The sequence below is a fragment of the Pedobacter miscanthi genome (assembly GCF_032678605.1).
In the GTDB taxonomy this organism is placed as follows: Bacteria; Bacteroidota; Bacteroidia; order Sphingobacteriales; family Sphingobacteriaceae; genus Pedobacter; species Pedobacter miscanthi_A.
Genome location: NZ_JAVTSU010000012.1, coordinates 1 through 115,343, shown reverse-complemented (window position 1 = coordinate 115,343; position 115,343 = coordinate 1). Strand labels below are relative to the sequence as shown.

General features: G+C 38.6%; 90 protein-coding genes (1 of these 90 running past the window's edge). 35 read left to right on the top strand and 55 right to left on the bottom strand.

Translation table 11 applies throughout. The features are described from left to right. From R2R28_RS18395 to R2R28_RS18385, 3 genes are all read left to right on the top strand, one after another. On the top strand, positions 1-648 hold the 3' end of the coding sequence (locus R2R28_RS18395; RefSeq protein WP_316827148.1) for a discoidin domain-containing protein. The gene continues 1,107 nt to the left of window position 1, outside the view; the window shows 648 of its 1,755 coding nt (coding positions 1,108-1,755); its start codon lies beyond the left edge, outside the window; the stop codon is at positions 646-648. A 542-nt stretch (positions 649-1,190) separates the two neighbouring features. Beyond that, positions 1,191-3,488 carry a beta-glucosidase BglX gene (gene bglX / locus R2R28_RS18390; protein WP_316827147.1) on the top strand — a complete coding sequence of 766 codons (2,298 nt, stop codon included), beginning with the start codon at positions 1,191-1,193 and terminating at the stop codon, positions 3,486-3,488. Between the two features lie 67 nt (positions 3,489-3,555). Continuing rightward, complete coding sequence (locus R2R28_RS18385; RefSeq protein ID WP_316827146.1) at positions 3,556-4,335, top strand: dienelactone hydrolase family protein; 780 nt, start codon at positions 3,556-3,558, stop codon at positions 4,333-4,335. A 159-nt stretch (positions 4,336-4,494) separates the two neighbouring features. On the opposite strand, the gene R2R28_RS18380 is transcribed toward R2R28_RS18385, so the two are convergent. Together R2R28_RS18380 and R2R28_RS18375 are read right to left on the bottom strand one after the other, a co-directional pair. Next, positions 4,495-5,223, bottom strand: coding sequence for a YebC/PmpR family DNA-binding transcriptional regulator (locus R2R28_RS18380; RefSeq protein WP_316827145.1), 729 nt, complete (start codon positions 5,221-5,223; stop codon positions 4,495-4,497). A 100-nt stretch (positions 5,224-5,323) separates the two neighbouring features. Further along, positions 5,324-6,268 (bottom strand): NAD-dependent epimerase/dehydratase family protein, encoded by a 945-nt coding sequence (locus R2R28_RS18375; RefSeq protein WP_316827144.1) that lies wholly within the window; start codon positions 6,266-6,268, stop codon positions 5,324-5,326. Positions 6,269-6,681: 413 nt separating this feature from the next. Here R2R28_RS18375 and R2R28_RS18370 point away from each other — a divergent pair, with 413 nt between their 5' ends. From R2R28_RS18370 to R2R28_RS18275, 20 genes are all read left to right on the top strand, one after another. Next, complete coding sequence (locus tag R2R28_RS18370; protein ID WP_316827143.1) at positions 6,682-7,242, top strand: RNA polymerase sigma factor; 561 nt, start codon at positions 6,682-6,684, stop codon at positions 7,240-7,242. A gap of 106 nt (positions 7,243-7,348) precedes the next feature. Next, on the top strand, positions 7,349-8,371 hold the full coding sequence (locus tag R2R28_RS18365) for a FecR family protein (RefSeq protein WP_316827142.1): 1,023 nt from the start codon (positions 7,349-7,351) through the stop codon (positions 8,369-8,371). Between the two features lie 194 nt (positions 8,372-8,565). Next, positions 8,566-11,496 carry a TonB-dependent receptor gene (locus tag R2R28_RS18360; protein ID WP_316827141.1) on the top strand — a complete coding sequence of 977 codons (2,931 nt, stop codon included), beginning with the start codon at positions 8,566-8,568 and terminating at the stop codon, positions 11,494-11,496. Positions 11,497-11,545: 49 nt separating this feature from the next. Then, complete coding sequence (locus R2R28_RS18355) at positions 11,546-12,451, top strand: sugar phosphate isomerase/epimerase (RefSeq protein WP_316827140.1); 906 nt, start codon at positions 11,546-11,548, stop codon at positions 12,449-12,451. Positions 12,452-12,731: 280 nt separating this feature from the next. After that, positions 12,732-13,316, top strand: a complete 585-nt coding sequence (locus tag R2R28_RS18350; RefSeq protein ID WP_316827139.1) for a gluconate 2-dehydrogenase subunit 3 family protein — start codon at positions 12,732-12,734, stop codon at positions 13,314-13,316. 25 nt (positions 13,317-13,341) lie between these two features. Then, entirely contained in the window at positions 13,342-15,042 is a 1,701-nt protein-coding gene (locus R2R28_RS18345; RefSeq protein WP_316827138.1) for a GMC family oxidoreductase, read from the top strand. A 332-nt stretch (positions 15,043-15,374) separates the two neighbouring features. Continuing rightward, the gene (locus tag R2R28_RS18340; protein ID WP_316827137.1) at positions 15,375-16,532 is read left to right on the top strand and encodes a Gfo/Idh/MocA family oxidoreductase; all 1,158 of its coding nucleotides are present in this window, start codon (positions 15,375-15,377) and stop codon (positions 16,530-16,532) included. Positions 16,533-16,540: 8 nt separating this feature from the next. Continuing rightward, positions 16,541-17,599, top strand: coding sequence for a sugar phosphate isomerase/epimerase family protein (locus R2R28_RS18335; RefSeq protein ID WP_187591449.1), 1,059 nt, complete (start codon positions 16,541-16,543; stop codon positions 17,597-17,599). A gap of 24 nt (positions 17,600-17,623) precedes the next feature. Then, positions 17,624-18,007, top strand: a complete 384-nt coding sequence (locus R2R28_RS18330) for a c-type cytochrome (RefSeq protein WP_316827136.1) — start codon at positions 17,624-17,626, stop codon at positions 18,005-18,007. 33 nt (positions 18,008-18,040) lie between these two features. Further along, positions 18,041-19,498, top strand: a complete 1,458-nt coding sequence (locus R2R28_RS18325) for a Gfo/Idh/MocA family oxidoreductase (protein WP_316827135.1) — start codon at positions 18,041-18,043, stop codon at positions 19,496-19,498. A 34-nt stretch (positions 19,499-19,532) separates the two neighbouring features. Continuing rightward, a complete protein-coding gene (locus R2R28_RS18320) occupies positions 19,533-20,213 on the top strand; it encodes a DUF1080 domain-containing protein (protein WP_316827134.1) in 681 nt (226 codons plus the stop codon). Positions 20,214-20,458: 245 nt separating this feature from the next. After that, entirely contained in the window at positions 20,459-21,697 is a 1,239-nt protein-coding gene (locus tag R2R28_RS18315) for a nucleoside permease (protein WP_316827133.1), read from the top strand. A gap of 1 nt (position 21,698) precedes the next feature. Further along, complete coding sequence (locus R2R28_RS18310; RefSeq protein ID WP_316827132.1) at positions 21,699-22,589, top strand: sugar phosphate isomerase/epimerase family protein; 891 nt, start codon at positions 21,699-21,701, stop codon at positions 22,587-22,589. Positions 22,590-22,599: 10 nt separating this feature from the next. Next, on the top strand, positions 22,600-23,472 hold the full coding sequence (locus tag R2R28_RS18305) for a sugar phosphate isomerase/epimerase (protein ID WP_316827131.1): 873 nt from the start codon (positions 22,600-22,602) through the stop codon (positions 23,470-23,472). 10 nt (positions 23,473-23,482) lie between these two features. Further along, a complete protein-coding gene (locus tag R2R28_RS18300) occupies positions 23,483-24,352 on the top strand; it encodes a sugar phosphate isomerase/epimerase (RefSeq protein WP_316827130.1) in 870 nt (289 codons plus the stop codon). 524 nt (positions 24,353-24,876) lie between these two features. After that, complete coding sequence (locus tag R2R28_RS18295) at positions 24,877-25,866, top strand: aspartate-semialdehyde dehydrogenase (protein ID WP_187591457.1); 990 nt, start codon at positions 24,877-24,879, stop codon at positions 25,864-25,866. Between the two features lie 60 nt (positions 25,867-25,926). Next, entirely contained in the window at positions 25,927-26,529 is a 603-nt protein-coding gene (locus R2R28_RS18290) for a CDP-alcohol phosphatidyltransferase family protein (RefSeq protein ID WP_316827129.1), read from the top strand. Positions 26,530-26,669: 140 nt separating this feature from the next. Continuing rightward, positions 26,670-27,794, top strand: coding sequence for an ATP-binding protein (locus tag R2R28_RS18285; protein WP_316827128.1), 1,125 nt, complete (start codon positions 26,670-26,672; stop codon positions 27,792-27,794). Between the two features lie 21 nt (positions 27,795-27,815). Next, positions 27,816-29,222, top strand: a complete 1,407-nt coding sequence (gene dacB, locus R2R28_RS18280; protein ID WP_316827127.1) for a D-alanyl-D-alanine carboxypeptidase/D-alanyl-D-alanine-endopeptidase — start codon at positions 27,816-27,818, stop codon at positions 29,220-29,222. A gap of 18 nt (positions 29,223-29,240) precedes the next feature. Then, positions 29,241-29,600 (top strand): hypothetical protein, encoded by a 360-nt coding sequence (locus R2R28_RS18275; RefSeq protein WP_316827126.1) that lies wholly within the window; start codon positions 29,241-29,243, stop codon positions 29,598-29,600. A gap of 145 nt (positions 29,601-29,745) precedes the next feature. On the opposite strand, the gene R2R28_RS18270 is transcribed toward R2R28_RS18275, so the two are convergent. Next, the gene (locus R2R28_RS18270) at positions 29,746-30,876 is read right to left on the bottom strand and encodes a hypothetical protein (protein WP_316827125.1); all 1,131 of its coding nucleotides are present in this window, start codon (positions 30,874-30,876) and stop codon (positions 29,746-29,748) included. Beyond that, positions 30,876-31,508 carry an ATP-binding cassette domain-containing protein gene (locus tag R2R28_RS18265; protein WP_316827124.1) on the bottom strand — a complete coding sequence of 211 codons (633 nt, stop codon included), beginning with the start codon at positions 31,506-31,508 and terminating at the stop codon, positions 30,876-30,878. Before R2R28_RS18265 ends, R2R28_RS18270 begins: the two co-directional genes overlap by 1 nt. A gap of 75 nt (positions 31,509-31,583) precedes the next feature. On the opposite strand from R2R28_RS18265, the gene R2R28_RS18260 reads away from it, so the two are divergent. From R2R28_RS18260 to R2R28_RS18250, 3 genes are all read left to right on the top strand, one after another. Further along, positions 31,584-32,093, top strand: a complete 510-nt coding sequence (locus tag R2R28_RS18260) for a GNAT family protein (protein ID WP_316827123.1) — start codon at positions 31,584-31,586, stop codon at positions 32,091-32,093. A 314-nt stretch (positions 32,094-32,407) separates the two neighbouring features. Continuing rightward, positions 32,408-33,703, top strand: a complete 1,296-nt coding sequence (gene eno / locus R2R28_RS18255) for a phosphopyruvate hydratase (protein ID WP_316827122.1) — start codon at positions 32,408-32,410, stop codon at positions 33,701-33,703. 206 nt (positions 33,704-33,909) lie between these two features. Further along, positions 33,910-34,209: an FtsB family cell division protein gene (locus tag R2R28_RS18250; protein WP_113951033.1), complete on the top strand. Its 300-nt coding sequence runs from the start codon at positions 33,910-33,912 to the stop codon at positions 34,207-34,209. Positions 34,210-34,335: 126 nt separating this feature from the next. Here the strand turns inward: R2R28_RS18250 and R2R28_RS18245 are convergent, their stop codons facing one another. Both R2R28_RS18245 and R2R28_RS18240 read right to left on the bottom strand, forming a co-directional pair. Continuing rightward, positions 34,336-34,956 carry a trimeric intracellular cation channel family protein gene (locus tag R2R28_RS18245; protein WP_316827121.1) on the bottom strand — a complete coding sequence of 207 codons (621 nt, stop codon included), beginning with the start codon at positions 34,954-34,956 and terminating at the stop codon, positions 34,336-34,338. Beyond that, on the bottom strand, positions 34,943-37,027 hold the full coding sequence (locus R2R28_RS18240) for a hypothetical protein (protein ID WP_316827120.1): 2,085 nt from the start codon (positions 37,025-37,027) through the stop codon (positions 34,943-34,945). Before R2R28_RS18240 ends, R2R28_RS18245 begins: the two co-directional genes overlap by 14 nt. Before the next feature lie 393 nt (positions 37,028-37,420). Between R2R28_RS18240 and R2R28_RS18235 the strand changes: the two genes are divergently transcribed. Next, positions 37,421-38,155 carry a murein L,D-transpeptidase family protein gene (locus tag R2R28_RS18235; RefSeq protein ID WP_316827119.1) on the top strand — a complete coding sequence of 245 codons (735 nt, stop codon included), beginning with the start codon at positions 37,421-37,423 and terminating at the stop codon, positions 38,153-38,155. A 78-nt stretch (positions 38,156-38,233) separates the two neighbouring features. Here R2R28_RS18235 and R2R28_RS18230 read toward each other — a convergent pair whose 3' ends face one another. From R2R28_RS18230 to R2R28_RS18205, 6 genes are all read right to left on the bottom strand, one after another. After that, complete coding sequence (locus R2R28_RS18230; RefSeq protein ID WP_316827118.1) at positions 38,234-38,812, bottom strand: hypothetical protein; 579 nt, start codon at positions 38,810-38,812, stop codon at positions 38,234-38,236. A gap of 123 nt (positions 38,813-38,935) precedes the next feature. Continuing rightward, on the bottom strand, positions 38,936-39,679 hold the full coding sequence (gene fabG, locus R2R28_RS18225) for a 3-oxoacyl-[acyl-carrier-protein] reductase (RefSeq protein WP_057933957.1): 744 nt from the start codon (positions 39,677-39,679) through the stop codon (positions 38,936-38,938). Positions 39,680-39,727: 48 nt separating this feature from the next. Continuing rightward, positions 39,728-40,027: a GIY-YIG nuclease family protein gene (locus R2R28_RS18220; protein ID WP_316827117.1), complete on the bottom strand. Its 300-nt coding sequence runs from the start codon at positions 40,025-40,027 to the stop codon at positions 39,728-39,730. A 126-nt stretch (positions 40,028-40,153) separates the two neighbouring features. Beyond that, on the bottom strand, positions 40,154-41,230 hold the full coding sequence (locus tag R2R28_RS18215; protein WP_316827116.1) for an agmatine deiminase family protein: 1,077 nt from the start codon (positions 41,228-41,230) through the stop codon (positions 40,154-40,156). A gap of 122 nt (positions 41,231-41,352) precedes the next feature. Continuing rightward, on the bottom strand, positions 41,353-42,228 hold the full coding sequence (locus R2R28_RS18210; RefSeq protein ID WP_316827115.1) for a carbon-nitrogen hydrolase: 876 nt from the start codon (positions 42,226-42,228) through the stop codon (positions 41,353-41,355). Between the two features lie 365 nt (positions 42,229-42,593). Further along, positions 42,594-44,561, bottom strand: coding sequence for an SPFH domain-containing protein (locus R2R28_RS18205; RefSeq protein ID WP_316827114.1), 1,968 nt, complete (start codon positions 44,559-44,561; stop codon positions 42,594-42,596). A 413-nt stretch (positions 44,562-44,974) separates the two neighbouring features. On the opposite strand from R2R28_RS18205, the gene R2R28_RS18200 reads away from it, so the two are divergent. Next, positions 44,975-45,874, top strand: coding sequence for a hypothetical protein (locus R2R28_RS18200; protein WP_316827113.1), 900 nt, complete (start codon positions 44,975-44,977; stop codon positions 45,872-45,874). 15 nt (positions 45,875-45,889) lie between these two features. Further along, positions 45,890-46,741, top strand: a complete 852-nt coding sequence (locus tag R2R28_RS18195) for a hypothetical protein (RefSeq protein ID WP_316827112.1) — start codon at positions 45,890-45,892, stop codon at positions 46,739-46,741. 582 nt (positions 46,742-47,323) lie between these two features. On the opposite strand, the gene R2R28_RS18190 is transcribed toward R2R28_RS18195, so the two are convergent. From R2R28_RS18190 to sucD, 7 genes are all read right to left on the bottom strand, one after another. Then, positions 47,324-47,539 carry a cysteine-rich CWC family protein gene (locus R2R28_RS18190; RefSeq protein WP_316827111.1) on the bottom strand — a complete coding sequence of 72 codons (216 nt, stop codon included), beginning with the start codon at positions 47,537-47,539 and terminating at the stop codon, positions 47,324-47,326. 157 nt (positions 47,540-47,696) lie between these two features. After that, a complete protein-coding gene (locus tag R2R28_RS18185; protein WP_316827110.1) occupies positions 47,697-48,128 on the bottom strand; it encodes a hypothetical protein in 432 nt (143 codons plus the stop codon). Between the two features lie 161 nt (positions 48,129-48,289). After that, on the bottom strand, positions 48,290-50,674 hold the full coding sequence (locus R2R28_RS18180; protein WP_316827109.1) for a ribonucleoside-diphosphate reductase subunit alpha: 2,385 nt from the start codon (positions 50,672-50,674) through the stop codon (positions 48,290-48,292). 180 nt (positions 50,675-50,854) lie between these two features. Further along, the gene (locus R2R28_RS18175) at positions 50,855-51,826 is read right to left on the bottom strand and encodes a ribonucleoside-diphosphate reductase small subunit (RefSeq protein ID WP_025145778.1); all 972 of its coding nucleotides are present in this window, start codon (positions 51,824-51,826) and stop codon (positions 50,855-50,857) included. 454 nt (positions 51,827-52,280) lie between these two features. Beyond that, on the bottom strand, positions 52,281-52,661 hold the full coding sequence (locus tag R2R28_RS18170; RefSeq protein ID WP_316827108.1) for a septal ring lytic transglycosylase RlpA family protein: 381 nt from the start codon (positions 52,659-52,661) through the stop codon (positions 52,281-52,283). Between the two features lie 144 nt (positions 52,662-52,805). Continuing rightward, positions 52,806-53,309, bottom strand: coding sequence for a methionine-R-sulfoxide reductase (locus R2R28_RS18165; RefSeq protein ID WP_316827107.1), 504 nt, complete (start codon positions 53,307-53,309; stop codon positions 52,806-52,808). A 498-nt stretch (positions 53,310-53,807) separates the two neighbouring features. Then, complete coding sequence (gene sucD / locus R2R28_RS18160) at positions 53,808-54,680, bottom strand: succinate--CoA ligase subunit alpha (RefSeq protein WP_090501663.1); 873 nt, start codon at positions 54,678-54,680, stop codon at positions 53,808-53,810. An 802-nt stretch (positions 54,681-55,482) separates the two neighbouring features. Between sucD and R2R28_RS18155 the strand changes: the two genes are divergently transcribed. After that, positions 55,483-55,911 (top strand): cupin domain-containing protein, encoded by a 429-nt coding sequence (locus R2R28_RS18155; protein WP_316827106.1) that lies wholly within the window; start codon positions 55,483-55,485, stop codon positions 55,909-55,911. Between the two features lie 180 nt (positions 55,912-56,091). Here the strand turns inward: R2R28_RS18155 and rlmF are convergent, their stop codons facing one another. The 11 genes from rlmF to truA all read right to left on the bottom strand — a co-directional run bounded on the left by rlmF (position 56,092) and on the right by truA (position 71,336). Then, positions 56,092-57,057 (bottom strand): 23S rRNA (adenine(1618)-N(6))-methyltransferase RlmF, encoded by a 966-nt coding sequence (gene rlmF, locus R2R28_RS18150; RefSeq protein WP_316827105.1) that lies wholly within the window; start codon positions 57,055-57,057, stop codon positions 56,092-56,094. Between the two features lie 207 nt (positions 57,058-57,264). Beyond that, complete coding sequence (dctA, locus tag R2R28_RS18145) at positions 57,265-58,515, bottom strand: C4-dicarboxylate transporter DctA (protein WP_316827104.1); 1,251 nt, start codon at positions 58,513-58,515, stop codon at positions 57,265-57,267. Positions 58,516-58,693: 178 nt separating this feature from the next. Then, a complete protein-coding gene (locus tag R2R28_RS18140) occupies positions 58,694-59,533 on the bottom strand; it encodes a cyanophycinase (RefSeq protein ID WP_316827103.1) in 840 nt (279 codons plus the stop codon). Next, positions 59,533-60,558 (bottom strand): isoaspartyl peptidase/L-asparaginase, encoded by a 1,026-nt coding sequence (locus R2R28_RS18135; protein ID WP_316827102.1) that lies wholly within the window; start codon positions 60,556-60,558, stop codon positions 59,533-59,535. Before R2R28_RS18135 ends, R2R28_RS18140 begins: the two co-directional genes overlap by 1 nt. A 7-nt stretch (positions 60,559-60,565) precedes the next feature. Then, positions 60,566-61,654, bottom strand: coding sequence for a cyanophycinase (locus R2R28_RS18130; protein ID WP_316827101.1), 1,089 nt, complete (start codon positions 61,652-61,654; stop codon positions 60,566-60,568). 51 nt (positions 61,655-61,705) lie between these two features. Beyond that, the gene (locus tag R2R28_RS18125; RefSeq protein ID WP_316827100.1) at positions 61,706-63,094 is read right to left on the bottom strand and encodes a RagB/SusD family nutrient uptake outer membrane protein; all 1,389 of its coding nucleotides are present in this window, start codon (positions 63,092-63,094) and stop codon (positions 61,706-61,708) included. A 10-nt stretch (positions 63,095-63,104) separates the two neighbouring features. After that, on the bottom strand, positions 63,105-66,413 hold the full coding sequence (locus R2R28_RS18120) for a SusC/RagA family TonB-linked outer membrane protein (RefSeq protein ID WP_316827099.1): 3,309 nt from the start codon (positions 66,411-66,413) through the stop codon (positions 63,105-63,107). A 173-nt stretch (positions 66,414-66,586) separates the two neighbouring features. After that, positions 66,587-67,765 (bottom strand): FecR family protein, encoded by a 1,179-nt coding sequence (locus R2R28_RS18115; RefSeq protein WP_316827098.1) that lies wholly within the window; start codon positions 67,763-67,765, stop codon positions 66,587-66,589. Positions 67,766-67,856: 91 nt separating this feature from the next. Continuing rightward, the gene (locus R2R28_RS18110) at positions 67,857-68,444 is read right to left on the bottom strand and encodes an RNA polymerase sigma factor (RefSeq protein WP_316827097.1); all 588 of its coding nucleotides are present in this window, start codon (positions 68,442-68,444) and stop codon (positions 67,857-67,859) included. Positions 68,445-68,572: 128 nt separating this feature from the next. Beyond that, a complete protein-coding gene (locus R2R28_RS18105) occupies positions 68,573-70,342 on the bottom strand; it encodes an ABC transporter ATP-binding protein (protein ID WP_316827096.1) in 1,770 nt (589 codons plus the stop codon). Positions 70,343-70,583: 241 nt separating this feature from the next. Further along, the gene (truA, locus tag R2R28_RS18100) at positions 70,584-71,336 is read right to left on the bottom strand and encodes a tRNA pseudouridine(38-40) synthase TruA (RefSeq protein ID WP_316827095.1); all 753 of its coding nucleotides are present in this window, start codon (positions 71,334-71,336) and stop codon (positions 70,584-70,586) included. 202 nt (positions 71,337-71,538) lie between these two features. Here truA and R2R28_RS18095 point away from each other — a divergent pair, with 202 nt between their 5' ends. Then, on the top strand, positions 71,539-72,006 hold the full coding sequence (locus R2R28_RS18095; protein ID WP_316827094.1) for a DUF4293 domain-containing protein: 468 nt from the start codon (positions 71,539-71,541) through the stop codon (positions 72,004-72,006). A gap of 253 nt (positions 72,007-72,259) precedes the next feature. On the opposite strand, the gene R2R28_RS18090 is transcribed toward R2R28_RS18095, so the two are convergent. The 18 genes from R2R28_RS18090 to R2R28_RS18005 all read right to left on the bottom strand — a co-directional run bounded on the left by R2R28_RS18090 (position 72,260) and on the right by R2R28_RS18005 (position 102,541). Continuing rightward, a complete protein-coding gene (locus R2R28_RS18090) occupies positions 72,260-73,345 on the bottom strand; it encodes an Ldh family oxidoreductase (RefSeq protein WP_316827093.1) in 1,086 nt (361 codons plus the stop codon). Between the two features lie 120 nt (positions 73,346-73,465). Next, a complete protein-coding gene (bshC, locus tag R2R28_RS18085) occupies positions 73,466-75,052 on the bottom strand; it encodes a bacillithiol biosynthesis cysteine-adding enzyme BshC (protein WP_316827092.1) in 1,587 nt (528 codons plus the stop codon). A gap of 69 nt (positions 75,053-75,121) precedes the next feature. Next, positions 75,122-76,963: an alpha-L-fucosidase gene (locus R2R28_RS18080; protein WP_316827091.1), complete on the bottom strand. Its 1,842-nt coding sequence runs from the start codon at positions 76,961-76,963 to the stop codon at positions 75,122-75,124. A gap of 449 nt (positions 76,964-77,412) precedes the next feature. Further along, positions 77,413-79,326: a DEAD/DEAH box helicase gene (locus R2R28_RS18075; RefSeq protein ID WP_316827090.1), complete on the bottom strand. Its 1,914-nt coding sequence runs from the start codon at positions 79,324-79,326 to the stop codon at positions 77,413-77,415. 667 nt (positions 79,327-79,993) lie between these two features. Next, positions 79,994-82,666: a glycoside hydrolase family 3 N-terminal domain-containing protein gene (locus R2R28_RS18070; RefSeq protein ID WP_316827089.1), complete on the bottom strand. Its 2,673-nt coding sequence runs from the start codon at positions 82,664-82,666 to the stop codon at positions 79,994-79,996. Between the two features lie 2 nt (positions 82,667-82,668). Beyond that, the gene (locus R2R28_RS18065) at positions 82,669-84,093 is read right to left on the bottom strand and encodes an alpha-L-fucosidase (RefSeq protein ID WP_316827088.1); all 1,425 of its coding nucleotides are present in this window, start codon (positions 84,091-84,093) and stop codon (positions 82,669-82,671) included. 140 nt (positions 84,094-84,233) lie between these two features. After that, positions 84,234-85,868: a SusD/RagB family nutrient-binding outer membrane lipoprotein gene (locus R2R28_RS18060; RefSeq protein WP_316827087.1), complete on the bottom strand. Its 1,635-nt coding sequence runs from the start codon at positions 85,866-85,868 to the stop codon at positions 84,234-84,236. Between the two features lie 20 nt (positions 85,869-85,888). Next, positions 85,889-89,317: a SusC/RagA family TonB-linked outer membrane protein gene (locus R2R28_RS18055; protein WP_316827086.1), complete on the bottom strand. Its 3,429-nt coding sequence runs from the start codon at positions 89,315-89,317 to the stop codon at positions 85,889-85,891. Between the two features lie 123 nt (positions 89,318-89,440). Then, on the bottom strand, positions 89,441-90,628 hold the full coding sequence (locus R2R28_RS18050) for an ROK family protein (RefSeq protein WP_316827085.1): 1,188 nt from the start codon (positions 90,626-90,628) through the stop codon (positions 89,441-89,443). 287 nt (positions 90,629-90,915) lie between these two features. Beyond that, positions 90,916-91,863 carry a DUF5007 domain-containing protein gene (locus R2R28_RS18045; RefSeq protein WP_316827084.1) on the bottom strand — a complete coding sequence of 316 codons (948 nt, stop codon included), beginning with the start codon at positions 91,861-91,863 and terminating at the stop codon, positions 90,916-90,918. A gap of 10 nt (positions 91,864-91,873) precedes the next feature. Continuing rightward, positions 91,874-92,554: a hypothetical protein gene (locus tag R2R28_RS18040; RefSeq protein ID WP_316827083.1), complete on the bottom strand. Its 681-nt coding sequence runs from the start codon at positions 92,552-92,554 to the stop codon at positions 91,874-91,876. Positions 92,555-92,582: 28 nt separating this feature from the next. Further along, positions 92,583-94,085 carry a RagB/SusD family nutrient uptake outer membrane protein gene (locus R2R28_RS18035; protein ID WP_316827082.1) on the bottom strand — a complete coding sequence of 501 codons (1,503 nt, stop codon included), beginning with the start codon at positions 94,083-94,085 and terminating at the stop codon, positions 92,583-92,585. A 5-nt stretch (positions 94,086-94,090) separates the two neighbouring features. Then, positions 94,091-97,321, bottom strand: coding sequence for a SusC/RagA family TonB-linked outer membrane protein (locus R2R28_RS18030; RefSeq protein WP_316827081.1), 3,231 nt, complete (start codon positions 97,319-97,321; stop codon positions 94,091-94,093). A gap of 650 nt (positions 97,322-97,971) precedes the next feature. Then, complete coding sequence (lepB, locus tag R2R28_RS18025; protein ID WP_316827080.1) at positions 97,972-99,165, bottom strand: signal peptidase I; 1,194 nt, start codon at positions 99,163-99,165, stop codon at positions 97,972-97,974. An 84-nt stretch (positions 99,166-99,249) separates the two neighbouring features. Then, positions 99,250-99,984, bottom strand: a complete 735-nt coding sequence (dapB, locus tag R2R28_RS18020) for a 4-hydroxy-tetrahydrodipicolinate reductase (RefSeq protein ID WP_316827079.1) — start codon at positions 99,982-99,984, stop codon at positions 99,250-99,252. 124 nt (positions 99,985-100,108) lie between these two features. Then, positions 100,109-100,822 (bottom strand): DUF5683 domain-containing protein, encoded by a 714-nt coding sequence (locus tag R2R28_RS18015; RefSeq protein ID WP_316827078.1) that lies wholly within the window; start codon positions 100,820-100,822, stop codon positions 100,109-100,111. Next, entirely contained in the window at positions 100,822-101,730 is a 909-nt protein-coding gene (locus R2R28_RS18010; protein ID WP_316827077.1) for a ParB/RepB/Spo0J family partition protein, read from the bottom strand. The genes R2R28_RS18015 and R2R28_RS18010 overlap by 1 nt, the downstream gene beginning before the upstream one ends. 7 nt (positions 101,731-101,737) lie before the next feature. Further along, entirely contained in the window at positions 101,738-102,541 is an 804-nt protein-coding gene (locus R2R28_RS18005; RefSeq protein ID WP_316827076.1) for an AAA family ATPase, read from the bottom strand. Between the two features lie 181 nt (positions 102,542-102,722). Between R2R28_RS18005 and R2R28_RS18000 the strand changes: the two genes are divergently transcribed. Both R2R28_RS18000 and R2R28_RS17995 read left to right on the top strand, forming a co-directional pair. Beyond that, a complete protein-coding gene (locus tag R2R28_RS18000; protein WP_316827075.1) occupies positions 102,723-103,244 on the top strand; it encodes an NAD(P)H-dependent oxidoreductase in 522 nt (173 codons plus the stop codon). Between the two features lie 643 nt (positions 103,245-103,887). Further along, the gene (locus tag R2R28_RS17995; protein ID WP_316827074.1) at positions 103,888-105,639 is read left to right on the top strand and encodes an ATP-binding protein; all 1,752 of its coding nucleotides are present in this window, start codon (positions 103,888-103,890) and stop codon (positions 105,637-105,639) included. A 247-nt stretch (positions 105,640-105,886) separates the two neighbouring features. Here R2R28_RS17995 and R2R28_RS17990 read toward each other — a convergent pair whose 3' ends face one another. The 4 genes from R2R28_RS17990 to R2R28_RS17975 form a co-directional block, all read right to left on the bottom strand. Continuing rightward, entirely contained in the window at positions 105,887-106,363 is a 477-nt protein-coding gene (locus R2R28_RS17990) for an acyl-CoA thioesterase (protein ID WP_316827073.1), read from the bottom strand. A 361-nt stretch (positions 106,364-106,724) separates the two neighbouring features. After that, positions 106,725-108,869 (bottom strand): glycoside hydrolase family 97 protein, encoded by a 2,145-nt coding sequence (locus tag R2R28_RS17985; protein WP_316827072.1) that lies wholly within the window; start codon positions 108,867-108,869, stop codon positions 106,725-106,727. A gap of 200 nt (positions 108,870-109,069) precedes the next feature. After that, positions 109,070-110,323 (bottom strand): DUF2130 domain-containing protein, encoded by a 1,254-nt coding sequence (locus R2R28_RS17980; protein WP_316827071.1) that lies wholly within the window; start codon positions 110,321-110,323, stop codon positions 109,070-109,072. A gap of 89 nt (positions 110,324-110,412) precedes the next feature. Continuing rightward, a complete protein-coding gene (locus R2R28_RS17975) occupies positions 110,413-110,793 on the bottom strand; it encodes an OsmC family protein (RefSeq protein ID WP_316827070.1) in 381 nt (126 codons plus the stop codon). Between the two features lie 103 nt (positions 110,794-110,896). On the opposite strand from R2R28_RS17975, the gene R2R28_RS17970 reads away from it, so the two are divergent. Both R2R28_RS17970 and R2R28_RS17965 read left to right on the top strand, forming a co-directional pair. Next, positions 110,897-111,262 (top strand): YtxH domain-containing protein, encoded by a 366-nt coding sequence (locus R2R28_RS17970; RefSeq protein ID WP_316827069.1) that lies wholly within the window; start codon positions 110,897-110,899, stop codon positions 111,260-111,262. 179 nt (positions 111,263-111,441) lie between these two features. Further along, complete coding sequence (locus tag R2R28_RS17965; RefSeq protein ID WP_316827068.1) at positions 111,442-112,155, top strand: YdcF family protein; 714 nt, start codon at positions 111,442-111,444, stop codon at positions 112,153-112,155. Positions 112,156-112,222: 67 nt separating this feature from the next. On the opposite strand, the gene obgE is transcribed toward R2R28_RS17965, so the two are convergent. The 3 genes from obgE to R2R28_RS17950 form a co-directional block, all read right to left on the bottom strand. Continuing rightward, positions 112,223-113,218 (bottom strand): GTPase ObgE, encoded by a 996-nt coding sequence (gene obgE / locus R2R28_RS17960; RefSeq protein ID WP_316827067.1) that lies wholly within the window; start codon positions 113,216-113,218, stop codon positions 112,223-112,225. 189 nt (positions 113,219-113,407) lie between these two features. Beyond that, positions 113,408-113,983: an adenylate kinase gene (locus tag R2R28_RS17955; RefSeq protein ID WP_316827066.1), complete on the bottom strand. Its 576-nt coding sequence runs from the start codon at positions 113,981-113,983 to the stop codon at positions 113,408-113,410. A 984-nt stretch (positions 113,984-114,967) separates the two neighbouring features. Continuing rightward, positions 114,968-115,343, bottom strand: a 376-nt coding sequence (locus tag R2R28_RS17950) for a hypothetical protein (protein WP_316827065.1), incomplete at its 5' end; no start/stop codon positions are given.

Below are 115,343 nucleotides of genomic sequence, written 5' to 3'. Positions count from 1 at the left end.
AATGCCAATAATGCCGTTGATGAAAGTATTAAAACCTATTGGAGCGCCAAAACAGCCAATAACGGCGAATGGATCCAGACTGATTTAGGTAGCCTCGCAACTGTTAACGCCATACAAATCAATTATGCTGACCAGGATGCCGAATTTTTAGGTAAACAAACAGGTACTTATCATCAATATAAAATCCTTTCTTCAACAGATGGAAAAAAATGGATAACCCTTGTAGATAAAAGCCAAAACAAAACCGATGTTCCTCACGATTACATTGAACTGCAAAAACCGGTAAAAACGAGGTTTATCAAAATGGTGAACATGCACATGCCTACCGGAAAATTTGCCATTAGCGGTTTACGTGTTTTCGGTAACGGAAATGGAGAAACACCCACAAAAGTGAAAAACCTGATTGTATTAAGAACAGAAAAAGATAAACGTAGCGCATACATCAAATGGGAACCTGTTGATAATGCTTTTGCCTACAACCTTTACTATGGTACAGCGCCCGATAAACTGTATAACTGCATCATGATCCACGATTTTAATGAATACTGGTTTAAAGCCATGGATAGCCAAAAAGCATATTATTTTGCCATAGAAGCCATAAACGAAAATGGAGTCTCGGTAAAAACTGAAGTAAAGAAAGTTGATTAAAATAAACGATCACGCTCGTTTGTAACGATTACCAATAAATACGATAGAATCGTAAAGCTATTTAGGCACTCGTTGGAAACGAGCGCCAGCAAATTAATAAAAAATATAGTTCACGCTCGTTTTTAACGAGTGTAGAAATAACCGATCGTTTATAACGATCAACATTAAATACGATAGAATCGTAAAGCTATTTAGGCACTCGTTGGAAACGAGCGCCAGCAAATTAATAAAAAAAATAGCTCACGCTCGTTTGTAACGAGTGTGGAAATAACCGATCGTTTATAACGATCAACATTAAATACGATAGAATCGTAAAGCTATTTAGGCACTCGTTGGAAACGAGCGCCAGCAAATTAATAAAAAAATAGCTCACGCTCGTTTGTAACGAGTGTGGAAATAACCGATCGTTTATAACGATCAACATTAAATACGATAGAATCGTAAAGCTATTTAGGCACTCATTGGAAACGAGCGTGAAATAACCGATCGTTTCTAACGATTACCATAAAAAAATGATTAATAAAGAATAAAACACACATATAATGAAGAGAGCGAATATCCTGGTTGTTTTTTTAACCCTGTTTGTACTGAACGGATCAGCACAGACCAAAAAGCCTGTTTCGGCAGAAGAAGCGAAGATGAATACCTTCATCAGCAACCTGATGGCGAAGATGACAGTAGATGAAAAAATCGGTCAGCTGAACCTACCGAGTTCTGGCGACATTACCACCGGACAGGCCAACAGCAGCGACATTTCTAAAAAAATAAAAGACGGACAGGTTGGTGGTTTATTTAATATCAAAGGTGTAGATAAGATCAAAGCTGTTCAAAAAATTGCCGTAGAAAACAGCCGTATGAAAATTCCTTTACTTTTCGGAATGGACGTAATCCACGGCTACAATACTGTATTCCCAATTCCATTGGGCGTAAGCTGTATCTGGGATATGGCAACCGTGCAAAAATCGGCGCGTGTGGCAGCAATAGAAGCCAGTGCAAGCGGAATCAACTGGACCTTCTCTCCTATGGTAGATATTTCGAGAGATCCGCGCTGGGGACGTATCTCAGAAGGCAGTGGAGAAGATGCTTATTTAGGATCGCAGATCGCCGCAGCCATGGTTAAAGGTTACCAGGGTAAACTTCAGGCCAATAATGAGATTTTAGCCTGCGTAAAACATTATGCGTTGTATGGTGCTGCCGAAGCTGGCAGGGATTATAACACCACAGACATGAGCAAAGTACGCATGTATAATGAATATTTCCTACCTTACAAAGCGGCTGTTGATGCCGGAGCTGCAAGCGTAATGGCTTCTTTTAACGAAGTTGATGGCATCCCGGCTACCGGAAGCAAATGGTTAATGACCGATGTTTTACGTAATCAGTGGGGTTTTAAAGGGTTTGTAGTAACTGATTATACCGGTATCCCTGAAATGATTGCACATGGTATGGGCGATTTACAAACTGTTTCTGCCCTGGCTTTAAATGCAGGTATAGATATGGATATGGTTGGCGAAGGCTTTTTGGGTACTTTAAAAAAATCGTTGGCAGAGAAAAAAGTAGCTATTGCACAAATAGACAGGGCTTGTAGATTAGTGCTTCAGGCAAAATATAAACTGGGCTTATTTACCGATCCTTATAAATTCTGTAACCCTGAAAGAGCAGAAAAAGAGGTTTTTAGTCCGGCTAACCGCCAGGTGGCACGCGAAGTTGCCGGCGAAAGCTTTGTATTGCTAAAAAATAACAATAATTTACTTCCACTTAAAAAATCAGGCACCATTGGTTTAATCGGTCCATTGGCAGATAATACCGCCAATATGTACGGCACCTGGAGTGTTGCTGCCCTTTTCGATCAATCGGTTACCGTGTTACAAGGTTTAAAAAATGCCTTGGGCAATAATGCAAAAATCTTAACAGCACGCGGCTCCAACTTCCTGGCCGATTCTACCATGGAGCACCGTTATGTAAACATCCACAACCCTACTTATAAACGTGATCCACGTTCGGAAGCCGAAATGATCAAAGAAGCTTTAGAGGTTGCCAAAAAATCGGATGTAATTGTGGCCACCATTGGCGAAGGCTCTGAATTTACCGGCGAAAGCAGCAGTGTAACTGATATCCAGATTCCTGAAACACAAAAAAACCTGTTAAAAGCATTGGCTAAAACAGGCAAACCAATCGTTTTGGTATTGTTTACTGGCCGGCCGTTGGCACTAAACTGGGAGCAGGAAAATATGCCAGCTATATTGAATGTTTGGTTCCCGGGTAGCGAAGCAGGAAGTGCCATTGCAGATGTACTTTTCGGCGATGTTAATCCTTCAGGCAAATTGAGTACAACTTTCCCTCAAAATGTTGGTCAGGTGCCTTTGTATTATGCACATAAAAATACCGGTAGGCCGTTGGCAGAAGGTAAATGGTTCGAAAAATTCCGTTCCAATTATTTAGATGTAAGCAACGATCCATTATATCCTTTCGGTTTTGGTTTGAGCTATACCACATTCAATTATAGCGACATTAAATTAAGCTCAAACACCTTAACCAAAGGAAAAACCATCACCGCATCGGTTACTTTGAGCAATACAGGCAAATTTGAGGGTAAAGAGGTGGTTCAATTGTACATTCAGGATCTTGTGGGCAGCATTACCCGTCCAGTTAAAGAATTGAAAGGTTTCCAAAAAGTAAGTTTAAAAGCGGGTGAAAGCAAAACGATCACTTTTAACATCTCGGAAAACGACCTTAAATTTTACAATTCCGACCTGAAATTTGTTGCAGAACCCGGTGATTTTAAATTATTTATTGGTACCAACTCGCGTGATGTAAAAGAAACATCGTTTACGTTGAAATAAAAACATTTTGGTTAGGTTACGAACCCTGTGCTATTGTATTGTAGCCAGGGTTTCCTATTTTTGTTGAATGAAAAAGATTATTCTAACTATCTGCATTCTTTTTTCGGTACTCTTTTTAAACGCTCAGGATTTTAAAAAATACGACAGGGGAAGCTATGTCAAGGGAAAGGATTCTATTTATTATAGGATATTATTTCCCGAGAATTTTAATCCCGACCAAAAATACCCGATCATCTTCTTTTTGCATGGAAGCGGAGAAAAGGGTAATGATAACGCCAGTCAGCTGGTACATGGAGGAAAACTGTTCTTAAAAGCTGATGTCCGCAAAAATTTCCCGGCCATTGTGGTTTTCCCCCAATGTCCGCAGAACGATTTTTGGGCAAATGCAAATTTTGAAAAAGATGCGAAAGGTAAAAGGAAAATCAGTTTTGTAGAAGGCGGCAAGCCAACCAAAGTGATGCATGCCTTACAGGGTATGGTTAAAAATTTCCTTAAAAAACCTTATGTAAATAAAGATCAGGTTTATATTGGTGGTTTATCAATGGGTGCAATGGGGACTTACGAACTGTTAAGAAGAGAGCATCGTAAATTTGCCGCAGCCATCGCCATTTGTGGTGGAGACAATACAAACAACATTAAAAAATACCAGAAAATTCCGCTTTGGATTTTTCATGGTGCTAAAGATGATATCGTTGATCCTGTTTTTTCAATTGCCATTGCCGAACGCTTAAAAACGGTTGGTGATGAAGTGAAATTTACCCTTTATCCAAATGCCAACCACAACAGCTGGGATAGTGCTTTTGCCGAACCAGAGTTATTAAGCTGGTTATTTTCGCACAAGAAATAATAACGTATCGTCATTTCGAGCGGAGTGCAGGGCAGTCGAAAAATCTGTCTCGAGATAGATCTCTCCATTCCACTGCGTTTCAGTCGAGATGACGACACTATCGCACAAAAAAGGTTCCGATGTTAACACCGGAACCTTTTCAATAAATATCAATCGCTATTACTCAGCCATATTGTGGTAAACGGCCTGCACATCATCATCTTCCTCTAACTTATCAATTAATTTAAGTACATCAGCAGCCTGCTCTTCGGTAACCTCGTGGTGAGATAAAGCAATACGTTCTAATTTAGAACTTTTTAGCTCGATACCTTTCTCTTCTAAAGCTTTTTGTAGAGAACCAAAGTTTTCGAAAGCACCTTGTGCAACACCTACATCGTTTCCATCTTCATCGGCCTCTACATAAAGTTCTTCCAAACCGGCATCGATTAATTCGAATTCTAATTCTTCCAGATCTAGACCTTCAGCAGGTACAAAACGGAAAATAGATTTACGGTTAAAAACAAAGTCCAAAGAACCGGTTTTCCCCAAAGAGCCATCAGTTTTGTTAAAATAACTACGAACGTTAGCTACCGTACGATTGGTATTATCAGTGGCAGTTTCAATTAAAACGGCAACACCATGTGGTGCATAACCTTCGTACACAATTTCTTCATAATTGGCCATCGATTTATCAGATGCACGCTTAATAGCTGCTTCTACCCTATCTTTTGGCATATTTACGGCCTTCGCATTTTGCATCGCCGTACGTAAACGAGAGTTGGTTTCAGGATGAGGTCCGGATTCCTTTACCGCCATTACGATATCTTTACCAATACGCGTAAACTGAACCGCCATTTTGGCCCAACGCTTAAATTTTCTCTCTTTTCTAAATTCGAATGCTCTTCCCATTTTTTGAGTATGAAGTATTTTAGTAGCAAGTATGGAGAATTGAGTATCAGGACAGGGAAAAACCCTTACACCTTATACCCTACACCTTTAACCTCTCTACTTATTTTTTTAAATTATTTAACATATCTGTTGTCAGTTTCGATAAATCGAACTCTGGTTTCCAGCCCCAGTCTTTTGCTGCATAACTATCATCTATAGAACGTGGCCAGCTGTTTGCAATTTGCTGACGTGGATCATTAGCGCCGTAAGTTAATGTAAAATCGGGAATATGTTTTCTGATTTCTGCTGCTAAAACCTCAGGCGTAAAACTTACCCCTCCAAAATTATAACTGCTGCGAACTGAAATCTGATCAGCCGGAGCATCCATCAATTCAATGGTTCCTCGGATCGCATCATCCATGTACATCATTGGCAATTCCGTATCCGCATTTAAAAAACTCTGGTAACTGCCCTTTTTCAATGCATCATGAAAAATATGGATGGCATAATCGGTTGTTCCACCACCTGGTGCGGCTTTCCAGCTGATCAACCCAGGGTAACGGATACTCCGCACATCTAATCCGTATTTTTGGTTATAATATTCGCACCAACGCTCACCTGCCAGTTTACTGATTCCATAAACGGTATTTGGATCCATTACACAATATTGCGAAGTATTATCTTTTGGAGAGTTTGGTCCGAATACAGCAATAGAACTTGGCCAATATACTTTTGCCGTTTTATATTCTAAAGCCAAATCTAACACATTCAGCAAACCATTCATATTTAAGTCCCAGGCCAGTTTTGGGTTTTGCTCACCGGTAGCCGATAATAAAGCCGCCAAAAGGTAAACCTGTGTTGGTTTGTATTTATGAAAAATGCCATTAATCATTTCTTTATCCAGCACATTCACAAATTCAAACGGTGCAGAGTTTTTGATGTCGTAATCCGGTCTGCGGATATCGCACGCAACTACGTGATCATCACCATATATTTTACGTAACATGGTTACCAACTCGGTACCAATTTGCCCGTTTGAGCCTAAAACAACAATTTTTTCTTGCATAATTTTTTTGAGATTGAGCAAAGGTAAAAAAATGAGATAAAACGCGATAAAATATTTATACTTAGTGTAAAAAGGGGCATGATTGGTTAATTTTTGAAGGAAGCCTAATGGAAAAGGTTAACTGCATAAATTGTTTAAACTGGTTAACTGCAACAGCGAATTGTTGAATTGTTAACTGAAACTTATCTGCTGCAGATCCTGAAACAAGTTCAGGAGGACAGAATTTGCGAGAAAATCAAATTAATGCTAAGCGTCTGGCACCATACGCTAACATTCCAACATTAAAACCTTTCAACTTTCCAACATACAACAATCAAACCCAACAATACAACAATCGCACGATACAACAATCGCACGATACAACATTAATTTTATTACATTTACTATCATTATTACCCCGAACAACCAAATAAATGACCTCTTTTGAGCCTGAAAAATCTGCAAATTTACTTAACCGCCTAAAACAGGGCGATAAGCAGGCTTACGAAAAAATATATTTTACTTTTAGTAAGGAACTGCTCTATGCTGCTTACAAAAAAACGGGCGATAGGGTAATTGCTGAAGAACTGGTACAAAATATTTTTATCTCCCTTTGGGAAAAGCGGCAGGATTTACAGATCAATAATCTCCAGGCTTATTTATTTGGGGCATTAAAGCTCAGCGTGATCAACCATATCCGCAGTTTGGTGATGGAGAATAAATACATAGCGTACCAAACGCTCACCTATTCAGAAAATCACCAGGATACCGCCAACCTTGTAGACCTTCACGATCTTTCTTCCATTATTGAAAAAGGTATTAATTCTCTTCCCGAAAAAACACAGGAAGTTTTCAGGCTCAGCCGCTACCAGCACCAATCTACCAAAGATATTGCTACCGGTTTAAACATTACAGAAAAGGCTGTAGAATACCACATTACCCGCTCTATCAAAAGGATAAAAGAATATATTAAAAATTTTTACATCTTTTTATAACTGATTATCAGTAAATTATAAATTATTTCGTTTTTTTTCATTCCTGCCTTTAGGGGTTAACCCTCATTGTGTTACTGGTATAATATAAAGCCAAATATTCTTCCTTATGAACCAGAAATCATTTTACGATTTACTTAACCGTTACGAAAGCGGAAATTGTACCGAGGCCGAAAAGCTTTGGATCGATAAATGGTATCATAACTTAAATAGCCACGACTTTAAAGATTTATCATCAACTGCATTAGAAGAAATGCAGGCCAATGTTTGGCTGAACATTAATAGTACACAACGCAAACCGGTGCCGGTGCCAAAAGTTAAAAAGCTTTGGCCAAAATTTGCCATTGCAGCTTCTATCTTGGTTGCCTTTTTTATCGCTGGTTTATACCTGGCCACTTACAACCACGCTGAGCAATCTTTTTTAGACGAAAATGCCAGTCTAAGCTTAATCAGTAAAACCAATGAGAGCGACAGTACCATGGTAATTTCGTTAAGCGATGAAAGTACGGTAACACTTAAGCCACAAGCGAATATTATTTATCCAAAAGTTTTTGCAGCGAATAAAAGAACGGTTTATTTAAAAGGAAGCGCATTCTTTTCGGTGAGTAAAAACCCTAAACGCCCCTTTTATGTGTATAATCAAAAATTGGTTGTGCGTGTTTTGGGTACCAGTTTCTGGGTTAAATCGGCTACTGATAAAATGCCTGCACAGGTTGCGGTAAGAACCGGAAAAGTTAGCGTAGCAGAAAACCAGAAAAGTTCGCTATTTGTCTTTTCAGAAAAAAAACTGGCTAAACCGATCCTGCTTACACCGAATCAAAAAGGTATTTTTACAGATCATCAGTTAAACAAAACACTGGTAAGTAAACCCATTCCTTTGGCCGAAGCTTACAATATACCCACCAGCTTAAGCTACAACTTTAAAGAAGAAAGCATTAAACAAATTTTCAAAACCTTATCCGAAGCTTATGGCATTGAGATAAAATCGGATAACGAGCAGATATCCACCTATACTTTTACCGGAGATTTAAGCAAAAAGGGGCTGTATGAGCAGCTCGACCTGATTTGCGGAACCATATCAAGCAAATATTATATCCAGGGAACCAGCATTGTGGTTTCCAATAAAAACTAACCAAATTATATAAAAACGATGAAGAAAAACTACACCACCAGCAGCCCGTAACCGCGGCTCGTTTTCCATCATATTTTTCTAAAAACAAAGCCGACAATGTGGGGCATTGCCGGCGAGTTAAATACATTAGAAATGTATTCATGGTATTCCTATGTCCAATAAATCCAATCATTTAATGAACAATAACCAAATTTATGAAAAAAAATCAACTTATTTCGCTGGCGATATATGCAATGAGAGTTTCGATTTACCAAATACTTGCAATAATAATTTTTACCTGTGCTGCGTTTGCAAACAATGTAGGCGCACAGGACTTTCTGAATACACCAATTTCGATCAAAGCCGATCAAACCGATATTAAATCCATTATAGAAAGAACCGAACAACTGGCCAATGTTAAATTTGTTTACAGTCCGCAGTTAATTAACTCCCAACGTAAAGTTTCCATTAACGTGGTGAACCAAAAGCTTAAATACTTTCTTGAGAATTCGCTAAAACGTTATGACGTGGGATATAGGATAGTTAAGGATCAGATTCTGCTCTATTCTATTCCCGCCAATAACAACCTCGAATTGTTAAAAGCCTTCGAAGGTATCGTTACCGGAAAAGTGACCGATAGCAAGGGCAATGCTATCCCAGGGGTATCCGTTACCGTAAAAGGCAAATCAATCGGCACCACAACCGACGAAAACGGTGCCTTTGCCTTAAAAGGTTTAACCGTTGATAGCCGGGTTTTAGTCGTGCGTTATGTAGGTTTCATTTCGAAAGAAGTCAACCTATCTGCAGGCAATGCCGATGAAAACCTGAACATCAGTTTATCAGAAGATAACCTGCAACTGGAAAGTGTGATGGTAACTGGTGGTAATCCGAAGAAAAAACTGGAAAGTAGTGTGGCCTTAACCTCTGTAAGCAATAAAGACATTACCAACAGGGCTCCCTTAAATAGTACCGATTTATTAAAAGCAATACCAGGTTTAACGGTAGAAAGTACCGGTGGTGATGGTCCGGGTAACGTTTGGGTAAGGGGGTTTCCGCAGCAGGGTGGTTATATTTTCCTCGGCATCCAGGAAGATGGCTTACCGCTTCTGCCAACAGGTTTCAATACCAATCCATCAGTAGATCAATATTACAAAACAGATTTAACCATTCAGAATATCGAAGCCGTTAGGGGTGGTAATGCTTCCATCATCCAGGCAAATACACCAGGAGCTGTGGTAAACAACATCAGTTATGTGGGTGCCGATAAACAATATGGCCAGTTTAAATTTACCTCAGGTTTTTCACAGGGTTTATACCGTATTGATGGAAATACCGGAGGCAAGATAAACGATAACATTAAATACAACATTGGTGGTTTTTACCGCACCGATAACGGCGTGGTAGATCAGGGTTTCAATCCGGCCAACCAGGGCGGACAGGTTAAAGGTAACATGACTTTTAACTTCAAAAACCATAAAGGCTTTATCCGTGTATATGGTAAATACCTGAATGATAAAGTGCAGTTCCTGTTAACCAGTTATTATCCTTACGATGGTACCGGGAAACCGACTACTTACCGCGATTACGATATGGCTTCGCAATCAATCGTTCCGCTTCAAACCGAATGGAGTTATAACGATCCGGCAACCGGCAACCACAATTTCAGCTTAACCGATGGTATCCATACCAAATTAGGATCAGGTGGTTTCCAGTTCAATTATTTAACGGATAGCGGCTGGCAGATCGTTAACAATTTCCGTTATCAGAATACCCATACCAATTCTACTTATACCGTTCCATCCGGAATTGCAGCGAGAACTGCAGCAACACCTTACTATTATCCTGGTGGCGCTGTTGCTCCATTTGCTGCAGGCGATTATGTAATCACTTCGTCAGCCAACGGACAGATTAACAGCGATGTACAGATCGTTGATTATCTGGATTTAAAAAAAACCATTAAAAACCACAATTTAGGCATCGGTGCAGGCATCCACCAGTATAACCGCGATGATTTGCGCTATGCTTTCCGTTCATTCTCCGAATTTAAAGAACATCCGAGCATTATATTACAGTCGCCTACTGCAGGCGAACGTACCATCCAGACCAAAAATACCTTTATCGGCGATACCAGAACTTTATCAGCCTATGCTTCTGATGAGATCAAAATCTCCGAACAATGGCGTTTAGATATAGGCGCAAGGGTTGATAACCAGAATGTTAAAGGCGACAGACCGTATTACGCCTTAAATACAGATGGAACAGTTAATAATACAGCTACTGCAACGGCAACCATTTTAGGTTACACGCCTTATGATGAAACCTTAACCAATTGGGCTGCATCGGTTGGTGCCAATTACAAGATCAACTCAACCTCTAGTATCTTTGTCAGGGCTACCAAAGCTTACAATGCACCAACAATAGGCGATTACAATGCATCTGCATATAACGCGGCCAACATCAAAAAACGTCCGGTTTATTTAGGAGAGGTAGGTTTTAAATATGCTAAGAACAACCTGGCCATTTTTGCTTCAGGAAGTTATTCGGCCATTAAAAATGTATCCTTAACCATCAATGTGCCAACAGCAGCAGCCGGTACACAGGCGCTTGTTGCATTTGGTTCTACGCGTACATTCAGTGCCGAATACGAAGTTTCATACAAAATTGCCAAACCACTTAGTTTGCGGTTAACCGGAACCTTGCAGGATTCTAAATACACCGATTACGAAGCTTCTACCAAAGGAAACGCAGCGATACTGGCCGAATTTGGCGACCGCGTGTATAGTTTTACCGGTAAAAGAACAGAACGTGTTCCGGTATTAAATACCGAACTAGGTGCCAACTACGATTACAAAAACTTCAATTTATACGTAGCGGCAAACTATGTGGGCAGTCGTTTCACCTCTCCTAGCGATAGTTATAAATTACCTGCCTATGTGGTAATGAAAGCTGGTGCAGGATATAATTTCACTAAAAAAGTTTCGATAAGGTTTTGGGCAGACAACTTGTTAAATGCAAAAGTGCTGACAGAGGGCGATGTACGCGGAGATCAGTTCAGGGACTTCTCGACCGTTACCCCTGGCACATTGATGATTGGCAGAACATTACTTCAGCGTACTTTCTGGGGATCATTGGCTTATTCATTCTAACAAATCAAACCGGAGTTTACGCTCCGGTTTTTTTAATTCTAAAAACACCATGACAACAAGAAGATCATTTTTACAACAGGCAGGTTTAGCAGGTGCGGCCGCTTTTTTAAGTCCATCTATTATTACCACAGCCCTGGCCCAATCAGCCAAGGTTTCAAAGATCGGTATCGGGCTTTTTACCCTGAGGGAACAATTAACGGCTGATGTAAAAGCCACCATACAACAGGTTGCTAAAATTGGCTATAACCAGGTAGAAACCTATTACGGTTATCCGGGCAAATACGAAGTAAAAGGTTTTTGGGGTTTAGAAGCAAAAGATTTCAATACGTTGCTAAAATCAAATGGCCTCACCTCTCCTAGCGGACATTATAACGTAACCGAGTTTTTATCTTCAGGTGACGACAAAGTATTAAAATCGCATATCGAAACCGCTGCTACCGTAAACCAGAAATATTTTGTAGTTCCTGCCCTGCCAACCGATATCAGGGCGAACGGTACCTTAGACGATTACAAGCGTATGGCTGCAAAATTTAACCAGGCTGCAGAACTTTGTCAGAAATCGGGTTTAAAACTGGCTTACCACAACCATAATTTCGAATTTAAAGATCAGGGCAATGGCGTTACCGGTTACGAAATCCTGTTAAAAGAAACCGAAGCCAAACTGGTTAGTTTTGAACTCGATATCTTTTGGGCGGTAAATGCAGGTTTAGATCCGGTAGCGATGTTTAAGAATAATCCGGGCCGTTATAAAACGTTCCATGTAAAGGATATGGATAAAACAGACAAAGCCGTTTTTACCGAAGTAGGTGCTGGCAGAATAGATTTCAAAAGTATTTTTGCGGCATCAAAACTGGCCGGACTGGATTACATTTTCACAGAGCAGGACATCATTAAAAAAGAACCCTATCAAAGTATAACCGAAAGCTATAATTACATCAAAAAGAACCTGATCTAGATCAGGTTTTAGTTTTAAATAAGTTCGTTTTTCAATTTATTAGTAAATAAGCCACTCACCTATACTAAATGTACTTTTTACACCAAGTAAATTGACTATAAAAACCTGCTTAAAATAGAAATAGAGCCACAAAAACCTATTTATTTAGAACAATTCTACTCAGTAACAATCGCATTGCAGTCTGATAATTTACTCCAAAAAATTTATTCTTTCCGCTATATTTTTTCTAATATTACTAATTCAACACATAATATAACCAATATATAAAACCATAAAGACGATGCACAGAAGAGAAGCACTCAAAAACGTCGCATTTTTGCTGGGAGGAGCAATCTCAGCAAGCACAATGGGCGTTTTATTTGAAAGTTTTACGCTCCCTGAAAACGAAAAAAATTTTGTGAACTACTCGTTGGAAGACGAAAAGATTTTTGCCGAGTTCGCTGATATTATTGTCCCGACTACCAAAACCTCTGCCGGGGCCAAAGCCGCAGGATTAGGAAAATTCATCCCAATGATGATGAAAGACTGTTATCCTGCTACCATGCAAACTTCATTTGCACAGGGCTTTAAAGATCTTCAGGCAAAATCAATGAAAGATTTCGGTAAAAGCTACATCACTTTAACACCAGTCGACCGGAAAAAATTAATGATCGATTTAAGAACAATCACACTTGCCCAAAAAGAAAGCAAATCAGAAGAAAACAAAGATCTGGCTTACTTTTTCACCACCGCAAGGGATTTAACGCTGCTCGGTTATTATTCTTCAGAAATTGGTTGCACCAAAGCACGCGAATATGTGCTTATCCCGGGCCGATATGATGGTAACACCACATTAAAGCCAGGCCAAAAATCATGGGCAACCTAATTTCTAACCTCAACTACAAAACATCATGAATTTAAATACAGATTTAAAAGCAGAAAATACTTACGATGCTATTGTAATAGGATCGGGGATTAGTGGCGGCTGGGCTGCAAAAGAACTAACAGAGAAAGGCTTACGTGTTTTAATGCTCGAAAGAGGAATGAACATTGAACACATTACCGGTTACGAAACCGCGATGAAAAATCCATGGGATTTTAAACATGCAGGTAAACTAACCGAAGAGCAAAAACGTACCCACCCGGTACAAAAAAGAGATTATCCTTACCAGGAAGCTAATGAAAAATGGTGGGTAAACGATTTAGAATGCCCATATACCGAAGATAAACGTTTCGATTGGTACCGTGGTTTCCACGTGGGTGGTAAATCTTTAATGTGGGGCCGCCAGAGCTACCGTTTTAGCGACCATAACTTTGAGGATAACAAAAAGGATGGCCATGGAAATGATTGGCCAATTCGGTATGCCGAACTTTCTCCCTGGTACGATTATGCAGAACGATTTGCTGGCATCAGTGGTTCTAAAGAAAACTGGCCTACCTGTCCTGATGGTGAGTTTTTACCACCAATGGATTTAAACATTGTAGAAAAATCGGTAAAAGCACGCGTAGAAGAACATTATAAAAGAGAACGTATTATTATGATTGGCCGTACCGCCAATTTAACCGTTCCCCATAAAGGCCGTGGTAATTGCCAGTACAGAAACTTATGTAGCCGCGGTTGTCCGTTTGGAGCATATTTCAGTACACAATCTTCTACCCTCCCTGCAGCGATGGCAACAAAAAGGTTAACGGTTAGGCCATACTCGATCGTAAATCATATCATTTACGATAAAGATACCAAAAAAGCAAAAGGTGTAATGGTAATTGATGCGGAGACCAACAAAACAATGGAATTTTATGCAAAAATTGTTTTCGTTAACGGTTCTACATTAGGTTCAACATTCGTGCTGTTAAACTCAACATCCGAAGCCCATCCAAATGGATTAGGTAACGCAAGTGGTCAGTTAGGTCATAACCTAATGGATCATCATTTTCGTTGTGGAGCAAATGGAGAAGCTGAGGGCTTTGATGATAAATATACTTATGGCCGCCGTGCAAACGGAATATACGTACCAAGATATCAAAACATCGGCAACGATAAACGTGATTATTTGCGTGGTTTCGGGTACCAGGGTGGTGCAAGCAGGGCAAACTGGCAAAGTGATGTTGCCGAACTATCCTTTGGTGCAGATTTAAAAGAAAAAATGACCAAACCAGGCAAATGGAACATGGGACTGGGCGGTTTCGGAGAAATGCTTCCTTACTACGAAAATAAGGTATACATCGATCACAACAAAAAAGATAAATGGGGTCAGCCGGTATTGGCTATTGATTGCGAATACAAAGAGAACGAGAAAAAAATGCGTGTGGATATGATGAACGATGCTGCCGAAATGTTAGAAAAAGCAGGCTTGAAAAACATCAAAACATTTGATAATGGCTGTTATCCCGGCATGGCCATCCATGAGCAAGGAACGGCAAGAATGGGTAACGATCCAAAAACGTCCGTACTGAACAAATGGAACCAGATGCACGAAGTGAACAACGTTTTCGTAACCGACGGTTCTTGTATGCCATCAATCGCCTGTCAAAATCCATCGCTAACCTTTATGGCCTTAACTGCCAGGGCCTGCGATTATGCTGTTAAAGAATTAAAGAAAAAGAATATCTAGAAAGGTATGAGGTTTAAGGTAAAAGGCGTAAGGTACAAGGTTTAATTACCCAAAAGTCCTACACCTTTTACCCTTAACCTTTTTAAAGTAGAAGGAGGAAGGCGTAAGGTAGATTTAATTGCCTCAAAACCTAAACCTTTTTAGAGGTAGAAGGCAGAAGGTGTAAGGCTTAAGAACCCTAAACCTTTCTGAAGGCGCTAGAAAATTACCTTAAACCCTAAACCTCACACCTTAAACCCTAATTAAATTAAAAAACAGAGCAAGAGGCACAAGATTTAAGCTATAGGAAAATCGCCCTAAACCTTTCACCTTACACCTCACACCTTTATAAAATGAAAAGAAAATTAAGAATGGGCATGATAGGCGGTGGAAAAGACGCTTTTATCGGTGCCGTACACCGTTTGGCCGCCAATATGGATGGCCTGATCGAATTAACTGCCGGAGCTTTAAGTGTAAACCCTGAAATCGGGTATGAATCTGGAAAATTGCTTTTCCTTCCTGATAACAGGATCTACAGCAATTACGAAGAAATGCTGACCAAGGAAAGCGAATTGCCAGCAGATGGAAAAATTGACTTTGTAACCATCGTTACACCAAACTTTGCCCACTTTGCCCCTGCAATGATGGCGTTGGATAAAGGCTTTAACGTGGTAATCGAAAAACCGATCACTTTAACTTTGGATGAGGCAAAACAGTTGCAGGCAAAAGTGGAAGAAACCGGCTTAACCTTATGTTTAACACATACCTATTCGGGCTACCCAATGGTTAAACAGGCTAAACAAATGGTTAGCGAAGGTGCTTTGGGTGCCATCCGCAAAATTGTGGTAGAGTACCCACAGGGATGGCTAAGCACCTTATCAGAACGCGAAGGCAATGCACAGGCGGCCTGGCGTACCGATCCATCTAAAACCGGAAAAAGCGGTAGCATGGGCGATATCGGTACACACGCAGCACATTTAGCCGAATATATTTCAGGCCTGAAAATCACAAAAATCTGTGCCGATTTAAATATAGTGGTTCCAGGCAGGGCCATTGATGATGATGGTAACGTACTGTTAAAATTCGATAATGGCAGCAATGGCGTGCTTGTTGCATCGCAAATTGCTGCCGGGGAAGAAAATGCATTAAAAATCAGGGTATATGGCGAAAAGGGAGGCTTAGAATGGCACCAGATGGAACCAAATACCATGATTGTAAGATGGTTAAACGCACCTGCACAGATTTACAGAACTGGTAACGGTTATATGGGCAGTTTTGCTAAACACAATACCCGCACACCTGGTGGTCATCCGGAAGGTTACCTGGAGGCATTTGCAAATATTTACAGAAATTTCGCGTTAACAATAGATGCAAAGCTCAATAATGAGCAGCCTACAGCAGAAATGCTGGATTTTCCAGGTACAGAAGACGGCATCAGGGGAATGGCATTTATCGAAAATGTGGTGGCTTCCAGCCAATCCGATCAAAAATGGCACGATTATAAACTATAATATCCAGCATGACAACTATAAAAGGACCAGCAGTATTTTTAGCACAATTTATAAGCGACGAAGCGCCATTTAACACTTTAGAAAATATCTGTGAATGGGCAGCCGGATTAGGTTTTAAAGGCATCCAGATGCCAACACTCGATGCAAGGTTTATCGATCTTCAAAAAGCCGCCGAAAGCAAAACCTATGCCGACGAACTGAAAGGTAAAATTGCTTCTTATGGTTTAGAGATCACCGAACTTTCTACCCACTTACAGGGTCAGTTGGTGGCTGTACACCCGGCTTACGATGATTTATTCGATGCATTTGCACCAAAAGAAGTACATAAAAACCCGAAAGCAAGAACGGAATGGGCCGTGCAACAAATGAAATATGCAGCAAAAGCCTCTCAAAACTTAGGCTTAAATGCACATGCTACATTTAGCGGTTCATTATTATGGCAATATTTCCACCCCTGGCCACAACGCCCTGCGGGATTGGTTGAAGAAGGTTTTGCTGAACTGGCAAAACGCTGGACGCCAATCTTAAACGAGTTTGATCAATGCGGTGTTGATGTTTGTTATGAAATCCATCCGGGAGAAGATTTATTTGATGGCGAAACCTACGAAATGTTCCTCGCCGCAGTAAATAATCATCCTCGTGCATGCTTATTATACGATCCATCACACTTTGTGCTGCAACAATTGGATTACATTCAGTACATCGATTTTTACCACGAACGCATCAAAGCCTTCCACGTGAAAGACGCAGAATTTAACCCTACGGGCAAACAAGGCACTTTTGGTGGTTACCAGAGCTGGGCAAACCGCGCTGGCCGTTACCGTTCGCCAGGAGATGGGCAGGTTGATTTTAAAACCATTTTTAGTAAATTGGCCCAGTACGATTTTAAAGGTTGGGCCGTTATGGAATGGGAATGCTGCATTAAAAATCAGGAAGATGGCGCCCGTGAAGGTGCAGAATTCATTAAAAAGAACATTATCAACGTAACGGATAAGGCCTTTGACGATTTTGCAGCATCAGGTAGTGATAGCGCTTTCAATAAAAGAATATTAGGATTACAAGATTAACAAAACACAAAACACACACACAACATGAAAAAAACATTTTTAATTTTAGGCGCTGTAGTCATTTTTATGGCTTCATTTTCAAAAGCAGATTTAGCAAAAGAAAAGACCGTGGTTGCAACAGCAACAATGACAAACCATGCTGCTTTCCAATCGAATCCAGGCGAAAAACTGATCAACAAAAACGACTGTTTAGGTTGCCACAACAAGACCAATAAAATTATCGGTCCTGCTTATGTAGACATTGCAAAGAAATATCCGGCTACCGAGAAAAACATCAACATGTTAGCCGATAAAATTATTAAAGGTGGTACCGGAGTTTGGGGCAATATGCCAATGACTGCTCATGCTACCCTTAAAAAAGACGATGCAAAATTAATGGTGAAGTACATTTTATCCCTTAAAAAATAATTTTAACCAAATTAGCAAATCGATTTACTAGTTATGAAAACAGAGCAAGAAAATAAAAACACGAGTAACCGCCGTGATTTTATTAAGACCACAGCTATTGCCGCTGCTGCGTTTATGATCGTGCCCCGCCACGTTTTAGGTGGGCCCGGTTATTTAGCACCAAGCGATCGTTTATTGGTTGCCGGCATTGGCGTTGGCGGCAAAGGCCAAAGCGATTTAAACATGTTTTACAAAAGCGGAAAAGCAGACATTGCTTTTTTATGCGATGTAGACGACCGCCGTGCAGCAAATAGTGTTAAAGCTTTCCCTAAAGCAAAATACTATAAAGATTGGCGTGAAATGTTAGATAAGGAACATAAAAATTTCGACGCTGTGTCTGTTTCTACTCCTGATCATAACCATGCCATCCAGGCTTTAGCAGCTATGCAATTGGGCAAACACGTTTATGTGCAGAAACCTTTAACACATGATATTTATGAGGCTCGTATTCTAACCGCAGCCGCAAAAAAATATAAAGTGGTAACCCAAATGGGAAATCAAGGTGCATCAAACGATGGTCCGCGCCAAATGAAAGAATGGTATGAAGCTGGTTTAATTGGCGATGTACACACAGTTTACGCTTGGACAGATAGACCGGTTTGGCCGCAAGGAATTCCTCGACCAACAAAAAAAGCCGAAATCCCTGCTGAATTAGACTGGAATTTATGGTTAGGTACTGCACCCGAAAAAGATTTTATAGACAAATTAGTTCCTTTTAACTGGCGTGGCTGGTGGGATTACGGAACCGGTGCCCTGGGCGACATGGGTTGTCACTTAATTGAAGCTCCTTTTAGTGTATTAAACTTAAAATATGCCAAAGAAGTAGAGGCCAGTGTGGGCTCTGTTTACGTTGACGAATTTAAACGCGGTTATTTCCCCGAAAGCTGCCCTCCATCAAGTCACGTTACCTTAAAATTCCCTAAAACGAATAAAACCAAAGGTGATGTTACCCTGCATTGGATGGATGGTGGTATCCAGCCAGAACGTCCTGAAGAATTAGGAGCTGACGAAACTTTTGGCGATGGTGGTAACGGAACCTTGTTTATCGGAACTAAAGGAAAAATGATGTCTGAAACTTATAGTGCAAATCCTAAATTATTGCCGCTAAGCAGAAATAAGGACATTAAAGTTGCCGCTAAATATGCCCGCGTGCCAGATGGCGCAAACGGACACTACAAACAGTGGGTAGAAGCTGCAATTGCGGGTTATGGCAAACAGGAAGTGAGTTCTCCTTTCGAAATTGCTGGTCCGTTAACTGAAGCTTTATTAATGGCCAACCTGGCAATCAGAAGTTTCGATATCCAGAAAACCGTAAATGGCAAAGTTACTTATCCGGGCAGGTACACTAAAATGCTTTGGGATAATGACAACATGAAAGTAACCAATTTCGATGAAGCAAACCAGTTTGTTAAACGCGAATACCGCAAAGGCTGGAACAATTTAACGCTTTAATAATCCAAACCTATCAGGTTTTATTTAAAAAAATATGAAAAAAATCTTTCTTTCTGCTTGCATCTTATTAGCAGTTACGCAAATATCAAAAGCTCAAAAAGGCTTTAAACCACTGTTTGATGGTAAAACCACTACAGGCTGGCATACTTATAACAAAACTAACGTTGGTAGCGGCTGGCAAGTTCAGGATGGTGCATTACACCTTGATTTAGCCAAAAAAGGCACTGATGGTGGTGGCGATTTAGTTACCGATAAAGAATATGGTGATTTCCATTTAAAATATGAATGGAAAGTAGCTCCAAAAGCCAATAGCGGTTTAATTTTTTACGTTCACGAAGAACCTAAATACCATGCTACCTACTCTACCGGTTTAGAAATGCAGGTAATTGATAACGATGGTCACCCTGACGGAAAAATCACCAAACACCGTGCAGGTGATTTATACGACCTGGTAAAAAGTTCATCAGAGCCGGTTAAAGCTGTTGGCGAATGGAATAAAGCAGAAATCATTAGTAAAAAAGGTAATTTAACCTTAATTTTAAATGGTGTTGAAGTTGTAAAAACCACCCTTTGGGATGACAGCTGGAAAAAAATTGTTGCAGGTAGTAAATTTGCAACATGGGAAAACTGGGGAACTTTTAAAACCGGTAAAATTGCCTTACAGGATCATGGAGATGAAGTTTGGTACAAAAACATCTCTATTAAAGAACTTTAAAAGAGGTTAAAGGTGTAAGGTAAAAGGCTGAAGGTTTTCTTTCTTTCCCTTTAACAATACACTTAAAACTTAATAGTAAAAAGAGGTTGAAGGTGTAGGGCAAGAGGCTGAGGGTTTCCTTTCTTTCGCTTTAATCATATATTTGAGTTAGAAAGCGGGAAAACATAATGTTTACCCGCTTTCGCTTTAACCTTACAACCCTATACCTTTAACCTTATACCTTAAAATAACCTTATATAAACCAAATGAATAGCACTACTCGCTTTAAACTCTCTGCCATGATGTTTCTGGAATTTTTTATCTGGGGCGCATGGTTTGTAACTTTGGGAGCCTTCCTGAGCAACAACTTAAAAGCAACCAATTCCGAAATTGGTTCTGTATTTTCAACCCAATCATGGGGAGCCATCATTGCTCCATTTATAATAGGCCTTATTGCCGACAGGTATTTTAATGCCGAAAAGATTTTAGGCGTTCTACACATTATTGGCGCCATTTTAATGTATCAAATGTACAATGCACCTGATGTTAGTGTTTTCTACCCTTATGTTTTAGGTTACATGATTTTATTTATGCCAACCCTTGCACTGGTTAATTCAGTTTCTTTTAATCAGATGAAAGATGCAGAAAAAGAATTTGCAAACATCAGGGTGTTCGGTACAATCGGTTGGATTATTGCCGGTTTATTAATCAGCTTTGCTTTCCACTGGGACTCGCCGGAAGGAATTCAGGCCGGATTACTAAAAAGTACCTTTTTAATGGCCGGAATCGCTTCTTTGGTATTGGGCTTGTTTAGCTTCACTTTGCCAGCTACTCCACCGAAGGTTGCTAAAGGCGAAAAAATAAAAATAGGCGACATTTTAGGTTTAGATGCATTAAAACTTTTAAAAGATAAAAACTTTGCTGTTTTCTTCATTTCTTCCATCCTGATCTGTATTCCCCTAGCCTTTTATTACCAAAATGCAGGGCTTTTCCTGGCAGATATTAAAGTTTCCAACCCAACAGGTAAAATGGCTATTGGTCAGGTTTCCGAAGCGTTATTTTTATTGGCTATCCCTGTGTTCTTTTCAAAATATGGTTTCAAAAAAACCATTATAGTGGGTATGTTAGCATGGGCGGTACGTTATGTGCTGTTTGCTTATGGTAATGCAGGCAACTTAAGCTTTATGCTCATTATCGGAATTGCCCTTCATGGTGTTTGTTACGATTTCTTCTTTGTTTCTGGTCAGATTTATACCAACTCTAAAGCAGGAGAAAAATTTAAGAGTGCAGCACAAGGTATCATTACCCTTGCAACTTATGGTGTTGGTATGTTGATTGGTTTTAAAGTGGCAGGATTAATTACTGATATGTATAAAACCGGTGATGTAACCGACTGGAAAATGGTTTGGATTATCCCGGCAGGAATTGCAGCAGCAGTTTTCTTGTTGTTCGCTGTTCTTTTTAATGATAAAACCAAGTCAGAGATACAAGCCAAAGCTGCTTAATATGAGCTCAAACCTGAATAGAAGAAATGCTTTAAAAAACATCATCGCAGGAACTGCTGCGATTGGTGTTTCTTCCAGCTTTTCAGCATTAGCAATGGATACACAAGAATCAGATCAGCCCTTGAAATTAAAAGGAAATGTCAACCATGCCGTTTGCCGCTGGTGTTTTAGCAGTTTCGATGTAGAAACACTTTGTACCGAAGCCAAAAAAATCGGTATTAAAGGCATCGACCTCGTTGGACCGCAGGATTGGCCAACTTTAAAAAAACATGGTCTATTCTCTTCCATGTGCAATGGTGCCGAAATTAACCTGGTGGATGGTTTTAACGATGAGAAATTCCACGCAAAACTGATTGAGAATTACACCAAAATGATTCCACTTGTGGCTGAAGCAGGCTATAAAAACCTCATTTGCTTTAGTGGAAACCGCCGTGGAAAAGATGATGAAACAGGATGGAACAACTGTGTAAAGGGTCTAAAACAGCTCCTTCCTCTCGCAGAAAAACACAATGTGGTACTCGTAATGGAGTTATTGAACAGTAAGCTCAACCATAAAGATTACCAGTGCGACAGAACTTCGTGGGGTGCTGAACTTTGCAAGCGTCTTGGATCGGAAAACTTTAAATTGCTTTACGACATTTACCACATGCAGATCGATGAAGGAGACGTAATCAGCAATATCAAACAGTATCAACAATACATTGCCCATTACCACACCGCTGGTGTTCCGGGTAGAAATGAGATCGATGATACCCAGGAACTTTATTATCCTGCCATTATGAAAGCCATTGCCGAAACCGGCTTTAAAGGTTTCGTTGCACAAGAATTTATACCAAAAAACGCTGATAAAATAGCCTCCTTAAAAAAGGCTGTTGCCATCTGTGACATTTAAAAATATACCTATGATATCAAGAAGAAGTTTTATACTAAACAGTAGTATGGCTGCAGCGGCAGCACTTTTGGTTCCATCTTTTGTATTCGCTGCCGATAAAAAAGTAGTAGGTTTACAGTTATATTCTTTAAGAGACGAGCTTCCGAAAGATGTAAAGGGAACCATCGCCAAAGTGGCAAAAGCAGGCTTCAAAGAAGTAGAAACTTATGGTTTCTCTATAAAAGATCAATTTTGGGGTTTAACACCTAAAGAATTTAAAGCTTTGTTAGATGCCAATGGTTTAAAAGCACCAAGCGGCCATTACGGCTTAGGCACTTATTTAACTGATGGAAATACCACAGAACTTAAAGCTGCAATTGCCGCCGCTAAAGTGCTTGGAAGCGAATATGTAACCATCCCCTGGTTAGATGAAAGCATCAGAAAAACTGCCGATGATTATAAAAAAATTGCGGTAAGAATAAATGAGGCCGGTAAAATGGCTAAAGCGGCTGGTATCAGACTGGCTTACCATAACCATAATTTTGAGTTCGAAAAACATGGCGATACCACTGGTTACGAAATCCTGTTAAAAGGAACTGATAAAAAGTTTGTTGATTTTGAACTCGATTTATATTGGGTAGTGCGCTCAGGCAACGATCCGATTAAATTATTCAAAGAAAATCCGGGCCGTTTTACCATGTGGCACGTTAAAGACATGGACAAGGCCAATCCGGCATTAAACGCTGAAGTTGGAACAGGTTCAATCAACTTTAAACCAATTTTTGCCCAGGCTAAACTTTCAGGGATGAAGCACTTTTTTGTTGAGCACGAAACCAATTACAAGCCAAATCCGCTTGGATCGGTTACTGCAAGTTGTGCATTTATTAAAAAAGAAATTATTTAATTTTTAGGCAATGAATTCAAGAAGAATATTCTTAAAACAGGCAGGATTAGCAGCCGGAGCGGCATTGTTAATTCCATCATTTGCTTTTGATAAAGTAAGCAAAAATGTTGGCCTCCAACTGTACACCTTACGTGATGAATTGCCAAAAGATGTAAAAGGCGTTATTGAAAAAGTAGCAAAAGCCGGATATAAAGAAGTGGAAACCTATGGTTTTTCTAACGGGAAATTCTGGGGATTAACCCCTAAAGAATTTAAAGCCCTGTTAGATGCCAATGGCCTAAAAGCGCCAAGCGGTCATTACGGGATGGACGATTTTGTTAAGACCGGAAATACCGATAAATTAAAAGCTGATATCGAATCTTCAGCTGCAATTGGTGGTAAATATTTTACCATTGCCGGCGCACATGTTGATATGAGCAAGGGTGCAGATGGTTTCAAAAAAACCGCAAGTGATTTTAACAAAGTGGCTGAAATTGCGAAAGCCTCAGGTTTAAAATTTGCTTACCACAACCACGATTTCGAGTTTAAAAAATTGGGCGATACCACCGGTTACGATGTGTATTTAAGCGAAACAGATAAAAACCTGGTTAATTTTGAAATGGATTTATACTGGGTGGTGCGTTCGGGTAACGATCCCCTAACCCTGTTCAAAAAATATCCGGGCCGTTTCCCAATGTGGCACGTAAAAGATATGGACAAAGCCAAACCGGAGTTAAATACAGAGGTGGGAAAAGGATCAATTGATTTTAAAGCCATTTTTGCACAGGCAAAACTTTCAGGCATGCAGCACTTCTTTGTAGAGCACGAAAATAACTATCAGCCAGATCCAATTGGCTCGATCAAAACAAGCTGCGATTATATCAAAGCAAGTTTGATTTAAATTTATTATACCCCTCAGGAATTAAAAACCTGCGGGGTATATAAAAAACGATTCTAACTGTAAACTGCAGATTGCAAACTGATATGGGTGTTTCCCATGCTACGCAAGGGCCGGGCTTTTTCAGGGCTCCGCTTCGCTCCGGTGCCGATGAAAACATCAGCACTGAACCCTTACAATCCCTAACGCAGCACTACCGCACTAATGATCTCTTGATGTTAGCACGGCTGACCTAGGTTAATTAAACCTGACAGTAGCGGGCATCCCGATTCTTCATCGGGATAAAGCGGATGGCAGGACTTTCGTAACCGATAAATGCTTGAACCTGCTTTCCAAAAAAGTAAAAAGCCTCTCTTATCAAGTTTTACTAAATCGAATTAATGATTTACCCTCTACCCATATTTTCTATCGAAAACCCAAAATTTTAAATATTAAAAGCAAATTTAATTGGTAACAATAGGGATATAAGCTTAATTTTTAGCATATTTGGCTCATATCAAATAATTAATAATATAAAAAAATTTAAAATGAAAGTAGCAGTAGTAGGTGCAACCGGATTGGTTGGCACTGTCATGTTAAAAGTATTGGAAGAAAGAAATTTCCCTTTAACAGAGTTAATTCCCGTAGCATCAGAAAAGAGTGTTGGTAAGGAAATTACTTTTAAGGGTAAGAAGTTCCCAATTGTTAGCATGGATACTGCAATCAGCATGAAACCAGATATCGCTTTGTTTTCTGCCGGTGGCAATACTTCATTGGAGCATGCACCACGTTTTAAAGAAGCCGGAACAACGGTTATCGACAATTCTTCTGCGTGGAGAATGGATCCGGCAATTAAATTAATTGTACCGGAGGTAAATGCACACGAACTTTCTATCGATAACAAAATTATTGCTAACCCAAACTGTTCTACAATACAGATGGTAGTGGTTTTAAAACCTTTGCACGATAAATACAAAATTAAACGTGTAGTGGTTTCTACTTACCAATCGGTTACTGGTACTGGTGTTAAAGCGGTTGAGCAATTAATGAATGAGCGTAAAGGTATTGATGGCCCGAAAGCTTATCCATACGAAATCGACTTAAACGTTCTTCCGCATATTGATGTTTTCTTGGAAAACGGATATACCAAAGAAGAAATGAAAATGGTTAAGGAAACGAATAAAATCATGAGCGATGATAGCATTAAAGTTACCGCTACAACGGTTCGTATTCCGGTAATGGGTGGTCACTCAGAATCGGTAAACATTGAGTTCGAAAATGATTTCGATTTAGCTGAAGTGCGCAGCATTTTAGAAAAATCGCCAGGCATAATAGTTGTTGATGATGTTGCTAACTTAAAATATCCAATGCCTAAAGATGCTCATGAAAAAGATGAGGTTTTTGTAGGCCGGATCCGTAGAGATGAGTCGGCTCCCAAAGCATTAAACCTTTGGATTGTTGCCGATAATTTGCGCAAAGGTGCTGCAACCAATGCCGTTCAGATTGCCGAATACCTGATTCAGAAAGAATTGGTTTAATCAATAAAACTCAAAAGCCTCCCGATGTAAAATCGGGAGGCTTTTTTATGCGCTCCAACAATGAAACATATTCCCATTGCGCTTATATATTCCAGATTACTTATCGGTTTTGGAATCATCCTATTAAGCGTTTTCCACGTCAGTCATTATTCCTTTTGGGCCATCACTTTATTATCCATTGGTTTGTTAACCGATGTTTTTGATGGCATTATTGCCCGTAAACTTAATATCTCTTCTGAAAAATTAAGGCGTTTAGATTCAGGCATCGACCAGGTATTTTTCATTTCTGTAGCAGTGGCAACTTATATCCAATGTCCTGATTTCTTTAAAACCAACCTGATCAAATTAATTGTCCTTGGTGCTTTTGAAGCTTCAATTTATGCTTTAAGTTACATCAAATTCAAAAAAGAAATTGCCACACACTCTATCGGTGCTAAAATCTGGACGCTGACCATATTTTCCACTTTGGTCGAAATTATGGTGCATTGCGAATCAGTAGTATTATTTGAAATTTGCTTTTGGCTTGGCATGGCCACCCGCTTGGAAATACTTGCCATTGTTTTTACCCTCAAAAAATGGACAAATGATGTACCTACCATATATCATGCTGTAAAACTGAGACAGGGAAAAGAAATTAAGCGCAATAAGCTGTTTAACGGGTAAATTAAATTTTTATAATTATATAATTTAGCGACCTTAATCACTAAATTATATATAAAAAAGAGATCGTAATCACTAAATTATATATAAAAAAGAGATTAGCACAGAATTTTGCTATATTTGAGAGAAACAAAATTTGTAAGATGATTATCAGAAATCTGCAGAATCACATCGAATCGAAATTTTTTAAACAAAAAGCCATTATCGTTACTGGTGCCAGACAAGTGGGTAAAACCACTATGTTAAAGGAGTTAGTGAATAAGAAGGAGTTACCTTTTGTTTTTCTAAATTGCGATGAGGCAAACGTACGTGCTACCTTAACTGATATCAGTATCGAAAGGCTCAAATCAATCATCGGTGTTAACAAAATTATTTTTATCGACGAAGCACAACGCGTTACCAATATTGGCTTAACATTAAAACTGATCGTCGATAATTTTACTGATGTCCAGTTATTGGTTACAGGTTCCTCATCATTAGATCTGGCTGTTGGCATCAAAGAATCATTAACGGGAAGAAAATTCGAATATCACCTCTTCCCTTTTTCTGTTGCAGAACTTGTTGAAGACACGAATGTGCTTATTGAAGAACAGGCTTTAGAAAAAAGATTAATTTATGGCACTTATCCTGATGCGATCAATTATCCGGGTGAAGAAAAAGAGCTGTTATTAAATTTGGCAAACAGTTATCTTTTTAAGGATATTTTATCCCTTACTGGCATCCGAAAACCTTTACAGCTCGAAAAACTGGTACAGGCACTGGCCCTACAGATTGGTAACGAAGTTTCTTATACTGAACTTGGCCAAATGATTGAGGCCGATAAACTTACTGTTGAGCGTTATATCGATTTATTAGAACAATGTTTCGTTGTATTTAGGCTAGGTGCTTACAGCAGTAACCTGCGGAACGAAATTAAAAAGAGCAAAAAGATATACTTCTATGATACAGGAATTCGCAACGCGGTAATCGAAAATTTTAGTATGCTTGGCTTACGACAGGATGCTGGTCAGCTGTTCGAAAATTACATTGTATCTGAATACATCAAAGCCAGTAATAATAAAAGAAAGCATGCAAAATATTATTTTTGGCGCAGTTTTCAGCAACAGGAAATTGATTTAATAGAAGAAGTTGATGGAAAAATAAATGCAATAGAGATCAAGTGGAATGCGAATAAAAAAGTAAAGTTTCCCTCAACTTTTTTAGATGCATACCCCACCAACGAAACATACGTTATAAATAAAGCTAACTATACCAGTTTCCTGGTATAAAATAATCGCCTGCAAAAAAAAATGAAATTTTTCAAAATATTGTCCCTATCGCTGTGCTTAACAATTGCAGCAATTGCTCAAAACAGGATCCAAAACATCGAAAAAGCCTTTGATAATTTATTAAACGACGAACAGGCAAAACATGCCCTAGTATCTCTTTGCGTTTTGGATGCCAATACCGGTAAAACGCTTTATGCCAAAAATGAGCAGATCGGTTTAGCTACCGCTTCAACACTAAAAACCATTACCGCAGCAACAGCTTTTAGTATTTTAGGTAAAGACTTTCAATTTCAGACTACTTTGGCCTATACTGGAACAATTACTACAGATGGAACATTAAAAGGCAACCTCATCATTATTGGTAGCGGCGACCCAACTTTGGGATCATGGCGTTATCAAAACAAAGAAAATAATGTTTTAATGCAATGGGTAGCGGCAATAAAAACAGCCGGCATTAAAAAAATTGAAGGAACTATAATTGGCGATGATCGTATTTTCGGCACACAAACCACACCAGAGGGCTGGGTTTGGCAGGATATCGGCAATTATTATGGTGCCGGGACTTCTGGCTTAGCCTGGCGCGAAAATCAGTTCGACATCCACCTAAAACCTGGAAGCAGCACAGCAGATGAAGTGAAAATTGTGAAAACCGTTCCGGCTACACCTTATGTACAAATCATAAATGAATTAAAAACCGGTGCATCTGGTACTGGCGATAGAAGTTACGCTTTTCTTCCACCTTACAGCAATGTAGCTTACCTCCGAGGAAGTTGGGGAATGGGCATTGCTAAAACAGGTATTTCTGTAGCCCTCCCCGACCCTGCTTTTGATTGCGCCTACCGCTTACAAGATACGTTGAAAAGATTGGGAATTTCGACCAGCCAACAGGTTACTACAGCAAGATTGATGACTTTAAACAACCAGATTATTCCTTCGGTTACACAAAAGATAAGTACCATCAGCTCGCCTAACCTAAGCGAGATTACCTATTGGTTTTTAAAGAAAAGCATTAATTTATATGGCGAATCACTGTTAAAAACCATTGCCATAAAATCGGGCAAAGCAGGCACAACAAGTAAAGGTGCTGAAACGGAAATCAACTTTTGGGCTGATAAAGGAATTGATAGAACGGCATTGAATATTATTGATGGCAGCGGACTTTCACCAGGCGACAGGATCACAACCTCTGCAATGGCGACTATACTTTTTCAGATTCAGAAAGAAAACTGGTTCCCTGATTATTATAAAGCGCTGCCTGAATACAATGGTATGAAAATTAAAAGCGGAACCATAAACGATGTTTCTGCCTTTGCAGGTTTCCATACGGATGCGGCTGGTAACAAATATGTGGTGGTGATCAATATTAATAATTATAGCGGAAACAGTATTAACAAAAAGTTGTTTAAGGTATTAGACGAATTAAAATAAAACATCCCTATAAATAATATGGCGCTTTTTGTAAAAAACCTTCAAACTGTTGATGGACTGATTTCTAACTTATATAAAGGTATTTCAGTAGAAGAAATGACTAAAAAAGTCACCGAAGTCATGGAACAACAAGGATATCAGGTGATTAACAATCAATTTGGTAATTTAATCTTAGAAAAAGGCAGCCGTATAAAACGACTTTTACTTGGTGCTTTTGTAACTTATTTTAAATTTAGCGTAACAATGGCTCCAGGCGTTGACAACGAACTTACAGTCAACATTTTTCAGCAATCAAGCGGCATGTCTGGCGGTTTAATTGGCATAAACCAGGTCAAAACGGAGCTTGCCAGGTTAAACTTTGTGTTTGCTAATATTTAGGAAAGAAAGTTCGATTAATAACACAGCTTTAATTTATATTTATGTAGTCACCCTGAATTTATTTCAGGGTCTATCCAGCAGGAAAGATCTGATCCCGATGTGAAAATCGGGACAGCATAACGATCGTGATAGATAAACTTTTACTTCAAATACCTATACCATTATTATTCAAGTTATTTCTCCTGAATACCAACCAAGCCACAATAATGTTTAGTGGAATTAGCATTAAGCCTAAGCCAAACATAATAAACACATAAAAGAGGAAAAACAGGCAAAAAACACTTATCAAAAATCCTTTAACCACAACCCCATTGAGCAAAAGCAAATTTCTAAATAAAAGGATAGCGGAAAATGCATAAAAGATCAGCTTTAGTGAGGTTAATATACCAAAACGGGTGAATATCCAGCACATTTCGGGCAATAATAAAATAAGATAGTTTAAACAGAAGCCAAAAAAAACTTTTGACCCTGAGAATGGAAAATTTGGCAAAAAGGACAAATAACTATCATTGAAAATTTTCTCCTGATAAATGAGCACAACATGGGCCACAATAATGCAGGAAGTAATGAGCATGAGTAACCTGAAATTATCTTCCAAATCAGAAAAAAGCATATAAACACTTAAAATCAATACCCACGAAAGCATTTTGGTTAATAAATAGGCCAGTTTGGATTGGTTAAAAACCTGAAAGCTATACAATAAAAACACAGGTTTATTCCATTTCCGGCTGATCCGGATTAGCCAATTGGGTTTACTGGATTCCATTAAACGGTTACTTTCTTTTGAACATACATAAGCGCTACCGAGGATTAAAAGCAACTGAAAGATCAAAATCGCAATAGAAATAAGGTAATATCCAAATACCAACCCGATAACAATGGTATAAAAAGTATAACACCATACCGGGATAAATATATAAGCCTGCACCCCGCACCAGGCCAAAAATTGATGTTTTTTAGGTAATGAAGTGAAACTATAATGCAAAAATTCCTGCTGGGGCAAAGCCATTTGATTTAACACATATTTTAAACTTTTATAGGCATACAATGAGCTCGCTACGAGGTAAAAAACCATAATTAATGGATTACTTACCAAACTGATGGTAAAGAAAAACTGCCAGAAATCGATCTGATCAGGCATAACCGTACCTAAGGTATTAATGAACAAACAGTAACTGATCAACATGACGAAAACGAATACCAGCATACCTGCATGGGTACGGTAAAACCCATCCACAAATATTTTTCTTAAAACAAGGTTCGGAAGCGGCTGCACTAAAAGTTCAGGTTTAATTTTTTATCCTCAATAATAATCTGTTTAAGTCCGGGTAACTTTAACCCATCCAAAGGCTGGTGCGATGATAAAAGGAAACTGATCTTCTCGTTCGCGTGTTTTTCATTGATCCAACGGTATAATACTTCAAGAGATTCGGCATCGATGGTATTTAACGGTTCATCCAGCAAAATTAATTTAGGCTGACCCAGGAAGGCTAGTACCAGCGAAAGTTTTTTCAGCATTCCGCTGGAATAAGAACCCAATGGATTATTGATATACGCTTTCATTCCAATTTCGTTCACTAAGATTTCAGCCTGACCGGGAATTAAGCCTTTAGCTTTCGTGAAAAGACTAATCATTTCTGTTCCACTTAAAAATTCAGGGAAGACTGGTTCAGCAGCGGCAAAACTGACCAGTTTCCGATAGGAAACACCATGATTTTTTAAATAAACGGTGCCAATCGCGATATCTCCCTTAAAAGATAATATCCCTGCAATTGCTTTCAACAAGGTACTTTTTCCAGTACCATTATTACCTTTTATCCAGAAAATACCTTCGGGAATTTTAATATTATCTATCTTTAAAACAAGATGATCGAAATAAGATTTTTCAAATTGATTGAAGTGTAACATAAAACCGTTTTATTTCTGACTTTAGTTTTATTGAAAAGTTACAGACTGATCTCATCTTGATAAAATCATACATCAATGCAATTAGTTTTACGTCCTTACGAGCCCAATGATGTCGAAAGTTTGGTTAAATACGCCAATAACCTTAACATTTCGAAATATTTAACCAATAAATTCCCTTTTCCTTATGAGAAAAAAGATGGTGAAGCTTTTATCCGATTGGCTTTAAGCCATGATCCATTGCAAATTAAGGCCATTGTGTTTAATGGTGAGGTAATCGGATCGATAGGTGTGCATCAACTGGCCGATATTTACAGCAAAAGTGCAGAAATGGGTTATTGGATTGCTGAAGAGCATTGGGGCAAGGGCATTGTTCCACTGGCAGTAAAGGAAATGCTGAAATATGGTTTCGGTACCTTCGATATTGAAAGGGTTTTCGCGCGAACCTCACATACCAACCTGGCCTCACAACAGGTTTTAAAAAAAGCAGGTTTTATTTTCGAGGCAGAATTAAAAAACACCATTTTTAAAAATGGTGAATATTATAATGAACTGATTTTTGGCTTTAGGAAACATCAGCTGGTTTAAGACCATATTAAACAACCGCGAGTCAAGCCATGATGAATTCTTTAGATTAAAACATTTTGCCCAAACGAAGTAATACTGCAACTGCTTTTCAAAAAATTATGAATGGTCTATAATTACAAGGATAACAAGATACAACATGAGTTTGGCGACCAATATTAAATCAAAATTAACCATCGGTTAACTCAAACAACTATCGTAACATTAACCCTTAAAACGCTTTATTTATTTAAAAAATATACTAACTTTGATGTTACGCTTAGTAATTGTACTTTTTACACTAAGCAGGTTAAAAAATCAATAAAAATCAAATAAAAATGAGCATAATCGTTAATGTCCATGCCAGACAGATTCTCGATTCGAGAGGCAATCCAACAGTAGAAGTAGAAGTAGTAACAGAAGCAGGCGCTTTTGGCCGTGCAGCTGTACCAAGCGGTGCATCTACCGGGCAATATGAGGCTGTTGAATTACGTGATGGTGATAAATCTACATATTTAGGTAAAGGTGTTTTAAAAGCTGTAGAAAATGTAAATACTAAAATTGCTGAAGCATTAAGAGGTATTGATGTTTTTGAGCAAAATACAATTGATAAAATCATGTTAGACCTAGATGGTACTGAAAACAAAGGTAACTTAGGTGCTAATGCTATTTTAGGTGTTTCTTTAGCTGCTGCCAAAGCTGCTGCTGATGAAATCGGCCAACCTTTATACCGTTACATTGGTGGTGTTAATGCCAACACTTTACCAATCCCGATGATGAATATCATTAACGGTGGTTCTCACTCTGATGCGCCTATCGCTTTTCAGGAATTTATGATTATGCCAGTTGGCGCTCCTTCTTTCTCTGAAGCTTTACGTTGGGGAACTGAAGTTTTCCATAGCTTGAAAAAGATTCTTCACGATAGAGGTTTATCAACTGCAGTAGGTGATGAAGGTGGTTTTGCACCAACTTTTGATGGTACTGAAGATGCAATTGAAACGGTATTAAAAGCAATTGAAACTGCTGGCTACAAACCAGGTTCACAGATTTGTTTAGCTTTAGACTGTGCTTCATCTGAATTCTACAAAGATGGTAAATATGACTATACTAAATTTGAAGGCGCTACCGGCGTAATTCGTTCAAGCGAAGAGCAGGCACAATATTTAGCTGATCTTTCTGCAAAATATCCAATTATCTCTATTGAAGATGGTATGGACGAAAACGACTGGACTGGCTGGAAAAGCTTAACTGATAAAATTGGTGATCATGTTCAATTGGTAGGTGATGATTTATTTGTAACTAACGTTACGCGTTTACAACGTGGTATTGACGAGGCTACTGCTAACTCGATCCTGGTAAAAGTAAACCAGATCGGTTCTTTAACTGAAACCATCAATGCGGTAACTTTAGCTCAAAACAATGGTTATACTTCGGTAATGAGTCACCGTTCTGGCGAAACTGAAGATGTTACCATAGCTGATTTAGCTGTTGCATTAAACTGCGGACAGATTAAAACAGGTTCTGCATCACGTTCAGACAGGATTGCAAAATACAATCAATTATTACGTATTGAAGAAGAATTAGGTGAAAACGCACGTTTCATCGGTTCAAAATTCAAATACGCTAAAAAATAATTAAGATGTCATTCTGAGCTTGTCGAAGAACTTTTCGATAGGGTGTTTCGACAGGCTCAACATGACAATCCAATGTTATAGTGTTAACAAGTTGAAAAACTTATTTGCGAAACATCCGGAGATTTTAAATCTTCGGATGTTTTTATTTTAATACTATATTTGTTCTACAAACCTGCAAGGCTTAAATAACAGTTTTCGAGAAAAATATGAAACGTTTAATAGATCTTTTCCGCAATAAATATTTCCTTGCTACTGTCGCTTTTGCGCTGTGGATGCTATTTTTCGACAAAAACGATATGATGTCGCAATACGAGTACCGCAGTCAGGCGAATAAATTACAGGAAGAAAAGGAATATTTCGAGAAGGAAACCGCGCAGGTTAAAAAAGATTTAAACGAACTGAATACCAACCTTAACACAGCTGAAAAATTTGCACGTGAGAAATACTTCATGAAAAAAGACAATGAAGATGTTTTTGTAATTATCCAGGAAGAGAAGAAAGATTAGTTTGGAGTTTTGGGTTGGGAGTTTGGAGTGAACAGTTCTCAATTGGCAGTTGGCAGTTCAAGGCGCCAATTAAACAGTTTATTATTCACAGTTAATCAGTTTAAACAATTAACCGATAACCTCTCTCTAGTACTCAAATTTTGGTAAGGAAAGTTTAAACCTCACCACGATAATGCGCAAAATAAAGATAAAAGCCACTACCGAAAGTTTTGCCACCACACTCTCCACATTTAACCATAACAACAAATAGTAAAGCAAGCCACCGAAGATGCAGGCTGTGGCATAAATTTCTCTTCTGAATACCAATGGAATGGTGTTGAGTAATGTATCTCTGATAATCCCACCAAAGCAACCGGTAATTGTACCCAATGCGATGCAAATACCCGGATTTAAGCCGAAAGCAATGCCTTTCAGCAATCCAACCATCGTAAATAGCCCAAGGCCCAAACTATCAAACAAAAACAGCGTGATTTTCATTTTCTGCACATGTGTTTTAAAAAACATGGTTGCCAATGCCGTAAATAAAATAATTAAACAGGTTTGCATATCACGCATCCAGGCCACCGGAGTATCACCAATTAACAAATCTCTTACTGTACCCCCACCAATTGAGGTAACAAAAGCTATGATGAGCACACCAAATGGATCCAGCTTACGCTGCATGGCGGTAAAAGTACCAGAGATTGCAAAAGCAATGGTTCCTAAAACCTCAATAATCTCCGAAGTAGAAATGTTATAGTTCTCCATTGCGTTTCCTTAAAAACCATTCTACTCCCAATAAAATCAATATCAAACCAAACAGCCACTTCATGTTAATCAGTTCGTTGTATTTACGGTCTTCGTAACTAATGGTTTTAATATTTTCGTTTTTAGTAATCTCATCAGCTATTTTAAGGAGGTTTTCGGGCATAAACAATTTACCATTACTCTGCTTAGACATGGTATTTAAAAGCTGGTGATTGGCTGTAGTTTGCTGATATTCTGCAATTAATGCATTTACATAAAAACTACCAGCAGCAGTGAATTTCTTGCCCCCAAGTTCAGTATTCGCCAGATAAGAATAATTCCCTGCAGGCATGGTTCCGGCATCCAACTGATAAGCATTTTCGGTTTTAGAGAAAATATAGTTAAATACTTTTCCGGTTTCATTTTTTACCTGAAGTTTGACTTCTGCTTCATTTACAGGCTGATAACTGTCGTTATAAAGCGTACCATTAAACTGAATGGCTTCATTTTCATCATAAGCAGACTTTGAGGTAAAAACCTTAAACCTGCGTTTATCATCCTTAACGGATAAGTATTGGACCGTTTTTGAAATCAGATCGTTCAAAACCGACTGATTGCTTTCATTTTCAGCTTCTGAGAGTTTCCATCGCCAAAGCCCCTCTCCCAACAGATAACCTGCCTTTAAACCGTTTTCGTTTGCAAAGAACAGTAGTGGCTGCTGTGTGCTTACTTTGCCAATACGTTGATTAAAAACGGGTGTTGCGCCCGCATTTACGGTTAACCTTCCAAATGGACTCAGCAATGGATCGAAGGCAGAAAACTGCTTTTTATCTTCTTCACTGAGGTTAAAACTTGTAAAACCATTGGCAAAATCGGCATATACTTCCTGAACAGAGCCATTCGCAGAACTCAGGTTTACCTGATTCTGAATCTGGTTAAAAGCATTTATATTACTCTGACCACCTAAAATATACCAAACCGGCTTTTTCAGACCTGTCAACTTTTTGAGAAAAGCAGTTGACAGGTTCTGAGCATCGGGCAATTGATACAATACGATTAAATCGAATTTAGAGGGGTCTGTTGTGTTTAAATCATCAGCAAGGGCAAGTTTAGCTTCATAATGTTGATTAAGCGAAATAGCCTCCTTTAACACGCTTAAATCGGGGTGTGGTGAAGCTGCAGCCAGTAATACCTTCTGCCGGCCATCAATAACCTCAACATAAAAAGTCTGAAAGTTGTTTCGTGTCGTAATTTCATTTTTTAAAGCGCCCAGTTGAACGGTATACTTCTGTACACCTATTTTACCGGCATGGATTTTCACCAGAATCGTTTTAACAAAAGAATTTCCATTAATCGTTATATTTTGTTGATCAACCTTTGCACCGTTTTGGCTCATGCTTAAAGAAGTGCTTTCGCCGTCACTTTGAAAAGCCTGAACCTGTACTTCGATCGTAAAATCATCATCCAGGTAAACAATGTTGTTATAATTTACATTCGAAATAAGCACATCGCGTTTCGGGATACTATCTCCCAGGGCAATGGTGTAAACCGGGGCATTAATCTGATTGACACTGTAAAGCGGATTTCCACCGTGGTTAAAAATACCATCGGTAGCTAAAATAATTGCACCAACATTCCGGTTGGTATATTCATCCCTTACTTTCTGAAAAAATGCGGAGGCATCAGTTAATTTTCCCTGATTTTTAAAGTCGAAACCATCAGCAACCTGATCACCAAAATGAAGTGTTTTCACTTCATATTTGTCCGAAAGTTTAGCCTGTAATATTTTAAGGTTTTGTTCGTATAACTTTTGGTCGAAACCAGCAGCCTTAACCTGACCTACCGATAAGGAATTATCCTGTCCGATGATAATTACAGGTTTGTCTAAAGTGTAATTTAAGGTTTTAATCAGCGGTGCGAATATTAACCACGCAATGGTAGTCACCACAATAATCCTTAATGCCGTTAGGCCATACTGAAGTTTTTTATCTAAATTTTTGTTGCCGCGATAAAGCAACCAGGCATACAATACGCCTAAGGTTAAGCAACCGAGAAAAAACAAAATAGAAGTACCCGAAAAAAAACCAGTCATAATTCATAAAGATGGTAATTTTGGGGAAATTTTCAAGATTATTAACCGCAAAGTGCACAAAGAATTTATGCAAGTACTAAAACTCAAATTGGTTTACCACAGAGTACACAAAGAATTGCACAGAGGATAACAGAGTTTAAAGCATAAAATTTAACCGCTCCGTGCGCTCTGTGCTAAACAACGAAAAAATCGCTATGGCCTCTGCAGTTAAATACCCATTTGTTAAACCATGGAGTGCACTGAATTTTGCACAGAGGATCACAAATTACCTAAACCCTTTAAGCGCCCAACCTCTGCGTACTTCGTGCCTTTTTCTGTGTGACCTTTGTGGTAAAAAAAGAGAACACTATTTTCTCTGTGTTTAAATACCTATTTTTAACCAAATCAATCTTTATGAAATTAACCTGTTTAACGTTTTTGCTATCCATAAGCCTCATGGTGAATGCCCAAAATAATTTTAAAGAAACTCAGATCAAATTCGAAAGAGTAGACAAAGCATATAGCGAAAAATGGGAAACATTAAGAAAGTTTGTTCAAGCCGGTGGCTATGGAGATAAATTCTCCATGGTGATCAACGCCTATAAAACAGAAGGAAAACTGGAAGTTTGGTTAAAAAACAATTCGGCAAAAACCTATTCACTGTTCAGAACATACGATTTCTGTGCACACTCCGGCACTATTGGCCCCAAGGTATTTGAAGGTGACGGGCAAACGCCTGAGGGCTTTTATTATATCAATGTTTTTAACCCCATGAGCAATTTTCATTTATCCTTAGGCGTAAACTATCCAAATACAGTAGATTATGCCCGAACTGGAAAAGATAGGAAACCTGGAAGCGACATCTACATCCATGGCAATTGTGTAACCGTAGGTTGCATCCCTTTAACAGATGAAAAAATTAAAGAAGTATACGTTTTAGGGGTTGAAGCTAGAAATGCTGGTCAGGAGAAAATTCCGGTAAACATTTATCCTTTCAAAATGACCGATGGGAATATGAAGAAATACGTTGCTCAATTTCCATCGCAGGCCAGCTTTTGGAAATCCCTACAGGCCGGATATCTAGCTTTTGAGAAGAATAAAATACCAGCGAAGGTTACTGAGTTTAAAGGAAAATATGTTGTGAGATAGCTGGAAGGTTTGAGGGCCAATTTCTCATTGGATAAATTATATTGAGAAAAAATCTATTCTTATTTTCACTAATATTCATCAAAAGTTAGTTATGTCATAATCTAAATTATCAATTACCCATTTTTGATCTGAAGATCTCGTTAAACAGAAAATCATTTGATTATACTTAGATATATCAAATTTGACTAACGCCTTATTGTAAATAAAAAAAATCTTAGATATCTTTCCTTCATCGGCATGGTCCAAGATTTCTTCCGGTTCAAATCCAAAAAGCAAATCACATTCCAATCCTGGAACTGGCCCAAAATAATCAATAACGGGATATTTTGTCAGTGAATCAGAAACACTTTTATATTTAAATCTTAAAGCTCCGAGAAAAGAATCCGACACAAAGTTAGATTTCCTGAAGTTTGATAAATATTCATCAACGCTTCTCATATCAACTCTAAGAATACTATCCTTTTTTATGGTGTCTTCGTTATAACCCTTAACTATGGCAGAGGTGGTTAATTTTGGTTCGTTTTCTTTATACCATTTTAAAAAGCCCACAATAGTTATCTTTATAGCTGATTCTATTTTTTTAGGCTGAGCTGTTTGACTAAACCCACTTAAAATTGAAAACAATAAAATTAGAATTATGAGCGACTTTTTTTTCATTAATGAAGATTATATCAAAACTAATTTAATAAAATTTCAGCAATAAAAAAAGGCGTAAGGTGGGTTAATACACTTTACGCCTTTACTATTTATGGCTTTGCTTTACACCTTTCTCTACCAATCTTAAAGCATTCCACCGCAAACAGACAAAGTTTGTCCGGTTACGTAAGCGCTCATATCTGAGGCTAAAAACACGCAAACATTAGCAATATCTTCAGTTTCACCGGCACGCTTTAACGGAATATCTTTTTCCCAGCCTTCAACAACTTTAGGATCAAGGATATCAGTCATTTCGGTTCGGATAAAGCCTGGCGCTACAACGTTGGCTCGGATATTTCTCGAACCTAATTCCTTAGCGATTGATTTGGTAAAACCGATTATACCAGCTTTAGACGCAGCATAATTTGCTTGTCCCGCGTTACCCGTTGTACCAACAATAGAACCCATATTGATAAAAACACCTTTACGGGCTTTCATCATCACTTTAGAAGCCGCTTTAGTTACGTTAAAGATCGATTTTAAATTAATGTTGATTACATCATCCCAGTTCTCTTCACTCATACGCATCAACAAACCATCTTTGGTAATGCCTGCATTATTGACCACGATATCAATCGTACCGAATTCGGCAACGATATCGTTAATCAATTGTTCCGCTTCAGCAAATTTAGAAGCATCCGAACGGTAACCTTTAACTTTTGTTCCAAAACTTTGTAATTCCTGCTCTAAGGCTTCGCCTTTTTCTACTGATGATAAATATGTAAAAGCTACATTAGCGCCTTGCTCAGCAAATTTTTCAGCTATTTTACGGCCGATTCCTTTCGATGCCCCTGTAATTAATGCTGTTTTTCCTTCTAGTAATTTCATTCGTTATTTTATTGTTTGTCAGTCTGAGCTTGTCGAAGACCGAATCTATTATTTATTTTTATAATTTGATAATCTTACAATTTCTTCCCAATCTTCTTTGAATAAAGCTTCTTTTTTCTTTCTACTCCAACCTTTAACTTGCTTTTCGGAATCTATAGCATCTTCTATCTGGTCAAATCGTTGGTAATATTTTAAAATGACCGATCTCCTTGAAAAAGTATAAGCGCGAATATTTTCTCCATTATTATGTTGCGAAAGCCTGATCTCCAAATCATTTGTTACACCAACATAATAACTTTTATCAGCACATTCTAAGATGTAGACAAAATAATTATGTATTCTAGCCATAAATATCTTTAGAAACATAAAGTTACTAAAAATATTTCTTGCTAAAATTTTCAAGTTGAGCTTATCGAAAATCCTTCGACAGGCTCAGGATGACAGCCTGATGGAATGTAAATTTTAACTCCAAGCTTAAACAGCCGGTTCCTGCTGACTCAAACAGTGAAAGCTTCCCAAACCCCAGATAATGTCTACAGAATTTATACCGATAACTTTTCGATCAGGAAAACAGCCCTGAATAATAGCTAAAGCCTTTTGGTCGTTTACGTCATCAAAAACAGGAACAATTACGGCTGCATTGGCAATGTAAAAGTTTGCATAAGATGCCGGTAAACGGGTATCTTCATGAATAACCGGTGATGGCATTGGCAGTTCAACAATATTCAATGACCTACCATCTTTCAACTTCATGGCTTTTAAGGCTTCCAGGTTCTCTTGTAACAGGCTATAGTTTTCATCCAGTGGATTACTTTCTACAACCGTTAAAACGGTATCTTCGTTTACAAAACGGGTAATATCATCAATGTGGCCGTCGGTATCATCGCCAACGATTCCATCTCCTAACCATAATACCTGATCTTGACCATAGTATTCTAGCAAATATTGTTCAATCTGCTCTTTGGTTAAATGCGGATTACGGTTTTCGTTCAATAAACAGGCAGTTGTGGTTAGAACAGTGCCAGCGCCATTAAATTCTACTGAACCTCCTTCCATCACAATATCTGGTGTAAACAAAGGTAAATCGAAATGTTTGGCAATTTTTGTCGGCACTACATCGTCCAGGTCAAATGGCGGATACTTACCGCCCCAGGCATTATATCCCCAATCTACAACAGCCTTTTCATTTCCTTTTAGCAAAAATGCAGGACCATGATCGCGGCACCAGGCATCGTTGGTTTCATTGAAATAAAATTCAACCTGACTTAAATCGGCATCTACTTTTGTTAATTCAGAAACAGCAAAAGCTTTCATTTCTTCATCTTTCACATTGATGCGTACCTTTTCGCCTTCGGCAACAGCTTTAATAAACTGGCAATATGGCGTATAAATAGTTTCGATTTTCGCAGGCCAGCTCTCCTCTTTATGCGGCCAGCTTAACCAGGTTGCCTCATGTTTTACCCACTCGGCAGGGAAAACATAACCTTGTTTTTTCGGTGAATAATCGAATTGATTGATATTTAAATCTTTTCTTGGAGGGAAATTTGACATTTCGTGTAGTCTTTTAATTTAAAGGTGCACATTGAGCTTGTCGGAATGTAAGTCCTTCGACAGGCTCAGGATGACACCCATGTATGGTTTTCGCTTTAAGCTTTGGTCTTTAACCTTTCTGCTTAGTCCCCGTCAATATATCTTTTCGTAATCGGTTGATAAGAATCGATCCTTCTATCCCTTAAAAAAGGCCAGTGTTTGCGGAAGAAATCAGATTCTGATAAATCCAGTTCAACTACTTCGGTTTCTTCCTGATCGTGAGAACCTAAATAAAGTATTTTACCCTGTCCGTTTGTAGCGAAACTTCCACCCCAGAATTTCATGGCACCATCCTGCTCAAAACCTACGCGGTTTACACTCACCACCGGAACACCGTTTGCAACGGCATGCGAGCGTTGAATGGTTTGCCATGCATTATATTGATCTTGGTTCGTTTCTTCATCCTGATCCGTAGCCCAACCAATAGCAGTTGGATAGAACATGATTTCGGCACCCATTAAAGCGGTAATACGCGAAGCTTCAGGATACCATTGATCCCAACAAATCAGGATACCAATTTTAGCAAATTTGGTTTGAAAAACTTTATAGCCTAAATCGCCCGGGGTAAAATAGAATTTTTCGTAAAAAGCAGGATCATCAGGAATGTGCATTTTGCGGTATTTACCCAAATAAGAACCATCGGCATCTAAAACAGCTGTAGTATTGTGGTACAGGCCTTCAGCACGTTTTTCAAATAAAGAAGCGATAATGACCACGCCCAGTTCTTTAGCTACCACTTGCAAAGCATCTGTAGACGGGCCCGGAATAGCTTCTGCTAAGTCGAAATTGTCGTAATCTTCAACATCGCAGAAATACAAAGAAGTAAAAAGCTCTTGCAAACACACAATCTGTGCGCCTTTTGCAGCCGCTTCTCTTACTTTCGCAATCGCTTTATTTAAATTTTCCTGCTTATCTTTAGTACAGCTCATCTGCACCAAGCCAACGTTTACTTTCTTCATGTTTTTTTGAAATGAGAGAATGAGAGAATGATTAATGGAGAGAATGTTATGGTAGTTATAAACCGCATTCACCCATTCAAAATTCATTCATTCAAAATTTTCGTCAAAGTTACTATTTTGTTTAAAAGTAGAACGGCATAATTGTGTAATTGTTTTTGAAAAGCTACAGCGGTAATTCTGATTATTGTTAGTCGGGCTATCCATTATAGCTTCGATGAAATATCGGAGGCTGCCATTTCTATCCCGATTAGATGGCATAGTTATTACAGCTATCAACGTAAACCCAGCCAGCGCCTCAAGTCATTACCTAATAAAATGAAAAAACCCCGATTCTCATCGAGGCTTTCCAATCTGATTAAACCAAATTATGGATTAATATTATCCCTTTTAGGTTTTGGTTTTGTTTCTACAATTTCGGCAACGGCCACTACTTCTTTACGTGCCTGTGGATCCATCAGTTCCATCAGTTTCAAGCCCAACAGGCCATCCATTGCTGAACCGCCATGATTGCCACCACTGCCACCAATCAATACATCAGGAATTAGTTTTACATTGCCTTTTGATAACTCTTCGGTGATTTTATAACGGGTAAAGTTTTCTCCTCCCAGGGCTTTAACAGCAAGTTCGTAAGCTTCGGCAGTTGATTTACCTACTGCTAGAATTTTACCTGCTTCGGCAGCACCTGTTAACGAAATCTGTTCAGCCTCTGCCGATGCACGCAATTTAATCGCTTCTGAATCGGCCTGTGCCCTTGCTTTAGTAGATTCTGCCTCGGCATGTGCCCTCATTTTTGTAGCTTCAGCTTCTGCACCAACTGCTAATTTCACCCCAGCAGCATCACCTTCTGATTTTTTTACCGTGGCACTTGCAGTACGTTCGGCAATCTCTACACTTTGTTGTGCTTTCACAATATCTTTCTGCATATCGGCAATTGCAGTTTCCTTCTCCATCCCCTGGCGTGTTTCCTGTGCCTGTTTTTGGGTTTCGTAAGTTACCTTTTGCTCTTCCGCTATTTTACGGTCGGTTAAGGTTTTCATTAACGATTCTGGTGGAACAATGTCACCGATAAGCGTATCAACTGCATTAACGTTATATTCATCAAGCACTTTGCGAATATGTTCTTTAGCCGATTCCTGACGTTCTTTACGGGTACTCAAAAAAGCAATCACATCACTTCCCTGCGCCGAGTTACGGAAATAGTTACCGATGGTAGGCTCTAAAACCTGCGAAACCAGGTTCACCATATTACCAAAACGGGCAATTACTTTTGGGGCCTCAGTGGTTGGCACGTGGATAATCTGCGCCACATCCAAATTGAATGGGAAACCATCTTTAGAACGTACCGTAATGGTTGATAAGTTTTTATCCAGATTATGTGCTTCACTACGTGCCGATGCCCAATTGAGTACCAAATTGGTTGTGGGCACCAGTTCTACCTTCATAATGTATTTGTTAATCGGGTATTTACCTGGGCCAAGCGGCTCCAACCAAACACCCTTAGAGCCTTTACCTACAATATTACCGTGCTTAAAGTCTACACCGGTTAAGTCATTCCCATCTGTACCAATAAATGAGATCACCACACCTACGTAACCGATGGCTATTTCCATCATCGGGATTTCTTCTAATTGAACAGCCCACGGGTTGAGGTTGTAAGAACCCGCTAAAATCACCTGTGGTTGCAAACCACGGTTACCGCCTTGTTTGATAAAGGCATCGAAATTCTGGAAATTATTGTGGCCTTCTACCAGTTTACCCGCAATCTGATTCGCTTCAATTGGTAAACCATCCAACGTAGTTACAATACCCACCATGCTTTCCTGAATGCGGATCATATCGGTTACGGAAACCTGGAATAACATGGTATTGATACGATAAGAACCAGAGGTGATGTAAGAAGTTTGCCGACCCCGCTGACCGCCATTATCGAGAAACTTTACCGCATCCTGGAAGTTATCAGATTCTACCCGCTGTCCGAGAATATTCCCCGTAGGAATTTCGGAACCATCCTTGGCCATAATCAGCCCGATTTTACCTTCTGGAATAATCGTAAACTGCTCCATGGTTACGCTGTACTGCCAAAACCACATCCCGAAATATAGTCCTGGTGCCAATGTTTTTCCCTGGAAACCTGCTTCGCCTTTTACAGCAATAATGCGCCCGTCGGGCAACTCCCTGTCTGAACCAAAGAGCACGAATTTTTTGGTAATCAATCCGATTCTGTCTTCAGGCACAATAACCATCCCGAATAAGAAACGTAAAATATATTTGTATAAAACTACGCACAACAGTGCCACTAAAACCCACCAGTAATTAGAAATGAGCGCTTCCATAATCTTTTATATTTTTTCTGTTTTTTTAGCCTGATAAACCATTTATTAAGCATGATATTGATAGCAAATGATGTGCATTGTTACCATTTTTAACACTTATTATAAAACTATTTTTTATTGACTTTAAAGCCTCAAAGATGATTCAGGATTGATTTAAAGCGAAACACCAACTGCAGATGACATTTTACTAAACAACTTAACTGAACGCTTATAAACGCCAAAAACTAACCATTTAGGTTTACACAGGTAGCTGCAGAGATTTTAAATGTATAAATTACAATTAATAGGAAAAAGGTGTCCTTTTTTAGACCTCATTGTTTGACCAGATTGGGATACACTTAAGGGTTTTAACAAAAAGCTAAAGGTTAAAGAACAGGAATATTAATTATATTTATTTCAACATATAATCTAACATGAGCACGATTAAAGATTTTAGAGATGATTATATAAAACCTTTCGGAGAACTGATCGTACTGATTACTTTCTCTATTTATACGCGTATTGCCTTATGTATTTATCTGGCTTTTAGCAACCCGCTTTCAGTCGAATTTAAATATCTAGCGGTTATTGTATTCTGCATCCCAATTTTAAGATATTTAATTCACTGGATTAATGGAAGTGAAATGCAGGGTGGCTCTGACATGATGGCCATTTGGATCTTACCAATAGTATATGCTTTTGTAACCATGCATATTTTGGCTGTTTACAATTTTTCTTTCTGGTTATCATTGGGAATAATCCTTTTACTGCCATCACTAATTCATTACCAATTTATTATAGTTCCACATTTGCCACTTAATAACCGAACACGGCTATTTACAACCATGTGCTACTATATTTTGCCTTTTTTGCTTGTTGTTAATTATGCGTTCGACTCTTCAAAACCTATCGTTAATAGATATTATGTAATCGATAAGTCGGAGATTACCAATTACACTTATCAAGCAGAGGATGGAGGAACGGGAAGGGATGCAGATTATTATCTGTATTTAGTAGATGCAGAATTAGATGTTCTTCCAGCCAGGTGGATAGATGTTACTAAAAATGTAAATGATAATTCTAATTATTTTCGCCTCAATACGTCTGTAACGATAGATAAGGAAACCTACAAAATATTTGACAAGAAAAAAGAAGTTGATACCATGGGCATTGGGGCAACACATTTTAGGTATTACTTTCTATTGCAAAAAAATATGGCTTACAAGCTTATCAATGTAGATTGGAAAGTATATAACAAAGTGAAAAAAGGGCATTATGTTTTTAAAGAAATACAAAGTGGCCTGTTTGGCATCAGTAGGGTTAACTACAGGTAATCGTTTAAAATTATTATGAGCATAAAAGAAGATTATTTAGACCCCATTACGGATTTTTTATTTTCTATATATACCCGTTTAGGTTTATGCTTTTTCCTCTTGTTTATCGGCCCATTTTCGCTAGCGTTCAGGTGTACCATCATCATTATTTTCTGCATACCCGTGGTTAGGTACATTTGGTATCGATCGGCAAATAGGGTAATGGAAAACAATTTTGGCATAGCAGTCACGGTCATTTCCCCTATATTATACCTGATCGTGTTTACACACATATTAATCATTTATAATTTTTCTATTCCGGTTATAGTCATCCTACTTTCAATTCCCTGTGCAATTTTTTTCGCCCTGATTAAATTTTGGCCTGATGTTTTAGATTACAAAAACAGTCTCTTATCTACAATGTGTTTTTACCTGTTACCATTTATTTTTGCCATTAACTACACTTTTGATTTTGCTAAACCTGTTGTTAAAAAATATTGGATTACAAATGCATATAAACATGATTTTCCTTCTTCAAGTAACGAGGAATCTTCACCTGATGAGTATTATTTCTACCTCGTATCTGCAGATAGTATCCCTAAAGCACCAAACTGGCAAAAAGTTGATGAGGAAATATATTACGATTATAAATCGGTTTTTAGTAAAGCGCTAGCCGAAACCCGATTTGAAAATTATGAAATAATTGAACGGAAAAAAGAAGTCGATCATTCGAATACTCCGCAGTATTATTTTTTATTACAGAAAAAATTTAAATCAACAAGCCTGATGGTTACAGAGCAGGTATATTATCGCTTTCTGAAAGGCGGTTATTTCCACATCGAAAAACACAAGGGGTTGTTGGACATTGGCTGGACAACTTATAAATAATGGAACATTTTAGCAACTACATAAAATCAGTGGGGAGGTATCTTGCAATTTATACTTTTTCGATTTACACGCGCATGGTATTATGTCTGGCACTCACCCTTACCCAAAGCAGGTCTGTTCTATTTAACATACTCATCGTTGTTATATTTTGTTTACCTATTGCCAGGTATATTACTTGTTCTATAATAAAAACTAAAATGGCTGAACGAGAGAATACAGTAATATTTTGCATGTCATGTTTCTTGTATGTTAGCGTGTATGTCCAAATTTTAAATATTTACAGCTTCACGGGCTTGCTTGATCTCTTTATGATATCAATTCCTTGTATACTCCATTACATTTTCTTTTTAGCCACAGACCAACCAAAAACGAATAAAAATTATTTACTTCGTGCCTCGCAATGAAGGCTTTGGCGACCTTAAACCTTTAGCCTTCCAATGTTTATCAGCGAAATGAGATCAGTAATCGACATATTATACCTTTACATAGGTGAAACAGTTGACGCACAGTCGACATTCAAATTAAAAAAAAGATAATTAGAATTTTTCTTTTAAAAGAATATAGCCCTAATTTTTAAATAAACTATAAAAGCTCTTCCCTATACTCCTGCTGTAATTCGAAAAGGCATTTGGCACACAGGCAACCATCGTACAGTTCTGAGATATACTGCACTTCGTTAATGCTTAACTGCACTACGCTGCACTGGCATTTGGTATAAGAATTTGCCTTGCACTCAATAGCGGTTCCACATCTTTCGCAGGGAATGATTTCGTGTTTGCTATGTTTTTGAGTGTTCATTGATTCATTCGTCATAAGTTCATTGGGGCCTGGCACATCGTACGAGTGAACTGTTGAACCAATGGCTAATGATCTAGATACAAAAATAAGGACAAAAAATAAGGTTTTGAGCGTTTACTCAAAACCTTACACTAACATTGCTTAAAAGTTGGAACCCTTACTGCAACAATATTACAGCATAATAATAGCCAGTCTGAGCAGAAACTACATTAACATATTTTATTTGTTGAGGTGAAACTTCTGTAAGGATATACTGCACTCCTTTAATCGTAATTTCCCTTTTAGCGACACTATAAGCGCTGGTTTCTATTTTACTTTCTGCAGCATTGCACTTTTCGGTACCATTATCAATTTTTACTATACCATCAACACTAAAAGAGTAAACATCATCCTTTTCACAATCTACGGGTAAAAGATAAATGTTAAGTAGCGGATTCGAACCAGGATTTTTATCCACCGTAGCTCTTTTCCAAGTTCGCTTAGTGAGATAATCTAAAGGGCCCTTCTCTTCTGTTTCATCTTTTTTACAATTTGAGAAAAGCAGAATGGCAGAACTCATCATCAATATTACTAATCGTTTTTTATTCATATGGATAATAATAGAAAAATTATGGCTAAAAATTACAGCCATTAGCAAGTGCACCGCAATACCGTAAAAAAAGGTTTTGAGCGTTTGCCCAAAACCTTACTTAATTTTGAATATGTAATCGGCAAGCAGGCTTTAAACCTTCAGCCTTCCAACCCTTTACCTTATCCAGAACAGCTGATACAGCCTTCTTCCATTGAACAAACTGGTCCGTCGACGATTTCTTCTGCAACCTGATCTTGTGTCATTTCAGCAGGGATAACGGCTTCAATGGCTTTACCACCCTGATTCTCTACTGTAAACTTAACAGCTTGCGATGCTGCTTGTGTACGCAGGTAATACATACCGGTTTTTAAACCTTTCTCCCATGCGTAGAAGTGCATTGAAGTTAATTTTGAAGTATTTGGTGCATTGATAAACAAGTTTAACGATTGCGATTGGCAGATATAAGCACCGCGATCTGCAGCCATATCGATGATATTACGCATTTTGATCTCCCAAACCGTTTTGTACAATTCTTTAATGTAATCAGGAATTGAATCAATTGCCTGAACAGAACCGTTAGCCAATATGATCTGGTTTTTCATATCGTTATTCCACAATCCTAATGCTACTAAATCTTTCAATAAGTGTTTATTTACCACAACAAACTCTCCGCTTAATACACGACGGGTGTAAATGTTAGAAGTATATGGTTCGAAACATTCGTTGTTACCTAAAATCTGCGAAGTAGATGCTGTTGGCATTGGCGCAACCAATAATGAGTTGTACACCCCATCTTTAACTACTTTTTTGCGCAATGCGCTCCAGTCCCAACGGCCGCTATCTGGTGTAACATTCCATAAATCGAACTGGAATTTACCTTTTGATAAAGGAGAACCTTTAAAGGTTTGGTAAGGACCATTTTTAACCGCTAAATCGTGCGAAGCCGTCATTGAAGCGAAATAAATCGTTTCGAAAATGTCTTTATTTAAACGTTTAGCCTCATCACTTTCGAAAGGTAAACGCATTAAGATAAAAGCATCAGCCAAACCTTGTACACCTAAACCAACCGGACGGTGACGCATGTTTGAATTTTCTGCTTCCTGAACAGGGTAATAGTTATGATCGATGATTTTGTTCAGGTTTAAAGTAGCCTGATAAGTTACATCGTATAATTTTTGGTGATCGAAAGCACCGTTGATTACAAAACGAGGCAATGCCAATGAAGCTAAGTTACAAACCGCAACTTCATCTTTAGAAGTATACTCGATAATTTCGGTACACAAGTTAGAGCTTTTGATGGTACCTAAGTTCTGTTGGTTAGATTTGCTGTTCGCTGCATCTTTAAACAACATATATGGTGTACCGGTTTCAATTTGCGAATCTAAAATAGCAAACCAAAGTTCTTGCGCTTTAACGGTTCTACGTCCGCGGCCTTCGGCTTCGTATTTAGCATAAAGGGCTTCAAACTCAGCGCCGAAACAATCGGCTAAACCTGGTGCTTCGTGCGGGCAGAATAAGGTCCAATCGCCATTATCTTTAACACGTTGCATAAACAAATCGTTAATCCAAAGGGCATAGAACAAATCACGCGCACGCATTTCTTCTTTACCATGGTTTTTACGAAGATCTAAAAATTCGAAAACATCTGCATGCCAGGGCTCTAAATAAATAGCAAAGGCACCTTTACGTTTACCTCCACCCTGATCTACGTAACGTGCGGTATCGTTAAATACGCGTAACATTGGGATAATACCGTTACTTGTACCATTTGTACCACCAATGTATGAACCTGTTGCACGGATATTGTGGATACTTAAGCCGATACCACCTGCACTTTGCGAAATTTTAGCGGTTTGCTTTAAAGTATCGTATATACCTTCGATACTGTCATCCTGCATGGTTAACAAGAAACATGATGACATTTGAGGTTTTGGAGTAGCGGCATTGAACAAAGTTGGTGTAGCATGTGTAAACCAACGCTCGCTCATTAAGTTATAGGTTTTGATTGCGCTCTCGATATCTTCTTTGTGGATACCAACAGAAACACGCATAAACAAATGCTGCGGGCGTTCTACAATCTGACCGTTAACTTTTAAAAGGTATGATTTTTCTAAGGTTTTAAAACCGAAATAATCGAAACCGAAATCGCGGTCGTAAATGATAGAACTATCTAAAATCTCTGAATTTTTATTGATGATTTCCATCACATCATCAGCAATAAGCGGTGCTGATTTTTGTGCTTTAGGATCAAAATACTCATGCAACATCTTCATCGTACCTGAAAATGACTTAATGGTATTTTTGTGCAGGTTGGAAACCGCAATACGCGATGCCAGCAAAGCGTAATCAGGGTGCTTTGTTGTTAACGATGCTGCTGTTTCGGCAGCAAGGTTATCCAGCTCTGAAGTAGTTACCCCATCGTATAAACCCTCGATCACCTTTTTGGCTACATCGATCGGATCTACAAGGTCTGAATTTAAACTATAGCACAACTTTTGAATACGGGCTGTGATTTTGTCAAATTGCACCGCTTCTTTGCGGCCATCTCTTTTTAGTACGAACATATTTTATGAGATTTAAGTTTATATTAAGTCGTGAGTATCAAGTATCAAGACTTAATCATCACTTTTGTATTTTTGTTATTTATTTATTAGTATCGAGTAGCGGGTAACAAGTATCAAGATTTAAGTATCAGGTATCGAGATTAAAACAACCTTTTGCCTTCTATCTTTTAACCCTCTACCTTAAAAGTCTTCATCTAAAGAAAACGCTTGTTTATTATTATCAGCAGAGGTTAATACACCACTTTTTTGATAATCGCCTACACGTTTCTCGAAGAAATTGGTTTTACCCTGCAATGAAATCATTTCCATAAAATCGAATGGATTGGTTGCATTGTAGATTTTTTTGTAACCCAGCTCCTGTAACCATCTGTCGGCTACAAATTCGATATACTGACTCATTAATTTTGCATTCATACCGATTAAAGCAACCGGCAAGGCATCTGTAATAAATTCTTTTTCTATTTCTACCGCATCGCTGATGATGCCATGAACAGCTTCTTCACTTAATTTATTGCTTAGCATGCTATATAACAAACAAGCAAATTCACAGTGTGAGCCTTCGTCTCTCGAGATCAGCTCGTTACTGAAGGTTAATCCTGGCATTAAGCCACGTTTCTTTAACCAGAAAATAGAGCAGAAACTTCCGCTGAAGAAAATACCTTCAACTGCAGCAAATGCCACTAAACGTTCGGCAAAAGTTCCGTTTTCGATCCAGCGTAAAGCCCATTCTGCTTTTCTTTTTACTGCAGGAACAGTATCAATAGCATGGAATAAGCGGTCTTTTTCTTCAGGATCTTTAATATAAGTATCAATTAATAAAGCATAGGTTTCGGCATGGATGTTTTCCATCATAATCTGGAAACCATAAAAACAACGCGCCTCAGGCAATTGAACCTCACTCATAAAGTTTACTGCAAGGTTTTCGTTCACAATACCATCACTAGCAGAAAAGAAAGCAAGGATGTGAGAAATGAAATGCCTTTCGCCATCATTTAAATTATCCCAGTGTTTCTGATCATCAGAAAGATCAATTTCTTCTGCCGTCCAAAAACTAGCTTCGGTCTTTTTATACATTTCCCAAATTGCCGGGTACTTAATCGGCAAAAGCACAAACCTGTCTTTGTTTTCTTGTAGTAATAATTCCTGTTCCATACGCTGATGTTTTTAATTCTATTTTTTTAACAGAGCCGACAAAGGCACGCATCCATCAATTTTATATGATGATTGTAATGTCTTTTATCAAAACGCTGTTGTGAAAGTGCTAACCCTATAACCTGACAAACAACTGAGTTTTTAGTTAGGAAAATTTAAAATTACAATCGGGATGATGTACGCATAAATTACTAAAAACTAAGCTTTTATATTTGTTTTCAAGCGCAAGAAGTTAAAGAACTTTGTTAAACAAATATATATACGACAGCCCTTTTTTGTGAACCAAAGTTGTTAACACCCGACCTCATTGCTGGGGAAAAACGATCAGCTAAATATCATTTTCAAGCGAAAAAAAAGCTAATCGTTTCTTTTCAAGGGTTTAACAAACAAAAATGAGTGTTAATAACTTAAATTTTAGGGGTGTAACTGCTCCGGAATAGAGCTAAAAAGAGTATTACTCAACAGTATAACTGAGGCTTACCTTAGCGATGCCTTTATGGTAGATACCGATCTGTTTTGCAGCACGTTCAGACAAATCTATTGCTAGTTTTTTGGAGTACGGACCGCGGTCATTTACCTTCACCACAACCGATTTTCCGTTATCAGGATTGGTTACGGTAACCAGAGTACCGAATGGCAGGGTACGATGCGCGGCAGTAAGTTTTTTTGATCTGTATTTAGCGCCGCTTGTGGTTCGGCGACCTTCGAATTTTCTGTGATAATAAGTAGCGAGAACTGTTTTTTTGATACTATCCGGTTCATTTGATGAATCAGAATTTTGTGCTTTACCTTGTAAAAACAGGAAACAAAAACTTAATAACAGCAGATACTTCATAGGCTAAATTTTCTTTATCGAGCCTGCAAATATAAGCATTTAGTTTATAATCAATAATTTGTGGAAAAACAGCCCCGTTTTGTGCATTAAAAAAGGTGTACAGCTTATCGCCGTACACCTCTACCTAACCCTACTATACCCACCTTATTTTTGATCTGGCACGAAATTCATCGAGATGGAATTTACACAATGACGAGCGTCTTTATTGGTAAATCCTTCGCCTAAAAATACGTGACCAAGATGCGCGCCACAATTGGCGCAAACTATTTCTGTACGCGAACCATCTGCATCGGGAATACGCTTTACTGCACCTTTAATTTCGTCATCAAAAGCTGGCCATCCGCAATGTGCATCAAACTTACTTTCTGAACGGTATAGTGCCGCATCACAACGTTTACAGGTATAAGTTCCTTTATCTGTTGTATGCTCGTATTTACCTGTACCAGGGTATTCTGTACCTTTATTTACAATTACTCTTTCTTCTTCGGGTGTTAATGGATTCCAGTTCATTTTCTTCTTTGGTATGATTTGTTCTGTTTCCTTCGGTTGTTTTGCAGCTTCTTTATCTTGCTTTTGAGCACAAGCTGAAAGACCTGTAATTAAAACAACAGCAGAAATCAAAAATAGTTTATTCATCATCGTTTTCATATGTCAATATACGGTTTAGATTGCGTTTTGGTTCGCTGGTTTAAGGGAATTGAGTAGTGTTTACAAAGGAATGATAATTCCGTTTGGAGTTGGGAGTTTTCAGTTTTGGGTGCAGAACCTCACCCTGACAAAGTTTGAGCGGTATGTCCTTTCTGCAAGGCCCTCTCCTTGAGGAGAGGGAAACGTGGGTTAGTACTTTTAACCCAAGAGCCAAAGCACGGGCACTAAGAATTGCAAATCCTTATGGGAAAAAGAAAAATGTTTATGGTTTAAGAAACATCAATAAACTGCTAGGTTACACTTCCCAAGCCCTAAATCCCTCTCTTTAAGGAGAGGAACAGCACCAGTTAGCCTCAACACTGACTTTGATAGGGAGAGGTTCTTTGCGCCTTAGCGATTAAACCAATCTTTGCAAACTTTGCGGTTAAAATAAGCAGGTAAAACAAAAAGCGCCTCGAACCTAATCGAAACGCTTTTCTATAACGAGATTTTTAAATCTTATTTTGCTAATTCTTCTGCCATTGCAGCACCGATTTCAGCAGGACTTTCTACTACACGGATACCACACTCACGCATGATTTTCATTTTAGCAGCTGCAGTATCATCAGCACCGCCAACAATAGCACCAGCATGGCCCATTCTACGTCCCGGAGGCGCAGTTTGACCAGCGATGAAACCAACAACAGGTTTAGTACCGTGTTCTTTGATCCAACGTGCTGCTTCAGCTTCCATACCACCACCAATTTCACCAATCATGATGATACCGTGAGTTTCAGGATCGTTCATTAATAATTTAACCGCTTCAACTGTTGGCGTTCCGATAATTGGGTCGCCACCGATACCGATCGCCGTAGTAATACCTAAACCAGCTTTAACAACCTGATCTACCGCCTCGTAAGTTAAAGTTCCTGATTTAGAAACCACACCAACATGACCTTTTTTGAAGATAAAACCTGGCATGATACCAATTTTAGCTTCATCAGCAGTGATTACACCCGGACAGTTAGGGCCGATAAGGGTAACATCACGATCTGCAATATATTCTTTAACCTGAATCATATCCTTTGTAGGGATACCTTCGGTAATACAAACAATAACTTTAATACCACCTTCAGCAGCTTCCATAATTGCATCAGCAGCAAAAGCAGGTGGCACAAAAATGATAGATACATTTGCACCCGTTTGATCAACGGCATCTTTAACAGTATTAAAAACAGGCTTTTCTAAATGCAATTGCCCACCTTTGCCAGGCGTTACACCACCAACTACGTTTGTACCATAGGCCAGCATCTGCTCAGCGTGGTAAGTTCCTTCGTTTCCGGTAAAACCCTGAACGATAACCTTAGAATCTTTATTTACTAAAACGCTCATGTATCAATATTTTTTTTGTGCAAAGCTAATATTATTGAACTGGAATTCAAACCTAAAACCATATTATTTAGTCCGTTTTTTCAGGAAAATGTAAGGAAATGGTTTATGGCAGCTATAGCCCGTCATACGCTTTATCCAGAAGTAAAGTTGAGACTGCCTCTATAGGGCTTTGGTACGAAAAATAAATGTTTTTTGGCACCACATCAGGAACAAGCCTTTCGATTATAAACCTGACAGCAGCGAACACGTAGTGCAACGAAGTAAAGCGGATGGCAGGGCTTTAAAGGCCAAGAACCACAAACCGTTCGTTTTCAAATCAAAATATTAACGCTTAGGATTAGGAAATGAGCGGTTCAGCACTTTTGGAGGGCTTCAGCCCCGCTCATTTGCTAAATCCAGATGAAAAATCTGAATACCGCTCCGATCGGGTTTAGAAACTTAAACCTGTGACACGGAAAACCGACATAGTAGCAGAAAACTACCTAAACTAAACCTGATCGAACGAATGCCATTTTTCATGGCAGCAGGCAGAAATTAACCTATGTAATACTACAATTGCTTTCCTGAAAATAAAAAACCATCAAATAATAGATATTAAGATCGTCGGTTGTTTTTGGAGCGCTTGTCACTCGCTTTTTTTCATTTAGTCCTGCTCATTGCTAAATCCAGATGAAAAATCTGATACGGCTTCCGATCGGGTTTAGAAACAAAGTGTTGATACCTGTAGCAACATCCGGGTAAAACGCTTAAATTTACTTTTCGAGCGGAGAAACTAAAGCTCAAAGACTAATGATAAACCCTTATGATTAAGAAATTAATTCCTGTTGTAACTGTTTTTGCTGCTGTTTTCATTTCTATAAGTGCGCGCGCACAAAGCACGGATACGAGTAAATATATCCTTCAAAATGATACTGAAGTAGCCAAAGAAGAAGCAGGCACGCACAATGGCGGAGGCAAAACGATTGGTTTTAACTTTTTCGCCAAGACCAAAAGCCTGAAAACAGCCTTTCGGAAAAGGATTTTGAAACCAGGTTCCTCTATCGGTTATCATTTGCAAAAAGAAGATGAAATTTACTATGTGATTAGCGGAAAGGGAACCATGCAAATGAACGGAAAAACCTTTGCAGTTAAACCTGGCGATGCGATTTTAACCCGACCGGGCAGTTCGCATGGCATTACTCCGAATGCGGATAACGACCTGGTGATTTTGATTGTTTATGAGAAAAAATAAGGTTCAAATTGCAATGTTCAACAACAGGGTTTAAAAAAACCGTCATCTCGACTGAAGTGCAGTCCCGAAGTTTCGGGAGAGCGCTCTATCTTGATAGATTTCTCGACTACGGTACACTTCGCTCGAAATGACGATCCTTTTTATCTTATTACCTGAAATGATTACTAGTCAACTCAGGACTTATTTCCATCCTTTTACCCATTCGGCTTGTGCAGCTTCATCATGGAAAGTCCAGGCTACAAAGCGACTGATTTTCTGTCCCTGGCTCATTTGAACGGTACGTACTTCAAAAGCATCGGCCTTAACTAAAGCATTATAAATACTTTTAAGATTTGCACTTTTAGAAACGAGTGAACTGAACCATAAAACCTGATTTTTAATTTGTGCACTCTGAATAATGATTTGTTCTACAAAGGCACGCTCGCCGCCCGGGCACCAAAGTTCGGCCTTATTTCCACCGAAGTTCAATACGTGTTTTACTTCTTTTTCGTTTCCGCCCAGGTTACGCCATTTCTGACGGGTACCTTGTTCAGCCTCTTTTAACGAAGCATGAAATGGTGGGTTACAAACAACGGCATCAAAACGTTCTGTTCTACCTACAATCCCTCTAAAAATGCCCATTTTTGACGATTGCTGACGAATTTCGATAGCACCCTGTAATGGTTTATTGGCTTCGATAATTCGTCTTGCCGATTCAACCGAAAGTGGATCGATTTCAGAACCAACAAAATTCCAGCCATATTCCTGGTGGCCAATAATCGGGTAAATACAGTTGGCGCCTACTCCAATATCGAGTACATTGATTTTGGCTCCTTTTGGATTTTTACCTTTATTGCTCGACCCTAATAGATCGGCAACATAATGGATATAATCGGCCCTGCCCGGAATGGGTGGACAAAGAAAATCTGCAGGGATATCCCATTGCTGAATATCGTAAAAATATTTCAGCAATGCTCTGTTTAATGCTTTTACAGCATTTTGATCGGCAAAATCAATAGAATCGTCGTTATGCTCGTTTTTAAAAACGAAAGGTCTTAAATCTTTTGAAGTTGCAATAAGTTGTTTGAAATTGTAACGCGAACGGTGTTTGTTGCGTGGGTGTAACTCGCTCTTTTCTTTGCGGTTATTTTGTTCTTCTTGAGCCAATGTGCTATGGATTAATTAAACAAGCTGTGTGCATGTTTCTGCTGCAAAGATAGTTAATTAGTTGGGAGTTGGGAGTTTTTAGTTGGGAGTTAGCAGGTGGGCTAGTTGGGAGTCGGGAGTTGGGAGTTGCTTAGTGACCTGGCATTTGCTCCCAAAACTGAAAAGTCCAAACTGAGAACTCTAAACTAACTCATTACTCCAAACAAACTATCCTTTTTCTATCCTGATGGCTTCCCTGTATTTCTCTTCGTCGAACTGGCTTTCGCTTTTGGCAATTACAATGGTGGCAATACCGTTACCGATTACGTTGGTAATAGCCCTTGCTTCGCTCATAAAACGGTCTACACCAATTAATATGGAAATGTGTTCTATCGGCATAATTTTTAAAGCGGTTAATGTTGATACCAGAACTATAAAACCACTACCTGTTACTCCCGCAGCACCTTTTGAAGTGACCATAAGCACGCCTAATACTGTAATCTGCTGCCCCAGGGATAAATCGACATTAAACACCTGACAAAGAAATATAACCGACATGGCGAGGTAAATTGCGGTACCATCAAGGTTAAAGGAATAACCTGTGGGAATTACCAAACCCACAACGGATTTATCGCAACCAAAAGATTCCATTTTCTGCATCATGCTTGGCAAAGCCGATTCGGAAGAGGAGGTACCTAATACAATTAAAATTTCCTGACGGATATATTTGAGGTAAGCCCATAAACTGAACTTATAATACCTACAGATTCCGTTTAATACAATAAAAATGAAGAGCATACAGGTTAAATACACTGAGCCCATCAATTTGGCCATGCCCACAATACTTTGCAAGCCGTGTGTACCGATACTGAATGCCATCCCACCGAAAGCTCCGATTGGTGCCAATCGCATAATTACCTTCATGATTTTGAAAAGCACTTTAGATATTTTATCAAAGGCGTTTAAAACACTGGCACCATCTCCACCCAGTTTGTTTAACCCATAACCAAAAAGAATGGCAAAAAGCAAAATCTGCAGGATGTTTCCTTCTGCAAAAGCTGCAATTACATTGTGTGGAATAATATGAAGAAAAAATTCTGCCCAGTTCATATCCCTGGCTTGCTCAGCATAACCGGCGATTTTTGTTGCATCACCAGTTTTGGCAATCATTCCGGCGCCGGGTTTTAAAATATTGGCTACCAGTAAACCAATGGCAATGGCTACTGTACTCACAATTTCGAAATACAAGAGTGCCTTGCCTCCTACTCTACCAACTTTCTTCATATCGCCCATGTGTGCGATGCCCAAAACAATGGTAAAAAATATAATTGGCGCAATTAACATGCTGATGAGGTTGATAAAACCCTGACTGATTAATTTGGCAGTCGGTGCAAAGCCCGGAAAATAAGTACCAACACTGATCCCGATGATGATGGCAACTAAAACCTGAAATGTTAAATTGGAAAATATCTTTTTCATTTATGCGTAGGAAAAATGAAAGATAGGGTAATTTTTCTTTTTGTTTAAACAGCAGGTTAAAATAGGAGTTAAAAGTAAAAGCCTATCCTGATTTCTCGAGATAGGCTTTTGCTTAAATGGGATTGAATCGCAATATTATTGGTGCACTCGTTAAAAACGAGCGCAAGTTCCGTGTTATTTAGGGTTTAATATCAATGACATCACCTGCAGTAAAAATGCCAAATTCTGCCTGTTTAAATTTCAGCAGGCCTTTATCGGTTTTTTTAAGGTCTTTCGGGTTTGATAAACGGATTACCTGACTTTCGCCGGCAACCGTAGCTTTATTGCCATGTACAATAATGGCGGTACTTTCATCGATACCTACACAAACCAGATCGGGATGGGCAGCCAAAGCAGAAATCAGGCGGTTATACCGGTTGCGCTTTAAAAAATGCTGATCGATAATGGTATTTTGCAGCAAACCCATTCCTTCTGCAAATTCGATATTTTTATCCCAAAGTTTGTTAAAGGTTTCTTTGTAAACGGTATCTAACAACTGTTTGCCGGTAATCATATATTTGCTCATTACCGCAGCGCCGGCACTTGTACCTGCAACGGTAGCACCATTTTGGTAAGCCTTATGGATAGCGGTATAAACGGGGGTATTCAGTACCGATTTCATAAAACGGTTTTGGTCGCCACCTAAAATATAGATCAGCTTTGCCCCTGTAAGGGAATCGATCCATTTTTTATCGTTTACATCGTGTTTACTAAAGTTAAAATTCCGGATGGTTCTGTTATCCAGTTTTTTCAACTGGGTAGAAATGGCTCCGAAACCTACATCGGGTACTTCGCTGGCCATCGGTAATACAATAATATAATCGTTGGTTTTTAATGCTGCCGTATTCAGCATTTCTTTCATCAAAGCATCTGATCGGTCGCCACCACCGATAATAAACAAGTCGCCTTTTGGGCTTACCTGTGCACTTACCGATAAAGAAAAAGCGGCAAGCCATACTATAAAAAACAGTTTCTTCATTATTTATAAATGTTTACCTCAATTTTTCCATCGGCAGTTATGGTACCGCGGTACATACCTTCGGTATTAAATGGCATGGCTACATTACCTTTTTTATCCAAGGCAATTAAACCGCCATCGCCACCCATTTTGCCTACTTTATCCAATACAATTTTCGAAGCTTCGGTTACTGAAATGCCTTTATATTCCATTAAATCGGAAATGGTTTTGGCCACCACATTGCGGATATAAAATTCGCCCCATCCGGTACAAGAAATACCGGCAGTTTCGTTATTACAGTAAGTGCCAGCCCCAATGATCGGCGAATCGCCCACCCTGCCGTATTTTTTGTTCGTCATGCCACCGGTTGATGTTCCTGCGGCCAGGTTACCCGCTTTATCTAAAGCCACACAGCCTACGGTACCAAATTTGTAATCGTGGTTAATGGTTCCTAAAAGGGAAGATTTTTTACTTCCATGATCTAATACGGCTTTGGTAGAATCTTCTTTAATGGCATCCTGCAAACCGTCCCAACGTTCTTTTGTCCAGAAATATTTAGGATTTACAATTTCCAATCCTACTTCTTTGGCAAATTTATCTGCCCCATCTCCAAACATCATTACATGTTCCGATTTTTCCATCACTGCCCTTGCTGCAGAAATTGGGTTTTTAACGGTTGTAACACCTGCAACTGCCCCAGCCATTAAAGTTTTTCCATCCATAATAGCTGCATCCAGTTCATTCCTGCCATCGTGCGTAAAAACAGCACCTTTACCTGCATTAAAATGTGGGTCGTTTTCTAATACATGAATAGTGGCTTCAACGGCATCAAGACTTGATTTACCGGCTTTAATTTCGGCATAACCTGCCTGTAACGCTTTTGTTAAGGCGGCTACATAAGCGGCCTCTTTTTCAGGCGTCATGTTTTTCTTTAAAATGGTACCTGCGCCACCGTGGATGACCATTACATATTTTTGCTGCTGTGCAGCAACATTTAAGGTGAATACTGAAATAAGCAGTACCACAACTAATTTTAATGCTTTCATATTATTTTTATTGATCTTTTTTACTTAAAACGCCATTATCAATCCACCACCAGTACCATTTGCCTCCAGTGGCTTCGCTTGCTTTAAAGTTAGCAACATTAAAGTTTCCGCCACCATCAACCGAGGCAGGAATTTCGTAAACGGAAACCGCTTTTTCTCCGTTGTTCCAATTTACTTTTTGGTTTGTCTCAAACAATTCTGGTTGTTTGGCTACATCAGGAACAATGAAATAAGCATAACTATAAGCTCTTGTTGCAGAATAATCGCCAAAAACCTTTGCTTTTCCATCGGCATCAATACACACCGCGGTTCTTTCGTCGGCAGCAATACATTTTGCAGGTGTTTTAAAATCTTTATTGATCCTTCCTAAAAACACGAGTGATCTCCCTTCGCGATCGCGTGTTAAATAATGTTGATCGGTGATTACATTTTGCAAATAGGGTGCTTTCAGGAAATCGTTATTGTAAAGGGTAATGTTGGCATCGTAGGGATTGGCCAGCGCCTGGGCAGAGGTTACACCACCAGTTTCGCCACTGTAATAAAAACCGCCTAAAATAGCACAACCTGCACTGGTACCGCCAACAGGTGCTTTCTTATCCTTCAACAAATAGTTTAAAGCTTGCTCGGTTTTGGTGCCTTTCCAATATTTCATGTAATCAGACTGATCCCCTCCTGCAATAAAAACCATTTCTGCATTTCGGATAATGTAGGCTACACCATCATCATTCGCCAGTTCCCTTGAATTGATCAATAAGGTTTCCACCGAATTTACGGCTCCCAATGCATTTATAAAAGGATTGTAAGCATCAGTTCCGGTGGCACGAAGAATAACCACATCCCCACCTCCACTTCTTGCTATCATCCACTTAAAAGCAGCTTCTACATCAGCGCCGCCACCCATTAAAACCATGCCACCGCTAACAGGCTTCACCACATTAGCAGTATCGCCTATAATGCCAATAGAACCTGGCCTTTTCGTTATTAATCCTCCTTCTGAAGGTTTTGCAGGGGTTGGTGTTGTACCTTCCGATTTGCCGCAGCCAATAGATGAAATGCAAAAAACCATTAAGAGCGCAAGCAGTGATTGTTTCAACATAATATTTAAATTAAACCGGGGAAGGGATAACTTCCCCAGCCAGGCCATCCCTTAGTAATTAGGGTTTTGAACAATATTTTTATTAACAGAAATTTCTGTTGCAGGAATTGGTAAGGCGTATTGTGCCTGCGTTGGCGACAAAGTAAGTGCGCTCTGTGTTGCTGCAACATCTGCTGCAGTTCTTTCGATTACCATATTTCTACGTTTTAAATCGAAGAAACGATGGCCTTCGAATGCCAGCTCTTTATATCTTTCATCATAAATGGCTGCAATTAAAGCTGCTTTATCTGCAAAAGCTGCATTAACATAACCATTAATTCTTGCAGCGCGTAAAGTATTAATATCTCCAGCGGCATCTCCTGTTGTTTCTGCCCTTGCTTCTGCTCTGATCAGGTACATCTCGCCAGTTCTAAACTGTTTTACATCTGCTAAACCAGGGGCAGAAGATGTTCCGCCAATGTATTTATTGACCAGATATTTTGATTTTGTACCTGTACGCGTATTATCGAATTTAATGTAAGGTACAAACCTGATATCGTTTACCTGATCAAAAGTTGCAATCAGTTTAAACGAAGGCGCATATAAAACATAGCTACCCGATTGTCTAAAAAAGAAATCGCCGGTTCTCGAATCGCCGGTTACGCGTTTTAATTTCCAGGCCACTTCAGCATCGTTAGCATCTGTCCAGATACCCGGAAACTGTGCCTTTGTAGCCAATGGTAATGCCGCTATTACTTCTGTTGAGTAGGTAATGGCATCGGTCCAGTTTTTTTCGTACAATGCTACGCGGGCCTGAATGGCTGAAACTGCAGTTTTGGTAATTCTTGTTTTATCTGTAAAAGTTGCGGGAATTAATGCTTTAGCCGCAATTAAATCTGTTTTTGCTTTTGCAATTACAGCACCAAAAGTTTCTCTGGCTGGATAAATAATAGCAGACTTTTGCATATAAGTAATACCCAATGCACCCGTTTGATAGGAAGCGGCATAAGCTCTTAATAATTCGAAATGTAAATAAGCACGTAAAGCCAGCAACTCACCTTTATAACGATCGGCTAAGGCAACATCTGCACCTGTAAAAGTTAATTTATCCAAGGCTTCTAAAACGCGGTTTACTCTATCTATAGCCGTATAATTAGTATAATACAAACCTGTAACAGAGCCGTTAGAACCATTATACAACCACCTAAATGCGTCACTGTTGCCTACTGTATTTTCTTGAGGGTAAATGGCCTCATCCGAAACGATTGAGCTATAACTCAGGGTAGAATAATCAATTGGGGCATAAGCACCAATTACACCTAAATTAATATCGTTAATATTTCTGAATGCCTGTTCTGGCAAAATCAAATCTGTTGGCTTAAAATCTAGTTTGGTACAAGATGCGGCCAATAATACAACTGCCAATAAAACAGTGCATTTTGTATATATTTTGTTAATCATAACTGATTTATTAAAAGTTAACATTAATTCCTGCAGTATACGTTCTGGTATTTGGATACTGAAAACGCCCAAAAACATCATTATTTTCGGGATCTAAACCTCTCCAACTCGTCCAGGTGAAAAGATTCTGGCCCTGAACAAATACTTTTACACCTTTGATAATTTTAGTTTTTTCTAAAATAGATTTTGGCAAAGTATAACCAATGGTTACATTCCTCAACCTTAAATAAGAAGCATCCTGAATATCTTTAGAGGTGAAATTCCTTGGGATATCAAATCTTTGCAGAATGGCATCATCTCCGGTATCGCCCGGATTTTGCCAACGGTTATACAACATCCTTACCGATTGGTTACTGGTACGGTAGGTTCTGTTTTCATTGTAGAAATCTTCATTATTCCATCGCATTACATTACTCACAAAAGAGAACAAAGCAGAAGCTGTGATGCCTTTATAACTTAATGCGGTATTAAATCCGCCGGTAAATGTTGGGTACATGCTGCCAGAATTTGTTGTACTTTGTGTATTTGCATTGTACAATGTGGTAATACTGCCATCAAGGTTATAATATTGCGCTTCTCCTGTTTGTGGATTTACGCCCGCCCAATCTGGAGCAAAGTAAGTTCCATAAGGCAAACCAACTTTTATAATTCTCGAATCGCCATCCGGGAAATTATCGGTTACATCGCTCACCCGTAAAATCATGTTTTTGTTGTAACCTGCATTAGCACCTAAAGTCCAGGTAAAATCTTTGGTTTTAATTACATCTCCGCTAATATCAAATTCGATACCCCTGTTTCTCATTTTACCCGAGCTTAAAGGCAAAATGGAATAACCCGCAACAGCAGATGGTGGCTGGTTGATAAACATGTTACTGGTAATTTTATTATAAAAATCGGCAGTTAAACGCAATCTGCTGCTTTTAAACAAACTCAGGTCGAAACCGGCATTAAATGTACTAACGTACTCCCAGTCGTAATCTATATTACCTGCAGCACTGGCACGGATTCCGATATTACCTCCATAACTCGTGTTACCATAGGCTTGCTGGTAATCGAAATTACCACCAAATGTACTTGCTGTAGTTCCATAACTTGCCCTAACGCTCAGGTCTGAAATAACGGCTAAGTTTTTAAGAAAATCTTCTTGTTTGGCATTCCAGTTGGCCCCTACTGAATAGAAACCATGCCATTTGTTTTTTTGTACAACCGTTGTAGAACCATCATAACGGTAACTTCCGGTTAAGGTATATTTACGATCGTAAGTGTAACGGCCAACGCCCATAAATGAGGCCATCGCATTTCGGGTTTTACTTCCGGAAAGTGAAGGCAGAAAGACCGTACTTACCGTAATGCCTGCGGGTGTTTCTGGTAAACGGTCATCAATTCCAAATCCTCTGTAACCAAAAGATTTATAATCGTTGTAGATATACTCATATAATGCCGAAAATTCTACATCGTGTTTGCTATCAAATGTTTTAGCAAAGGTTAAACCACTGGTAGATACGATACCGAAATTTCTACGGCTAATCTCATCCAAACGGCCTTTCCCGCCTAATGTATTCGCCACAGATCTCGATCCATAATAAGAATTTGGATTAACATAATTCTCATCAGAAGAATTCCGGTAATCCACACCAAACCTGGTTGTTGCTTTTAATGATGGTAAAATCTGATAAGCAAATGAACCGCCTACTATGGCTTTAAACTGATCGGTTTTATTGCTCGAGTTGAGCAAGCGCTCTAATGCCAAAGTACCTTCACGCTGATCTAAAATATTATATTTAGGCAAACTACTAATTCCCGGATGTACCAAAGTACCGTCAGAAGCATAGGGTTTTTCATAGGGAAGCGCATAATAAACCGCCGACATTGGGGTGCCTGCCGTAGTAGCGCCTTCTCCATCTATAAAAGTAGATTGAGAATAACCTAAGGATACATTAACACTCCCGCTGAACTTATTATCATTAAAATCTAGATTGCTCCTGAGGGCGTAACGGTTAAGGCCTGTATTAACGGCAACACCTTCCTGACTGTAATAATTTAATGAGTTATAAAAACGCAACTTTTCATTACCGCCGCTAATGCTTACCTGTTGTTCCTGAAATTTACCCCTACGGAAAAAGATATCTCTCCAATCGGTATTGATCTGCCTTAAACTATCCAAAATAAAATCGGCACGAGCCCTTGAGCTTGCCGATCCTGCTGCGTAGGATGGATTTTTTGGAGAATAAGTCCACCCGGGACCGATGCTCACCCCTGTTAAACCAATTTCTTCTTCAAACTGTAAACGCTGATCCGTATTCATCATCACAAAATTTGGCCTGCTCAAGTTAGAAAAACCATATTGCGAGTTATAGCTAACGGAAACATTACCGGCTTTACCCTTTTTAGAGGTGTAAACAATTACTCCGTTAGCGCCTCTCGAGCCATAAAGGGCAGTAGCAGAGGCATCTTTTAATACCGTAGCCGATTCGATATCATCAGGATTGATGGTTTGAAAATAGCCTGCTTCGATAGGTACGCCATCCAATATAATCAGCGGACCTCTAACACCATTGATGGTACCAATCCCCCTAATAACCACTGATGCACTTGTACCCGGCTGGCCCGAAGTTGAGATCACACTCATGCCCGGTACACGGCCCTGCAAAATCTGATCTAATGTTAAACCCGGAACCTGATTAATTTTATCAGAAGTAACCAAAGAGCTTGCTGCTGCAGATTGCGATTTTTTATAACTGGTATAACCCGTTACCACCACATCATTTAAAGTACCTGCGGATAAACTGAGTTTTAATGTTCCTAACTGAGTTTTGGCTGCTACTTCTCTATCGGTATAACCAATATAAGAAATGACTAAAGTGGCATTTTCATCAACGTTTCTGAGGATAAAATCTCCATTGTTATCGGTAACTGAAATAGCCGACTGCCCCTTAATTTTTACCGAAGCACCTGGCATAGGATTACCGTTTTCATCAACGATTTTTCCGCTTACATCAATGCCTTTTGCATTGTTGTTTTTGACAACAGGCATTATTAAAATGGTATTTTCTTTAATTTCCCAACTAAAAGGCTGCAATTTTAAAACCTGTGTCAGTACATCTTTAATTTCGGCATTTTTAAGGTCGATAGTTACCGGTTTTGCCAGTTTTTCGATTAAATCGGCATCATATAGGAAGAAATATCCACTCTGGCGTTTAATTTCTTTTAAAACACGTATCAGCGGCACGTTTTTTTGGTTTATGCTAATGTTTTGGGAAAATGCCGAGGCACTTACCTGTACGCATAAAACCGTCATTAGAATAATAAAAAGTTTCATAGTCCTAATAAATGGTTGGTTAAAATAGTTTGTAATAAAACCTCCGGCCCTTGAGGCACCGGGATGATTACATTGAGTGTAAAAGTTCATACATTCAGTTTGGTTTAGGTGTGAATTGATTAGTTTGTTTGTGCGTGATAAATGATTTATTAATGTGTTTTAGCCATAGGCCCTTATTTTTCTTGTACAACCTTTAAATTTTTGCCTTCTGCGATTTCGAACCTGATATTTCCGGTTTTTTCTAACATTTTTAATACTTCCGATAGTTTAGCTTTCCTTGGAACCATACCATTGTATTTTTTGTCAGGAATTGTGCTGTAATCAATATTGATGTCGTACCACCTTTCCAGTTGACTTAAAATGCTTTTCAGGTTGGCGTTATTAAACTGAAAAAGTCCGTTTTTCCATGCTGTTTCATCATCTGTGTCAACTCCTGAAGCCAGCCTGATCATCCCCTTTCCGGCAGCTTCTGCAATAGATTGCTCTCCGGGTTTTAAGATCCTGACCGATTTACCATTGCTTACCCTAACACTTCCTTCAAGCAGCGTGGTTTTAATGGTATGATCATCCATGTAACTGTTGATATTGAAATGTGTACCCAATACCTCTACATCCTGGCTGTGGTTTTTAACATGAAAAGGCTTTGCCTTATTTTTAGCCACTTCAAAATAGGCCTCGCCGGTAAGTTCTACCCTGCGTTCGTTACCTGTAAATACTTCAGGATATTTTAAAGAGGATGCGGCATTTAGCCAAACCTTTGTACCATCAGGTAGAATTACCTGGTATTGGCCGCCTTTTGGTGTTTGAATGGTGTTAAATGCAATGGTTGAATTTGCTTTTAAATCGTCCTGATTGATAATAGTATATACCAGTTGGCCATCTTTAGTTCTTGAAATTTTTAAACCGTCCTTATCGCTGATATCCGTTGATGTATGTTCATCCAAAATCACTTTTGATCCATCGGCAAGCGTTAAAACCGCTTTATCGGTTCCGGGCAGAACATCCAGTTTTTTGCTTATGGCAGTATCACTTTTAACAACCGGTTTTGTTTTATTTAAGAAAACAAAGGTGATTGCTGAGATTAAGATTAATACGGCCGCAGCCGAAATGTATTTATATAGGGCAACAACCTTACGTTTTTCGGGGTTTTCGATTCTAGATTTGATGGCCACAAAATTAGCTTCGGCCATTTTGGCCAGTTCATCAGTACTGGTTTGATCCAGCACATTGGCATTTTTATCCAAATATTGATAATATTTCTCTACAAAAAGGATTTCATCTGCCGTTGCTGTACCCGATACATAACGCTGGATGATTTTTTGTAATTCTTTCTGATGATTAAACGGACTCATTCTTCTGGCTTTTATATAGATGTACCAGAAATCGGAAAATATCCCAAAAGAATTTGAAATATTTTAAATAAAAATTTAAATGAGTTTAAATTTATTTAGAAATAGCAGAAATGACTACCGAAACCAATAAAAACAGATGCGTTAACCTTAAACGCAAGGCATGTGTGGCAGTGGTTAACTGATTTTGAACCGTTTTTTGAGAAATTTTTAACTCAACGGCAATTTGCGCGGTAGACAAACCCTCGAAATAATGCAAAACAAATATTTTCCTGCGTTTTTCGGGTAAAGCCTTGATGAATAATTCAACTAATTCAGCAACTTCCCTCTCCAGCAACATTCCATCGGCCTGTAGGGGTGAAATTAATTCGTTCTCGAATGATTCGGCAAAAAAACTACTTTTTGGACTTCTGGCGATATGTTTTAACACCTGAAAACGAACCGCAGTATGCAGATAAGCCAGTGGGTTTTCTAAACAGAGTTCAGCCTTTCTGTTCCAGAGGTCGGTAAAAATATTCTGAATAATATCCTGGCATTTTTCCCGTTCGGGTAAACGTTTATAGGCCGAATTATAGAGTTCGACCCAATATAGCTTGTAAATTTTCCCAAACGCCGCTTCATCTCCTTGCTTTAATAAGTCAAAAAGAGCATCATCGTGCGCACTATTTCTCTCGATATTCAATGATTAGGTTGGTTGGGAAATCAAACATAATCATTTTTAAGGACTTCTGTAAATCCTTTCAGACAAGAATTAACATTGTAAAGCTTTTTACGCTAGACATTTAGCCTAATTAGCGACTAACACAAGGTTTAAACTTTGGCAATACCTTTGGAAGAAAACTGCAGATCGTAAAGTTTTTTGTAATAACCATTTAGCTTTAATAACTGCTGATGTGTCCCTTTTTCTTTGATTTCGCCCTTATCGAGTACGATAATCTGATCGGCTTTTTGGATGGTAGATAAACGGTGGGCAATTACAATCGAGGTACGACCTTCCATTAAGTTATCAATGGCTTTCTGGATTAAGATTTCGGTTTCGGTATCTACTGAAGAAGTCGCTTCATCTAAAACCAGAATAGCCGGATTATGCACCAGCGCACGGATAAAGGAAATCAATTGCGCCTGACCAGCAGAAAGTGTAGCCCCTCTTTCCATCACATTATATTGATAACCGCCGGGTAAACGTTCGATAAAATCGTGCGCACCAACTTTTTTGGCAGCATTTACCACCTCCTCAATCGTAATTTCGGGGTTATTAAGCGTAATGTTATTTAAAATGGTGTCCGAGAACAGGAAAACATCCTGAAGTACAGTTGCAATATTACTTCTGAGGTAATCAAGGTCAAAATTTTCAATGTGAATCCCATCTACGGTAATCTCTCCTTTTTTAACTTCGTAAAAACGGTTGAGGATATTAATAGTAGAAGACTTACCAGCACCTGTTGCACCAACTAAGGCTACAGTTTGGCCCGATTTTACCTCAAAAGATAAATCCTTCAACACATAATTTTCATCATTATAGGCAAACCAAACGTTTTCGAATTTGATGTTTCCGTCCAGTTTTTCCGGTTTCCGTGTCCCTTCGTTTGGAGTGGTTTCATCGGTATCTAAAACTTTAAAAACACGCTCAGCACCAACCATGCCCATTTGCAGGGTATTAAACTTATCTGCCAACTGGCGGATCGGTGTAAACACCATGCCCAGGTACATGATAAATTGAGTAATGGTACCGGGTGTTACATCCAAAGGTTTAGAAAGGATACTTTTTGCGCCATACCATACCAATAAACCTAGCGACATGGCCGAAATCAGTTCTACCACCGGGAAAAATATAGAATAATACCAGTTAGAACGGATATTGGCATCACGGTAACGTTTGTTAATGGCATAAAATTTCCTATACTCCTGTTTCTCCCTTGCAAAATATTGCACAATGGAAACACCCGTAATATGTTCCTGTAAAAAGGTATTCAGGTTTGATACCTCATTCCTGATTTCCTGAAAAGCCACTTTTATGGCCTTCTGGAATTTACGGGTTGCCATAATCAACAATGGAATTGGTAAAAGTACCATCAAACTTAATTCCCAGTCGGTGTAAAGCATTACGCCCACAATTACCACCACCTGCAAGCTGTCGCCAATCATGGAAATTAAACCTTCCGAAAAAATATCGGCAATGGTTTCGAGATCGGAAACGGTACGGGTAATCAATTGCCCTATGGGTGTTTTATCAAAATATTTAAGGCGCAGTTTGGTAATGTGGTTAAAAACATTGATTCTCAGGTCGCGGATAACCGACTGCCCCAAAGTATTGGTTAAAAGGGTATGGTTATACTGGATCAGCGTTTGCAAAATCAACATGAAGATCATCAGCATCGTCATATTAACCAAACCCGTGTACTTTCCGGTTAAAATGTAATGATCAAGCGTATATTTTATCAAAAACGGACGAACGGGTGAAATAGCTGCCAAAAGAATGGTTAAAATAACCGACCATACAAAAACGGCACGGTAAGGCTTTACATATTTAAAAATACGCTTTAATAATCCGGTGTTATATACGTCGCCTGTAACTGCCATGTTTATGGTTTAGGATGTAAGGTTTAGGATTTAAGGCCTTACATCATCAAAATTTTAATAATATTATCTTTCTTATAAAGTAGCGGTTTCGCCATCACCCTTTTCTATGGCAAACGCTTTACCTTCCACCTTAAACCTTCCGCCTTCTACCGCTTCTATGGCAAACGCTTTACCTTCCACCTTAAACCTTCAGCCTTCTACCGCTTCTATGGCGATTGCTTTACCTTAAACCTTCAGCCTTCTACCTTATATATGGATAATCAATTTTCACTAAATACAAACCGCATGCAGGTACGGATTGCCCGGCTTTACTGCGGTTTTTACTTTCAATTATTGCTTTAAAAGCATCTAAATTTATTTCTTTTTTGCCAATTTGTACTAAGGTACCCATAATGGCCCTCACCATATTCCTTAAAAAACGGTCGGCCTGTATAGTGAAAACCAATCCATCTTCATCTGCTTCGAAAACAGCTTTAGTTATCTTGCAATTGTTGGTAAAGGTTTGGGTATTCGATTTACTGAAACATGAAAAATCGGTATAATTTAATAAAAGGGCCGCAGCCTGGTTCATCAACTCCATATCCGGTTTATCTTTAAGCAACCACGAGCGGTTAACTTTAAAAGGATCTTTTTGAAAATGAAGGTAATATTTGTAGGCACGTGCAGTGGCATCAAAACGGGCATGCGCTTCATCATGAACCGGAATAATTCGTTTTGCTGCAATTTGATAGGGCAACATGGCATTAATACCGGATATGGCATTTAAAACCTTTGTTTCCGCTATGCCTTCCACATCAAAATGGGCATAAAAATCAGTTGCATGTACACCAGCATCTGTTCTGCCACAGCCAAGCGTTTCTATCGGCTGACGAAAAAAAACAGACATAGCTTTATCCAGCAATTCCTGAACGGTGATTGCATTAGGTTGAATTTGCCAGCCATGATACAAACTGCCATCATAAGCCAATTGGATGAAATACCTTTTTTTACTCAAAGCGATGCAAAAATACAGTTTAAGGGGGAAAGGGCAAAGTAATCAGTTGGGAGTTTTGAGTGGTGAGTTTGGAGTTCGGCGCCAAATTTCCATTGTAAACAACAATTAATGCTCCTTATCAGTCTCTGTCCTCATCCAGGAACTTTAATCTTTCTTTCTTTTCTCAAAAAAGGCTAGATTTGTTCTTATATATTTTACATTCATGATACAAAGAATACAATCGATCTGGTTTTTTTTAGCGGCTTTAACCCTGGTTTTAATGTTGTTTTTGCCTATTGCAAGCAAACAGATTACAGGAACCGAAACTGCAGTATATTCAAGCGGATTATTTCAGATTATTTCGGGCAAAGCAGGATCGCCGTTTAAAGTACAATCATTTTTACCTTTATTGATCACTAATATTGCTATCGCTATCCTTTGTTTTATCAATATTTTCAATTTCAGAAAAAGAGCTTTTCAGAAACGTTTTGCTATCCTTTCGATTGCATTAATCGGTGGTTTCGCTTTCTGGTGCAGTATTTTTGCAAAAAAATTACCTGGCGGTATTGAAGGTGCAAGTTTTGGCGTTGGTGCTTATTTACCTGCACTGGCCATCTTATTTATTGTTCTGGCCATTTTCGGGATCAATAAGGATGAAAGGTTAATCCGTTCGGCAGAAAGATTAAGGTAATAGCGTGCAGCGTTAAGAGGTTGGCGTTTAGCGGCAATTAAACGATTTTCCGATGAAGCAATCTTAATCCTTGCCTATAACAGCAAGCGTTGTAAGATTGCTTTGTCGGCTGAAAAAGCCTCCTCGCAATGACGACAATCATGTTAAGTGGCGGAATATCATTGTGGAAAATGTAAAATGGATAATGAAATTATACTTTACCCGATACAACTTCAATTAACCGGTTTAAACAATTAACCGGTTAACCCTAAAATTACTTCAATTCAGCTATCCCTAACTTAACGGCAAGTTCGTTCAGATCTTTTACCACCACATCAATCAACGGGATGCCGCTTATTTTTCTTTCCTGTTCAAATTCGTGTTCGGGTTCGCCGGGGATGATGACTTTTTTATCTGGGTCGATTGTTTTTGCACTTTTAAAGCGCTCCACCCAGTTATCTAAATGATCTTTAAATTCGGCAGCCGGTCTGAAACCATCTACCCGCATGGCGCCTAAAAAGTGACCTAATCCTTCGCCAACCGGATTTGCAGAAGGTTCTAAAAAAGCAACAAAAGGTGGTACCCAAGGCCCGTAATTGGCACCAGAAAGCACAGCAGATAAAATATCGACGGTTGCACTTAACCCATAACCTTTATGGCTGCCATGGTCTTTATCGCTGCCAAGAGGCAATAATGAACCACCGTTTTTCAATTCGTTAGGATCGGTAGAGTTTTCGCCATTTTTATCCTGCACCCAGCCGTCGGGAATACTTTTATTGGCTCTTTGGGCAATTTCCAGTTTTCCATTTGCTGCAGCTGCAGTGGCCATATCAACAATAACAGGCAGATATTTTCCGGCCGGAAAAGCATAACACATCGGGTTGGTGCCCAATAAACGTTCGTTGGCATAAGTTGGCGCAACCAGCGGACTGGCGTTCGTCATACTGATGCCGATCATATCTTTTTCTACCGCCATTAAAGCATGATAACCGGCAATACCAAAGTGGTTGGAATTTTTAACCGATACCCATCCACTGCCATATTTTTCGGCTTTTTCAATCGCAACTTTCATCGCAAACGGGGCCACTACTAAACCCAAACCGGCATCTCCATCTACCGTTGCAGTAGTTGGGGTTTCGTGCACAATTTTAATATCAGGCGTAGCATTAATCCTTTTCTTTTCCCAAAGGCGAACATAACCGCTTAAACGCGCCACACCATGCGAATCGATACCGCGTAAATCTGAACGGATCAACACATCGGTTGCTAAATCAGCATGCACATCAGAACAGCCCATTTTTTTAAAAACGTTGAAGGTAAAAGTTCTGAGATCGGTTTCGGTAAAGGTGATGAAGTTCATTTTGTTAGTATCAGGTTGTAGGTGTTGAGTAGTAAGTATTAAGTAGGGAGTATCAAGTATCGAGATTGGGCGCTTTCGGGTATCGACTTGCGACTCCGGACTCCCGACTTCAGACTAATGTTACGGTAATAAAACGGTAAAATCGCCTCCCAATGGTTCAAAGTTTTCTATACAAGATGAAAGAAAATCTTCTCCATAATTTACATACATCGGGGCGATATTCAAAATTCTTTCCTGTAATGTTCCGTTTGGGAAAAGCCTTTTTTTCACATTATCAATCTGTAATAATGCGGTTTCGTGTTTACGTTTTTCGGCACGAAACAATTTCTTTTCGAGATTAGCTAATAAATGATTGGTTTTTTGTTTTGCGGTATCGGTTGAAACAGAAAGTGTTTTATCAATTTTATAAGCGTTTAGCTTAATCTGATCGAAAATGCTGTTTATCGCTCTTGTTTCATCAGCTAAACTTAATTGAGCGCTTGTATTCCGTTTTACCCAGATGTTTTTTAGTTCTTCAACAGGTAAGAAAATATCTTCGAGTGAAAAACCAAGGTTATATAAATTTTGTGCACTGCGTTTATCAATCAATAATGCCGAGTTACGTAGTAATAAAACAGGAAAATCAACTTTATAAAAGTCGAAATTTGCTTTTAACTGCATCCAATAAGATACTTCGGCACCACCACCTATGTAAGCAATATTTGGCAGGATCACCTCCTGGTACATTGGCCTCATGACCACATTCGGACTAAAGCGTTCTGGATGTGATTCGATTTCAGTTCTAAGTTCGGCTTCGGTAAAACTGATGTCAGTGTGGTTTACCTGATATTTACCTTTTTCGAAGATTAAACGCTCGCGCAGGTTATCGACAAGATAAAAGAAGTTAATGTCCCTGCCATTTACCTGGGTTTTATAGCCTAAATCTTCTAAGTTTTTCGAACTATTTTCTATGTTTTTAGCACTATTGTGCTGTATGATATCTTCGGTAATAATATTTGCAAACTGCTTCTTTAATTGAGGATCATCTGCATTTACGATCACCAAACCATATTTTTCGAAAAGGTTATTCACCAAAAACCGGGTCGCATCAGCTAAATTATCATGCTGTAAATAAGCCTGTTCTACCAATTTAGCAATCCGTTTTCCGTTTTTCGAAATACCAAGGTAACCTTTGTAAGCCGTTACGGCTGCGGCAACGGTTTTGGTACTTAACCTTCCGGTTGCACCATTGGTTTGCTGTATCCAGCTGATATTTTTTTCATCAACACTTACGTGGTTAATTTCATCAAAATCATGATCTTCTGTTGCCATCCAATATACCGGAACAAAATTTTTGTCGGGATGTGCCATTTTCAGTTCAATGGCAAGATTAATGGCAGTTACAATTTTATAAATGAAATAAAGCGGACCGGTAAACAGATTTAATTGGTGCCCGGTGGTAACCGTAAAAGTATTTGTTGAACCTAAAAGTTCTATATTTTTTGTAACTGATTTATTGGGTTGCAAATGCTGGTACTGATCTTGTAAAACCTGCACTAAGGTATTTCTATTTCCTAAGAAATTTCTATCCGCTATTGCTTTGGCCAAGCCCTCCATATCAGGACGGTAACTATAAAAAGCTTTAAGCTGTTCTTCGTTATTAATATAATCCAAAACCAGTTTTGAAAAAGATCCGGTTTCCTGATATGAGATATATTTTGCCTGCATGATGTGCGAAAGTAATGCAATTTAAGGATAATTATAAAGTTGCGTTACTATTTTACAATTGTTAAATAATTAGAGGTTACTTTCAATTGCACCTACTTTTTCGCGGTATAACTCAATAGGGCTATCTAAAAGCACGGCAATTACGGTTAATTCCGGATCCAGTTTATCTTCGGGCACGGGAATATACACTATACCGGGTATCTTACTCCAATAGAGTTTGTTATAAATTTCGTGTTGCAACATGGTACCCTCTCCCACTATCCTGATCCTGCTGATGCTGTTTTTTAAGCCTTTTATGGCAATCGGGCCAGTTGGTTTGCCCTCTACAAACAAATAGAGCGTTTGTTTATCGGCCGAAAGTGCCGTATTGCCTTGGTAATGTCCGGCTGGAATACCACCAGTTGTTTTGTATAGTGCTTCAGCATTTTTGATTACCCAATTGTTTATCTTTTGATCCAGAGGTTTAATATTTGTGTTGAAATTCATTCCATCAGCTGCTAAATTGGTATCATTAAAAATATTGATGCCTTTATCTAAGGATGCAGCTAATTTTTTCAGTTTATAATAAGTCGCATTCAGTTTATTATTTGCTGTGAACAAATCTTTTAATGAAATGGCTTCGTTTTCGGTTTCAATAAGATCAACAGGCTCTTCGAAATTTACTTTTATGACCGTTACATCCTGATCAAAATCAATTGAAGGAATATTGAACATATAATCTGAGGCGCTAATATTGGCAAAACCCACCGGTTTACCACCCACTAACTGCATATTTTTCACTTTTGATTTTATCCCCGTTAATATAATGCCATCATCCGTTTTATAATCCAGGTATAGAAATAAGGTTTTTTTATCTTTCGAAAGTGCAGTTTTTCCATTGAAATGTTTTTTAGAGATCCCACTTTGCGTTCCGTAAATGGCTTCACCATGTTTTTTAGTCCAACGGCCTAAATCTTTTAAAATCTGTACTTGCTCTGGCGCAATCGTGCCATCGGCTTTTGGCCCGATATCCAGCAACAAATTACCCCCCATGCTAATACAATCAACCAGTGTGCGAATAATCATGTTTGATGATTTATAGTGATTATCATATGGCTGATAACCCCAGGAATCGTTCATGGTGTAACAAAGCTCCCACTCGGGTGAGTTTGGCTTAACAACAGGCACACCTTGCTCAGGCGTATCATAATCACCATGTCCGTTTAAGCGCGAATTGATAATGATATTTTGGTTTACCTTGCGTAGGTTTGATAAGATTTTTTTTGCCTGCCATTCTTCTCCGCTATGTTCCCAATCGCCATCAAACCATACCAGATCGGGATTGTATTTTGAAGAAAGCTCGTTCAACTGCCCCTGGAAATAATTTTGAAACTTTTTAAAACGTGTAGAATCATGTTTATAATCATAACGTTTTCTGTCGCGTGTAAAACCATCATAGTCTGGATAACTCCAATCTGGCAATGAAAAATATAAACCGGTTTTTAAGCCGGATTTTTTAAGTTCAGCAACAAATGGAGTAATTAAATCTTTTTTTGCTGCACTGTTATTAACAGTTGTGGTGGCGTAGGGCATTTTACTATCCCAAAGGGCCACACCATCATGGTGTTTTGTGGTAATTACCGCGTATTTGGCGCCACTTTCTTTAATCAAATTTACCCATTCTTCTGGTTTGTATTTAGCCGCAGTAAAACCATCGAGTTGTTCCATGTAGGCATCATGATTGATATAATTGTTAAAAAACGACCATGATTCGGAAATGCCATTAACAGAATAAATACCCCAATGAATGAAAATACCCAGTTTGGCATCGGCAAACCATTGCATTTTTTGATTTGGAGCTACTTGTTGGGCCGAAAGTCTGCTGCTTACGAAGAGTGGAAATAAAATGATGAAAAACTTTAAATAACGCATGATTTGTTTAGTGTAGCTAAACGTTAAATATAATATTTTACATGCTTTTAACGATGATATTTCTTGATTTTTTATGGTCGTAATATCCGACAATACGATTTATCAATTAGGCTTCGTTATCTCGACTGTAGCGCAGCGAAATGGAGAGATCTAATCTTGGCATGAAAGACCCAGAAACAAGTTCAGGGTTGACGTACCTTGTTTGAATGATCACCATCTCGACTATAGCGCAGTTCCGAATATTTGAGAGAGAGACCTGCCTCGAGATAGATCTCCGGACTACGTTGCGCTCGACCCGGGATGACGGGAACCTGGTAAACTATCTTATTAAACTCCTCTATCAACCCTATCGATTTATGCAATAAATCCCACTTCACAATAACGGCCTTTAAACAAAAAAAGCCGCCCCGAATAATCGGGACGGCTCGTAAAATATTTGGTTTAGTGATTTACCATTTTTTACGGCGTTCGCCACTTCCACCTTCACGATTTCCGCCTTCTCTGCGTGGGCCTCCGGTGTTACCACCTTTGTCATCACGGCTACGTCCAGAGAAATCTCTGAAACCGCCACCGCTGTTTCCGCCTTCGCGTCTTCCGCTACCACCGCCAGATTTTCTGTCGCCGCCACGGTAACCACCGCCGCCACCGCCGCTTCTGCGTTCTCCGCCGAAACCGCCGCCGCCGCTACGTCTTTCACCGCCACCGCGTCTTTCGCCAGCACCTTCACCACGACCACCATCTCCGCTTTTCTCGATACGTACCTGACGACCGTTAAATTCAACAGATTTAAAGCCTTCAAAAACTTTGTCAGCTACATCGTCTTCCACTTCAAAGAAAGAGAAAACACCTTTTAAATCGATTTTACCAACGCTTTTGCCGCCAATTTTACCGTTGTTACAGATAAATGATAACATATCGCCACGGGTAAACTCATCTACTGAACCTAAGTTGATGAACAAACGGGTGTAACCTTCGCTACCACGTCCACGTCCGGCACCTCTTTCGCCTCTGTCTGCTCCGCGGTCGTCGCCAACTGCTGCATTTAAATCAGGTGCTTTAGAATAGTAATCCAAGAAACGGTTAAACTCTAATGAAGCAAAACGTTTGATTACATCTTCTTTGGTTAAATCAGCAAATTCATCCATAATACGAGGAATGTACTGGTCAATCTGTTCGTTATTAACTTCTACATTGTGTACTTTATGTACCAAAGAGAATAATTGTTTTTCGCAAACATCAAATCCTGTAGGAAGCTCAGCTTTGGTAAATTGTTTACCAATAATGCGCTCTAACTGACGGATTTTTCCAACTTCTTTAGAGTTGATGATACAGATAGAAATACCGGTTTTACCAGCACGGCCAGTACGGCCAGAACGGTGGGTATAACTTTCGATCTCATCAGGTAAAGAATAGTTGATTACGTGTGTTACATTGTTTACATCGATACCACGGGCAGCAACATCAGTAGCAATTAACAACTGCATGTTACGCTCACGGAAACGTTGCATTACTTTATCACGTTGTTGTTGCGATAAATCGCCGTGTAAAGCATCCGCATTGTAACCATCTTTAATTAAGTGCTCGGCAACATCTTGTGTATCCAGTTTGGTTTTACAAAATACTACTGCAAAAATTTCAGGGTTAAAATCTACAATACGTTTTAGGGCAGCGTATTTATCACGGGCACGAACAATGTAATATTCGTGTTCGATGTTTACGTTACCAGTATTTTTTGTGCCCATGGTTAATTCAACAGGGTTATCCATATAGTTTTTAGCTATACGGCGAACTTCTGCAGGCATGGTAGCCGAGAATAACCAGGTTTTTTTGTCATCAGGTGTAGTTGATAAAATGTCGTTGATGTCGTCCTGGAAACCCATGTTCAACATCTCGTCAGCTTCATCAAGCACAACATATTTAACGTTTGAAAAATCAATCGCCTTACGGCCAATGATATCCAACATACGGCCGGGCGTGGCCACTACGATCTGAATTCCCTGACGGATTTCGCGTAGTTGTTGCATAATGTTCGCACCACCGTAAACGGCAACTACGTGGGCATTAGCAATGTTTTTAGAAAAGTTTTTAAGGTCGTTAGCGATTTGCAAGCATAACTCACGGGTAGGGCATAAAATCAATGCCTGTGGTTTGTTAACTTTAAAATCGATTAGTTCTAACAGCGGCAAACCAAATGCGGCTGTTTTTCCTGTTCCTGTTTGGGCCAAACCAACAAAATCATTAGTGCCTTCTAACAGTACAGGAATACTTTGCTCCTGAATAGGTGTTGGAGTTTCAAATCCAAGATCCTTTACGGCATTAACGACGTCATCACTTATCCCCAATAATTGAAATGGGTTTGTCATTCGTCTTTTATTTTTAATTGAGCCGCAAAGGTACAGTTAATATTCCGTATTTCACAGATAATCAAGCAAATAGTTTTTAATGCTAAATACCTGAAAGTAAAGGATTAAGGGGTGATGTATGGTGGAAGATGGAAAATGTATGATGGCATGGCTTTAAACTAAGATCGCAAATGAAGGTTACTGTTTGTTTTTTTGACAGGGAAGTATGAAGTACATGAATTATGATTTTTAAACTACATTTCAGGGTTAATTGTTTAAAGTGGTTAATTGGTGCCGGGTACCTAAATATCGGGTATGTTTTAACCGCAGAGGACGCAGAGTGAAGGCGCAGCGGTACACAAAGTTGGATGGAGAATAAAATCAAGTTCAACTAACTCCGTGCATTCCGTACCTCCTTGGCAAAAAATGAGGCTATCTAACATTTTTCCATTCATTAAACCCTTTGGATACGCTAAGGATGAAGAATCTAGCAGAAAAGGCATCATTGCGAGAAGGAACATCGAAGCAATCTTTCATACTTAGGAGCGCCGTTATAATGATTGTCATCCGATGAAAAATTGGCTCCGCAATGACGAGATACCGGAATAAAAAAGCCGCAGATTTAACCAGAATCTACGGCAACTATTACTCGATTGATGGTTTATACCCAACCATAAGGGGTTTCTTATTACGGTTTTACCGTTAAATTATCTTTTAAATAAAGCGCCTTGCTCGATGAACCGATCATGATCCTATATGCTCCGGAAGCGACACGCCAAACGTTGTTGATATCAAGTGTTTGAAGTTCTGTTTTACCCACTTGAAAGGAAATAGTTTTCGTTTCCCCAGCTTTTAAATTTACCCTTTGAAAAGCCCTCAATGCCAGAACTGGCTGAGCCAGCTTGCTTAACAATGGCCTCATGTATAATTGAACCACTTCTTCACCATAGTAATCTCCGGTGTTTTTGAGCTCGAAGCTTACCACAGTTGTTTCACTTGTAGTGATACTTTTTTTGCTGAATTTTAAATTGCTATAAGAAAAGTCGGTATAGCTTAACCCGTACCCGAAGGGGAAAAGCGGTTCGCCAGTTAAATTATTATAATCGTCGCCCCTACCAGTTGGTTTGTGGTTATAAACCAGGGGTAACTGAGCCTCGTTTACCGGATAGGTAATGGGTAGTTTTCCTGATGGGTTTATTTTCCCTAATAACACATCAGCAACAGCACTGCCTCCTGCTTCGCCCGGATACCAAACGTTAAGCACCGCATTTACGTTATTTAACCAGGGTTGCATGTTGATGGCACTCCCGCCGGTTAACACCACTACAACCGGCTTACCGGTTTTTACAAGTTCTACGAGTAATGATTCTTGATTACCGGGCAGGTTTAACATGGCCCGATCTAAAAACTCGCCTTCTTTTATTCCTGCAACAAATACCACCACATCGTTATTTTTTGCTTCTTTCACGGCATCGTTTATTTCCGTTGATTGCTGAACGTTATAATCCCATATAAGCTTGATTTTCCCATTACCTTTGGGTTCAAAAAATTCTATTTTAATGGCATAGGGCTTATTTTTCTCAAAATGAAATGGAACCGTTTTTAAGCCAAATGAACGTTTATCCCAATGATCAATCAACAATTTATTATCCAGGTATAATCGGTAACCGTCGTTTCCTTCCAATCCGATATTAAGATCGGCATTTTGTGGTACTTTAATATTACCTTCCCAACGGACCGAATAATCATCCAATTGAAGTTTTTCGTCTGGCGGATATAAAGTCCAGCTGAAATTAATGCCCTTATCCAGTTCCTTTTTTACCGGCGTTCCACTAAAATTTAAACCTTTATAATAATGCGCGGTTAAGCCTGTTTGCTGGTCTGATGAAAGAAACTGGCTATCCACCGGAACAAAAGATTGAAGCTCACGACTGCTGCCTTTTAAATAATTAATTTCCATTTCGCCGGAAACTGCGTTTTTCAATCCTTCGAGTATATTTATTTTATGATTTCCTGTACCACTGTAGCCGCCCAATCTAGCCTCAACAGCATCTTCACCCAATAATAAAATACGTTTTACGCCTTTTAGCGGGAGAACATGGTTATCGTTTTTGAGCAGTACAAAAGATTTTAAGGCAGCCTCTTTGGCCAATAAATAATTACTTTGATCACTTAACATCTTTTCGGCAATAGTTTCGTCAACATAGGGTTGCTCAAAGAGGCCAAGCTCAAACTTCGCCTTCAAAACCCTGGTAAGGGCATCATCAATTCGAGATTTAGGAATACTTCCATCCAGAAACGCAGGTAAAAACAGCTTATAATGGTTATAATCTACCTGAAAAATTACGTCTAGCCCGGCATTGATCGATTGTGCAGTAGCATCTTTGTAATCTTTAGCGGTAAAATGTAATACATTTGCACCACCCACTGCACCTGCATCAGAAATAACGAAACCTTTAAATCCCCATTCAGATTTTAATTTTGTAGTAAGTAACCATTTGTTTGATGTTGCAGGCGAGCCGAAAACGCTGTTGTAAGAAGTCATTAAGGAACGAATTCCCACATTTTTAACACCATCTTTAAATGCAGGGAAATGGATTTCTTCTAAAAAATGTTTATCCATTTCTATCGGATAACTATCGCGGCCACCATCGCCCACATTGGCAATAAAGTGTTTTGGGGTAACGATGATATTCTGCTTTTCTATGGCATTCATAAAAGCATGTCCCATTATTGTCGTGAGGTAAGGATCTTCCCCATAGGTTTCTTCTGTCCTGCCCCATCTTACATCGGTAGCCATATTGATCACCGGCGCTAAAAGGTCTCTTAAACCGCGCGCCCTTGCCTCATTGGCAACAGCTGTACCCACTTTAGCCACCAAAGCTGTATCGAAACTTGCGGCTAAAGCAATGGATTGCGGAAAAGCTGTGGCTCCTTGCCTCACCAAACCATGTAAAGCTTCATCAAAGGGGATGATGGGAATGCCTAAACGGGTTTCTTCTATAAAAAATTTCTGTATTTTATTGATTTTTTTGGCAAGAGAAAGCCCATCTTCAGAGGTATTATAGGTCAACATTTGCTGTGCATTACCACTTCCCTGCGCAGCAGCACTTACCTGCAAACCAAAAATCCCCTGTTTAAACTGTTGTTTATTCTGTTCGGTAACATCTCCGGGAATCATGAATAACTGCCAGAATTTTTCTTCAGCCGTCATTCTCGAAATCAGGTCTTTTACCCTTAAACCGATACTTAACTTTGAGTTTTTATAAGGCAAAATTTGTACTTTTTTAACCTGCGCAAAAAGACTGCAGGAGAAAAAAAGCGTGGGCAATAAGTACAGGTATTTTATGGCTTTCGGCATCACTATCTGGTTTCGGGCATAAAAGAAAATGTGAGTGCTATTTTCTCGTCAGTTTTAGGAAGATCGAAATGTACTTTCCCATCTTGAAGTTTCCATTTTACTTTTTGGTTAGTACTTAAAAGGGTAATTAAGCTTCCTTTTTTAGGAATACTCCCCTGCCATGAAATTTCTTTAACCGATGTATTTTCGAGAAAACTGATACCAAAAATAGTATTACCGTCTTTACTTTGGGTAAACCAGTTTTGTCCCTCATGATAGTTTTTGGTAATTCTTGTTCCATAGATGGCGGCACCATTTTTGGATGTCCAATACCCAATTTCTTCTAATTTTTTAACCACGTCATCAGGCAATGTCCCATCTGCTTTGGGGCCAACGCCTAACAGCAAACTTCCGCCTTTGGCTACAATTTCTACCAGTTTACGCACTACTTCTCCTGCAGATTTATATTGATCGTTAGGTACAAAACCCCAGGCACCGCCTAAAGTCATGCAACTTTCCCAAGGATAATCTAACTGTTTTTCGGGGATTTTCTGTTCGGGTGTTTGGTAGTTTTCGAACTGGCCATGTACAGTTCTATCTACCACAATTAATCCTGGCTGTGCTTTTCTGGCATCAGCAGCAATTTTAGGCATATCAATGTCCTGGCTCCAATCAGGAATAGGTGCGCCCCAGGAAAGCACTTCCTGGTTTACACTGGCACGCGGACGAACCCAGCCTCCATCTAACCATAAAATATCGATGCTTCCATAGTTTTTCATCAACTCATTGATCTGATTTTGAGTATAACTTTTAAACATATTCCATCGCCATGGATTTTTCCTGATGTCGTAATTGTTATTTCTGTTGGCTGTGGCATATTTGTCCCACCAATAATATTGGGAATGCCAATCGGGTTTAGAAAAATAGGCGCCGATCATAAAATTTTCTTTACGAAAGGCATCGAAAACATATTTAGCTACATCTTTTTTAGCATTGGTAGAAAATGGACCTTTTGCAATACTAAAATCTGATTGTTTGGTATCGAACATGGCAAAACCATCGTGGTGTTTGGTGGTGAATACCAAATACTTCATACCTGCATCTTTACCTGCTTTGGCCCATTGCCCGGGATTGAAATTGGTTGGGTTAAATTTTTCGCTCTGCCCCCAGTACCATTTTTTATAATCTTCATATTTGATGGTACTATCTCTTTCGATCCAGTCTTCCGAACAGATCGACCATGATTCTATAATCCCAGGAACGGCATAAAGGCCCCAGTGGATAATCATCCCAAATTTTTTATCCTGCCAGGTATCGAGTTTTTGTTTAACCGCGGCATCTTTGGGCCATTCGTAAATCTCCGATTGGGGCATAATATCGTTCTGCTGGGCAAAAGAACGGCAGGTAAAGAGGGTTAAACAGAAAAAAAGGTAAATTTTTATTTTCATTATCAGGATATAAAAAGAGGTTGTCATAAATATAAATTTGTCATATTGAGCTTCCCGAAGAATCGAAAAACTCAATATGACAGCATCTGAACTTAGATCGCCTTTATGATACAGACTCTATAAGTTATTGTGTATTAAAATTACGGCATCCAATATACCTTTTTGGCAACCTGAACATTAGCGTCTACATTACCACCAATCGCATTTAAATTTGCTGAGTTATAACTTCTTTCATCGTCTGGATAAGGTAGCCGGTTATAAGTAGCTGGTGTATAAGTAGCATCTTTAGGTGTTATACCGGTACGACGAACGGTACACCAGGTTTCTACGGCATTAAACATACTTGCCAGCCATGACTGCGTAATGATTTTCCGATAATTTCCTGCTACATCTCCGCTTGTAAATTTAACCGCAGGGTTACTGGTAAAAACATCGATCTGTGCCTGGGTAATGGGACCAGGCTTGGCTGCAGCTGGCCATATGGCTGATGTACTACCATTTACTGTGGTATACCAAAAATTTACGGAGGCTTTCATGCCAGCATTATATTCTGTTTCGGCCAATGCCTGATCGGCAGCAACGCCTATACCCTGATTGTAAATTTCAGCCTTTAAGAAATGAACATCAGCTTCCGAAATAATAACATAAGGGAAATTCAGAAAATCGCGAACGAGGTAGTAATTAAATGCTGCAAATTTATTACCAGGATCGGTGCCGGGAGCTTTAGGTGCGTTTGTATCGGTATTAGGGTAAGGAGTTCCTCCATCAAGAATTGACCCATTTTGTGGCTGAGGCACCCATTTACCTGCATTGTTAGGCATAAACCATACTTTGTAACGTGGATCGAAAAATCCGGAACCATCATCAGCATTGGTTGACGACATTTTTGCAAAAACGTTTGAACTCATCCTGATGTTTGAAACAGAAAGTTCACGGAATCCATACCAATAGCGGTCGTTGTAATCGGGATTATTTGGCACAATAACCTGAGGAAAATTACCAAAATTACTTTTATACAATGCGGTAAGATCCTGGTCGTTAGGCAGAGGGTAAACAGTCGGGTTTCCCAAAATCTCTGCAATGGTAGCTTTGGCCTTTGCCTGTAAATTGGTTTTACTCAAACGAACGGCATATCTTAACCTTAAGGCATTTCCAAATTTTTTCCAGGCAACAAAATCATTGGCCAAAAAAGATTCATAAGAGCCAAGGGCACTCTGATTTGTACCGCCAACACCTGTAGCAGCAGCTTTTAAATCATCCAATACACTGCTGTAAATGGCTTCTTCTTTATCATATTTCGGCTGGTAATTTGCTGCACCTTCTGATGCTATTCCTGCCTGGCTGTAAGGGATATCGCCATAACGATCCAACATCGACAAAGTTTTGTGGCTGATGAGCATGGTTGCCATATATTTTACATCGCCATAAATTTCAGGGTTAGGAGATGCACTGATCAGCTTTAACAATTGTTTATAATCTGCCAGATCCTGATAATAATTACGCCAAAAAGAAGTGATATAGTTTACATAAGGAAGGTTAACATTTTGGACGCCTTGCTGATTGGTAATTGGTATAAACAAACCAGAATAGATCGTATAATCTTCTTCTGTTGCACGTTTGGCCAGGTTATTAAAAAAGCCCGCAGGAGTTGCTGTAGCAACAGTTGCATCTTTATAGGGTTTGTTTAGTTCTTCGAAGCCCTTTTTACAAGATCCCACGCTAACCATTAGAGACAAGCCAAGTATAGAATGAATTACTTTATGTTGAATTTTCATGTGATTAATGCTTTAAGTGATTAAAATGAAGACCGGATAGTAAAACCAAATGATCTTGTTTTTGGCAGAGATCCATATTCTATACCCTGCATGTTACCGATGCTGTTTACACCTTCAGGATTTAAACCTTTAGGTATCGTGGTAAAGATGTAAAACAGGTCTCTTCCAACCAATGAAAGTGATAGATTTTGGATAAACCTGGTTTTTTGGATAAACTTGGCCGGCACCTGATAGGTTAAAGCCACTTCTCTTAATTTCATCCAGGAGTTTTTAAATACCGATGCCGAACGGGGCACGCCAAGGTGGTTCCAGGCGGAGAAAGTGCCTTGATAATACCACTGGTAATTTACCACATCGTTATTTGGAGTGCCATCTGCAAATACTCCCCCGAAGTTAACTCCGGTATTAGCCCTCGTCCCATCAGGATACACCAAAGGCAAACCACCGCCATTACGTTCTTTTAAGGTTTCTACTAAATTACCACTGCCCATACCCGCAGCATAAGAACCGAAAAAGGTATCGCCTCCAATTTTCGCATCAGCCAATACGTATAATGAAAATGCTTTATACTTAAAGGTGTTGGTAATACCACCAGTTAATGTTGGCTGAGAATTACCAATTGGCACTTCATCTTGTGTTAATACCCATTGTGTACCTGCGTAATAAGATTTGCCATCAACAGTATATTGTAAAGGCAGTCCGTCAGTACCGGTAGCTCTTTTCACTATTTTTTGCCCGTTTGAATAGGTAAAATCTTTTCCATAAAGGGTTCCGTAATAATCGCCAACCTTTACCCTTTGTGTAATCCCACTGCCACCGAAAAAGTTTCCAAGGGTTAAGGTTTCAACGCCATCTTGTAAAGCCAGCACTTTAGTTCTGGCATGTGCGCCGCTAATGGACACATCCCAGCTAAAATCTTTCGTTTTTATTGGCGAACCGCTTATAATAAATTCAAAGCCAGTATTCCCCAATGAGCCTGTATTGATTTTCACAAAATTAAACCCAGAAGATAAAGCCAATGGATTATCCAGGATCTGGTTAAAACTTTTCATGGTATAACCCGTTAAATCTATGTTTAACCTGTTGTTAAATAAACCCAAATTGATACCAGCTTCGAACGATCTGCTTTTTTGTGGTTTAACTCCTTCAAATTTTAAGGTACCTGGTAAACTTTGTGCCTGTTGTTGATTGTTGGTGGTTACATCTAAAAGGTTAAAAATGCTGTACGGATCTGTATCAGAACCTGTTTCTGCATAGGAGAATTTCAGCTTTCCGAAACTTAGCCATGGCAAACTGCTTTGTAAACCCTTAATTCCATCTGTAAAGACATAACTTAAATTGGTTGCCGGATAAAAATAGGAATTAGAACCATTTGCCAAAGTGCTCGACCAGTCGTTACGTGCTGTGGCTTCTAAAAACAAATAATTTTTGTAAGAAAGGTTTAAGAAACTATATGCAGAGTTTATCTTTTTAGCGTACTTGGTTTCTTCAGGCTGAGGCACCGGTTTTGAGCCATTATTTAAAGCAAATACGTATGGTTTTACCAAGTCGCCATCTGTCCGGTTGCTCGAAATATAGTCATTGCGATAATAACTTTCTACCCCGGCCGTTAAGCTGGCATTAATCTCTTTTCCGAAAAGATTATCTTTATGTAAACGTGCAAAGGCTTGTAAGTTGGTTGACAAATTTTTTGCCTGGGCCAATTTATATGCACCATCCTTCTGACCTAAAACATCGGTAGGGAAATTTTTTACAGTGGTTACATCGTTCGAATTATCAACGCCACCTTGCGCTGTAACATTTAAAAAATCGGTTAAATCGGCCATTAACTTCATTCCACCTGTTAATCCGTTTCTGTTAAAAAGGGTATTGTTGTTATTAATACTCCAATACTGATTACCTAAATAGCCACCACTATAGGGGTATTTAGGTGCATTTGCTGGAAAATTACTTGGAGTAAGTACATCCTTGCGTGAATGATTAGGACCATAGGTATTATCAAAATCCACGTAAGGGTTATAATCTCTGGGCATGGAATAAATTACGCCTCCCAAATAACCCGAGCCTACTGTTGGTGCATTTAAACGCGTAAAATTAACGTAGCTTGCCGTAACCTCTGCACTTAGTTTTTTCGATACTTTAAGTGTAGAACCTAAGTTAAAAACGTTCGATTGGATATTGCTATTTAAAATGTTGGCTTTAGTATCATTTCTGGTATACGAAAGTCGGCCAGTAGCATTATCATTGCCTCCAGAAATGGCTACATTATGACTTACTACAGAACCATCAGGAAAAAATGCTTTCCAGTTATCTGGCTGAGCTGAATAAGGCCTTAAAACGCCATCATAATTTAATATGGGCAGATTATCAAATCTAGGGCCCCAAGATTGGCTACCGGGATAACTGAAATAGGCATCTGTTGCTTTACCGTTTGGATAAGGAACCGTACCAAAAGAATTACTCAAATATTCGCCCTGTGCTGTATTCCCATTACCAATTTGATATCTTTGTCCAGCACCATTAACAGGGAACATTTTACTGTTATCTGCCGTCAACATAGAGGCTACACCACCTTGGCCATATTCATTTTGAAAATTTTGTATTTCGTAAGGATCTGTATGTCGGTAAGAATAATTATAATCGATACCAAGCCCCGGGCGGTTACTCCCTTTTTTGCGTGTAATTAAAATAACGCCATTGCCTCCCCTTGCACCATATAATGCCGCCGCAGCAGGGCCTTTTAATACCGTAATGCTTTCAATATCATCCTGATTGATAAAGTTCATCCCTGTACCCCAATCGTTATTTGATGAAACATCGGCACCTGTATTACCGGCAACAGATGAAGTGTTGTTACCATTTACGTTGGCAGGATCATTATTAATGGCTACACCATCTACAATAATTAAGGCCCTATTATCACCTGTTAAAGAAGTATTCCCACGAACCACAATTCTTGACGAACCGCCTTCTACCCCACCGCCTGATTGCGAAATCTGCAAACCAGCTACTTTACCCATTAAACCCTGGGCTATAGTAGGCGCCTGACCAATCGTTAAGTCTTTTCCAGATACTTCCTGAGTAGAATAACCCAACGCTCTTTTTTCTTTCTTAATACCGAACGCAGTAGTAACCTGAACTTCTTCCAGGCTGCTAGCAGATGATTCTAATTTAACATTTACAGTGGCAGAAGCCCCTACAGTAATTTCTCTGGAAGTGTAGCCAACAGATCTGAAAACAAGGATATTCCCTTCTGCTGCTGCGATAGAGAATTTACCATCAGCATCTGTTTGGGTAACCTTACTTGTTCCTTTAATAGAAACACTTACACCTGGTAGTGGCCCGGATGCTTCTATTACCTTACCGGTAATAGTTTTTTGTGCAAAAGCAGTTATTGTTAAAAACATCAACAAAAACACACTTAAGCACTTTAAGTACATTTTTTTCATAATTCGTTTAGGTTAGTATTAGTTAATGGTGGTTCAAAATTTTGGTTCAATGGTTTTCTTTTATTTTATCATGTATGATTGGTTTTGTTAAAAAATATTTGTTTTAAATGAACTTAAATCGGATTATTCGAATAAGCTGTTTTCTACCATCAGGCTGGCGGCAGCCAATAATTCGGCTTCATTAATTAGCGTAGAAAATTTAATTTCTGTTTGTTCGGCTATTCTGGGGATACAAAATTCATTAATGGCTTGTTGTATTGACGGAAGAAGCATTTTTCCAGCCTTTGCACCACGGCCACTTAATACAATGCGTTCGGGATTCATGATATGGATTAAAGTAGCCAGACCTTTACCAATCTGAAATGCAGCATCGGCTAAAATAGAAATGGCTACAGGATCTTGTTTTACAACTGCATTTAAGAAATGATCTACATGACTTTTGCTTTTATCTTTAAAAAGGGCTTTTAAACTTGTTTCTTCATCATTCTTCACCGCAGCTTCAGCTTTTTGAACCATTATTAAAAGGGATGTTTCAACTTCAAGACACCCCCGCTTGCCGCAAGAGCATAATGCATTTGAATTAGATAAAGGTATATGACTAAATTCACCGGCATAACCGCTACTTCCACGATATAATTTACCATTCACAATCATTCCCAAACCTGTACCCCAGCCAATATTGACAACAAGTACATCTTTTAAATTTCTTGCTTCACCAAAATTCAATTCAGCCAGGGCAATTAAACTCGAGTCATTATCTATATAAACGGGTAAACTTAATTTGTTAGAAAGGTAATCTTGCAGACTTATATCGCCTTCTACCTGCATAAAAGAATAGTTCATACCCTTTTCGGCATTAACAAAACCTGGCATTCCTATACCAATTCCCAACAAATGTTCTTTGTTTATAGTTGATTTTTTGATGCAATGCTCAATGAAAGAGATCAGCATATTAGCACTTTCACCTTCCGTCATATCTAAATCAATAACTTGAGTTGGTAAAACCTGATGGTTTGACAAATCATATATCGTTAACTGTGTAGTTAACTGATCCATCGCTACTGCTATAATGTATCTTTTATAATTGGGGTTTAATAAAAAATTTAAAGGCCTCCTGCCTCCTGTTGAAGGGGCTAACCCCTGCTCGATAATTAGACCATCCTCTATCAGCCCATTTACAGTAGAGGTAATTAATGGAAGGCTTTTTTTGGTATGCTTGCTTAAATCAGTAAGAGATGATTTTTTTTTATAATAAAGCAGCTTAATGATGTCGGCTCGGAGTCGTTGTGCTTTTTTAATTGTTGCTGACATTTTGTTGTTTAGTTTGTATAAATTTATAAAAAAAACAAAAGAAATGAAATCTTTTTAAAAATTTTAAAAAGAAAATTCATGCAACCATATTTTATGATTAAAAGAAAAGCGTTTTTAAAACGAATCCTACTGGCCAGAAAGCGCTTATTGTACCCATACCAGTAATAAAAAACGGCGATTTTCTAAAGTGAAAATCGCCGTTTTAAATTTAAATTTGTGTCTAATAAAAATTAAGCCGGGTATATTTATCTAAAATACCTTTATCATTTTTTTGCCACACTATTGGATTAATATTGCAGCTTAATAACTATTTCCCATGTACCAGGTTCGAAAATTGCAAAATCGAACCAATAATTAAAGTATTTGCCAATGGCACTTTCATTATTGTACATATCTATACGCTGACCCCAGATGGGAATACCCTGGCCGGCCGGAAGCCCTCCAATAACAGGAATCGGCATTCCGGCTACATCTATCTCCAATCGATCAGGAAACTCGGTATACTTTGTAATTTTCTGCAAACCTAAGTTATGCCAGTCTTTCAGATTTGGATTTGCTGCAGTACCATAATCATACCCTAGCAAGGTTTTAGGATCAATTGCTGTACCATCTTTCTTTAGGGTTCTAATAATTAATTTATTCCCAGTGGCCTGTAATTTTGTAAATGTAACGTCTATACCATCAATTTTATCTACACCTGCAAATTGATAAGAATAAGGGCCAGCAGGAGTTGTAGTAATTTTTAGAGCATTTTTTAATACCATTTCACCTGAACTATTTTTAACCTTTACATCGATTATGTAAACTCCTTTTGGGAATATTTTAACGTCTGTAGCTTCACCATAAATTAGTATTTGTCCGTTTTCGGGTTTTATATCTATGGCAGGTCTGTTTACTTTATACCTTATGGCATCTATTTGAGATAAATCTGTTTCTAAACCCGTTGCAGTTGCTTTCCAAAAGTAAGTATCAACTTTATAATTCATCAAATCAGTCAGTACTTTCCCTGATTCGTCTCGTATCGCATCAATACTAAATTCAAGCGGTTTTGTAGATTCATCAGTAGCCAAAGCTGGCGAAGTGTATAAACCTCTACCTGTTGTTACTGTAACAGAAGGGCTAGGATATTTTATTGCCGGACTTAAAAAACCTGTCGTATCATTTTTTTTGCATGCTGATAAAAAAATAACACAACACAGTAATAAATAGGCATTTTTTAGGATTAAATTTTTCATATCTATTAAATTAATTAACATCAGCTATTCTAAAATATTTAAGCTTAAGCCCCCCACTAAAACTTGATGCACGCTCTAAAACATGTATCCTAGCATTAGCCGTTATTAAATTATGCGTTTGTATTTTACAACGATAGTTTACTGAATCAACTAATTTTATTTTTCTATGTTCGTATTCCATGCTGAAAGCTGAAGTTTGTAAAGTACTTCCCGGACTAAAGCCTCCACCTACGCCATAAATTAACAGGCTATCAGTATTATTATCTTTATAATATTTAATTTTATCAGGAATTACCTCTTCTAAAGCTACATTAGCATTAGGTATTATAAATCTGTTTAGTAACATTTTTAATGTATCTACACCAATTTTAGCTAATGGCCTCGCTGCTTGCCTGTCTGAAGGCGTAAATCGCCTCTGGAAACGCATAATTGCATCGTTAGGTGTAGCATATATCGTTATATTTTGTTGATTAATTAAAGCTTTAGTATTTGTTAGATTGATAATTTTAATCAGTGAATCAAACAAATGATTGGGCCGGCTAGCCAAAAAATCATATGCAGTCATACTCTTTTCTGATTCGGGCTGCCCAGATAGGCCACCATCAACATAATATTCGTTTTTTTGGCAAGCCGATAAAATTAGCGCCATTGCAAAACTGAATATTATAATTTTAAATGAGTTAGTTTTCATATTTATCATATTAATTTAAACGGTACCGTTATTTCCAAAAGTCATTTTGTGTAATTACAAAATCGCTCTTTGCAATTATGGTTTGATCTATTGGCAACAACCATGCACCAGTTTCATACCAGTTAGCTGCCGTTATTTTTGAATACTTTGCAAGTTTTCTTGTACGAACCAAGTCAAAGAAAAATTGACCTTCACCAATAAGCTCCTTTTTACGTTCTAACAAAATAGTATCCTGTAAATCACCACCACTGGTATAAGGTTTAGCATATGCTCTTCCTCTTACTCTGTTAAGTAAGGTTATAGCTTCTGCAGGTCGGTTAACAGTATTGCTCGCCAACGCTTCGGCTCTTAACAAAATAATATCTGATAAACGTGTTATAATGATATTCGATTCATTGATGTTTTGGGAAGTTGTGTCACCTTTCAATTGTAAGGTTCTGTATTTCCCCAGGTAATATCTGCTTCCTGATGTTGCATCATTATTGAAAACGTCTTTACCTACTTGAAAAGGTTTACCATAGGCCTCTTTTACAAACCACGTAAATCTTCTGGCATCTTTGGTACCGGGTATAAACATTTGGTTCATTTGGGCTGTAGATGGAGATAATAAAAATTTCTCTGTACCGCCACCACCATCTGAATAATCGGAATAATAAGGACGACCTAATGTGCGATTGTATACCCGGTTTTTCTGAACTTCCCTGGCATTTGCATCAAAATTTAATTCAAATATCCCCTCTTTTGTTTTTCCGACAAAAATGCTTACTAAATTATTTGTATCGGCTACCAGTGTATATGGGCCTCTGGTAATTACGCTATCACACAATTTTTCGCAACTCGAATAATCCTGCATCCAGCCCATAACGTGTGCCTTTATAGCCCAAGCAGCGCCTTTTGTAGCTCTTACGGCGACATCATCAGCAGCATAAGAAAGCTGTAAATTGGCAATTGCAACGTCTAAATCTGCATTGATTTGTTTATAAACATCAGCTTTGGGCGCTCTTGAAAGATTATCCAGATTAATACTTTTTAAGTTCAAAGGCACATCGCCCCAAAAACGTGTTAAATAGAAATAAGTTAAAGCCCTGATAAAACTAGCCTCTCCTATGTGTCGCTTTTTAGTAGCTGCATCATAAGTTGATATTTGAGGAATTTTTTCTAGTACCAGGTTGCATTGGGCAATTACTTTATAAAAATCGTTCCAATTGCCGCCCCCATTATTGATAAGTGGAGCAATAGTATTGGTAGCGATAGCTGTTTCTGTTTTAGTATTTTGACCTTGCGAGTAACTCGAAAAAACATCTGCCCGCATATCGCCCATTAAAAAAACCTTATCTGGTACAACAAAACGCAAGAAAGAATAAGCGGCTGAAATTGCCTTTTCAACATCTGCAGCAGAACTTATTGCATTTTCCTCTGTCGGAATATCTATAACATCCGGATTTAATATCTTTTTGCACGAAAACAGTAGTGCAAAAGCCATTAATGCGATGTATAGTATTTTTGATTTTCTTTTATTTAAAATATTCATATCTCTTAAAATTCAAAGTTAAAACCTAAATTAAATTTATTTGGAAGCGGATATCCGTTTCCTTGATCGTAACCATAGTAATCAACATTTTCAGGATCAATTCCAGTATATTTGGTGATAATAAACACATTGTTCATTCCTCCATAAACCCTTAATCTCCTTACATTTATTTTGGCTAAGAATTTAGGAGCAAAATCATAACTTAAGTTTACATTGTTCAACCTTACAAAACTTCCATTTTCTAAGAAAAGATCGGTATTGGTATCGTAGTTACCGATAAAATCATAACTAGAAGTTGCATAGTATCTCCAAGGGTTGAGTACAGGGAATTTAGCATCAGTGTGAGTTGGTGTCCAAATATCTAAGTCAGATACATCCAATAGGTTTCTCTGTCCACCTGGATAATTTACATTTGTACTATTTGTCCAACTTACCGCTTTTATCCTATCGGCTAACACAGTATTATATACTTTAGCACCAAAAGAATAATTAAAAAACAAACTTAATTGCAGTGTCGAATTATTTCTAAGCTTGTAGCTGAATGTATGCGCTAAACTTCCGGTAAATTTAGGATTAGGATCTCCACTATATACTTTATCAGCAACACCTCTAACATCAATAACTCCATCGCCATTTACATCCAATAATCTGATATCTCCGGCATGATACGGATCCTGAGAAGTAAAACCACTTCCATTAGGATAAAGCTTACCACCAGTATATTTATTTACAGGTACAGATGCATCATCAGGATAAACGCCAAGGTATTTTAGCAGATAGAAACCATTTAATGGCTTACCAACCTGTAAATAAGGTGATCCACCTGCATAACCACCACGCGTAACACTACGTCCAAAATCAGGCAATTTTGTAAGCACGTTTTTATTGGTTCCGCCGATAAAGGTTACTGAATATTGAAAACTTTTTTCTGGTGCGGTAATGTAGGCTGTAATTGCTGCCTCGAAACCAGTATTACGTACAGCACCACTATTAATAAAACGAGATGAATAACCGCTCGTACCATTTAAAGCATCAGGAAATAAGAAACCATCTTTATTTTTATGGTAATAATCAAAAGTTGTAGTTAAACGGCTGTTTAAAAATTCTAAATCTAAACCTAACCCATATTCTTTTGAGGTTTGCCAAGTTAAATCAGGCAATGGAATACCATTACCACCATTATAATTTGGATATAATGTTGGCACTCCGTTGTAAGTTGGAAGATCGCTGTAAGCAGGAGGATCATTTGGATTTTTAGCAGCTGCTCCTGAGTTATAAGCACCAAGAGCAAGGTAATTATCCTGATATTGTTCACCAGCTTTACCTATACTTGCCCTGATTTTACCAAAGCTAAACCACTTACCTACGTTTTCGATAAAGAAATTTTCTTTCGTAAATACCCATCCGGCAGATCCTGAAGGGAAATAACCCCATTGTTTATTTGCACCAAACTTAGAAGAAGCATCAGCACGTACTACCGCTTGGAACAAATATTTCTTATCATAATTATAAGAAAGCCTTGAATAGTACGATAATAAACCATAACCGATATTATGGGTAACTAAGTTTAAATTAGCCTGTGGGTATCCTTGGATAACTTGCTGGGCATCATTAGCACCTCCGGTAGCTCCTCCATAAATATTATCATTTTGGCTGGTGTTTATCGAGTTACCAACTACAAAATCAACATTATGTTTCTCCCCAAAAGTATGATATAACCGAACAAATGTTTCACTTAACAGGTTTACATTCTCTCTTGAATAGTAGGATGCTGAAGATTTTAGATTTGCATTAACTGCAGACGGAGAAAAACCGCGGGTTCTGTAAAAACCATAATTAGCAGAAGCTCTTGAGGTAACGTTTAACCATTTTAATATGTCGTAAGATGCCTCAAGTTGGGCAAGAACATTACGTGTTAAATCAATATTTACCCCTTTATTATATGATTCTAAATAGGCATCGAAAAAACCGCTTTCCGGCCCTGGCCTGAAAGAAGAAGAAAAGTTATTCCCAACAACCGCTGCATTATAGGTATCACCTCTTCGTTGGCTGGCATCAGTTTGACTTAAATTTGCCCTACCTGTAACTGTTAATTTACTTGAAGGCTTAAATACACCAGAATAGGTTAATGAGTAACGCTTAAAGCCTGAGCCGAGAACAATACCTTTTTCGTCATAATAATCAGCACCTAAACGGTAGCTGGCATTTTCAGTTGCACCACTAATGCCAATATTTACATTTTTTATAGTGGCATTTTTAAAAAATAATTTTTGCCAATCAGTTGAATTATTATAGAAACTATTTAAACTATCTGTTAATTCAATAGGCGTATCAGTATAACCACCACCTACTTTTGATCCTCCATATCTTACAAACTGAGAAATTTTATAATCACGTTCTGCTTTACCACCCAATGTTTTACGTAATTCGGGATAATAACTTAAACCAAACTGAGAATTGACACTCACAATTGGCTTACCAATTTTCCCCCGTTTGGTATTGATGATAATTACCCCATTTGCTCCTCTTGAACCATAAATAGCGGTAGACGCTGCGTCTTTCAACACATCAATGGATTCAATATCATAAGGACTAAATCCAGACAATACACTTGTAATTGCCTGACGTGGATCGGAAGGATTAAAAACATCTTGTTCTAACGGTACACCATCAATAATAAATAAAGGTGTACTTACCACATTCGAGTTGGCAGAATTGGAGAATGCAGCAACACCTCTTAGGGTTACATTGCTTCTTCCGCCGGGTAAACCCGAATTGTTTTGCACAACCAAACCTGGTACTAGTCCTTGCAATAAGCCTTCTATTGATGCACTTGGCTGGTTTTGTAATTGTTCGCCTTTTACTGTAGATAGAGAACTCGTTGTTTCACGCTTTTTCTGAGTTCCGTAACCGATACTCACATTTACCTCTTTCAAGTTTGTGTTATCTTCTTTAAGCGTAAGATCTATTGTATTTTGTTTCGAAACAGTTCGTTCTGCTGAAATATATCCTAAAAATGAAAATTGTAAAACATCTCCTTCTTCTGCGGAGATAGTATATTTACCAGCATTATTTGTTTGAGTGGCTATTTTCTTTCCTTTAACTTTTACCGTAACACCTGGTAACCCTATTGATTTTTCGCTTACGGTTCCTGTGATTATTTTTTGACAGTAAGCAATTGTGGTTAGGAAAATTAGTGGAATTAGGCTCAAATACTTTAAGTAATTTTTTTGCATATTCTTTTTTGATTAGTTTGTTTGTTTTTTACATGTGGTTTATTGGTGAATTATTTTATTTCATTGGCATATTTTTTAGTTAGAAAATTAAACACATAAAACATTGCACAAAGCAATCCCTACGAAGTTTGAATAAATTTTATCGCACAGTTGCCTGTCTCTCTTTTAAAGAAATATATTGGTATTAATTAGTTCGGCTTAATAAAAATGGTATTAGTTTAATTTGGTTGAATTGCAATTTCTCTAAATCATCAATATCTATTCAGATAAAGCTGCATACTTGTCAGGTATCAATTTTTGGTTGGTCCTAAAATAAATTAGAACTCCACCTTAATACTTTGGCTAGGTTGTAGATTTATTTGCATTTCGCATCGGCAACAATCAGTAAAAAAATATTAGGAATGATTAGTTCTGGTGTTATAATGAGCAATTATTCTATTGTAAACTTCGATTTAGTTAGGATCGAAATTTAAGTTCATAATAGCTTATTATCTCTGTACATTTTTTTTACTGATTGCTGACATAACAAACTTATGAAAAAAAAACACAAACACATAAAAACTTTTTAATTTTTTTAAAAAGGTGATTTTAACATAAAAAAGGCCTGCATAAGCAAGCCTTTTTAAATATTTTAAGAATTGATTGATTGATTAGTGAATCCCCATAAACAACCTGCTCCACCTTATTTTATGTAAGAAGGATGCAGTGCTGTCCCAGCTCATCCAAACAAATAAGGCTTTGCCCACAATATGGTCTTCGGGTACAAAACCCCAATAGCGCGAATCGGCAGAATTATGGCGGTTATCACCCATCATCCAATAATAGTCCATTTTAAAAGTATAAGTAGTAGCTGGTTTATCATTAATATACCAAACACCTGCTTTTTGCTCTACTTTGTTTCCTTCGTAAGTTCTGATAGCCCTGTAATAAAGTGGCATGGTAACGCTATCAACCTTAACTGTCCATCCTTTTGAAGGGATTTTAATTGGTCCAAAGTTATCCCTGTTCCATACCCTGTTCGGATCGTTAGGAAAAACGCCTCCCGGCACTGCGCCCGGGGCATCAGAACTTAAAGTTACCGATTTTACGAAATCGAAAGTTTTTAACTTATCTGCAATTTCAGGTGAGGCATCTACAATATAGGTATTAGCAGTAACGGCTGGTGTATTACCCAGGTTCAGGTTAAATTCATCCAGGGCAGCATAGTTAAAATCCATCGTTTTGAACTCGATGCGGTAAGGCATCATACCCGTATTTTTCAACGGCTCATTTTTACCATTTACGTTGGCAATTCCATTGCTCATCGAAATAACATCGCCTGGAATACCGATACAACGTTTAATAAAATTCTCACGCTTATCAACCGGACGATCGACGATGGTAAAGGTATTCCTTACCTGCTGGCGCCCCATACTACGCACCAGGGTATAATAACTTTCAGCCTGGTTTTCTACCGCAACGGTATCTCCTTCAGGAAAGTTAAACACCACTACATCATTTCTTTTGATTTTAGATAAGCCTGGTAAGCGGTGATATTTCCACTGTACGCCATCCCAATAAGCCTTTGTAGAAGTAGTTAAAGGCATGGTATGGTGTGCAAAAGGGAAAGCAACAGGCGTCATCGGGATACGGGCACCGTAGTTAACCTTGCTTACAAAAAGAAAATCACCAATTAATAACGATCTTTCCATCGAACCAGATGGAATGGTATAGGCTTCTATAAAGAAAACGCGGATAATGGTGGCAGCAACTACTGCAAAAACAATAGCATCTACCCACTCGCGGGTTTTAGATTTTTTCTTTTTGGTGGCGTCCTTTTTTTTCTGCCAGAATTTATAATTCATATATCTTAATTTTGATCTGCGATCACTTCTTTTGGTTAACTGGTTAATTGTATAAACGGTTAACTATCAACTGAAAACTGTTCCTTATTCAAAAATATCAGTAATGTTGAAAAATCCTTTTTTATCTTTCACCCATTCTGCTGCCACAACTGCACCTAAAGCAAAACCTGCTCGATTATGTGCGGTATGTTTAATTTCAATTTCATCCACTTCACTGCTGTAAATCACGGTATGTGTACCCGGGATATTTTCGATCCTGTGCGATTCGATCAGCAACTGCTCTGCTTTTGGAAACAATTCTACATCAGTTCCAACCACTTCATTTAACCATTCCTGTTTTCTTTCCAGGTTATCTACAATGCCTTCGGCCAGGGTAATGGCTGTACCACTTGGCGCATCCAGCTTTTGTGTATGGTGTATTTCTTCAACCTGTACCTCATAAGCGGGATAATTATTCATCAGTTTGGCTAAAGTTTGGTTTAACTTAAAGAATAAATTAACGCCGATACTAAAGTTAGACCCATAAAGCAGCGTATTGTTACTGTTATCGCAATCATCTTTAACCTCTTGTAATTTGCCATACCAACCGGTAGTGCCCACAACGACAGGAACATTAGCATCAAAACAGGCATCAATATTTTTAAGCACTGAATCTGGTGTACTAAAATCGATTGCCACATCTGCCGACTTTAAATTTTGCCTGGTTAAATCTTCCTGATTGTCAACTGTGATTTTTAAAACCACTTCATGACCACGTTCGACTGCAAATTTTTCGATAATCTGCCCCATTTTGCCGTAACCTAAAAGCGCAATTTTCATTTCTTTATATTTATTTCTTTTTTATGATTGATTGAGTGTGTATGTAACACATTTAACGCTTTAAAGGTAATAAAACGATTAAGATTTCATATTGATCGGAAGAAATCATTTATAACTTGTTACATTAAAAGGTGAGGGAAAGTTTTAATGCAGGCGTTGCGTTAAAACCGTACATGGTATCGGAACCGATTACCGATGGCATTACTTTAAAAGAAAGGTTATCATCAATATTAAAGAAATGTAAACGTGCGGCTACGTAAGCATCAATAATGTTGGCTGCATAAAGTAAACCATAAGAAAAATACACAATCTGCGAATTTCGTTTATATAAACTTTTGCCGTCCAAAATCCCCTGATTGGTATATTGAGTCAAATCACTTTTTAATCCTGGATGACTTTCCCGGTACTGTGCTTCGGCCAAAAAACGCTTGTAATTTTTCCGGCTATCCATAAGGGATAAAGTAAGTGCCGTGGCGCCGCCGTAAATGGCTACAATTTTTCCACCGGTATATAATTTCTGAAATACCTGGCTTTTACCTGCCCTTGTACCATAACCATCGCTCAATAGCTGGATGTTGTAATATTGCCCCCAACCCGGAATAAGCATCGATCTGAAAACAGCTTTTCTGCCGGCAACTTTACCAGGATTTACATACTTGGCCTTTAAAGAATCTTTTCTGGTCATTGGTTTGCGGGCAGCAGTATCCAATGGTTTAGCCAATTTAACTTTCGAGGAATCTGTTATTTTTATTACCGTATCCTTAACCTGCGCTGAGGCAAGGTTTACCATAAAAAATGTAAATAGAGAAACCAGTATTAAAAGTTTAGTCCTCTGCATTACCAGTCTAATAACTCTAAAATCCTGTTGAGGTCGTCATCGCTCATAAAAGGAATTTCAATTGCCCCTTTACCGTTCTGCGTTACCTTTAATTTTACACGGGTAGCAAATTTAGAGGCCAGATCGTCCTGTAGTTTCTGGTATTGAAAAGAAACAGCCCTTTCTTTTTGTTTTTCACTTGCCGGTACCGGAACATGCTGCAGGTTGCGCACAATTTCTTCTACTTTACGTACCGAAAGGTTTTTATCAAGGATTTCCTGGTGGATGTATAATTGCTTATCCACGCCATCCACATTAATCAATGCCCTGGCATGGCCCATGCTGATTTTTTGATCGCGGATAGAAGCCTGTATTGCTGGCGGAAGTTTTAACAAACGCAGGTAATTGGTAACGGTTGTACGGTTTTTACCTACACGTTCGCCCAACTGTTCCTGTTTTAAACCTACTTCATCAATCATCCGCTGGAAACTCAAAGCCACTTCAATGGCATTTAAATTTTCGCGCTGAATGTTTTCGATCAATGCCATTTCCAACATCTGCTGGTCGTTAGCACTGCGGATATAAGCAGGAATTTGGGTTAAACCAGCCAGTTTAGAAGCCCTGAACCTACGCTCACCAGAAATTAACTGGTATTTATTGGCACCCAGTTTCCTAACCGTAATCGGCTGGATGAGGCCCTGTACTTTGATCGAATCGGCCAACTCGTTTAAAGCTACCTGATCGAACTCGGTACGCGGCTGGAATGGATTGGTTTCAACTTCAGTTAAACTTACGTGACTGATATTGCCAATCTGCTCGGTTTCGCTTACAGCGTTTACCTGCTGTTTCGGCGGATGAGAAGATTCGCTATCATCTAAAAGCGCACTTAACCCTCTTCCTAAACCTGTTTTTCGCTGAAAAGATGTCATCTATAATTTATAAAGTTGCTGTTCCAATGTTTTCTTCTTCCCTTAACAGGCCGTTTTTCTTTACAATTTCGCGGGCAAGGTTAAGGTAGTTAATTGCCCCTTTACAGTTGGCATCGTGCATAATTACCGACACACCATAACTTGGCGCCTCACTTAAACGGGTATTACGCTGAATAATGGTATCGAAAACCAATTCGTGGAAATGTGTTTTCACTTCTTCTACCACCTGGTTTGATAAACGTAAACGCACATCGTACATGGTTAATAAAATACCTTCAATTTCCAAATCAGGGTTTAAACGGTTCTGTACAATTTTAATGGTATTTAACAGTTTACCCAAACCCTCTAAAGCGAAATACTCACATTGTACAGGGATAATAACAGAATCAGCAGCTGTTAAGGCATTAATGGTAATTAAACCCAATGATGGAGAACAATCGATAATGATAAAATCATACTGATCTTTTATTTTCTCCAAAACCGCTTTCATTTTATACTCGCGGTTGTTCAGGTTAATCATCTCAATCTCCGCACCAACCAAATCAATATGGGCAGGCAGTAAATCTAGATTAGGTGTATCTGTTTTCTGTATCGCCTGTAAAGGATCGATATCGTTAATAATACACTCATAAATACTATCTTTAATATTCCGGGGATCGAAACCGATACCTGAAGTCGAATTTGCCTGAGGATCAGCATCAACCAGTAAAGTTTTGTATTCTAAAACGGCCAAACTCGCAGCCAGGTTTATAGATGAAGTTGTTTTACCAACCCCACCTTTTTGATTTGCTAATGCAATAATTTTGCTCATCGTATGTATCCGAAATTTACTAAACGTTTATTTGGGCTGTGTTATTTATGCGTTAAAATTGTTAAAAAGTTCTATTTTTGCCTTGTTTACGGCCTTTTTCACAATCAGCTAAGATACAAACTATATGGCAATTTTAGCAAGAAGCGCATTTGGGTTTTACACATCTTATTAACAATTATCCATGATCACAATTATAGCCGCTACCAACAGGCCCAATAGCAATACGCTAAAAGTGGCCAAATATTACCAAAGGCAACTAAAAGAAAAAGGTGTAGATACCCATTTGTTTAGTTTGGAGCACTTGCCCATCGATGTATTGAATACGGATATGTATGGTAAAAGATCGGAAGCTTTTCAGGAAATCCAGAACATGATTAACGAAACGGAAAAGTTTTTGTTTATTATGCCCGAGTACAATGGCAGTTATCCGGGGGTGTTAAAGGTTTTGATTGATGCCTGTAATTTCCCCGACAGTTTTTATGATAAAAAAGCGGCTTTGGTTGGTATTTCTTCTGGTAAATACGGTAATATCCGCGGTGTAGATCATTTTACAGGTGTTTGTCATTATATCCACCTTAATATTTTGCCTTTACGACTGCATATTCCCAATATTAAAACCGAATTAGATGCCGAAGGTAATTTCAATCATTCGGATACCATTAAGTTTACCAACGAGCAGATAGAGAAGTTTATCAATTTTTAGGAAACTGATCTTGATATTTTGGTCGGTGAGGCACCGACAGATAAAAAAAAATCTAGTAGTTATTCATTTTTTCTGTACCCCGCAGCCCCGAATCTTATTACTAGCCGGGCCACCTAAACCCAATGGAAGCGGGCACGCAGTAAAGCGGACAGTGGGACTACATTATCCTAAATGGTATGCATCTGCTTTCCAAAAAAAACAAAATAATATATTTATTTTTTTTGAAAGCAAAATCCATATTTCATAGGAGCGTTTGTCCCTGCTCTTCGCATTACTCCGTTGCACTCCGTGTTCGCTACGATCAGGTTTAGGGAACATAAAACAGTGCTCTAAATTTCCAAAAACAACAGTTCAATATGATAAAAACCCTTCCAAAATGAAAAGGTTTTTTGCTCGGCATAATTGCAAAAATATCATATCTAACTAATAAACAACAACTTAAATAAAACCCCAATCTACTGGCACAGCTATTGGCTATAGACCAAACAGATGCTATTTATTTAACGAGTTGTTATGTAATTTAGTTAATCAAGAAACAGATTTAATTATAACCTATTTTTACTGCAAAACCACAGAGAGAAAAAATTGCTTTGCGTTCCTTAGCGAAAAAACCTTGATCCCTTTGCGGTTAAACTACAACACCATGAAAATAAAAACCAAGCTCCGCCTCGGATTCGGGTTTCTCTTTATAATCGTTTTATCCTTCGGGTTGATCGCGCTCTTTTATTTAAATGAGTTGTCTGATAAATCGAAAGTGATCCTTAAAGACAACTACAAATCGCTGAAATATGTTGCTGCTATGCGCAATGTAATCGATCAGAACCAGTTTCCGTTAAGTAGTCCACAACAGGTTATATTTAACGAAAACTTAAAAAACGAAGGCCAAAACATTACCGAACCCGGCGAAAAAGTGGCTTTTCAAAAACTAGAAACTGCTTTTAAGCTATTGAGTAGCGCACAATCTGTGGCCATTAAAGAAAATAGCATTAAAGATTTGCGGATGGCGTTACAAAACATTGAGCAGGTAAACATGAAAGCCATTTACGACAAAAACGAATTGGCAAACCAAGCTTCATCAAGAGCAAACCTGTATATCATGATTGCGGCGACATTAAGTTTTATCATCCTGTTTACTTTTATCGTCAATTTTCCGGGTTTTGTAGCCAACCCGCTGGCCGAATTTAGCGCTGCCATTAAACAAATCAGTCGCAAAAATTACAAACAACGCCTGCATTTCGAAAACGGTGATGAATTTACCGAACTGGCCGATTCGTTTAACGGCATGGTGGTTAAACTGAACGAATGGGAAAATAGTAATTTATCGAAAATTAAATCGGAAAAATCGCGTATCGAAGCCATTATCGCACAGATGCAGGATGCCATCATCGGATTAAATGAAAAAGGTGAAGTGCTGTTTTTGAACCACCTGGCAGCCAAACTGATGAACCTGGATGAAGATAAAGTAATCGGACAGAATGTTGCGGAACTGATGCAGAAAAACGAGTTGTTAAAACGCATCATCAAACCGGATACGGAAGATAATACCCTAAAAATATACGCCGACGATAAAGAATCTTATTTCCTTTTAGAAAACCGCGAAATCATTATCCCTAACTATGAAGAACAGGAAGAAAAAACCTTAATTGCCTCATCAAAATCTGCTGGTAGCGTTTATATTCTGAAAAACATCACCCAGTTTAAGGAATTGGATGAGGCCAAAACGAATTTCATCGCCACAGTTTCACATGAGCTAAAAACACCGCTATCATCCATCAAAATGAGCTTAAAACTGCTCAATGATGAACGTGTGGGCACCATGAACGAAGAACAGCACGAACTGCTGAACCATATTAAGGAAGATAGCGACAGGCTTTTAAAAATTACCAGCGAGTTGCTCGATCTTTCGCAGGTAGAAACCGGCAATTTAAAACTCACCTTTGCCCTTACCAAACCTGAAGATATTGTGCAATATGCGGTAGATGCTGTTAAATTTCAGGCGGAGCAAAAGTCCATCAAACTCGAATTAAACTGCGATCAAAATCTGCCAAATGTATATGCCGATATCCAGAAAACAGCCTGGGTGTTGGTCAACTTTTTATCCAATGCGCTACGCTACAGCTCCGAAAAATCGAAAGTGGTGATCGATGTTTTACAAAAAGATAATTTTATCCAATTTTCAGTCCAGGATTTTGGGAAAGGCATTGATGAAAAATACCAGAAACGTTTATTCGACCGGTATTTCCAGGTACCTACCGATGGGCAGAATAAATCGGGTTCAGGTTTGGGTTTAGCTATTTCTAAAGATTTTATCGAAGCAGAGCAAGGCAAAATATGGGTAGTGAGTGCTATTGGTGAGGGAAGTAAATTTTGTTTTAGTTTGCCTGTTGTGGAATAGATTTCGCATTTTTTACCGCAAAGAACGCGAAGTTTTTTTTGCAAAGAAACGTAGAGAGGATAGTCCCTGTCAGGCTGAGCGGAGTCGAAGATTTGCCAAAGAGGACACTAAGTTTACACAGAAGGCACAGAGGCAGGTAAAAGATGAAAACAGCACCGCCAAACGCTGTGTGCTTTGTGCCTCTCCTCTGTTCTCTCCGTGGTTAAACTGAAGATGGTTGTGCCGCCAAACGCAACCCACCTTACGCTTACACAATATACGGTTCCATTTCCTTATCAATGCTTTTGCGCAGTTCCATCAGTTTGATGGCGTAGCCATGCATGGCAATTTCTTTTTCTGTTTTTGGTTTGAAAGACGGGATCGGTTGGGGCTGTCCGTTATCATCTACCGCTACAAAAACGATGATACAATGCGTGTTTTTAACAAAGTCGCCTTTTCCAACTGGTTTAGAAAAAGCATCAACGGCAATATGCATACTGGTTTTACCAGTGTAAATAATCCTGGCTTCCATTTTAACCAAATGCCCGATATGCACAGGATGAAAAAACCTGATCCCTCCCACATAAACGGTTACGCAATAACTCTGACTCCATTGCAATGCACAGGCAAAAGCAGCCTGATCAATCCATTTCATCATCATACCACCATGTACCTTACCACCGTAATTAACATCAGAAGGTTCGCTTAAAAATTGAAGTTCGATATGGTTTTTAGTCCTGGGCATAATAGTATCCTGCTTGGTTTAATGGTGTTGCTAAGATATTATAAAATAAGGTATAATTAAAAGCCACAGCAAAAAAGTCATGTCGTGCTGTCAGATGTTACCATCTGACAGACAAACTTATTAAAGCAGCATTTAACACCATAGGAAGATTTAACCACAGATAAAAAGGATAAACACAGATATTGACATTTGATCCCTCTCAGCCCCGCCTGAATGGTAGAGCAGGTGTGTACATCCGTGAAAAAACTAGAAACTAAAAAGTCGTAGCGAGGCGCTACGACTAGAAAATAATGTGTAGTAAGATGTTACCTGTGACTAATGAAGATTATAGTGTCAGTTGTTACCAACTGACACCACAAAATTATTTAGCCATTATGCTAATCGCATACCCTCCACCCGGAGCGCAATATTGTGTAAGTTTCGTTTTATTGGTTACCTCCATTTTACGGATGGTATAAGCTTTTGGATTGGTTTCATAATTAGCATCCTTTGCATCAGCATAAATGGTTGCTGTATATTTTTTTCCCGGATCTAAAAAGCTGAAATCTATTTTAGAGGTACGTGCTTCTTCATCATTGGTACGGCCTACAAACCAGTCGTTTTTTCCTTTAGCTTTACGTGCAAAAGTGATGTAATCGCCAGGTTCTGCTTCCAAAACTTTGGTATCGTCCCAATCTACCGCCACATCCTTAATAAACTGGAAAGCGTCCATGTACTTGTTATAAGTTTCTGGTAAATCGGCCGCCATCTGCAGCGGACTGTACATGGTAACGTAAAGGGCAAGCTGACGGGCCAATGTACTGTGTACAAAAGAAGTATTTTCAGGATTGTAGGCGCTAACTTTTGTTTCGAAAATACCCGGGGTATAATCCATTGGTCCACCGATTAAACGCGTAAATGGCAAAATGGTGGTATGATCGGCATTGTTGCCCCCGAAAGCTTCATACTCTGTTCCCCTAGCCGATTCGTTTCCGATTAAGTTCGGGTAGGTACGGGCCAAACCTGTAGGACGGACTGCCTCGTGCGCATTTACCATAATTTTATATTCTGCTGCCTTTTGGATGGCATATAGGTAATGGTTGTTTAACCATTGACCGTAATGATGCTCTCCTCTTGGGATCATATTGCCCACATAACCGCTTTTTACCGCATCGTAACCATTGGCTTTCATAAACTTATAAGCAGTATCTAAATGGCGTTCATAGTTACGTACCGACGAAGAGGTTTCATGGTGCATAATCATTTTAATGCCTTTGCTGGCCGCATACCGGTGCAGTTCCTGCACGTCAAAATCTGGATATGGTGTTACAAAATCAAATACATAGTCTTTGGTTTTACCAAACCAATCTTCCCAGCCTTCGTTCCAGCCTTCAACCAAAACTGCATCTAAGCCATTTTTAGCTGCAAAATCAATGTATTCTTTTACGTGTGCTGTATTTGCAGCATGTTTTCCGTTTGGTTTTGTTTTCGAATAATCCGTTACACCCAATTGCACACTGGTTAAATCGTTATAGGCCCAGGTGCTTTTTCCGGTGATCATTTCCCACCAAACACCCACATATTTGGTTGGTTTAATCCACGATACATCTTTAAACTTTGTAGGTTCGTTAAGGTTGTAAGTGAGTTTTGAAGTCAAAATATCAGCCGCTTTATCGCTCACAATAATAGTTCTCCAGGGTGATAAACATGGTGCCTGCATGTAACCTTTATCCCCAATGGCATCAGGGGTTAACCATGATTCTAGAACCATATTTTTATCATCGAGATTTAACGACATCAACGAATAATTGATTAATGCCGCCTCATGGATATTGATGTATAAACCATCTTTACTCTTCATCATCAAAGGCGTTTGTAATCCCGTGGGCGAAAAAGTAGTTTGCGATGCATTTGGTGTTACCGCAGCTTTCATTTTAGCCCGTACTTCTGATAAGTTTGAAGTTACAGTGCTGTATTCCTGTGTATCATAATCGCCGGGAAGCCAAAACGCTTTATGATCTCCGGCCAGTGCAAACTGGGTTTTCTCTTCTTTGATTACAAAATAATCTAAGTTTTTCTGCTCCGGGAATTCATATCTAAAACCTAAACCATCGTTAAACAAACGCAAGCGCACCACAATATAACGGTTCGTTTCTTTTTGGGTCAGCGTTACGGCCAGTTCGTTATAGTGGTTTACAATTTCTTTTACCTCGCCCCAAACCGGTTTCCAGGTTTCGTTAAAAGTGCTGGTTTTGGTATCGCTTATCGTAAAACCACTCCTTAAAGATTTACCCTCCTTAAGTTCAAGCCCCAGTTGGCTGGTTTTAATCACGTCTTTTCCTTTGTACTTTAAACTATAGGTAGGTACTCCCCCTTCAGCCAAAGCAAAGCTAACTACCAGATTACCATCCGGCGATTTCAAATCTTTTACGGGAACGTTCCCGAAAGCATCCCCAAAAAAGAGCAAAGCGCATATTAAAGTAAGGATTTTAGAGTAGTTAAAAGATTGGTTAAGTTTTTTATTCATGTTATCGTTTATTTATTATTATTATTTACAACATTAGAGATTGCAAGTTTTGGTTTATCTAATACTAAAATGCCTGCTATGTTCCGGTTCGTGGCAACACGAATCGCGGCGGAATGTATGAAATTTATATTTGTTTTCCCGCGCATGGTTCGTGTCGCCACGAACCATTTTCTAAACCTGCGAGGGCTAAATCAACAACATTACTCCAAAAGTAACGCATCATCATCTTCATCCGTTAAACTTAACTGCACACTATCGTTGCCTGCAATTCCTTCTATCGAGCCTCGGATGTGTGTGGCATTTAACAATACTTTTTCCAATTGTTTTTCGCGGGCTTTCCATAAACGCTCCATGGCATCGCGTTCACGCTGAATGGATAATTTCATACTCATAAAACCTTCCCTGATCGCTTTCCATTGCTCCGAAAATTCAACACCCATTAAATAATCGTAAAGCATGTGCATTTTATCGCCCCGGTTTTCCTGTGATTTCATTGCACTTGATAAGCGTAAAATCCCATCACGCAACACATAAGCAACCGCATTTACTTCTTCGAAAGAACAAATCCAAACGCCATCGCGCTGACCGAAACAATCCATGCCTTTTGGGTAACACTGACTCACGATTACGGCAACATCAACGCCCATACTCCGCATATCTTTTTTCAGCTTTTCGATCCAGTCACCTCCAAAATCTTTGGTACGTTTACTTTCATAAATAATTTTGCCACATTCCTGACCAAACTGGTTGCGTACCACCTGCACACAGTCTGCACCACGAACCCCTTTACCAACTTCTTCGATTAAATCGAAAGGAAAATTACTACGTAATAATTCTTCTAAAATTAGCTCCTGCACCTCGCCCTGCAATTGCATGCTACCCTGCTCGGCTTTACGCTTCATTTCTTCGGCGAGCTTTTTCTGATCGTCAAGCTGCTTTTCCAGTTCTTTTAAACGCAGTTGGTGTTCGGTATCTTTAATGCTGTTTTTTTCGGCTTCCTGTTTACGGATCTGCTCTACCAGTTCGTTGCGCTGCTCCTGCATTTTACGCTGAAAAGCCAGTTCCATCTCTTCTTCTTTTACTTTCAGCCCTTCTTCCCGACGTAAAAACCCCAGTTCCTTTTCGCGGGCCAGCCTTAGTTTTTCGGCATTATCTTTTGCGGTCCCCTCCAGCATCTGCAATTTCGTTTCAAAATCAGCAGAAATACTTTTGCGAAGGTTTTCTTCTAAATTATCTTTAAGCTTAGTTTTTTCTTCGGCCAGCTGTACTTCAAAAGCCCGTTGCTGCTGCAGTTTTTCAGCATCTAAAGCAGCAACTTTGTCCTGGTACTCTTTATCACGTTGTTTTGTAAACGACAACATTTTTTCACGCAGCTCTTTTTTATAATCTTCGGCCATGGCTTCTTCCATCGGAAAAACATGGGCGCAGTTGGGGCATTTTATTTCGGTAGGCATAAATTATTTTTTTACCACAGCGAACACTGGGATTTGCAAAGATATTAAAGCTTTTTCAGGATTGGATAGCCAAGTTTTGCACCATTTGCTTAAAGTACTTTTGATCGCACTTCGTGCCCTACGGTTAAAATTTTACTTACCGGACATTTAGAAGCAATATCTTCCAGCCTGCTTTTTTGTTCCTCGCTCAATTGCCCGGTGCAGGTAATTTCTTCAAAAAACACCATCTCGCCATTTTCGGTATCGGTATTTACCGTTACTTCTATTTTATCAACCGGCCATTCTTTTCTATCCACATACATCCTTAAGGTGATGGCCACGCACGATGCTAAGGAAGCCATTAACAAACCTTTTGGTGCAAAACCTTTATGTGTACCGCCTAACGCTATCGGTTCGTCTACTATAATATCATGAGAGCCATTACTTACCGAACACGCATAGTGTTCTTTATTTATTGTTGCTTTTACCATTTATCGGATATTTTAAAATATTAAACTTACCAAATTTTATGCTTTGTTGAGATTTTACGAAACATTATATGACGGCATTTGTTCCTTTTAAAAATGCTACGTTATGAAATACAGAAAGTTAATCGGAAAATATTTAAAACACGAATCGGATAATAGTGCGAAAATTGCCCTTGCCATTGTGGCTGGTTTAGCTGCAGGTGCTGTAATTAGTATCTTATTTGCACCCGATAGTGGTGCCGGTACCCGCGGAAAAATTGCTGGTGGTGCCAGAAATCTACGTTATGGATTTCAGGACAAATACAATCTTTTAAAAGAAAAGGTTTTTGGAGTGGAAGCCATCGAAGAAGATATTGTTGAACACGAAATACCCCATTTTAAACATACTGTTACCAAGAAACGTAAATCGGATGTAAAAGAAATTTTGGAAAATGCCCATGAAAATGGTCAGGTGCAGGAAGGACAGGGATAAAAAACTAAAATATATTAAAGAAAAGTCATTATCTCGACTGAAATGCAGTGAATGGAGAGATCTATTATAGATTTGATTTCTCCATTCTGCTGGAATTGACGACATTCCAAGGCTAATTTCTTAGCTTTACAGGATAATGGCATCACATGTTTTTTATCCTCTCTAAAATTTTATTGTTTTTGATTAAACCCATCGTTTGGGTTTTTATGCTTTTGATTTTAGCCATTGTAACTAAAAATCCAAAAAAAAGGAAACAATATTTAATAGTAAGCACCATTTTTTTCTTCTTTTTTTCCAATGGTTTTATCGTTGGAAAAATATTAAGTCATTACGAAGCCAGTTACCCCAAACCACAGAAATACGATGTAGGCATTGTATTGGGAGGTTTTTCTGGCTTAAATAAGCGTAACAACGAAATCGCTTTCAACTGGACTGGTGACCGGTTATTCCAAGCCATTGCCTTATACAGAAAAGGACAGATTAAGCAGATTTTATTGAGCAGCGGAAGTGCAAAATTGATCGATAAAGAGGTAAAAGAAGCCGATTTGGCCCTTAATTATTTGAAACTGATCGGGATCCCTGATTCTGCAATATTAATCGAAAATCAGAGCAGAAATACCCTCGAAAATGCAAAAAATAGTTTAGCGCTAATTGCAAAAAAGAATCCTCAGGCTAAGATTTTAATCATTACAAGTGCCTGGCACATCCCAAGGGCAAAAATTGCCTTCGGAAAGCAGAATACGCAGAAAATCGAATATTACCCAACCAATTTTACCGGAAGTACCGAATTTGATTTAGGTGATTTCATCATCCCCAGCGCCTCAGCCTTAGGCACGTGGGAACTGCTATTTAAAGAATGGATTGGCTTAGTGGCAGACCGTTATAGAAGTTAGCCGGTTAGTTGGTTCATTTGGCAGATTAAAAACTAATGAACAACTGACCATTGACTTATGAACTGCTTTATCCTTCAATCGCCTTCCAAAGCATATCTTTTAACTCCAGGATATTTTTTTCGGCAACTGAAGAAATAAATATGGATGGGATTTTTGGTAAATCCTGTTTCATTTCTTCCATCAGCTCATCATCCAGCATGTCTGATTTAGTGATCGCCAGCACATGTGGTTTTTGCATCAATTCGGGATTGTAAGATTCCAGTTCACTTTTAAGAATTTCATATTCTTCTTTAATGGAACGGCTGGTATCGGCCGGAACCATAAATAAAAGCACCGAATTACGCTCAATATGGCGTAAGAAACGATAACCTAAACCTTTACCTTTTGATGCGCCTTCGATAATCCCGGGGATATCGGCCATCACAAAAGATTTTCCGCCCCTGTAACTTACAATGCCCAGGTTAGGCACAATGGTAGTAAACGGATAATCGGCAATTTCGGGCTTAGCAGCAGAAACCACAGAAAGTAATGTTGATTTACCAGCATTTGGGAAACCTACCAAACCTACATCCGCCAGCACTTTTAATTCTAAGATGTTCCAAACTTCATGTCCCTGTTCTCCGGGCTGTGCAAAACGTGGTGTTTGCTGTACTGAATTTTTAAAGTGTGCATTGCCTAAACCACCACGGCCACCGGCTGTTAAAATTTTGGTTTCACCATCTTTCGTAATTTCGAACAGAATTTCTCCCGTTTCCGCATCTTTAGCAATGGTACCTAATGGAACCTCCAAAATTTCATCCTTACCTTGTTTACCAAATTTATGCGAACTACCGCCTGCACCGCCATCTTCGGCAATGATATGTTTACGGTATTTAAGGTGTAATAATGTCCAGATGTGGATGCTGCCTTTAACAATAATATGGCCACCGCGGCCACCATCACCACCATCAGGACCACCCATTGATGTTAAAATATCACGGTGTAAATGCGCCGAACCTGCCCCTCCCTTACCAGAACGACAACAGATTTTTACATAATCTACGAAATTTGAACCCTGTGACATAATAAGCTATTGAGATGTTGAATGTTTTAATTTGGAACGTTAAAATGACAGTTCCTTTAAAATTAAAGAGTTATAACGTTTTAACATTATAACTCTTTGTATGTTTTTAAATATTTGGATCAGGAATTAATCATATTCCTTTTCCGTGATATTTGATACTTGCTAATTGATACGAACTATCCGATACACTTATACCTGATACTGATCAATTACAGCACAAAGATCGTTATATACCGTTTCTATTTCGCCTATTCCATTTACCTTATTTAACTTTCCCTGCTCCTCATAATAAGGTAATACATGGATGGTTTTATCGAAATATTCTGAAATCCTTTTTTTCAATTTTTCAGCGTCATCATCCGGACGGCCACTGGTTTTATGACGTTCGGCTATACGTTTTGTTAGCTCGTGCTGATCAACATCTAAAGCAATTACACCAGCGATTTTGCTGCCTTTACGCTCTAAAAATAAATCAAGCTCTATTGCTTGAGGAACGGTACGTGGAAATCCATCAAACACAAATCCTTTTGCATCAGGATTTTTATCCACCTCTTCTTCAAGCATGGCAATTGTAAGGGCATCAGGAACCAATTCTCCATCAGCTAACAATTGACTAACTTTTTTTCCTAGTTCGGTTTCTCCTTTAACGTGTGCTCTAAAAAGATCGCCTGTTGAAACGTGTACTAACTGATATTTTGTAATCAGTTTTTCAGATTGGGTGCCTTTACCCGCCCCTGGAGGGCCAAAGAGAACTAAATTAAGCATTCAAGTTGTTTAGGTTGTCTTCAAAATTAAAAAAGCCTTATTCCTATGGCTCTATTAAAAGTAAACTGCAAATCATCAAATAAAAGGGATGAGACAATTGTGTACTTTCAAGGCTGCAAATATATAATTATTAATTTAGATGCCATTTATAATTAAGAATTTATTTAAAAAAGCGCTATTTTGATGACATTTATCTTATTCTACAAAGAATCTTGTGCCATTTTTACATTTAACAGAATATTCTTGAAACATTGAACTAAACCGCAAAACATTTCTTTAACCATTAATTAAAATTTAGGAAATATAAAGATATGTATCGTTAGATATCGCGATTGGAAAGCGATAAAACAAAAAAGCTCCAGATTTCTCTGAAGCTTTTGTGCACACTTGGGGACGCCACTTGAACAAATAATTCCATTACTAACACTGTTCGATAATGTGGAACGTAGACAAAAATAGCCCATTTGTGATACCCAGAAGGTAGTTTCTAAATTTCTTCCCATTAATCTGAAAAATTGGAAAATTAGTTTTTTAGCTAATTTAAGGACTGAAAAAACGTCCAAAAAATGCGAAAAAATGCATTTTTGGGATCAGAATTGAACCCCATTTAAACAACAATAGAACATGTTTTTGAACCATTTTTCAATTCAGTATGCGAGATTTTCAAAAACGTCCAAAATTGGGTATGGGCATTTTTTTCTAAGATTCTAAATAAAACGATGTTGAAAATACTTCAGAAAATGAACTTCATACCAACGGAAATAATAATCTCTTGTTGCAATCACTAAAAATATTTTCCTTATTTTTTATTTTATCTATCTACGCAAATACACCGCGCAGTCACTTTATTTTTTTGTCATTAGCAATTTGACTCGTCCTGATTTTACTTGTCGTTTTTGAGTTATAATACTAGAATTAGTTTACATCTTCTGAGTGGAGATTGCTAACAGTAAACAATGCGGGTCACATTTTAGCACATCTTATTTACTCATCTGTCAACTTAAAAAAAGGCTCCTTCTCATATATTCTTCTTTCGGGCAAAAACCACCCATCGATTAACACCCCACCTAGAAAAACGCTTGCACGGGATAATAAAGTAATGTTTTCATTTAAACGATGAAGCTTTATAAGCTGATTGTTGTACATTTGGATGTAGGCTGTGGTACCTACCAGATTCCCTTTAAAATCCATATTCTGTAAAAATTTAATACCAGGAACTTTATTATTGAGAATTGCATAGTCATTGAAAGTTAATTTGGTATTCAAAAAATTTGAATCCAGCAATAAATCAAGCTTAGTTTCATAATCAAGGAGGGTTTGTGCAAAATCAACATTCCGTTGAAATTTCAATTTAGATAAC

Excerpts from the sequence above, each read along its gene's own strand:
- R2R28_RS18260 (WP_316827123.1), top strand. The coding sequence starts at position 31,584 with ATGCAATTAGTTTTACGTCCTTACGAGCCCAATGATGTCGAAAGTTTG.
- dacB (WP_316827127.1), top strand. The coding sequence starts at position 27,816 with ATGAAATTTTTCAAAATATTGTCCCTATCGCTGTGCTTAACAATTGCA.
- R2R28_RS17990 (WP_316827073.1), bottom strand. The coding sequence starts at position 106,363 with ATGCCCAGGACTAAAAACCATATCGAACTTCAATTTTTAAGCGAACCT.
- R2R28_RS18050 (WP_316827085.1), bottom strand. The coding sequence starts at position 90,628 with ATGTCAGCAACAATTAAAAAAGCACAACGACTCCGAGCCGACATCATT.
- dctA (WP_316827104.1), bottom strand. The coding sequence starts at position 58,515 with ATGAAAAAGATATTTTCCAATTTAACATTTCAGGTTTTAGTTGCCATC.
- R2R28_RS18320 (WP_316827134.1), top strand. The coding sequence starts at position 19,533 with ATGAAAAAAATCTTTCTTTCTGCTTGCATCTTATTAGCAGTTACGCAA.
- eno (WP_316827122.1), top strand. The coding sequence starts at position 32,408 with ATGAGCATAATCGTTAATGTCCATGCCAGACAGATTCTCGATTCGAGA.
- R2R28_RS18170 (WP_316827108.1), bottom strand. The coding sequence starts at position 52,661 with ATGAAGTATCTGCTGTTATTAAGTTTTTGTTTCCTGTTTTTACAAGGT.
- R2R28_RS17970 (WP_316827069.1), top strand. The coding sequence starts at position 110,897 with ATGAAATACAGAAAGTTAATCGGAAAATATTTAAAACACGAATCGGAT.
- R2R28_RS18075 (WP_316827090.1), bottom strand. The coding sequence starts at position 79,326 with ATGACAAACCCATTTCAATTATTGGGGATAAGTGATGACGTCGTTAAT.
- R2R28_RS18035 (WP_316827082.1), bottom strand. The coding sequence starts at position 94,085 with ATGAATATTTTAAATAAAAGAAAATCAAAAATACTATACATCGCATTA.
- R2R28_RS18295 (WP_187591457.1), top strand. The coding sequence starts at position 24,877 with ATGAAAGTAGCAGTAGTAGGTGCAACCGGATTGGTTGGCACTGTCATG.
- R2R28_RS18180 (WP_316827109.1), bottom strand. The coding sequence starts at position 50,674 with ATGTTCGTACTAAAAAGAGATGGCCGCAAAGAAGCGGTGCAATTTGAC.
- R2R28_RS18235 (WP_316827119.1), top strand. The coding sequence starts at position 37,421 with ATGAAATTAACCTGTTTAACGTTTTTGCTATCCATAAGCCTCATGGTG.
- sucD (WP_090501663.1), bottom strand. The coding sequence starts at position 54,680 with ATGAGCGTTTTAGTAAATAAAGATTCTAAGGTTATCGTTCAGGGTTTT.
- R2R28_RS18120 (WP_316827099.1), bottom strand. The coding sequence starts at position 66,413 with ATGAAACTTTTTATTATTCTAATGACGGTTTTATGCGTACAGGTAAGT.
- R2R28_RS18220 (WP_316827117.1), bottom strand. The coding sequence starts at position 40,027 with ATGGCTAGAATACATAATTATTTTGTCTACATCTTAGAATGTGCTGAT.
- R2R28_RS18210 (WP_316827115.1), bottom strand. The coding sequence starts at position 42,228 with ATGAAGAAAGTAAACGTTGGCTTGGTGCAGATGAGCTGTACTAAAGAT.
- R2R28_RS18070 (WP_316827089.1), bottom strand. The coding sequence starts at position 82,666 with ATGCCGAAAGCCATAAAATACCTGTACTTATTGCCCACGCTTTTTTTC.
- R2R28_RS18010 (WP_316827077.1), bottom strand. The coding sequence starts at position 101,730 with ATGACATCTTTTCAGCGAAAAACAGGTTTAGGAAGAGGGTTAAGTGCG.
- R2R28_RS18105 (WP_316827096.1), bottom strand. The coding sequence starts at position 70,342 with ATGGCAGTTACAGGCGACGTATATAACACCGGATTATTAAAGCGTATT.
- R2R28_RS18245 (WP_316827121.1), bottom strand. The coding sequence starts at position 34,956 with ATGGAGAACTATAACATTTCTACTTCGGAGATTATTGAGGTTTTAGGA.
- R2R28_RS18330 (WP_316827136.1), top strand. The coding sequence starts at position 17,624 with ATGAAAAAAACATTTTTAATTTTAGGCGCTGTAGTCATTTTTATGGCT.
- R2R28_RS18045 (WP_316827084.1), bottom strand. The coding sequence starts at position 91,863 with ATGAAAAATTTAATCCTAAAAAATGCCTATTTATTACTGTGTTGTGTT.
- R2R28_RS18275 (WP_316827126.1), top strand. The coding sequence starts at position 29,241 with ATGGCGCTTTTTGTAAAAAACCTTCAAACTGTTGATGGACTGATTTCT.
- R2R28_RS18285 (WP_316827128.1), top strand. The coding sequence starts at position 26,670 with ATGATTATCAGAAATCTGCAGAATCACATCGAATCGAAATTTTTTAAA.
- R2R28_RS17975 (WP_316827070.1), bottom strand. The coding sequence starts at position 110,793 with ATGGTAAAAGCAACAATAAATAAAGAACACTATGCGTGTTCGGTAAGT.
- R2R28_RS18065 (WP_316827088.1), bottom strand. The coding sequence starts at position 84,093 with ATGAAAATAAAAATTTACCTTTTTTTCTGTTTAACCCTCTTTACCTGC.
- obgE (WP_316827067.1), bottom strand. The coding sequence starts at position 113,218 with ATGTCACAGGGTTCAAATTTCGTAGATTATGTAAAAATCTGTTGTCGT.
- R2R28_RS18090 (WP_316827093.1), bottom strand. The coding sequence starts at position 73,345 with ATGAACTTCATCACCTTTACCGAAACCGATCTCAGAACTTTTACCTTC.
- fabG (WP_057933957.1), bottom strand. The coding sequence starts at position 39,679 with ATGAAATTACTAGAAGGAAAAACAGCATTAATTACAGGGGCATCGAAA.
- R2R28_RS18080 (WP_316827091.1), bottom strand. The coding sequence starts at position 76,963 with ATGCGTTATTTAAAGTTTTTCATCATTTTATTTCCACTCTTCGTAAGC.
- R2R28_RS18040 (WP_316827083.1), bottom strand. The coding sequence starts at position 92,554 with ATGAAAACTAACTCATTTAAAATTATAATATTCAGTTTTGCAATGGCG.
- R2R28_RS18355 (WP_316827140.1), top strand. The coding sequence starts at position 11,546 with ATGACAACAAGAAGATCATTTTTACAACAGGCAGGTTTAGCAGGTGCG.
- R2R28_RS18190 (WP_316827111.1), bottom strand. The coding sequence starts at position 47,539 with ATGAACACTCAAAAACATAGCAAACACGAAATCATTCCCTGCGAAAGA.
- R2R28_RS17995 (WP_316827074.1), top strand. The coding sequence starts at position 103,888 with ATGAAAATAAAAACCAAGCTCCGCCTCGGATTCGGGTTTCTCTTTATA.
- R2R28_RS18095 (WP_316827094.1), top strand. The coding sequence starts at position 71,539 with ATGATACAAAGAATACAATCGATCTGGTTTTTTTTAGCGGCTTTAACC.
- R2R28_RS18060 (WP_316827087.1), bottom strand. The coding sequence starts at position 85,868 with ATGAAAATTCAACATAAAGTAATTCATTCTATACTTGGCTTGTCTCTA.
- R2R28_RS18365 (WP_316827142.1), top strand. The coding sequence starts at position 7,349 with ATGAACCAGAAATCATTTTACGATTTACTTAACCGTTACGAAAGCGGA.
- R2R28_RS18385 (WP_316827146.1), top strand. The coding sequence starts at position 3,556 with ATGAAAAAGATTATTCTAACTATCTGCATTCTTTTTTCGGTACTCTTT.
- R2R28_RS18215 (WP_316827116.1), bottom strand. The coding sequence starts at position 41,230 with ATGTCAAATTTCCCTCCAAGAAAAGATTTAAATATCAATCAATTCGAT.
- R2R28_RS18205 (WP_316827114.1), bottom strand. The coding sequence starts at position 44,561 with ATGGAAGCGCTCATTTCTAATTACTGGTGGGTTTTAGTGGCACTGTTG.
- dapB (WP_316827079.1), bottom strand. The coding sequence starts at position 99,984 with ATGAAAATTGCGCTTTTAGGTTACGGCAAAATGGGGCAGATTATCGAA.
- R2R28_RS18315 (WP_316827133.1), top strand. The coding sequence starts at position 20,459 with ATGAATAGCACTACTCGCTTTAAACTCTCTGCCATGATGTTTCTGGAA.
- R2R28_RS18360 (WP_316827141.1), top strand. The coding sequence starts at position 8,566 with ATGAAAAAAAATCAACTTATTTCGCTGGCGATATATGCAATGAGAGTT.
- R2R28_RS18250 (WP_113951033.1), top strand. The coding sequence starts at position 33,910 with ATGAAACGTTTAATAGATCTTTTCCGCAATAAATATTTCCTTGCTACT.
- R2R28_RS17955 (WP_316827066.1), bottom strand. The coding sequence starts at position 113,983 with ATGCTTAATTTAGTTCTCTTTGGCCCTCCAGGGGCGGGTAAAGGCACC.
- R2R28_RS18350 (WP_316827139.1), top strand. The coding sequence starts at position 12,732 with ATGCACAGAAGAGAAGCACTCAAAAACGTCGCATTTTTGCTGGGAGGA.
- R2R28_RS18345 (WP_316827138.1), top strand. The coding sequence starts at position 13,342 with ATGAATTTAAATACAGATTTAAAAGCAGAAAATACTTACGATGCTATT.
- R2R28_RS17985 (WP_316827072.1), bottom strand. The coding sequence starts at position 108,869 with ATGAATAAAAAACTTAACCAATCTTTTAACTACTCTAAAATCCTTACT.
- R2R28_RS18290 (WP_316827129.1), top strand. The coding sequence starts at position 25,927 with ATGAAACATATTCCCATTGCGCTTATATATTCCAGATTACTTATCGGT.
- R2R28_RS18300 (WP_316827130.1), top strand. The coding sequence starts at position 23,483 with ATGAATTCAAGAAGAATATTCTTAAAACAGGCAGGATTAGCAGCCGGA.
- bglX (WP_316827147.1), top strand. The coding sequence starts at position 1,191 with ATGAAGAGAGCGAATATCCTGGTTGTTTTTTTAACCCTGTTTGTACTG.
- R2R28_RS18140 (WP_316827103.1), bottom strand. The coding sequence starts at position 59,533 with ATGAAGAAACTGTTTTTTATAGTATGGCTTGCCGCTTTTTCTTTATCG.
- R2R28_RS18015 (WP_316827078.1), bottom strand. The coding sequence starts at position 100,822 with ATGCAGAGGACTAAACTTTTAATACTGGTTTCTCTATTTACATTTTTT.
- R2R28_RS18000 (WP_316827075.1), top strand. The coding sequence starts at position 102,723 with ATGATCACAATTATAGCCGCTACCAACAGGCCCAATAGCAATACGCTA.
- R2R28_RS18135 (WP_316827102.1), bottom strand. The coding sequence starts at position 60,558 with ATGAAAGCATTAAAATTAGTTGTGGTACTGCTTATTTCAGTATTCACC.
- R2R28_RS18200 (WP_316827113.1), top strand. The coding sequence starts at position 44,975 with ATGAGCACGATTAAAGATTTTAGAGATGATTATATAAAACCTTTCGGA.
- R2R28_RS18265 (WP_316827124.1), bottom strand. The coding sequence starts at position 31,508 with ATGTTACACTTCAATCAATTTGAAAAATCTTATTTCGATCATCTTGTT.
- R2R28_RS18005 (WP_316827076.1), bottom strand. The coding sequence starts at position 102,541 with ATGAGCAAAATTATTGCATTAGCAAATCAAAAAGGTGGGGTTGGTAAA.
- R2R28_RS18155 (WP_316827106.1), top strand. The coding sequence starts at position 55,483 with ATGATTAAGAAATTAATTCCTGTTGTAACTGTTTTTGCTGCTGTTTTC.
- R2R28_RS18310 (WP_316827132.1), top strand. The coding sequence starts at position 21,699 with ATGAGCTCAAACCTGAATAGAAGAAATGCTTTAAAAAACATCATCGCA.
- R2R28_RS18325 (WP_316827135.1), top strand. The coding sequence starts at position 18,041 with ATGAAAACAGAGCAAGAAAATAAAAACACGAGTAACCGCCGTGATTTT.
- R2R28_RS18175 (WP_025145778.1), bottom strand. The coding sequence starts at position 51,826 with ATGGAACAGGAATTATTACTACAAGAAAACAAAGACAGGTTTGTGCTT.
- R2R28_RS18380 (WP_316827145.1), bottom strand. The coding sequence starts at position 5,223 with ATGGGAAGAGCATTCGAATTTAGAAAAGAGAGAAAATTTAAGCGTTGG.
- R2R28_RS18165 (WP_316827107.1), bottom strand. The coding sequence starts at position 53,309 with ATGAAAACGATGATGAATAAACTATTTTTGATTTCTGCTGTTGTTTTA.
- R2R28_RS18030 (WP_316827081.1), bottom strand. The coding sequence starts at position 97,321 with ATGCAAAAAAATTACTTAAAGTATTTGAGCCTAATTCCACTAATTTTC.
- R2R28_RS18370 (WP_316827143.1), top strand. The coding sequence starts at position 6,682 with ATGACCTCTTTTGAGCCTGAAAAATCTGCAAATTTACTTAACCGCCTA.
- R2R28_RS18305 (WP_316827131.1), top strand. The coding sequence starts at position 22,600 with ATGATATCAAGAAGAAGTTTTATACTAAACAGTAGTATGGCTGCAGCG.
- R2R28_RS18340 (WP_316827137.1), top strand. The coding sequence starts at position 15,375 with ATGAAAAGAAAATTAAGAATGGGCATGATAGGCGGTGGAAAAGACGCT.
- R2R28_RS18130 (WP_316827101.1), bottom strand. The coding sequence starts at position 61,654 with ATGTTGAAACAATCACTGCTTGCGCTCTTAATGGTTTTTTGCATTTCA.
- R2R28_RS18195 (WP_316827112.1), top strand. The coding sequence starts at position 45,890 with ATGAGCATAAAAGAAGATTATTTAGACCCCATTACGGATTTTTTATTT.
- R2R28_RS18375 (WP_316827144.1), bottom strand. The coding sequence starts at position 6,268 with ATGCAAGAAAAAATTGTTGTTTTAGGCTCAAACGGGCAAATTGGTACC.
- R2R28_RS18185 (WP_316827110.1), bottom strand. The coding sequence starts at position 48,128 with ATGAATAAAAAACGATTAGTAATATTGATGATGAGTTCTGCCATTCTG.
- R2R28_RS18335 (WP_187591449.1), top strand. The coding sequence starts at position 16,541 with ATGACAACTATAAAAGGACCAGCAGTATTTTTAGCACAATTTATAAGC.
- R2R28_RS18055 (WP_316827086.1), bottom strand. The coding sequence starts at position 89,317 with ATGAAAAAAATGTACTTAAAGTGCTTAAGTGTGTTTTTGTTGATGTTT.
- lepB (WP_316827080.1), bottom strand. The coding sequence starts at position 99,165 with ATGAATTATAAATTCTGGCAGAAAAAAAAGGACGCCACCAAAAAGAAA.
- R2R28_RS18230 (WP_316827118.1), bottom strand. The coding sequence starts at position 38,812 with ATGAAAAAAAAGTCGCTCATAATTCTAATTTTATTGTTTTCAATTTTA.
- R2R28_RS18125 (WP_316827100.1), bottom strand. The coding sequence starts at position 63,094 with ATGATTAACAAAATATATACAAAATGCACTGTTTTATTGGCAGTTGTA.
- R2R28_RS18240 (WP_316827120.1), bottom strand. The coding sequence starts at position 37,027 with ATGACTGGTTTTTTTTCGGGTACTTCTATTTTGTTTTTTCTCGGTTGC.
- R2R28_RS18115 (WP_316827098.1), bottom strand. The coding sequence starts at position 67,765 with ATGAGTCCGTTTAATCATCAGAAAGAATTACAAAAAATCATCCAGCGT.
- R2R28_RS17980 (WP_316827071.1), bottom strand. The coding sequence starts at position 110,323 with ATGCCTACCGAAATAAAATGCCCCAACTGCGCCCATGTTTTTCCGATG.
- bshC (WP_316827092.1), bottom strand. The coding sequence starts at position 75,052 with ATGCAGGCAAAATATATCTCATATCAGGAAACCGGATCTTTTTCAAAA.